At 24.0% G+C, this 115,343-nt stretch carries 156 protein-coding genes and 6 pseudogenes (1 of these 162 cut by a window edge); 95 read left to right on the plus strand and 67 right to left on the minus strand.

Translation table 4 applies throughout. From position 1 onward, the window contains the following. Positions 1-72: 72 nt before the first annotated feature. The 3 genes from ACQH26_RS09435 to ACQH26_RS09445 all read right to left on the minus strand — a co-directional run bounded on the left by ACQH26_RS09435 (position 73) and on the right by ACQH26_RS09445 (position 3,265). Positions 73-261, minus strand: coding sequence for a hypothetical protein (locus tag ACQH26_RS09435; protein WP_425382349.1), 189 nt, complete (start codon positions 259-261; stop codon positions 73-75). A 137-nt stretch (positions 262-398) separates the two neighbouring features. After that, positions 399-1,700: an adenylosuccinate lyase gene (purB, locus tag ACQH26_RS09440; RefSeq protein ID WP_425382350.1), complete on the minus strand. Its 1,302-nt coding sequence runs from the start codon at positions 1,698-1,700 to the stop codon at positions 399-401. A 2-nt stretch (positions 1,701-1,702) separates the two neighbouring features. Continuing rightward, complete coding sequence (locus ACQH26_RS09445) at positions 1,703-3,265, minus strand: adenylosuccinate synthase (protein WP_425382351.1); 1,563 nt, start codon at positions 3,263-3,265, stop codon at positions 1,703-1,705. A 118-nt stretch (positions 3,266-3,383) separates the two neighbouring features. Here ACQH26_RS09445 and ACQH26_RS09450 point away from each other — a divergent pair, with 118 nt between their 5' ends. Next, on the plus strand, positions 3,384-3,641 hold the full coding sequence (locus ACQH26_RS09450; protein WP_252320612.1) for a hypothetical protein: 258 nt from the start codon (positions 3,384-3,386) through the stop codon (positions 3,639-3,641). Between the two features lie 133 nt (positions 3,642-3,774). Beyond that, positions 3,775-4,662 carry an IS630 family transposase gene (locus ACQH26_RS09455; RefSeq protein ID WP_425382094.1) on the plus strand — a complete coding sequence of 296 codons (888 nt, stop codon included), beginning with the start codon at positions 3,775-3,777 and terminating at the stop codon, positions 4,660-4,662. Between the two features lie 11 nt (positions 4,663-4,673). On the opposite strand, the gene pth is transcribed toward ACQH26_RS09455, so the two are convergent. The 4 genes from pth to rsmA form a co-directional block, all read right to left on the minus strand. Then, on the minus strand, positions 4,674-5,237 hold the full coding sequence (gene pth, locus ACQH26_RS09460; protein ID WP_425382352.1) for an aminoacyl-tRNA hydrolase: 564 nt from the start codon (positions 5,235-5,237) through the stop codon (positions 4,674-4,676). A 21-nt stretch (positions 5,238-5,258) separates the two neighbouring features. Then, positions 5,259-6,266, minus strand: a complete 1,008-nt coding sequence (locus ACQH26_RS09465) for a ribose-phosphate diphosphokinase (RefSeq protein ID WP_425382353.1) — start codon at positions 6,264-6,266, stop codon at positions 5,259-5,261. 140 nt (positions 6,267-6,406) lie between these two features. Next, positions 6,407-7,196, minus strand: a protein-coding gene (locus ACQH26_RS09470; protein WP_425382212.1) for an IS5 family transposase whose coding sequence is annotated in 2 segments (ribosomal slippage) — positions 6,407-6,934 and positions 6,936-7,196 — 789 coding nt in all. Because the reading frame shifts where the segments join, the coding sequence is not laid out codon by codon here. A gap of 203 nt (positions 7,197-7,399) precedes the next feature. Continuing rightward, entirely contained in the window at positions 7,400-8,245 is an 846-nt protein-coding gene (rsmA, locus tag ACQH26_RS09475; RefSeq protein WP_425382354.1) for a 16S rRNA (adenine(1518)-N(6)/adenine(1519)-N(6))-dimethyltransferase RsmA, read from the minus strand. Positions 8,246-8,423: 178 nt separating this feature from the next. Between rsmA and ACQH26_RS09480 the strand changes: the two genes are divergently transcribed. The 4 genes from ACQH26_RS09480 (at position 8,424) to ACQH26_RS09495 (ending at position 12,406) form a co-directional block, all read left to right on the plus strand. Next, a complete protein-coding gene (locus ACQH26_RS09480) occupies positions 8,424-9,563 on the plus strand; it encodes a rod shape-determining protein (RefSeq protein ID WP_425382355.1) in 1,140 nt (379 codons plus the stop codon). A gap of 29 nt (positions 9,564-9,592) precedes the next feature. Beyond that, a complete protein-coding gene (locus tag ACQH26_RS09485; protein WP_425382356.1) occupies positions 9,593-10,831 on the plus strand; it encodes a rod shape-determining protein in 1,239 nt (412 codons plus the stop codon). A gap of 530 nt (positions 10,832-11,361) precedes the next feature. Beyond that, positions 11,362-11,724, plus strand: a complete 363-nt coding sequence (locus ACQH26_RS09490; RefSeq protein ID WP_425382357.1) for a hypothetical protein — start codon at positions 11,362-11,364, stop codon at positions 11,722-11,724. Further along, positions 11,636-12,406, plus strand: a complete 771-nt coding sequence (locus ACQH26_RS09495) for a hypothetical protein (protein WP_425382358.1) — start codon at positions 11,636-11,638, stop codon at positions 12,404-12,406. The genes ACQH26_RS09490 and ACQH26_RS09495 overlap by 89 nt, the downstream gene beginning before the upstream one ends. Before the next feature lie 18 nt (positions 12,407-12,424). On the opposite strand, the gene ACQH26_RS09500 is transcribed toward ACQH26_RS09495, so the two are convergent. After that, a complete protein-coding gene (locus ACQH26_RS09500) occupies positions 12,425-12,553 on the minus strand; it encodes a hypothetical protein (protein WP_342218400.1) in 129 nt (42 codons plus the stop codon). A gap of 881 nt (positions 12,554-13,434) precedes the next feature. Between ACQH26_RS09500 and dcm the strand changes: the two genes are divergently transcribed. Both dcm and ACQH26_RS09510 read left to right on the plus strand, forming a co-directional pair. Then, on the plus strand, positions 13,435-14,067 hold the full coding sequence (gene dcm / locus ACQH26_RS09505; protein WP_425383113.1) for a DNA (cytosine-5-)-methyltransferase: 633 nt from the start codon (positions 13,435-13,437) through the stop codon (positions 14,065-14,067). 809 nt (positions 14,068-14,876) lie between these two features. Continuing rightward, entirely contained in the window at positions 14,877-15,272 is a 396-nt protein-coding gene (locus ACQH26_RS09510) for a hypothetical protein (RefSeq protein ID WP_425382359.1), read from the plus strand. Here ACQH26_RS09510 and ACQH26_RS09515 read toward each other — a convergent pair. Beyond that, positions 15,269-16,093 (minus strand): annotated as a pseudogene (locus ACQH26_RS09515) (IS256 family transposase); the annotation flags it as partial. The gene ACQH26_RS09510 and the pseudogene ACQH26_RS09515 sit on opposite strands and share 4 nt — an antisense overlap. 123 nt (positions 16,094-16,216) lie before the next feature. On the opposite strand from ACQH26_RS09515, the gene ACQH26_RS09520 reads away from it, so the two are divergent. Both ACQH26_RS09520 and ACQH26_RS09525 read left to right on the plus strand, forming a co-directional pair. Continuing rightward, positions 16,217-16,576 (plus strand): helix-turn-helix domain-containing protein, encoded by a 360-nt coding sequence (locus tag ACQH26_RS09520; protein WP_425382360.1) that lies wholly within the window; start codon positions 16,217-16,219, stop codon positions 16,574-16,576. 162 nt (positions 16,577-16,738) lie between these two features. Further along, on the plus strand, positions 16,739-17,104 hold the full coding sequence (locus ACQH26_RS09525; RefSeq protein WP_425382104.1) for a transposase: 366 nt from the start codon (positions 16,739-16,741) through the stop codon (positions 17,102-17,104). A gap of 2 nt (positions 17,105-17,106) precedes the next feature. On the opposite strand, the pseudogene ACQH26_RS09530 reads toward ACQH26_RS09525, so the two are convergent. Together ACQH26_RS09530 and ACQH26_RS09535 are read right to left on the minus strand one after the other, a co-directional pair. Next, a pseudogene (locus ACQH26_RS09530) lies at positions 17,107-17,520 on the minus strand (transposase); the annotation flags it as partial. 317 nt (positions 17,521-17,837) lie between these two features. After that, on the minus strand, positions 17,838-18,767 hold the full coding sequence (locus tag ACQH26_RS09535; protein WP_425382361.1) for a hypothetical protein: 930 nt from the start codon (positions 18,765-18,767) through the stop codon (positions 17,838-17,840). A 970-nt stretch (positions 18,768-19,737) separates the two neighbouring features. On the opposite strand from ACQH26_RS09535, the gene ACQH26_RS09540 reads away from it, so the two are divergent. From ACQH26_RS09540 to ACQH26_RS09565, 6 genes are all read left to right on the plus strand, one after another. Then, positions 19,738-19,977 (plus strand): hypothetical protein, encoded by a 240-nt coding sequence (locus ACQH26_RS09540; protein ID WP_425382362.1) that lies wholly within the window; start codon positions 19,738-19,740, stop codon positions 19,975-19,977. Between the two features lie 80 nt (positions 19,978-20,057). Beyond that, complete coding sequence (locus tag ACQH26_RS09545) at positions 20,058-20,858, plus strand: AAA family ATPase (RefSeq protein WP_425382363.1); 801 nt, start codon at positions 20,058-20,060, stop codon at positions 20,856-20,858. Further along, positions 20,842-21,456: an AAA family ATPase gene (locus ACQH26_RS09550; protein WP_425382364.1), complete on the plus strand. Its 615-nt coding sequence runs from the start codon at positions 20,842-20,844 to the stop codon at positions 21,454-21,456. Before ACQH26_RS09545 ends, ACQH26_RS09550 begins: the two co-directional genes overlap by 17 nt. A gap of 56 nt (positions 21,457-21,512) precedes the next feature. After that, positions 21,513-21,770, plus strand: coding sequence for a hypothetical protein (locus ACQH26_RS09555; RefSeq protein ID WP_425382365.1), 258 nt, complete (start codon positions 21,513-21,515; stop codon positions 21,768-21,770). Positions 21,771-22,043: 273 nt separating this feature from the next. Further along, positions 22,044-22,391: a transposase family protein gene (locus ACQH26_RS09560; RefSeq protein ID WP_425381897.1), complete on the plus strand. Its 348-nt coding sequence runs from the start codon at positions 22,044-22,046 to the stop codon at positions 22,389-22,391. Between the two features lie 4 nt (positions 22,392-22,395). Next, the gene (locus tag ACQH26_RS09565; RefSeq protein ID WP_425382366.1) at positions 22,396-22,890 is read left to right on the plus strand and encodes a transposase family protein; all 495 of its coding nucleotides are present in this window, start codon (positions 22,396-22,398) and stop codon (positions 22,888-22,890) included. Between the two features lie 483 nt (positions 22,891-23,373). On the opposite strand, the gene ACQH26_RS09570 is transcribed toward ACQH26_RS09565, so the two are convergent. Further along, entirely contained in the window at positions 23,374-24,432 is a 1,059-nt protein-coding gene (locus ACQH26_RS09570; RefSeq protein ID WP_425381996.1) for a DDE-type integrase/transposase/recombinase, read from the minus strand. 169 nt (positions 24,433-24,601) lie between these two features. On the opposite strand from ACQH26_RS09570, the gene rpmE reads away from it, so the two are divergent. The 11 genes from rpmE to ACQH26_RS09625 all read left to right on the plus strand — a co-directional run bounded on the left by rpmE (position 24,602) and on the right by ACQH26_RS09625 (position 33,829). Next, positions 24,602-24,931 (plus strand): 50S ribosomal protein L31, encoded by a 330-nt coding sequence (gene rpmE, locus ACQH26_RS09575; RefSeq protein WP_368862541.1) that lies wholly within the window; start codon positions 24,602-24,604, stop codon positions 24,929-24,931. A 177-nt stretch (positions 24,932-25,108) separates the two neighbouring features. Then, entirely contained in the window at positions 25,109-27,079 is a 1,971-nt protein-coding gene (locus ACQH26_RS09580; protein ID WP_425382367.1) for a hypothetical protein, read from the plus strand. Between the two features lie 14 nt (positions 27,080-27,093). Beyond that, positions 27,094-28,119, plus strand: a complete 1,026-nt coding sequence (locus ACQH26_RS09585; protein WP_425382368.1) for a DHH family phosphoesterase — start codon at positions 27,094-27,096, stop codon at positions 28,117-28,119. A 24-nt stretch (positions 28,120-28,143) separates the two neighbouring features. After that, positions 28,144-28,734: a thymidine kinase gene (locus tag ACQH26_RS09590; protein WP_281749194.1), complete on the plus strand. Its 591-nt coding sequence runs from the start codon at positions 28,144-28,146 to the stop codon at positions 28,732-28,734. A 15-nt stretch (positions 28,735-28,749) separates the two neighbouring features. Then, positions 28,750-29,847, plus strand: coding sequence for a peptide chain release factor 1 (prfA, locus tag ACQH26_RS09595; RefSeq protein ID WP_425382369.1), 1,098 nt, complete (start codon positions 28,750-28,752; stop codon positions 29,845-29,847). A gap of 17 nt (positions 29,848-29,864) precedes the next feature. After that, positions 29,865-30,266, plus strand: a complete 402-nt coding sequence (locus tag ACQH26_RS09600; protein ID WP_425382370.1) for a hypothetical protein — start codon at positions 29,865-29,867, stop codon at positions 30,264-30,266. Positions 30,267-30,292: 26 nt separating this feature from the next. Next, a complete protein-coding gene (prmC, locus tag ACQH26_RS09605) occupies positions 30,293-31,132 on the plus strand; it encodes a peptide chain release factor N(5)-glutamine methyltransferase (RefSeq protein WP_425382371.1) in 840 nt (279 codons plus the stop codon). Between the two features lie 162 nt (positions 31,133-31,294). Then, positions 31,295-31,444: a hypothetical protein gene (locus ACQH26_RS09610; RefSeq protein ID WP_425382372.1), complete on the plus strand. Its 150-nt coding sequence runs from the start codon at positions 31,295-31,297 to the stop codon at positions 31,442-31,444. A 216-nt stretch (positions 31,445-31,660) separates the two neighbouring features. Further along, the gene (locus ACQH26_RS09615) at positions 31,661-31,864 is read left to right on the plus strand and encodes a transposase family protein (protein WP_425382067.1); all 204 of its coding nucleotides are present in this window, start codon (positions 31,661-31,663) and stop codon (positions 31,862-31,864) included. A 4-nt stretch (positions 31,865-31,868) separates the two neighbouring features. Beyond that, entirely contained in the window at positions 31,869-32,363 is a 495-nt protein-coding gene (locus tag ACQH26_RS09620) for a transposase family protein (RefSeq protein WP_425381872.1), read from the plus strand. Between the two features lie 458 nt (positions 32,364-32,821). Further along, positions 32,822-33,829 (plus strand): DDE-type integrase/transposase/recombinase, encoded by a 1,008-nt coding sequence (locus ACQH26_RS09625; protein ID WP_425382373.1) that lies wholly within the window; start codon positions 32,822-32,824, stop codon positions 33,827-33,829. Here ACQH26_RS09625 and ACQH26_RS09630 read toward each other — a convergent pair. The 9 genes and pseudogenes from ACQH26_RS09630 to ACQH26_RS09670 form a co-directional block, all read right to left on the minus strand. Continuing rightward, the gene (locus ACQH26_RS09630; protein WP_425382374.1) at positions 33,822-34,310 is read right to left on the minus strand and encodes an IS630 family transposase; all 489 of its coding nucleotides are present in this window, start codon (positions 34,308-34,310) and stop codon (positions 33,822-33,824) included. The two genes, ACQH26_RS09625 and ACQH26_RS09630, sit on opposite strands and share 8 nt — an antisense overlap. A gap of 40 nt (positions 34,311-34,350) precedes the next feature. Beyond that, entirely contained in the window at positions 34,351-34,710 is a 360-nt protein-coding gene (locus ACQH26_RS09635; protein WP_425381863.1) for a helix-turn-helix domain-containing protein, read from the minus strand. 430 nt (positions 34,711-35,140) lie between these two features. Further along, positions 35,141-35,272, minus strand: coding sequence for a hypothetical protein (locus tag ACQH26_RS09640; RefSeq protein WP_425382375.1), 132 nt, complete (start codon positions 35,270-35,272; stop codon positions 35,141-35,143). Then, positions 35,247-35,402 (minus strand): annotated as a pseudogene (locus ACQH26_RS09645) (IS256 family transposase); the annotation flags it as partial. The pseudogene ACQH26_RS09645 and the gene ACQH26_RS09640, both read right to left, overlap by 26 nt. A 33-nt stretch (positions 35,403-35,435) precedes the next feature. Continuing rightward, positions 35,436-35,816 (minus strand): annotated as a pseudogene (locus tag ACQH26_RS09650) (IS30 family transposase); the annotation flags it as partial. A gap of 2 nt (positions 35,817-35,818) precedes the next feature. Further along, positions 35,819-36,238, minus strand: a complete 420-nt coding sequence (locus tag ACQH26_RS09655; protein WP_425382376.1) for a transposase — start codon at positions 36,236-36,238, stop codon at positions 35,819-35,821. Beyond that, positions 36,201-36,566: a transposase gene (locus ACQH26_RS09660; RefSeq protein WP_425382377.1), complete on the minus strand. Its 366-nt coding sequence runs from the start codon at positions 36,564-36,566 to the stop codon at positions 36,201-36,203. The genes ACQH26_RS09655 and ACQH26_RS09660 overlap by 38 nt, the downstream gene beginning before the upstream one ends. Positions 36,567-36,571: 5 nt before the next feature. Continuing rightward, positions 36,572-36,715, minus strand: coding sequence for a hypothetical protein (locus ACQH26_RS09665; RefSeq protein WP_425382378.1), 144 nt, complete (start codon positions 36,713-36,715; stop codon positions 36,572-36,574). 40 nt (positions 36,716-36,755) lie between these two features. Then, entirely contained in the window at positions 36,756-37,115 is a 360-nt protein-coding gene (locus tag ACQH26_RS09670; protein ID WP_425382298.1) for a helix-turn-helix domain-containing protein, read from the minus strand. A gap of 145 nt (positions 37,116-37,260) precedes the next feature. On the opposite strand from ACQH26_RS09670, the gene ACQH26_RS09675 reads away from it, so the two are divergent. The 3 genes from ACQH26_RS09675 to ACQH26_RS09685 all read left to right on the plus strand — a co-directional run bounded on the left by ACQH26_RS09675 (position 37,261) and on the right by ACQH26_RS09685 (position 39,382). Beyond that, on the plus strand, positions 37,261-37,668 hold the full coding sequence (locus ACQH26_RS09675) for a hypothetical protein (protein ID WP_425382379.1): 408 nt from the start codon (positions 37,261-37,263) through the stop codon (positions 37,666-37,668). A 40-nt stretch (positions 37,669-37,708) separates the two neighbouring features. Beyond that, positions 37,709-38,540 (plus strand): IS5 family transposase gene (locus ACQH26_RS09680; RefSeq protein ID WP_425382380.1). Its coding sequence is split into 2 segments (ribosomal slippage): positions 37,709-37,978 and positions 37,980-38,540, totalling 831 coding nucleotides; the frame shifts between segments, so codons are not numbered across the junction. Positions 38,541-38,656: 116 nt separating this feature from the next. Then, positions 38,657-39,382, plus strand: coding sequence for a hypothetical protein (locus ACQH26_RS09685; RefSeq protein WP_425382381.1), 726 nt, complete (start codon positions 38,657-38,659; stop codon positions 39,380-39,382). A 191-nt stretch (positions 39,383-39,573) separates the two neighbouring features. Here ACQH26_RS09685 and ACQH26_RS09690 read toward each other — a convergent pair. Together ACQH26_RS09690 and ACQH26_RS09695 are read right to left on the minus strand one after the other, a co-directional pair. Further along, a protein-coding gene (locus ACQH26_RS09690; protein ID WP_425382012.1) for an IS5 family transposase occupies positions 39,574-40,363 on the minus strand; the annotation gives its coding sequence in 2 pieces (ribosomal slippage) (positions 39,574-40,101 and positions 40,103-40,363; 789 coding nt in all). A 262-nt stretch (positions 40,364-40,625) separates the two neighbouring features. Continuing rightward, positions 40,626-40,844: a hypothetical protein gene (locus ACQH26_RS09695; protein ID WP_425382382.1), complete on the minus strand. Its 219-nt coding sequence runs from the start codon at positions 40,842-40,844 to the stop codon at positions 40,626-40,628. A gap of 241 nt (positions 40,845-41,085) precedes the next feature. Between ACQH26_RS09695 and ACQH26_RS09700 the strand changes: the two genes are divergently transcribed. The 5 genes from ACQH26_RS09700 to ACQH26_RS09720 all read left to right on the plus strand — a co-directional run bounded on the left by ACQH26_RS09700 (position 41,086) and on the right by ACQH26_RS09720 (position 44,046). Continuing rightward, the gene (locus ACQH26_RS09700; RefSeq protein ID WP_338961373.1) at positions 41,086-41,631 is read left to right on the plus strand and encodes an L-threonylcarbamoyladenylate synthase; all 546 of its coding nucleotides are present in this window, start codon (positions 41,086-41,088) and stop codon (positions 41,629-41,631) included. Between the two features lie 36 nt (positions 41,632-41,667). Beyond that, complete coding sequence (locus tag ACQH26_RS09705; RefSeq protein ID WP_425382383.1) at positions 41,668-42,276, plus strand: hypothetical protein; 609 nt, start codon at positions 41,668-41,670, stop codon at positions 42,274-42,276. 83 nt (positions 42,277-42,359) lie between these two features. Continuing rightward, positions 42,360-42,608 (plus strand): hypothetical protein, encoded by a 249-nt coding sequence (locus ACQH26_RS09710; RefSeq protein WP_338974251.1) that lies wholly within the window; start codon positions 42,360-42,362, stop codon positions 42,606-42,608. 60 nt (positions 42,609-42,668) lie between these two features. Then, positions 42,669-43,367 (plus strand): hypothetical protein, encoded by a 699-nt coding sequence (locus ACQH26_RS09715; protein ID WP_425382384.1) that lies wholly within the window; start codon positions 42,669-42,671, stop codon positions 43,365-43,367. Positions 43,368-43,449: 82 nt separating this feature from the next. Continuing rightward, on the plus strand, positions 43,450-44,046 hold the full coding sequence (locus ACQH26_RS09720; RefSeq protein ID WP_425382385.1) for a hypothetical protein: 597 nt from the start codon (positions 43,450-43,452) through the stop codon (positions 44,044-44,046). Positions 44,047-44,118: 72 nt separating this feature from the next. Here ACQH26_RS09720 and ACQH26_RS09725 read toward each other — a convergent pair whose 3' ends face one another. Continuing rightward, entirely contained in the window at positions 44,119-44,523 is a 405-nt protein-coding gene (locus tag ACQH26_RS09725) for a hypothetical protein (RefSeq protein ID WP_425382386.1), read from the minus strand. A gap of 452 nt (positions 44,524-44,975) precedes the next feature. Between ACQH26_RS09725 and upp the strand changes: the two genes are divergently transcribed. The 16 genes from upp to ACQH26_RS09805 all read left to right on the plus strand — a co-directional run bounded on the left by upp (position 44,976) and on the right by ACQH26_RS09805 (position 57,566). Continuing rightward, positions 44,976-45,620, plus strand: a complete 645-nt coding sequence (upp, locus tag ACQH26_RS09730) for a uracil phosphoribosyltransferase (RefSeq protein WP_425382387.1) — start codon at positions 44,976-44,978, stop codon at positions 45,618-45,620. Positions 45,621-45,877: 257 nt separating this feature from the next. Continuing rightward, entirely contained in the window at positions 45,878-46,015 is a 138-nt protein-coding gene (locus tag ACQH26_RS09735; protein ID WP_425382388.1) for a hypothetical protein, read from the plus strand. Between the two features lie 14 nt (positions 46,016-46,029). Next, complete coding sequence (locus ACQH26_RS09740; protein ID WP_425382389.1) at positions 46,030-46,836, plus strand: F0F1 ATP synthase subunit A; 807 nt, start codon at positions 46,030-46,032, stop codon at positions 46,834-46,836. A 26-nt stretch (positions 46,837-46,862) separates the two neighbouring features. After that, positions 46,863-47,156: an ATP synthase F0 subunit C gene (gene atpE, locus ACQH26_RS09745; RefSeq protein ID WP_281749185.1), complete on the plus strand. Its 294-nt coding sequence runs from the start codon at positions 46,863-46,865 to the stop codon at positions 47,154-47,156. A 33-nt stretch (positions 47,157-47,189) separates the two neighbouring features. Further along, positions 47,190-47,717 (plus strand): F0F1 ATP synthase subunit B, encoded by a 528-nt coding sequence (gene atpF / locus ACQH26_RS09750; protein WP_281749184.1) that lies wholly within the window; start codon positions 47,190-47,192, stop codon positions 47,715-47,717. 12 nt (positions 47,718-47,729) lie between these two features. After that, positions 47,730-48,272: a F0F1 ATP synthase subunit delta gene (locus ACQH26_RS09755; RefSeq protein WP_425382390.1), complete on the plus strand. Its 543-nt coding sequence runs from the start codon at positions 47,730-47,732 to the stop codon at positions 48,270-48,272. An 11-nt stretch (positions 48,273-48,283) separates the two neighbouring features. After that, positions 48,284-49,867 (plus strand): F0F1 ATP synthase subunit alpha, encoded by a 1,584-nt coding sequence (gene atpA / locus ACQH26_RS09760; RefSeq protein WP_425382391.1) that lies wholly within the window; start codon positions 48,284-48,286, stop codon positions 49,865-49,867. Positions 49,868-49,895: 28 nt separating this feature from the next. Further along, positions 49,896-50,747: an ATP synthase F1 subunit gamma gene (gene atpG / locus ACQH26_RS09765; RefSeq protein ID WP_425382392.1), complete on the plus strand. Its 852-nt coding sequence runs from the start codon at positions 49,896-49,898 to the stop codon at positions 50,745-50,747. A gap of 17 nt (positions 50,748-50,764) precedes the next feature. After that, complete coding sequence (atpD, locus tag ACQH26_RS09770; RefSeq protein WP_425382393.1) at positions 50,765-52,327, plus strand: F0F1 ATP synthase subunit beta; 1,563 nt, start codon at positions 50,765-50,767, stop codon at positions 52,325-52,327. Between the two features lie 14 nt (positions 52,328-52,341). After that, the gene (locus ACQH26_RS09775; protein ID WP_174480958.1) at positions 52,342-52,659 is read left to right on the plus strand and encodes a F0F1 ATP synthase subunit epsilon; all 318 of its coding nucleotides are present in this window, start codon (positions 52,342-52,344) and stop codon (positions 52,657-52,659) included. Positions 52,660-53,123: 464 nt separating this feature from the next. Further along, complete coding sequence (locus ACQH26_RS09780; RefSeq protein WP_425381863.1) at positions 53,124-53,483, plus strand: helix-turn-helix domain-containing protein; 360 nt, start codon at positions 53,124-53,126, stop codon at positions 53,481-53,483. Between the two features lie 40 nt (positions 53,484-53,523). After that, positions 53,524-54,012: an IS630 family transposase gene (locus ACQH26_RS09785; RefSeq protein WP_425382141.1), complete on the plus strand. Its 489-nt coding sequence runs from the start codon at positions 53,524-53,526 to the stop codon at positions 54,010-54,012. A gap of 162 nt (positions 54,013-54,174) precedes the next feature. Then, the gene (locus tag ACQH26_RS09790; protein ID WP_425382394.1) at positions 54,175-56,235 is read left to right on the plus strand and encodes a PTS transporter subunit EIIC; all 2,061 of its coding nucleotides are present in this window, start codon (positions 54,175-54,177) and stop codon (positions 56,233-56,235) included. 103 nt (positions 56,236-56,338) lie between these two features. After that, on the plus strand, positions 56,339-56,506 hold the full coding sequence (locus ACQH26_RS09795; RefSeq protein ID WP_425382395.1) for a hypothetical protein: 168 nt from the start codon (positions 56,339-56,341) through the stop codon (positions 56,504-56,506). 117 nt (positions 56,507-56,623) lie between these two features. Then, positions 56,624-56,983 (plus strand): helix-turn-helix domain-containing protein, encoded by a 360-nt coding sequence (locus ACQH26_RS09800; protein WP_425381928.1) that lies wholly within the window; start codon positions 56,624-56,626, stop codon positions 56,981-56,983. A gap of 40 nt (positions 56,984-57,023) precedes the next feature. Further along, complete coding sequence (locus ACQH26_RS09805; RefSeq protein ID WP_425382396.1) at positions 57,024-57,566, plus strand: IS630 family transposase; 543 nt, start codon at positions 57,024-57,026, stop codon at positions 57,564-57,566. On the opposite strand, the gene ACQH26_RS09810 is transcribed toward ACQH26_RS09805, so the two are convergent. The 12 genes from ACQH26_RS09810 to ACQH26_RS09865 form a co-directional block, all read right to left on the minus strand. Next, positions 57,553-58,791 (minus strand): IS256 family transposase, encoded by a 1,239-nt coding sequence (locus ACQH26_RS09810; RefSeq protein ID WP_425383069.1) that lies wholly within the window; start codon positions 58,789-58,791, stop codon positions 57,553-57,555. The two genes, ACQH26_RS09805 and ACQH26_RS09810, sit on opposite strands and share 14 nt — an antisense overlap. 104 nt (positions 58,792-58,895) lie before the next feature. Continuing rightward, complete coding sequence (locus tag ACQH26_RS09815; protein WP_425382397.1) at positions 58,896-59,240, minus strand: recombinase RecT; 345 nt, start codon at positions 59,238-59,240, stop codon at positions 58,896-58,898. 1 nt (position 59,241) lies between these two features. Beyond that, positions 59,242-59,889 (minus strand): PD-(D/E)XK nuclease family protein, encoded by a 648-nt coding sequence (locus tag ACQH26_RS09820; protein WP_425382398.1) that lies wholly within the window; start codon positions 59,887-59,889, stop codon positions 59,242-59,244. Beyond that, positions 59,864-60,040 (minus strand): hypothetical protein, encoded by a 177-nt coding sequence (locus tag ACQH26_RS09825; protein WP_425382399.1) that lies wholly within the window; start codon positions 60,038-60,040, stop codon positions 59,864-59,866. Before ACQH26_RS09825 ends, ACQH26_RS09820 begins: the two co-directional genes overlap by 26 nt. Positions 60,041-60,055: 15 nt before the next feature. After that, positions 60,056-60,265: a hypothetical protein gene (locus tag ACQH26_RS09830; protein ID WP_425382400.1), complete on the minus strand. Its 210-nt coding sequence runs from the start codon at positions 60,263-60,265 to the stop codon at positions 60,056-60,058. Positions 60,266-60,268: 3 nt separating this feature from the next. Next, positions 60,269-60,451, minus strand: a complete 183-nt coding sequence (locus ACQH26_RS09835) for a hypothetical protein (RefSeq protein ID WP_425382401.1) — start codon at positions 60,449-60,451, stop codon at positions 60,269-60,271. Next, on the minus strand, positions 60,441-60,683 hold the full coding sequence (locus ACQH26_RS09840; protein WP_425382402.1) for a hypothetical protein: 243 nt from the start codon (positions 60,681-60,683) through the stop codon (positions 60,441-60,443). Before ACQH26_RS09840 ends, ACQH26_RS09835 begins: the two co-directional genes overlap by 11 nt. 5 nt (positions 60,684-60,688) lie before the next feature. Further along, a complete protein-coding gene (locus ACQH26_RS09845) occupies positions 60,689-60,859 on the minus strand; it encodes a hypothetical protein (protein ID WP_425382403.1) in 171 nt (56 codons plus the stop codon). Further along, the gene (locus ACQH26_RS09850) at positions 60,852-61,004 is read right to left on the minus strand and encodes a hypothetical protein (protein ID WP_425382404.1); all 153 of its coding nucleotides are present in this window, start codon (positions 61,002-61,004) and stop codon (positions 60,852-60,854) included. The genes ACQH26_RS09845 and ACQH26_RS09850 overlap by 8 nt, the downstream gene beginning before the upstream one ends. 133 nt (positions 61,005-61,137) lie before the next feature. Then, on the minus strand, positions 61,138-61,626 hold the full coding sequence (locus ACQH26_RS09855) for a hypothetical protein (protein ID WP_425382405.1): 489 nt from the start codon (positions 61,624-61,626) through the stop codon (positions 61,138-61,140). Positions 61,627-61,959: 333 nt separating this feature from the next. Next, positions 61,960-62,448, minus strand: coding sequence for an IS630 family transposase (locus ACQH26_RS09860; protein ID WP_425382099.1), 489 nt, complete (start codon positions 62,446-62,448; stop codon positions 61,960-61,962). A gap of 40 nt (positions 62,449-62,488) precedes the next feature. After that, entirely contained in the window at positions 62,489-62,848 is a 360-nt protein-coding gene (locus tag ACQH26_RS09865) for a helix-turn-helix domain-containing protein (RefSeq protein WP_425381863.1), read from the minus strand. Positions 62,849-62,980: 132 nt separating this feature from the next. Between ACQH26_RS09865 and ACQH26_RS09870 the strand changes: the two genes are divergently transcribed. From ACQH26_RS09870 to nusG, 8 genes are all read left to right on the plus strand, one after another. Beyond that, the gene (locus tag ACQH26_RS09870; protein WP_425382406.1) at positions 62,981-63,343 is read left to right on the plus strand and encodes a hypothetical protein; all 363 of its coding nucleotides are present in this window, start codon (positions 62,981-62,983) and stop codon (positions 63,341-63,343) included. Between the two features lie 194 nt (positions 63,344-63,537). Further along, positions 63,538-65,283 carry a hypothetical protein gene (locus tag ACQH26_RS09875; RefSeq protein ID WP_425382407.1) on the plus strand — a complete coding sequence of 582 codons (1,746 nt, stop codon included), beginning with the start codon at positions 63,538-63,540 and terminating at the stop codon, positions 65,281-65,283. A 22-nt stretch (positions 65,284-65,305) separates the two neighbouring features. Continuing rightward, positions 65,306-66,550 (plus strand): replication-associated recombination protein A, encoded by a 1,245-nt coding sequence (locus ACQH26_RS09880; protein ID WP_425382408.1) that lies wholly within the window; start codon positions 65,306-65,308, stop codon positions 66,548-66,550. 21 nt (positions 66,551-66,571) lie between these two features. Then, positions 66,572-67,903, plus strand: a complete 1,332-nt coding sequence (locus ACQH26_RS09885; protein ID WP_425382409.1) for a hypothetical protein — start codon at positions 66,572-66,574, stop codon at positions 67,901-67,903. Positions 67,904-67,975: 72 nt separating this feature from the next. After that, on the plus strand, positions 67,976-69,073 hold the full coding sequence (locus ACQH26_RS09890) for a hypothetical protein (protein ID WP_425382410.1): 1,098 nt from the start codon (positions 67,976-67,978) through the stop codon (positions 69,071-69,073). A gap of 177 nt (positions 69,074-69,250) precedes the next feature. Beyond that, entirely contained in the window at positions 69,251-69,400 is a 150-nt protein-coding gene (rpmG, locus tag ACQH26_RS09895; RefSeq protein ID WP_425382411.1) for a 50S ribosomal protein L33, read from the plus strand. A gap of 11 nt (positions 69,401-69,411) precedes the next feature. Beyond that, the gene (gene secE / locus ACQH26_RS09900) at positions 69,412-69,843 is read left to right on the plus strand and encodes a preprotein translocase subunit SecE (protein WP_174481440.1); all 432 of its coding nucleotides are present in this window, start codon (positions 69,412-69,414) and stop codon (positions 69,841-69,843) included. A gap of 19 nt (positions 69,844-69,862) precedes the next feature. Next, the gene (gene nusG, locus ACQH26_RS09905; protein WP_425382412.1) at positions 69,863-70,495 is read left to right on the plus strand and encodes a transcription termination/antitermination protein NusG; all 633 of its coding nucleotides are present in this window, start codon (positions 69,863-69,865) and stop codon (positions 70,493-70,495) included. A gap of 64 nt (positions 70,496-70,559) precedes the next feature. Here nusG and ACQH26_RS09910 read toward each other — a convergent pair whose 3' ends face one another. The 3 genes from ACQH26_RS09910 to ACQH26_RS09920 form a co-directional block, all read right to left on the minus strand. Further along, on the minus strand, positions 70,560-71,117 hold the full coding sequence (locus ACQH26_RS09910) for an integrase core domain-containing protein (protein WP_425383114.1): 558 nt from the start codon (positions 71,115-71,117) through the stop codon (positions 70,560-70,562). Then, positions 71,087-72,207 (minus strand): IS3 family transposase gene (locus tag ACQH26_RS09915; RefSeq protein ID WP_425381867.1). Its coding sequence is split into 2 segments (ribosomal slippage): positions 71,087-71,937 and positions 71,937-72,207, totalling 1,122 coding nucleotides; the frame shifts between segments, so codons are not numbered across the junction. The genes ACQH26_RS09910 and ACQH26_RS09915 overlap by 31 nt, the downstream gene beginning before the upstream one ends. A 38-nt stretch (positions 72,208-72,245) precedes the next feature. After that, on the minus strand, positions 72,246-72,386 hold the full coding sequence (locus ACQH26_RS09920; protein ID WP_425382413.1) for a hypothetical protein: 141 nt from the start codon (positions 72,384-72,386) through the stop codon (positions 72,246-72,248). 229 nt (positions 72,387-72,615) lie between these two features. On the opposite strand from ACQH26_RS09920, the gene rplK reads away from it, so the two are divergent. From rplK to ACQH26_RS09970, 10 genes are all read left to right on the plus strand, one after another. Further along, entirely contained in the window at positions 72,616-73,062 is a 447-nt protein-coding gene (gene rplK, locus ACQH26_RS09925) for a 50S ribosomal protein L11 (protein ID WP_425382414.1), read from the plus strand. A gap of 1 nt (position 73,063) precedes the next feature. Continuing rightward, positions 73,064-73,744, plus strand: coding sequence for a 50S ribosomal protein L1 (gene rplA / locus ACQH26_RS09930; RefSeq protein ID WP_338958648.1), 681 nt, complete (start codon positions 73,064-73,066; stop codon positions 73,742-73,744). A 170-nt stretch (positions 73,745-73,914) separates the two neighbouring features. Beyond that, positions 73,915-74,295 (plus strand): hypothetical protein, encoded by a 381-nt coding sequence (locus tag ACQH26_RS09935; protein ID WP_425382415.1) that lies wholly within the window; start codon positions 73,915-73,917, stop codon positions 74,293-74,295. Positions 74,296-74,314: 19 nt separating this feature from the next. Then, the gene (locus tag ACQH26_RS09940; RefSeq protein WP_281748740.1) at positions 74,315-74,680 is read left to right on the plus strand and encodes a hypothetical protein; all 366 of its coding nucleotides are present in this window, start codon (positions 74,315-74,317) and stop codon (positions 74,678-74,680) included. A 139-nt stretch (positions 74,681-74,819) separates the two neighbouring features. Next, positions 74,820-74,945: a hypothetical protein gene (locus tag ACQH26_RS09945; RefSeq protein ID WP_425382416.1), complete on the plus strand. Its 126-nt coding sequence runs from the start codon at positions 74,820-74,822 to the stop codon at positions 74,943-74,945. Positions 74,946-74,961: 16 nt separating this feature from the next. Further along, positions 74,962-75,738, plus strand: coding sequence for an alkaline phosphatase family protein (locus tag ACQH26_RS09950; RefSeq protein ID WP_425382417.1), 777 nt, complete (start codon positions 74,962-74,964; stop codon positions 75,736-75,738). A 117-nt stretch (positions 75,739-75,855) separates the two neighbouring features. Further along, a protein-coding gene (locus ACQH26_RS09955; protein WP_425382418.1) for an IS5 family transposase occupies positions 75,856-76,645 on the plus strand; the annotation gives its coding sequence in 2 pieces (ribosomal slippage) (positions 75,856-76,124 and positions 76,123-76,645; 792 coding nt in all). A gap of 167 nt (positions 76,646-76,812) precedes the next feature. Continuing rightward, on the plus strand, positions 76,813-77,301 hold the full coding sequence (locus tag ACQH26_RS09960; RefSeq protein WP_425381884.1) for an IS630 family transposase: 489 nt from the start codon (positions 76,813-76,815) through the stop codon (positions 77,299-77,301). Then, complete coding sequence (locus ACQH26_RS09965) at positions 77,264-77,422, plus strand: hypothetical protein (protein WP_425383125.1); 159 nt, start codon at positions 77,264-77,266, stop codon at positions 77,420-77,422. Before ACQH26_RS09960 ends, ACQH26_RS09965 begins: the two co-directional genes overlap by 38 nt. A 397-nt stretch (positions 77,423-77,819) precedes the next feature. Continuing rightward, the gene (locus ACQH26_RS09970; protein WP_425382419.1) at positions 77,820-78,233 is read left to right on the plus strand and encodes a hypothetical protein; all 414 of its coding nucleotides are present in this window, start codon (positions 77,820-77,822) and stop codon (positions 78,231-78,233) included. On the opposite strand, the gene ACQH26_RS09975 is transcribed toward ACQH26_RS09970, so the two are convergent. Further along, positions 78,220-79,340, minus strand: a protein-coding gene (locus ACQH26_RS09975; RefSeq protein ID WP_425381874.1) for an IS3 family transposase whose coding sequence is annotated in 2 segments (ribosomal slippage) — positions 78,220-79,070 and positions 79,070-79,340 — 1,122 coding nt in all. Because the reading frame shifts where the segments join, the coding sequence is not laid out codon by codon here. The genes ACQH26_RS09970 and ACQH26_RS09975 overlap by 14 nt on opposite strands. Positions 79,341-79,783: 443 nt before the next feature. Between ACQH26_RS09975 and ACQH26_RS09980 the strand changes: the two genes are divergently transcribed. Next, the gene (locus tag ACQH26_RS09980; RefSeq protein ID WP_425382420.1) at positions 79,784-80,116 is read left to right on the plus strand and encodes a hypothetical protein; all 333 of its coding nucleotides are present in this window, start codon (positions 79,784-79,786) and stop codon (positions 80,114-80,116) included. A 135-nt stretch (positions 80,117-80,251) separates the two neighbouring features. Then, complete coding sequence (locus ACQH26_RS09985; protein WP_425382421.1) at positions 80,252-80,548, plus strand: hypothetical protein; 297 nt, start codon at positions 80,252-80,254, stop codon at positions 80,546-80,548. Here the strand turns inward: ACQH26_RS09985 and ACQH26_RS09990 are convergent. Both ACQH26_RS09990 and ACQH26_RS09995 read right to left on the minus strand, forming a co-directional pair. After that, complete coding sequence (locus tag ACQH26_RS09990; RefSeq protein WP_425381923.1) at positions 80,538-80,957, minus strand: transposase family protein; 420 nt, start codon at positions 80,955-80,957, stop codon at positions 80,538-80,540. The genes ACQH26_RS09985 and ACQH26_RS09990 overlap by 11 nt on opposite strands. Further along, positions 80,920-81,252: a transposase gene (locus ACQH26_RS09995; protein WP_425383115.1), complete on the minus strand. Its 333-nt coding sequence runs from the start codon at positions 81,250-81,252 to the stop codon at positions 80,920-80,922. Before ACQH26_RS09995 ends, ACQH26_RS09990 begins: the two co-directional genes overlap by 38 nt. Before the next feature lie 162 nt (positions 81,253-81,414). Between ACQH26_RS09995 and ACQH26_RS10000 the strand changes: the two genes are divergently transcribed. Then, positions 81,415-81,774: a helix-turn-helix domain-containing protein gene (locus tag ACQH26_RS10000; protein ID WP_425381863.1), complete on the plus strand. Its 360-nt coding sequence runs from the start codon at positions 81,415-81,417 to the stop codon at positions 81,772-81,774. 40 nt (positions 81,775-81,814) lie between these two features. Next, positions 81,815-82,303, plus strand: coding sequence for an IS630 family transposase (locus ACQH26_RS10005; protein ID WP_425381884.1), 489 nt, complete (start codon positions 81,815-81,817; stop codon positions 82,301-82,303). Here the strand turns inward: ACQH26_RS10005 and ACQH26_RS10010 are convergent. Both ACQH26_RS10010 and ACQH26_RS10015 read right to left on the minus strand, forming a co-directional pair. Next, positions 82,296-82,424 (minus strand): hypothetical protein, encoded by a 129-nt coding sequence (locus tag ACQH26_RS10010; RefSeq protein ID WP_425381922.1) that lies wholly within the window; start codon positions 82,422-82,424, stop codon positions 82,296-82,298. The genes ACQH26_RS10005 and ACQH26_RS10010 overlap by 8 nt on opposite strands. 4 nt (positions 82,425-82,428) lie before the next feature. Beyond that, positions 82,429-82,776 (minus strand): transposase family protein, encoded by a 348-nt coding sequence (locus tag ACQH26_RS10015; RefSeq protein WP_425381897.1) that lies wholly within the window; start codon positions 82,774-82,776, stop codon positions 82,429-82,431. Positions 82,777-82,974: 198 nt separating this feature from the next. Between ACQH26_RS10015 and ACQH26_RS10020 the strand changes: the two genes are divergently transcribed. Together ACQH26_RS10020 and ACQH26_RS10025 are read left to right on the plus strand one after the other, a co-directional pair. Continuing rightward, positions 82,975-83,400, plus strand: a complete 426-nt coding sequence (locus ACQH26_RS10020; protein ID WP_425382422.1) for a hypothetical protein — start codon at positions 82,975-82,977, stop codon at positions 83,398-83,400. Between the two features lie 417 nt (positions 83,401-83,817). Continuing rightward, positions 83,818-85,431 carry an MATE family efflux transporter gene (locus ACQH26_RS10025; protein WP_425382423.1) on the plus strand — a complete coding sequence of 538 codons (1,614 nt, stop codon included), beginning with the start codon at positions 83,818-83,820 and terminating at the stop codon, positions 85,429-85,431. 182 nt (positions 85,432-85,613) lie between these two features. Here ACQH26_RS10025 and ACQH26_RS10030 read toward each other — a convergent pair whose 3' ends face one another. After that, complete coding sequence (locus ACQH26_RS10030; RefSeq protein WP_286641782.1) at positions 85,614-85,928, minus strand: HU family DNA-binding protein; 315 nt, start codon at positions 85,926-85,928, stop codon at positions 85,614-85,616. A gap of 231 nt (positions 85,929-86,159) precedes the next feature. On the opposite strand from ACQH26_RS10030, the gene ACQH26_RS10035 reads away from it, so the two are divergent. Further along, on the plus strand, positions 86,160-86,519 hold the full coding sequence (locus tag ACQH26_RS10035; protein WP_425382322.1) for a helix-turn-helix domain-containing protein: 360 nt from the start codon (positions 86,160-86,162) through the stop codon (positions 86,517-86,519). 40 nt (positions 86,520-86,559) lie between these two features. After that, a complete protein-coding gene (locus tag ACQH26_RS10040; protein WP_425382424.1) occupies positions 86,560-87,048 on the plus strand; it encodes an IS630 family transposase in 489 nt (162 codons plus the stop codon). On the opposite strand, the gene ACQH26_RS10045 is transcribed toward ACQH26_RS10040, so the two are convergent. The 6 genes from ACQH26_RS10045 to ACQH26_RS10070 all read right to left on the minus strand — a co-directional run bounded on the left by ACQH26_RS10045 (position 87,035) and on the right by ACQH26_RS10070 (position 91,852). After that, positions 87,035-88,273 carry an IS256 family transposase gene (locus ACQH26_RS10045; RefSeq protein ID WP_425383069.1) on the minus strand — a complete coding sequence of 413 codons (1,239 nt, stop codon included), beginning with the start codon at positions 88,271-88,273 and terminating at the stop codon, positions 87,035-87,037. The genes ACQH26_RS10040 and ACQH26_RS10045 overlap by 14 nt on opposite strands. 472 nt (positions 88,274-88,745) lie before the next feature. Further along, on the minus strand, positions 88,746-89,204 hold the full coding sequence (locus ACQH26_RS10050; RefSeq protein ID WP_425383116.1) for an IS630 family transposase: 459 nt from the start codon (positions 89,202-89,204) through the stop codon (positions 88,746-88,748). Then, a complete protein-coding gene (locus ACQH26_RS10055; RefSeq protein WP_425382425.1) occupies positions 89,185-89,679 on the minus strand; it encodes a transposase family protein in 495 nt (164 codons plus the stop codon). The genes ACQH26_RS10050 and ACQH26_RS10055 overlap by 20 nt, the downstream gene beginning before the upstream one ends. Positions 89,680-89,683: 4 nt before the next feature. Next, positions 89,684-89,887: a transposase family protein gene (locus tag ACQH26_RS10060; protein ID WP_425382067.1), complete on the minus strand. Its 204-nt coding sequence runs from the start codon at positions 89,885-89,887 to the stop codon at positions 89,684-89,686. A gap of 192 nt (positions 89,888-90,079) precedes the next feature. After that, positions 90,080-90,679, minus strand: a complete 600-nt coding sequence (locus ACQH26_RS10065) for a hypothetical protein (RefSeq protein ID WP_425382154.1) — start codon at positions 90,677-90,679, stop codon at positions 90,080-90,082. Between the two features lie 114 nt (positions 90,680-90,793). Beyond that, a complete protein-coding gene (locus ACQH26_RS10070) occupies positions 90,794-91,852 on the minus strand; it encodes a DDE-type integrase/transposase/recombinase (RefSeq protein WP_425382426.1) in 1,059 nt (352 codons plus the stop codon). A 203-nt stretch (positions 91,853-92,055) separates the two neighbouring features. Between ACQH26_RS10070 and rpsL the strand changes: the two genes are divergently transcribed. From rpsL to ACQH26_RS10100, 6 genes are all read left to right on the plus strand, one after another. Further along, on the plus strand, positions 92,056-92,475 hold the full coding sequence (rpsL, locus tag ACQH26_RS10075) for a 30S ribosomal protein S12 (RefSeq protein WP_252320120.1): 420 nt from the start codon (positions 92,056-92,058) through the stop codon (positions 92,473-92,475). Between the two features lie 14 nt (positions 92,476-92,489). Beyond that, the gene (gene rpsG / locus ACQH26_RS10080) at positions 92,490-92,957 is read left to right on the plus strand and encodes a 30S ribosomal protein S7 (RefSeq protein WP_174481359.1); all 468 of its coding nucleotides are present in this window, start codon (positions 92,490-92,492) and stop codon (positions 92,955-92,957) included. Between the two features lie 15 nt (positions 92,958-92,972). Further along, on the plus strand, positions 92,973-95,075 hold the full coding sequence (gene fusA / locus ACQH26_RS10085) for an elongation factor G (RefSeq protein WP_425382427.1): 2,103 nt from the start codon (positions 92,973-92,975) through the stop codon (positions 95,073-95,075). 103 nt (positions 95,076-95,178) lie between these two features. After that, complete coding sequence (gene tuf / locus ACQH26_RS10090; protein WP_425382428.1) at positions 95,179-96,435, plus strand: elongation factor Tu; 1,257 nt, start codon at positions 95,179-95,181, stop codon at positions 96,433-96,435. Positions 96,436-96,537: 102 nt separating this feature from the next. Beyond that, positions 96,538-97,185: a nitroreductase family protein gene (locus ACQH26_RS10095; RefSeq protein ID WP_425382429.1), complete on the plus strand. Its 648-nt coding sequence runs from the start codon at positions 96,538-96,540 to the stop codon at positions 97,183-97,185. Then, positions 97,160-98,005, plus strand: a complete 846-nt coding sequence (locus ACQH26_RS10100) for a hypothetical protein (protein WP_425382430.1) — start codon at positions 97,160-97,162, stop codon at positions 98,003-98,005. The genes ACQH26_RS10095 and ACQH26_RS10100 overlap by 26 nt, the downstream gene beginning before the upstream one ends. 55 nt (positions 98,006-98,060) lie before the next feature. On the opposite strand, the gene ACQH26_RS10105 is transcribed toward ACQH26_RS10100, so the two are convergent. From ACQH26_RS10105 to ACQH26_RS10120, 4 genes are all read right to left on the minus strand, one after another. Then, complete coding sequence (locus ACQH26_RS10105) at positions 98,061-98,279, minus strand: hypothetical protein (RefSeq protein WP_425382431.1); 219 nt, start codon at positions 98,277-98,279, stop codon at positions 98,061-98,063. Positions 98,280-98,464: 185 nt separating this feature from the next. Next, positions 98,465-98,758 carry a hypothetical protein gene (locus ACQH26_RS10110; protein ID WP_425382432.1) on the minus strand — a complete coding sequence of 98 codons (294 nt, stop codon included), beginning with the start codon at positions 98,756-98,758 and terminating at the stop codon, positions 98,465-98,467. Positions 98,759-99,223: 465 nt separating this feature from the next. After that, the gene (locus tag ACQH26_RS10115) at positions 99,224-99,649 is read right to left on the minus strand and encodes an IS630 family transposase (protein ID WP_425381899.1); all 426 of its coding nucleotides are present in this window, start codon (positions 99,647-99,649) and stop codon (positions 99,224-99,226) included. 40 nt (positions 99,650-99,689) lie between these two features. After that, positions 99,690-100,049, minus strand: a complete 360-nt coding sequence (locus ACQH26_RS10120) for a helix-turn-helix domain-containing protein (protein ID WP_425381863.1) — start codon at positions 100,047-100,049, stop codon at positions 99,690-99,692. A gap of 289 nt (positions 100,050-100,338) precedes the next feature. On the opposite strand from ACQH26_RS10120, the gene ACQH26_RS10125 reads away from it, so the two are divergent. The 5 genes from ACQH26_RS10125 to ACQH26_RS10145 all read left to right on the plus strand — a co-directional run bounded on the left by ACQH26_RS10125 (position 100,339) and on the right by ACQH26_RS10145 (position 105,471). Continuing rightward, entirely contained in the window at positions 100,339-100,989 is a 651-nt protein-coding gene (locus ACQH26_RS10125; RefSeq protein WP_425382433.1) for an NAD(P)-dependent oxidoreductase, read from the plus strand. A 27-nt stretch (positions 100,990-101,016) separates the two neighbouring features. Further along, positions 101,017-101,433, plus strand: coding sequence for an aldo/keto reductase (locus ACQH26_RS10130; RefSeq protein WP_425382434.1), 417 nt, complete (start codon positions 101,017-101,019; stop codon positions 101,431-101,433). A gap of 57 nt (positions 101,434-101,490) precedes the next feature. After that, positions 101,491-102,280, plus strand: a protein-coding gene (locus ACQH26_RS10135) for an IS5 family transposase (protein ID WP_425382012.1) whose coding sequence is annotated in 2 segments (ribosomal slippage) — positions 101,491-101,751 and positions 101,753-102,280 — 789 coding nt in all. Because the reading frame shifts where the segments join, the coding sequence is not laid out codon by codon here. An 8-nt stretch (positions 102,281-102,288) separates the two neighbouring features. Next, the gene (locus ACQH26_RS10140) at positions 102,289-102,762 is read left to right on the plus strand and encodes an aldo/keto reductase family protein (RefSeq protein ID WP_425383117.1); all 474 of its coding nucleotides are present in this window, start codon (positions 102,289-102,291) and stop codon (positions 102,760-102,762) included. 24 nt (positions 102,763-102,786) lie between these two features. Continuing rightward, on the plus strand, positions 102,787-105,471 hold the full coding sequence (locus ACQH26_RS10145; protein WP_425382435.1) for a cation-translocating P-type ATPase: 2,685 nt from the start codon (positions 102,787-102,789) through the stop codon (positions 105,469-105,471). Here the strand turns inward: ACQH26_RS10145 and ACQH26_RS10150 are convergent. The 3 genes and pseudogenes from ACQH26_RS10150 to ACQH26_RS10160 form a co-directional block, all read right to left on the minus strand. Further along, positions 105,458-105,910: pseudogene (locus ACQH26_RS10150) on the minus strand (transposase); the annotation flags it as partial. The gene ACQH26_RS10145 and the pseudogene ACQH26_RS10150 sit on opposite strands and share 14 nt — an antisense overlap. Positions 105,911-105,913: 3 nt before the next feature. Next, the gene (locus ACQH26_RS10155) at positions 105,914-106,402 is read right to left on the minus strand and encodes an IS630 family transposase (RefSeq protein WP_425381862.1); all 489 of its coding nucleotides are present in this window, start codon (positions 106,400-106,402) and stop codon (positions 105,914-105,916) included. 40 nt (positions 106,403-106,442) lie between these two features. Then, positions 106,443-106,802, minus strand: a complete 360-nt coding sequence (locus tag ACQH26_RS10160; RefSeq protein WP_425382436.1) for an IS630 transposase-related protein — start codon at positions 106,800-106,802, stop codon at positions 106,443-106,445. Positions 106,803-107,373: 571 nt separating this feature from the next. On the opposite strand from ACQH26_RS10160, the gene ACQH26_RS10165 reads away from it, so the two are divergent. Together ACQH26_RS10165 and ACQH26_RS10170 are read left to right on the plus strand one after the other, a co-directional pair. Continuing rightward, positions 107,374-107,733 (plus strand): IS630 transposase-related protein, encoded by a 360-nt coding sequence (locus ACQH26_RS10165; RefSeq protein ID WP_425382039.1) that lies wholly within the window; start codon positions 107,374-107,376, stop codon positions 107,731-107,733. Positions 107,734-107,773: 40 nt separating this feature from the next. Then, positions 107,774-108,262, plus strand: coding sequence for an IS630 family transposase (locus ACQH26_RS10170; protein WP_425382437.1), 489 nt, complete (start codon positions 107,774-107,776; stop codon positions 108,260-108,262). Here the strand turns inward: ACQH26_RS10170 and ACQH26_RS10175 are convergent. After that, positions 108,259-108,615 (minus strand): IS3 family transposase, encoded by a 357-nt coding sequence (locus ACQH26_RS10175; protein ID WP_425382438.1) that lies wholly within the window; start codon positions 108,613-108,615, stop codon positions 108,259-108,261. The genes ACQH26_RS10170 and ACQH26_RS10175 overlap by 4 nt on opposite strands. A gap of 41 nt (positions 108,616-108,656) precedes the next feature. Next, a complete protein-coding gene (locus tag ACQH26_RS10180; protein WP_425381925.1) occupies positions 108,657-108,935 on the minus strand; it encodes a transposase in 279 nt (92 codons plus the stop codon). Positions 108,936-109,335: 400 nt separating this feature from the next. Between ACQH26_RS10180 and ACQH26_RS10185 the strand changes: the two are divergent. After that, positions 109,336-110,181, plus strand: a pseudogene (locus ACQH26_RS10185) (IS256 family transposase); the annotation flags it as partial. 210 nt (positions 110,182-110,391) lie between these two features. Next, positions 110,392-110,796, plus strand: coding sequence for a transposase (locus tag ACQH26_RS10190; protein WP_425383118.1), 405 nt, complete (start codon positions 110,392-110,394; stop codon positions 110,794-110,796). A gap of 184 nt (positions 110,797-110,980) precedes the next feature. Here the strand turns inward: ACQH26_RS10190 and ACQH26_RS10195 are convergent, their stop codons facing one another. From ACQH26_RS10195 to ACQH26_RS10225, 7 genes are all read right to left on the minus strand, one after another. After that, the gene (locus ACQH26_RS10195) at positions 110,981-111,469 is read right to left on the minus strand and encodes an IS630 family transposase (protein ID WP_425381862.1); all 489 of its coding nucleotides are present in this window, start codon (positions 111,467-111,469) and stop codon (positions 110,981-110,983) included. Between the two features lie 40 nt (positions 111,470-111,509). Then, entirely contained in the window at positions 111,510-111,869 is a 360-nt protein-coding gene (locus tag ACQH26_RS10200; protein WP_425381863.1) for a helix-turn-helix domain-containing protein, read from the minus strand. A gap of 109 nt (positions 111,870-111,978) precedes the next feature. Next, positions 111,979-112,101, minus strand: a complete 123-nt coding sequence (locus ACQH26_RS10205; RefSeq protein ID WP_425381957.1) for a hypothetical protein — start codon at positions 112,099-112,101, stop codon at positions 111,979-111,981. 40 nt (positions 112,102-112,141) lie between these two features. Beyond that, positions 112,142-112,501: a helix-turn-helix domain-containing protein gene (locus ACQH26_RS10210; RefSeq protein ID WP_425382076.1), complete on the minus strand. Its 360-nt coding sequence runs from the start codon at positions 112,499-112,501 to the stop codon at positions 112,142-112,144. 117 nt (positions 112,502-112,618) lie between these two features. Continuing rightward, entirely contained in the window at positions 112,619-113,482 is an 864-nt protein-coding gene (locus ACQH26_RS10215) for an ABC transporter ATP-binding protein (protein ID WP_425382439.1), read from the minus strand. A gap of 19 nt (positions 113,483-113,501) precedes the next feature. Then, positions 113,502-114,092, minus strand: a complete 591-nt coding sequence (locus ACQH26_RS10220; RefSeq protein ID WP_425382440.1) for a hypothetical protein — start codon at positions 114,090-114,092, stop codon at positions 113,502-113,504. Positions 114,093-114,166: 74 nt separating this feature from the next. After that, a complete protein-coding gene (locus ACQH26_RS10225; protein ID WP_425383119.1) occupies positions 114,167-114,478 on the minus strand; it encodes a transposase in 312 nt (103 codons plus the stop codon). Positions 114,479-114,542: 64 nt separating this feature from the next. Between ACQH26_RS10225 and ACQH26_RS10230 the strand changes: the two genes are divergently transcribed. The 3 genes from ACQH26_RS10230 to ACQH26_RS10240 form a co-directional block, all read left to right on the plus strand. Further along, positions 114,543-114,890 carry a transposase family protein gene (locus ACQH26_RS10230; RefSeq protein WP_425381897.1) on the plus strand — a complete coding sequence of 116 codons (348 nt, stop codon included), beginning with the start codon at positions 114,543-114,545 and terminating at the stop codon, positions 114,888-114,890. A gap of 4 nt (positions 114,891-114,894) precedes the next feature. Continuing rightward, complete coding sequence (locus tag ACQH26_RS10235; protein WP_425382441.1) at positions 114,895-115,254, plus strand: transposase family protein; 360 nt, start codon at positions 114,895-114,897, stop codon at positions 115,252-115,254. A gap of 40 nt (positions 115,255-115,294) precedes the next feature. Then, the gene (locus ACQH26_RS10240; protein WP_425382012.1) for an IS5 family transposase occupies positions 115,295-115,343 on the plus strand (it continues 741 nt past the right edge of the window). Within the gene, positions 115,295-115,343 belong to an annotated coding region that runs on past the window's edge; the region does not span the whole gene.

Here is a 115,343-nt window from a genome sequence, read left to right on the forward strand (position 1 = left end):
TTATAAGAAAGAAATATAGATTGTTTTTTAATATATGACTGCAATGTTTTTTCACATTTATATTTCTTATTACTAATATAATATTATTTTTATTTTATTAATTTTCTTTTTTAATAAATTAATATCTAATTCTCCATTATCTTTTAAGTATCGATCATCTAAAACATCATAAAAATGTTCTTCATTATCATCATGGCTTGTAATAAAATTAAAATGTTGATCTATAAAAGGAAAACTATTATCGATTTTGTATTTCTTCATAATTTTCACTCCTTAAACTGACATAATCTAGTGACTAATTACAATATTTTCTTAATCTTTTATATTTATTGATTATTAGATAAAATAAAAAAACAAAAATTAATAAATTAAATGCTAATTAAATTTAATATTAAACATTATTTATCTTTAAAAACTTTTTTAAAAATATAATCAACATTTATTAAAAAAATATTATTATTACAACATTCATTTAACTGTTCACTAGTTAAATATTGATTAATATTATTCTTTATTAATACATCTTTAAAATTAATCATTTTATTTTGTGCTTCTAAAGTGCATTTTTGAATAAAATCATAAGCAATTTCACGTGTTATTTTTGGATTATTTTTAATAATAGCCAATAAAACTACTTGTGAAAAATAAAGTTCATTAGCTTTAGCAATATTAATTGCCATAGCACTAGTATTAATCACTAAATTATCTAAAATATTTGTCATTCTATTAATAATAAAATCTAATATATGATAAATATCAGGTAACATAATGCGTTCATTAGAACTATGTGAGATATCACGTTCATACCATAATAAATTATTCTCATATACTATACTATTATAACTTCGAACTAATCTTGCTAAACCACAAATATTTTCAGAACCAATTGGATTTTTTTTATGTGGCATTGAACTTGAACCTTTTTGTGAAATAGAAAATCCCTCTAAAAGTTCATTAACTTCGCTACGTTGACTCAAACGAATTTCTAAAGCTATTTTTTCAATTGTTGTAGCAATTGAACTTAATTGTGTAATTAAAAAAATCAAACGATCACGTTGTACTACCTGCGTAGCACAACTGTCAACTTCCATTTTTCATTTTTTGGCAATAAATTCACTAACTTTTGGCGAAATATGAACAAAATTACCCATAGCACCCGTAATCTTAATAACTTCAACTTGTTTTCTTGCTAATTCCAACTTTACTAACTGTCTATTTATTTCATCGTATCATAAAGCAAATTTTAATCCTAATGAAGTTGGTTCACCAAAAATACCATGACTGCGACCAATTACTAATTGATTTTTATATTTAAACGCTAACTCTTTTAATTTCAATTGTAAAGTAATTAAAGCTTTTTCAATAATTTCATTTGAAAATTTTATTTGTAGATTTTGGACACTATCAACCATATCAGTTGAAGTTAAACCATAATGAATTCAACGACTTTCAGTTTTTAAGTTAGCACTTAACATTCTAGTAAAAGCAACTACATCATGCTTAGTTTCTAATTCTAATTTATTCATTAATTCAATATCTAACTTAGCATTTTTTTTAATTAATTGAAAATCTTTAAGAGGAATTATATTTAAATGTTGTAATGATTCACAAACATCAATTTGAAAATTCATTCATAAGTTTAAACGATTTTTCATATTTCAAATATTAGTCATTGCTTTTGTTTCGTAACGTTCAATCATTTTTACTCCTTAATAAATATAGTTTGTTTACGATCTGGACCAACAGAAAATATTCTAATTGGAACACCCACCAACTCACTAATTTTTTTTAAATAATTTTTAGCATTTTCTGGTAATTCATCATAACTAGTAATATTAGTAATATCTTCATTTCATCCAGGCATAGTAATAAAATGTGGTTGACATTTATTAAAGTTATTAATTTGAGAAGGTATGTATCTAATTATTTCACCATTTAAAGTATAATGCGTACAAATGCTTAATGTTTCAATACCAGTAAGCACGTCTAACAACATAATAGCTAAACTAGTAAATCCATTAATTTGTGCACTATACTTAGCAATAACTGTATCAAATCATCCAATTCTTCTTGGTCTTTTTGAAACTGTGCCATATTCATTACCAGTCATACGAATATAATCTGCTAATTTACCAAAAACTTCACTAGGAAACGCACCAGCACCAACTCTTGTACTGTATGCTTTAGTTACACCAATAATTTCATTAATTGCTTTTAAAGAAATACCTGAACCAATAGCAATTGAACTAGCACTTGGATTAGAAGATGTTACAAAAGGATATGTACCATGATCTAAATCTAATAAAGTACCTTGTGCTCCTTCAAATAATATCTTTTTATTTCTAACTAATTGTTCATTTAAAAATTGACCAGTATCAATAATTAAATCTTTAAAGTATGGTAATAATTCTAATAAACGATTATATATTGTTTGCGCATTAAATTCTTTTTCATATCCATAAACATTTTTTAATATTTTATTTTTAATTAACAAATTATCAGTAATCAATTCTAATAGCCGATCCTTATCTAATAAATCACCCATTCGAATTCCAATCCGATTAACTTTATCAGCATAACAAGGTCCAATTCCTTTTTTAGTAGTCCCAATAGCTTTATCACCTTTAATTTTTTCTTCATATTCATCAAATGCTAAATGATAAGGTAAAATAATATGAGCACGATCAGAAATTCGTAAATTTTGACAACTAAAACCAGCAGCTTTTAAATATTCAATTTCAGAAACTAATTTTTCTGGATTAACAACACAACCATTAGCAATAACACAATATGAATCTTTATTAAAGATACCAGAAGGAATAATACTTAATTTATATTTTTGATGATCAAAAACAATTGTATGTCCGGCATTATCACCACCACTTCAACGAACAATAACATCAGAATTTTGACTATAATAGTCAGTTATTTTACCTTTTCCTTCATCACCTCATTGACAACCAATAATAGCAGTAGTTTTAAATGGTTTTGGTTGATCGATTTTTGATATTAAAATATTTTTAGTATCGACAATTTTATTAGCAATTTTTTGATTTTCTTCTTTTATTATATGTTTTGATTTTTCAAAATCTACTTTCATCTTATTAATGATTGGCTTAACAGTGTCAGTTTTTATTGATTGCGTTTTTACTTTAGTTGCTTTTTTTACATCTTTAACTTTTGGTTTAATAGTTTTATTAAGTCGTTCAACTTTAGTTTTTGCCTTTTCTATTGTTGGCTTGATTATATTTTTTTTTGCTTTCATATTGTCTCCTTTATACTCAAAAAAAGTATTTATAAATTTATAAATTAATTATATAATTATTTAATAATGATTATCAAAATATTGTTATTAAAATAAACTAGTAAAGGAAACTTAAAAAATGAAATGAAATTTTGATAATGACAGTTTTCAAAATGATAATAATGATGATTTTGACAAACTTTGTCCTATTTGTAAGCAAAAATTACTAGAAGCAAAACTTGAAAAAATAAATGAAATAAATCAATATCAGCAAACACAAAATGATATTTTATTAATTGAAGAAATAAAAAAAGAATTAGAAAAAATTAAAAAAGAAAAAGAAACACAACTTTATGTTTACTTATGTAGAAAACATAAAAATGAAAATATTCTTTAATATTTTTATAATATAGCTAACTAAAGTAATATTTACTCATAAATAATGTAAAATAATAATATGTAATTTAAACAGTTTTTGAATTTAAAAGTACAATTCAGCAATAATTAAAATAGATTAGGAAGATTAAATTATGCCAAAACCATACAGTGAAGACTTACGAAGAAAAGTAATAGAAGCTTATGAAAGTAAAAATATGAAAATTAAAGAAATTTGTAAAGTGTTCAATATCACTAGAAAGACTTTATTTTTATGAAGAAAAAGAAAAAAAGAAACTGGGCATATAAAACCAATTTTAAATTATCAAAAAGGACATAGCCACAAAATAAAGGATTTAGATGAATTAAAAAATTATTTAGCAGAAAATAAAGATGTTACAGTTCAAAAAGTAATTGATAAATTTGGAAATATGACTAAAGAAACAGTTTATAACTATTTTAAAAAACTAAATTATACATATAAAAAAACTTTTCTATATGAACAAAGAGATAAAAATAAACAAGAAGATTTTTTAAAAGAAATAGCTAAAATAATGAATGAAGATTTAGTATATATTGATGAATCTGGAATTGATGATAATGAATTTTATAAATATGGTTGATCTGAAAAAGGTAAAAGATTATTTGATAATAAACCCGCATATAAAATAAAGAGAATGAGTATAATTGGTTCACTAAATAAAGGTAAATTAAAAGCCTTATGAGCATTTGAAGGACATTGCAATAGTAAAATTTTTGAATCATATGTTAAAAATAAACTAATTCCAGTATTAAAGCGTGGACAAATTATAGTTTTAGATAATGCAACGTTTCATAAATCTAAATTAACACAACAATTAATTGAAAATGCTGGATGCAAACTATTATTTCTTCCGCCATATTCTCCTAATTTAAATCCAATTGAACATTTTTGATTTGCTATAAAACATAATATAAGAAAAATATTACCAAATTATTGACCAAATATTAAAAAAGCGATTGATTTTGTTTTTCAAGATATGAGTAAACATTACTTTAGTTAGCTATATATTAATTATTTTTTATTATATTTATTCATAATATTTTCAAATTTACTATCAGTAATTCAACTACTAATGCTTTCTACAAAAAATTGTTTATGATCCTTTATATTCTTTAACTCATCATTACTAAACTTACTCAAAACTCAATCAGCCGTGTTAAAATTAGGATTTTTACCAACACCAATTCTTAATCTTTGAAAATCTTTGCTACCAATTTGATTAAAAATACTTTTAATTCCATTATGACCAGCAGCACTAAATTTTTGTTTGTATTGAAATTGACCAAAATTTAAGTCAACTTCATCGTGAATAATTAACACGTTTTCAATTTTAATTTTAAAATAATTCATAAAATTTGAAACACAAAAACCTGATAAGTTCATAAAAGTTAATGGTTTCAAAAAAATAACATCAGTGCCATTAACAACAGTTTTAACATATTGACCATTAAATTTAGTTTGATTAATTTTTAATTGTAATGTTTCACAAATCATATCAATAATAATAAAACCAATATTATGACGTGTCAATTCATACTCTTTACGTGGGTTTCCTAATCCAATAACTAATTTCATCTATTTTAAATTTCCTCTTTATTATTTTTTACTATTTTTATTATTAATTTTTTTTATTAATTCATTTGTTTTATCATCATAAACTTTTGTTAATGATTTATTATTAATTGAAGCATCAATCATTTTTGCAATAAAATCAACTATTGAAATAATTTTTAAACCATTAAACTTTTTTTCCTCAGAAATTTCAATAGTATTAGTAATAACAACTTCCTTAATAATTCCATCAATAACAGCTTGTTTCAAATTTTTTGAAGCTTGACCACTAAAAATACCATGAGTAGCTAAAATATAAACTGATTTTGCACCATGTTCTTTAATAGCTTTTGCTGCATTAATAATAGTACCACCTGTATCAATCATATCATCAATAATAATAGCATTCTTTTCTTTAACATCTCCTAATACAAACTTAACTTGACTTTGATTAGGAGTTGTTCTTCTTTTATCAATAATTGCCAAAGGTACACTTAAATAATTACCTAATCTTCGAGCACGAGTAACACCACCATGATCTGGAGATACAACAACTAAATTAGTTAAATTTTCTTCAATTAAATAAGATGCTAAATCTTGAGTTGCTCGTAAATCATCAACAGGAACATCAAAAAATCCTTGTTCTTGTGGTGAATGTAAATCAACAGTAATAACACGATCAACACCCGCAATAGTTAATAAATTTGCAACAAGTTTACAAGTAATAGGTTGTCTACCACCTTGTTTTCGATCTTGACGAGCATAACCAAAATAAGGAATTACTACATGAATTTTAGCAGCAGATGCACGAACTAAAGCATCAACAAAAATTAATAATTCCATTAAATTATCATTAGTTGGCGGCGAAGTTGATTGGATAATATATACCACTTTCCCTCGTACTGATGTTATAGATTGAATGTTAAATTCACCATCAGCAAAACGACTAATTTCTGCTTTTCCAGGTTCAATATTAAGTTTTTTACAAACTTCTTGTGTAAATTTTTGACTAGCACTTAAACCAAAAACTACAATGTTTTCTACATTATTCATTAAATCCTCCTTTACATGTTTCTAAAAAATTATAATTATAATTTCATTATACAATGTTTATTACAATTTAAGTATATTAAATTTAAAGACTATTAATTAAAAATAATTAATAAAAAGTTATATCTTTTGTAAGAACCTGTTTAGAATCTTTTTAATAAAACTGAAATAAAGGAAAGAACAACCATTTGTAAACTAGTATTTAGTTTTCTTTCACAATTTTTTCATAATCTTCTGTATTTTTCTAATCAAGCAAAGCTTCGTTCTACAATTCATCTTTTTGGTAATACTACAAAAGTATGTAGTTCATTGCGTTTTATAATTTCAACATTTGCATTTATGATTGTTTTGATTTCAGAAGCAAATTTTTCACCAGTATAACCAGCATCTACTATTATTTTTTGAACTGCAGAAAGATTTTCTTTTTCATTTTCAATCATTATTATAGCGCTATTACGATCTGTTTTTTCTGCTGTGGTTATGTAAATTGCATGTGGTAAACCTTGAGAATCAACAATAATATGACGCTTTATTCCTGAAATCTTTTTACCAGCATCATAACCTTTATTTTCAGTAGTATCTGTATTTTTAACACTTTGCGAATCAATTATACAAAAACTAGTTTGTTCTTTGCGATTATTGTTGATACGAACTTTTTTAACCAATTTTTTTTAAAATTAATTGCCATACACTAGCTTCTTTACCGTTATTTTTACTTCAAATTTGAAAATAATAATATACAGTTTGTCATTTTGGAAAATTTTTTGGTAGCATTCTTCATTGACAACCACTTTTTAATACATATAAAATTGCACAAAATACTTCATATAAATCTAAACTTCTTGGTTTTGTTTTCTTTTTGCTATTTTCTAAAATTGTTTTTATGTTCTCAAATTGTTCTTTGGTGACATGACTTGGATAATTTTTATGCATAATATATACCTCTGATTTTAAAATATATAATCATTTTACATTATTTTCGAAAAGATTCTAAACAGGTTCTAAGAAAAAATAAAATCATTATAATAGTTAACGGATAATAAATATTTAAAAATATGTTTATTAATAAACAAGGATTATTGCTGAAGTGTTTTATATACTTATTATCCACATTCTAATATCATTAATTTTAATAATTATTCTGAAAGGTATTTATTATTAATAATAGTAAATAACTGGTAAAACATTGAAAATGTTAATTCTTCAGATCTTATTGTTAATGATCAAGATAAGTCGTTAATTAAATTAACGGCTTTTTCTTTGCTATTTAAATAAATACCCAAATTGTTAACTAATGTTTTTCTCTTATTAACAAAACAACTTCTTACAAATTTTCAAAATAATTGTGGTTCATCAAGTTGAAATTTAGGATTTACTTTAAAATAAACAACACTACTTGTAACATTAGGTATCGGAGTAAAATTATTAGGACTAACATCAAAAATAATTTTAACATCACAATAAAATTGACACATAACAGAAAGATTATTATATACTTTAGTTTTAGGTTTAGCACAAAATCTTTGTGCAACTTCTTTTTGCATCATTAATGTAAATGAATCAAATAATTCAATATTTTCTAATAATTTTAAAACAATTTGTGAAGTAATATAATAAGGCAAATTTGCAATTACATGAATTTTTTGATTTATTGCAAATTCTTCATTAATGATTTTTTTTAAATCTAAATTTAAAAAATCATCATTTATAATTTTTAAATTTTTATATTCATTTAACTCCTTTTCTAAAACAGGAATTAATTTTTTCTCAATTTCAATTGTCACAACTTTTTGCGCAGTGCTGAGTAATTTATTAGTTAAATGACCAATGCCCGCTCCAATTTCAACAATGCCATCTTCATCTTTAAAATTACTAGTTTTAACAATTTTATCAATTATATTATTGTTAATTAAAAAGTTTTGCCCAAACTTTTTAACTGCATGTAAGTCGTATTTTTTCAATATTTTTTTTGGATTTTCCATTATTATTCTCCAATTCACATTTTTAGTTAATTATATACTAGTAATAATTAAATAAATAGTTAGCCAACTAATCATATATGCTAAATTTACTACTAGCAAATCTACATGTGGTAATATTAACATATATCAACTTAATAAATAAATATTAATTTGAGTGGGAAAAGGAGATGATTTTTATATGGCAACAAAAATAGAGGTTGCTAATGACGGACACAATAACCAAGACGTTAATATTGTTTCTCTAGATTTAGGAACAAGAAATTTAATTGTCAGAGTTAATGGAAGGGTTGTTTATAGTCAACCATCAGCAATTGTATTTGATACAGAAAACGGAGAAGTATTCATTGGTGAAGCCGCTTTATTAATGAAAGAAAAAACTCCAGCGAATAAAATTTTCAGAGAACCAATGGCTAATGGTGTTATTAGTGATAATAATGCTTTGATTGCTTTATTAACTGAAATTTTTACACAAATTATTGATGTGAAATCTGAAAAAATTTGAGAAAATTCAGTAGCACTTGTAGCTATTCCATCTAAGGTTTATAAATTAGATAGAACTGTTTTACGTGAAATTCTACGAGGAAAAAAAATAGCTAAAATTCCAATTTATAGTGATAAATTTCCCAATAGATATAATGCAAGTAATGAAAGCGTAATGAAAGCTGAAAAAGTTGTTATTGTTCCTGAAGTAAAATTGGCAGCTATTGGTGCTGGGGAAGCACTTTGAGATGCTTCAGGAGTATTTATTCTTGATATTGGTGGTGGAACTTCTGACTGTGCCATTTTATCAAGTGGAGAAGTTATTGTTCAAGATTCAATTCCAATTGCTGGAAATGCTATTGAACGTAGTATTAAAGAACATTTTGAAAAAATGCACTATATATCTCTTAGCTCAATGGAGGCTGAAAAAACAAAAATTAGTGCTGGTATTTGAATAGATGGTGAAAAAGATAGTGAAAATAAAATTACTATACATGGAAAAAGTACTAAAACTAAAAAACCTGAACAAATTACAGTCCCTAAGCAAGAAGTAGCTAGAGTAGTTACTGAAGCCTTTGAACCAATTGTTGCACTATGTAGTGACATTATTGATAAAGCTGGACCTGCCTTTTCAGAAATGATTATGAAAGACGGTTTAACTGTCACTGGTGGGGGTGCTTTGCTTGAAAATATTACAACTTATCTAAAAAAACGACTAAATTTAGAACATGTGGTATCTGCTAATAATCCAAGAGAATGTGTAATTAGAGGGACTCAAGCCTATGAAACTCATAAACAGGATGTATATGAAAAAGGATTCATTAGACCAAGTAATTAAAATTCCAGGTGTGTAGAAGGAGGAAAAAAATGGGATTATTTGATAAAAAACCCAAAGAAAACTTAAATAAAAAAAGTAATATTAAGTCTATTAATGACTACCAATGATTAGCTTTAGATGTCGGAACAGAAAACTTTAAAGCAAGGTATGTTAACATTGGACTTACATATGATGCTCCAACTTATCTTGCTGAAGACTATGAAAAAAATGTTATTCTTTATGGTGAAGAAGCTAAAGCTTTAATTGATAAAACAAATGAAAATGTTGTTATTAAGCGTCCAGTTCGTGATGGTAATATTGCTGATCCAGATGCTTTACAACGTATGCTTGCTAAAATTTTTCAAGATTTTAGACTTGAAATTAAAGATTCAAAACAAGCTGATAAAAACCGTAATTTAATTGTTTTAATGGCAACACCAAGTGAAATTAATTCAGTACAAAGAGAAGCATTAGAAAATATAGTTCATCGTTTAGGAGCACTTCGTGGATTTGTTCAAGAAGAAGTTAAAATGGCAGCATTAGGTTCAGGCCAAGATATTTTTGGAACTGCAATTATGTGTGTTGATATTGGTGGGGGAAGTACTGATATTGCCGTACTTAGCAACGATTCAATCCTATATTCATATACAACACATTGTGCTGGAGACTATTTAACACAAAAAATTCAAGAATACATAGCTAAAAAGCATGCTTTAAAAATTGGTACTAAAGAAGCAGAAGATGTTAAAAAGAACATCGGTTCACTTCTTAAATATCAAGATGAAAAACCATACACTATTTCAGGTGTTTCATTACCTAGATTAGACTCTCAGCCAGGAGAAACAATGTCAATTTCTAAAACTATTGAAATTACACCAGAAGAAATTCGTGAAAATGTAATGCAAGTTCAATTTAGAGAACATGTTATTCCATCAATTCGTAGAGTACTAAGAACTTCTGGGGAAAAAGCTGCTGGTAGTGTTAGTGACTTAAAGAAAAAAGGTAAGGGAATCACAATTTGTGGTGGTGGAGCTTACATTAAAAAAATTGATGAATTTATTAAAGAAGAATTGGCTAAGGAATATTTCATCGAAGTTAAAGCTGAAAAAGGTACAAAACCAATTCGTCAAAAATATGAGGGAGATATCTTTGAAGTACGTGTTGCTCAAAATCCTTTAGATAATGTTATTGATGGTTGTGTAAAATATCGTGATACAATTTACAAACAATTAATAGCTGAACAAAATCCTAACCGCGAAATTCTAATAAAAGACGAAGATTTAGGATAAAAAATAAGTTTAAATAAAATGCACTTTTAAAATTTATAGAAGTGCATTTTTTACTTATATAAATAATAAATTACTATATAAAATAAAAAAAATTAATAATCATACTTAAAATACATCATTAACTATTTCAAAAAAATATCATAGAAATCATATAAAATTATTAATACATCTTAAAAGATTTAAAGATTATAATAGTATTAAACTAAGATATGAAAAGATTACTAACTATTTTAGGGACACTAATTTTAATAACAACAAGTTTAACAATTATGGCGTGTAGTGAAACCGAACAATAAATACAATCCTTACCAATACAAGTATTAAAATGAAATGAAAAAATAATGGTAATGATTTAGTTATCAATTTCAAAAAAAAGCAAACAAAAATATGAAATGTCTAGAAGGTACAAATTATTTTTTTCTTTCTATGATTATTAATTTAAATAAGGAATTGAAATTATTAATAATATTTTTTTAAAAGGAGATTTTATGAAAAAATATCGTAAATTTTTTATAATTTTTATATCTTTATTGATTACTGGTTTACTTGCTTGAATTATTGTTTGAAGTTGTCAACTTAATTATAATCGTGATTATTATCTTAGTTTATTACGTTATCATTGATCATCAGAAATGAGTAGTTTTATTAAAGAGAATGAACGAAAAATTAAAAACCCAGCTAGTCAAATGGCAAATAATGAATTTAATAGTTTTTATGATAATGCTAGTAAACCGTTACCTTTTCTTGATTTTAATCAATTAGCACATGATTTAACTAATACACGACTAGGAACTCAAAACAGTAATGTTGATTGAGAAAAATTATATCAAAGATGTTCGTTTAAGTCAACTTGCTACTGAAACAGCAAAAAAAGAACAATTACGTTTTTATAATATTATGGCAGGAGTATATGGTAAAAATAACATTTTACGTTTAATGCAAAGTGTTACTCAAGCACCAATATCAAATAAAAACGTCGTTGCTTATAATCAATATTCTTATCTAATTAATAGTCAACGTCAAATTTATAGTCCAGATTTTGTTAATACTAAAAAAATTAGCGCAAACTATCAAGCGGGTTGATGACCAACTAATAACATAATTAGTGTTAGTACTCATGAATATGGTCATGCTTTCGATAATTTTTTATCATTAACGGATGATGAACGTAGTACGTTTAATAACAATTGAAATTGGCCTAAAAATAATAAAATCGAAAATTATTTACTTAATAAAAATATTTTTAAAATTAATAATGATTATTCATCTGTTTGAAGAGCACAAAATCACGTGATGAGGGCGCCAATTTCTGATTGTAGTCAATTATTAATGGATTACTTAAATGATAAAGTTAATATTAGTAGTAGTGATTATCAAAAAAGATTAGTATTCCCAATGATTATTGTCCAAAGTAATTATGGTCGTATGTTTTGAAGCCAAGCGAAACCTTATAAAAAAGGTGAATTTTTTGCTGAAGCCTTTGCTGAATGATTATTAACGCCACAATCTGGAAGAGGGTGAAATTGAGAATTATTAAATGATTTTTTTATTAAAAAATTACCAACTTGTTTATAAATTTTTCCATAAAATATTTTAATTAATAAACTTTTTTAATTCTTCTGTTTTTAAAATTCCTAGAATTTTATTAAAAGTAATATTATTTATACCAGTTAATCTTAATAATCTTGTATTTTTAATAGTTTTTAATTTATCAAATATCATAGATTCCTATCTTTTTTAATTTTAATCATATTCTAAAAATTAAATTTTAATAAATAACTATCCACAAGAAGTCTATTATATAGAGAAACATGAAGCAATATTAATAAAGGAAAATTATATAAAATAATAACCTAAAAATAAAATAATATTTATTTTATTTACAAATTAATTATTATTAATAAGTTTTATTAATTTCTTTTGTCTAACAAAATAACCAATTAAAATTAAAACTCCAGGAATAACAAATGTTGTTAAACTAAATAAACCTGTTAAAATAATCATTTTTCTTCAATAAAATAATTATTTAAACAAAGTAAAAAGGGAATCACCTGAAATAGTCCATAAATAATTATTAAAATAATAACTAATGAAAAATAATTAAAAAATGTAAATATTCCATAAATAATACAACTAATAAGTAATATTATTGACATAATCATTCCAATTATTAAACCTATTTTAATAAAATTATTATTATTTATCATTTTTTCACTACTCCTTTTTTTACTTTATATAAAATTTTAATATAAAATATTATAATATTATTATACTACTTATGGGAGAAAGATAATCTAATGCAAAAAATAAATATTTTGTTTAAAAATCAGATTCAAAAGAAAATTAAAGTAAATAATTTATTAAAACATAAAAATCAAATTGTATATTTTTATAATGTAATTGTCTTTAAAACATATATATTAGTTTATTATTATTACTATAAATAAAAAACACAAACTTAAAATACTACCAATTGATAATAATATTATAAACTACTACTTTTTCATCTAGATTAATAATTTAACAAGTTAATATTATTTTTTTTTTTAAAAAAATTCTTTAAAAGAATACTATAAAAATAGTAGCCACTGATAGTTAGAATATTATCTTTTCATAAACCAAAAGCATTTTTATTAGAAAATGTGAAAGGTTTAATGAATCACGAAAAAGGTAATACCTTTAGAACTATTTTAAATAATCTAACAGATTTAGGTTATAAAGTTACTTATAAGATATTAAATGCTCGAAATTTTGGTCTTCCTCAAAATAGAGAAAGAGTATACATAGTTGGTTTTTTAGAACATAGTATAGATTTTCAGTTTCCTACTTCTTTTAATAAGCCAACAGCAGTTTCCGATATAATAGAAAATAATATTGATAAAAAATATACAATTTCTGATAAACTTTGAAACAGTCATCAGGAAAGAAAAGAGGGTAATAGGTCTAAAGGAAATGGATTTGGTTATTCATTGGTGTATAAAAATTCAGAGTATACAAGTACTTTATCGGCCAGATATTATAAAGATGGATCAGAAATATTATTATATCAAGAAAATAATAATCCAAGAAAATTAACTCCAAGAGAGTGTGCTAATTTGCAAGGATTTCCAAGTAATTTTAAAATTATTGTTAGTGATAATCAATCTTATAAACAGTTTGGCAATTCGGTTGCTGTAGCGGTCGTTAGAGAAATAACTAAAGAAATTGTTAAATTATTAGAAAGAGTAAAATTTTAATCATGAATATTGATAGTATTGAAAAAACAATATGAGATGAAAATATTTTGTTTTATAGAATATTAAAGTGACTAATTCAATCAAAAGTAAAGTCATCTGTTTTATTTGATTTACAAGTATTAATTGAAAGAAATAAAAATAAAAATTTGGATAGTAAATCTTGATATGAACTTATTATTAGTATATTAAATTATAAAACTAATGGCGAATCAAATAATATATCTGAATTATTATTAACAAATAATAAAAATGTAAATAATTTTATTATTTTTTTAGATTTTGCAATTTCTTTATTTCAATTAAAATAACTTTTATGAGAAGAAGTTAAAACATTTACAAATTCCAGATTTGTAAAAAAAATTAGTAGTATAAATGATCCACTTAGTATAGAGTATGATATTAGTAGTTTAGAATATCCATATAGTTTTAGAGTAATTTTTTCATTAATAATTGATATGCTTATAAGAACCTGTTTAGGATCTTTTTTGATTAATTTTTAATAAAATTTATATTATAATGGTTATTTTATAATAAAAAATAGATTTTTAGTCGATAAGTTTTCAAATGATAAAATCTTTTTAACAAAAAAATGAAAAAGAAAATAAATTATTGGTTAAGTACCTATTTATAAATGATTATTTCTTGTTTTAGTTAAATTCTATTAAAAAGATCCTAAACAGGTTCTAAGATTTGATAATGATAAAAGTAGTTTTATTTTAAATATATCAAATAATGAAATATTAAAATTAAATGAAAAAATTAAATTTTTATCAAAAAATAGTAATTTAAATAGTGCTGCAGTTTTTAATTTGATTATTAGTGAGAGTGTTAATCAATCAATAAAATCTACAGCTGGTTCAAGTTATGAAGCTAGAGTTAAGGAGAAATTTTTAGAATTCAAAGAAAATATTGAATTATTAAATAATTCTCATGATTCAAAAGTTCATTCAGTTGAATATGATTTTATTGTAAAATATAATAAATTTAATATTGGTATTAGTGCAAAAAGAACGCTTAGAGAAAGGTATAAACAAAACTCTGAAAATGTATCAGAATTAGATGTTGATGCAATGATAGTTGTAATTTTAGGATTAGATTTAACAGAAAAAGTGATGAATAATATTTTACAGAAAAAAGGACAATATATTTTGGTTTCTCAGAGGCTTTTATGTAATCTGTGTATCTTTGTTTTACAAAGTTACTAGTTCAGATTAATTCTATCTTCAAATTTTATCATAAAATGAGCAATTGCTGTATTTCAATTTTGAATGGGCATTGTTCATTTTTTTGTTATATTTTCAATTGCTAAGTAAAATATTTTGAAAACTGCCATATCATTAGGAAAAACTTTTTTATTTCTGATAACTTTTCGTAATTGACTATTAACAGATTCAATAGCATTTGTAGTATAAATCACTCTTTTAATTTCTGGTGGATAACTAATAAAAACCATTAAATTATCTCAATTTTTATATCAAGATTTAGTAATTTGCGGATATTGTTTATTTCATTTACTTTCAAATGATTCTAAAGCTTGCATTGCTTGTTCTTCACTACATGCACTATAAATTGGTTTTAAATCTGCAACTAAGGTTTTTCGATGTTTGTATGAAACATATTTTAAACTATTTCTAATTTGATGAACTATGCATAATTGATGTTCAGTTTTAGGATAAACTGCTTGTATTGCTTCTGACATGCCTGTTAAATTATCACTACAAGCAATCAAAATATCATTTAAGCCTCGATTTTTCATTTCTGTAAAATTAGCTAGTCAAAATTTAGAACCTTCATTTTCACTAATTCATAAACCTAAAACATCTTTTTTGCCTTCTAAATCCACTCCTAATGCTATATAAACTGATTTGTTAATAATGCGTTTATCTTGCCGTACTTTAACTACTATACAATCAAAATAAACAATAGAATAAATACTTTCTAATGGTCGATTTTGCCACGCCTTGACATCATCTATCACATCATCAGTAATTTGACTAATAACACTTTCACTAATATCTGCACCATGATATAGCTAACTAAAGTAATGTTTACTCATAAATAATGTAAAATAATAATATGTAATTTAAACAGTTTTTGAATTTAAAAGTACAATTCAGCAATAATTAAAATAGATTAGGAAGATTAAATTATGTCAAAACCATACAGTGAAGACTTACGAAGAAAAGTAATAGAAGCTTATGAAAGTAAAAATATGAAAATTAAAGAAATTTGTAAAGTGTTCAATATCACTAGAAAGACTTTATTTTTATGAAGAAAAAGAAAAAAAGAAACTGGGCATATAAAACCAATTTTGAATTATCAAAAAGGACATAGCCACAAAATAAAGGATTTAGATGAATTAAAAAATTATTTAGCAGAAAATAAAGATGTTACAGTTCAAAAAGTAATTGATAAATTTGGAAATATGACTAAAGAAACAGTTTATAACTATTTTAAAAAACTAAATTATACATATAAAAAAAACTTTTCTATATGAACAAAGAGATAAAAATAAACAAGAAGATTTTTTAAAAGAAATAGCTAAAATAATGAATGAAGATTTAGTATATATTGATGAATCTGGAATTGATGATAATGAATTTATAAATATGGTTGATCTGAAAAAGGTAAAAGATTATTTGATAATAAACCCGCATATAAAATAAAGAGAATGAGTATAATTGGTTCACTAAATAAAGGTAAATTAAAAGCCTTATGAGCATTTGAAGGACATTGCAATAGTAAAATTTTTGAATCATATGTTAAAAATAAACTAATTCCAGTATTAAAGCGTGGACAAATTATAGTTTTAGATAATGCAACGTTTCATAAATCTAAATTAACACAACAATTAATTGAAAATGCTGGATGCAAACTATTATTTCTTCCGCCATATTCTCCTAATTTAAATCCAATTGAACATTTTTGATTTGCTATAAAACATAATATAAGAAAAATATTACCAAATTATTGACCAAATATTAAAAAAGCGATTGATTTTGTTTTTCAAGATATGAGTAAACATTACTTTAGTTAGCTATATAACTCTTGCAACTGCATTCTAATATCTGATAAAGTCATTCCTTTGGCATATAGTGAAAGAACTTGTTGATCAAAGCCATCAAATCTTCTCTGTCTTTTTGCAACTATTACAGGAGTAAAATCACTATTACGATCTCTTGGTACATTAATTTTAATTTTACCTTGTTGAGTTATTAATTTTTTTGAACTTATACCATTACGAGCATTTTCACTATTACTATGTTGATTTTTTTCATACCCTAAATAATTTTGCATTTCAGAATTTAACATCTTTTCTACTAATCTTTTTGTTAATTCTTTATATAATCCTCCTTCTTTAAATACTGTTGTTAAATCTTCAGTATTTTCTAGTAATAAATCTACTGCTTTTGATATTGGATCATTATTATTAATACTTTGTTTTTTAGCCATCTGTAACTCACTCTTTCTAGTCATTTAATTATATTTACTAGAATTAATTAAACATAGTTATTTTTGTAAGTTACACAGATTACTAAACATTACCGTTTCTCAAGAAATTTATAAAACAAAAGAATTTTTAAAAAGAAATAACAGAGTTTTTTCATCCGAAGATTTTGATTTTTCAATGTTAAAAATTAATTAGTATATATTTTTGATATTAAAATCAAAAATTTTAATGATTTTCAATTACCAAAAAATATAAAAAATAAAAAATTATAATCTAGTAATAGATTATAATTTTTTATTTACATTTAATATAATACTTTTTATAAAGTTGAAGATTGTTTTTGAACAGTTGTTTGTTCATCATAATAATTATTCATATCATCATCTGTATTAATTGAAGGTTGAACTTGTAGTTGGTTAACTTCGGTAATTATTTGATCAATAACTTTATTATTTTCATTTTCTTCAATAGTTTGTAATTCTTTTTTAATTTTTGTAATTTCTTGATCAATTTGTTTACATTTAGTATTATTTCAAGGTTTAAATTTAAGTTTCTTTTTCTCATCAAGTTTTTTATTTAATAATTCATAAAGAGCAATTTTTCTATTAGTATTGTTACTTTTTAATTCTTTAATTTCATCTTCTTCTGTTATATCTCATTCTTCATTTTCTTGCTCATTTTCTTTTGCCAATTGTTTAATATTTCTTTTTCTGTTTTGCATTTCATTCATACTATTTTTACTTGTACTTTCTTGAAATTCTGGTAATAGTTCTTCTAATAAAAAACAATTATCAGTAAAAACATCATCAAATTTATTAAGTTCTTTATAGATTTTTTCTAATTCTTTTAAATTTTTTAAAATTTCAGAAATTATCAAAGTATTATAATCATTATTAAAATATTCACTAATTCTTTGATAAATAGCATAGTGAGTTTGAAATATTTGATCTGGATAATTTTGACGACTATATTTTACTCCTCTTTCTTCAAGAGCATAAATTTTTTTAAAATTTTTTATTTTTCATTCTTGTAGAGTTTTTTTTACATCATCAAAAATAAACATTTTAATTTCTTTTTCAATTAGTGATTTAAATTCTTTGAAATCATTAGTTTCTTTTAATATTAATTCCTCTTCTGAAATATTAATTACATTTTCATTTTTTCTATTTTCTTTAATTATATTTTTCATGATTGAATCAAAATATTCACCATCACTTTGTAAATCAAAATATTTAGCAAAATCTAACATCTTTATTTTCTCCTTTAATATATTTCTAAATAAAAAACCTATTTACTTTTAAATAAAGTAATAGGTTTTTTTAAAACTTATATGTTTATGATTAAAGGTTATCAAATTTTATATTTTTTTCAATATTTTTTTATATATTAATTAATTTTACAAAAATTAGATATTTCTTAGAACCTGTTTAGGATCTTTTTAATAGAATTTAACTAAAACAAGAAATAATCATTTATAAATAGGTATTTAACCAATAATTTATTTTCTTTTTCATTTTTTTGTTAAAAAGATTTTATCATTTGAAAACTTATCGACTAAAAATCTATTTTTTATTATAAAATAACCATTATAATATAAATTTTATTAAAAATTAATCAAAAAAGATCCTAAACAGGTTCTTATAGAGTTATTAATTTATGTAGTGGTGATATTGGTTTAGTGTTACTAAAGACTTATGATTTAGAACACTATATCATGATTAAAAGAAATATCATTATTAGTTCTAATTAATAAAATTCCAAAAAAATATAATAAATTTTAAATTACTAATGCTACTGATATTAGTAATTTAAAACTAGGATAACTTTCTAATGATTTTTGTAATGATGGTCAATATAGTAAGTTATGAAATGGTTATACAACATTAAATTTTAATAATAAGTTTGTGGTCTATGATGTTTGAACTCTATTCGATCAAGATATTCCTAAGAACCTGTTTAGGATCTTTTTTGATTAATTTTTAATAAAATTTATATTATAATGGTTATTTTATAATAAAAAATAGATTTTTAGTCGATAAGTTTTCAAATGATAAAATCTTTTTAACAAAAAAATGAAAAAGAAAATAAATTATTGGTTAAATACCTATTTATAAATGATTATTTCTTGTTTTAGTTAAATTCTATTAAAAAGATCCTAAACAGGTTCTAAGATTACAACTGCCCAGTTATATCTTGTTCTTGCTTTTATTAAAGGTGAAGTGAAACGTAATCTTTTTCAAAAAGATAAAGAATTAATTATAGTTATTGGTGAAGCCCATTTAGCAATTGATAAAGATAATCCTGTCGCTCTTAACTTTATGTATCAAATGGTAAAACGTTGTCGTAAGTATCACGCGGGAATTATTATTACCACTCAAAATATTGATGATTTTACAGGTACTAAAGATATTAAAAAGAAAACCACAACCATGATTAATAATACCGATTTAGCTAACTAGGGGGTTATTTTTGTTTTAAAAGCATGCTAATATTAATGCATTAATAAAAGTTAAATTTATGAAAAATTTAAGGAGGAAAAATGTTAAATTTTAAAATAAAAGAATTTAAATCAATTGTAAAAGAAATTGAATTCAAAGTTTATCCTAAAAAAATTAGTTTTATAGTAGGTAAAAATGGATTAGGAAAATCTAATATTCTAGATGCAATTGATTGATTTGTTAATGGTGCTTCTAACTCATCTAATTCTAATAATATATCATCTCAATCAACTAGTCCTAATTATAATTCTAAAGCGATAGTTTCTTTGAAATATAAATTGAGTGAAGAAAAAATTAAAAAAATTAATGATATTCTAAAAGAACACTATAATATTTTATCTGATAGGAAATTGGTTAATAGTTATATTGAAAAAACTGCTGATTCTCCTGCTTATAATTATTTATATGAATCTAGTGGTAATTTAACAGAATTAGCTGAAATTATAAATGGTTTAATTAAATTATATTCAGAAAAATGATTAGATCCACGCTTTTTTAAAATTTCTACAAAAGGAAACTATAGTGTTAATCTTGATTTAACTAGAGAAAAATTAGAAAAATGAACAGAAATGACAAAAAATTTAAAAGAAAAACATATTAAACTATTTGATGATATAAAACTTTTAGAATCTTTGTATAAAGAAAGACCAATACTAATTTATATAAGAAATGCTGATTTAGAAAATAAAACTAAATATTCTTATTATTTTGATGAGTATACACAAAAAGAAAAAAATAAAGAATTTATGGATTTATTAAGATTTTTAGGTAATGATGTTTTAAATGAAATGACAAGATTAACAGAAATGAATTCTGTTGATGAAAATGAGAAAACAAGCTAATAAAATAATTAATAGAATTGATAAGACTGCTAATGCCAAGTTAAAAGAACTGTTTACAAAATTTGATATTTATGGTTATCCTGAAATTAAAACTCATGATACTAAAATTAATATAGAAGTTAGAAGCAAAGAAGAATATGAGTATGATGATTTTGACACTGAATTCAATAGTTCGGGTTATAAAGCGTTTTATCAATTAATGTTAAATTTAGAAAATGCTAAATATTATGTTAAGACTAATAATCAAAAAGTTATTATTTTAGCTGATGAACCAGATAAAAATCTTCATCCATTGTTACAACAACAACTTGCAGATTATCTAACAGACTTTGCAAAAAATAATCCTGATATTTATTTAATTATTACTACACACTCACCATTTTTATTAAAAGATCTTAAAAATAATTTTTATATAACAGAAAGAACTGTAAATTTAACAGAAAATTGCAAAAAAGAGGGTTCAACTTTTTTTAGTCATTTTAAGGCAAAAATGCCAGATAAAATAAATAAATTTCAAAATTTATATACCCTATTAGTAGCTTCAGAATTGTATTCTAATGATAAAAGTTTTTTTCTAGTTTATCAGAAAAATATATAATTTATACTAATGGTGATTCAAGTATTGATAGCGAATTAAAAAATAGTTTAAATAAAATGGGGATTAATGATATAAAAATTAGACCTTTAAATTCTATTTCTGATTCTAATAAAATTTTTAGTAGTGCTTCAATATGTGAGTATTTTTCCGAAATTACTAATATTAATGATGTTATTAAAATCAGAGAAAAATTAGAAAAGGGAGAAATTGTATTATTTCAATCTAAACAAAAAGAAAATTTAAAGGAAACTGATTCTGAAATGAGTATTCAATCAAATGAATTAGTTAATAACGATGAAGAAGTAATTAATTAAATTAAAATTTAGTAAATAAAATATATTAATTTATCTAGCCCACTTAAAGGTTTAACTCTAAGTGGGCATTTTTTATTTAGTTAGTAAAATTAATATAGTATTAATTAATTTTTAAAAGCAAAATAGGGAATTGATATCAATGTAACAATAAATTAGTATTGAAAATCAATTTAGTTTATATGAGAAAATTTAGTAGACTTACTGCATAACTAGTTAACTTTTCATTTTTTTGTTATTATTAAAATAAAATTTGAATAGTTAAGGATAAATTTTATGACATATTTTGAATTAAAAGATAAACCGGATCAATATTTTCGTAAAATAGTTGGTATTAATAAACTAGTTTTTAATGAAATTTTAAATATTTTATTAGATCATCAAAATCTAAAAAATACCACTGGTGGAAGGCCATATAAAATGTCAATAGAAGATAGACTAGTAATGACTTTAAGATATTTATATGAAAATCGTACATATCATAGTATTGGTGCTGAGTATGATATGGTTGATACTACTGCTTTACGAAATATTCGTTCAATTGAAGACATTTTAATAAATAATAATAAGTTTAATAATTTAACAAATAAAAATATTTTTTTAAAAAGAAGAATTCAAAAATAAAATTTTGATAATTGATGTAACAGAAGTAGAAACAGAACGACCAAAATATAATCAAAAAGATTGATTTTCTGGCAAAAAATGAATGCATACTGTTAAGTTTCAAACCATAATTAATGCACATACTAATCAAATTTTAAATATTTTTCCTGATACTGGTAAAAATCATGATTTTAAAACTTTTAAAAATTCAAAGTTAGAATTTTTGTCAGAAACTGTAATTCTTGCAGATAAAGGTTATCAAGGTTTACAAAAAATTCATAGTAATACATTTTTACCCATTAAAACTAGTAAAAATAATCCTAAAACAAGTAAAATTAAAATTTTTAATAAGATTATTAATAAAACTCGCAGAAAAATTGAACATGTTTTTGCATTTTTAAAATGTTTTAAAATTATTGGTTATAAATTTAGAAAAGGTAGAAAACGAATATTTTTAAGATTTAATTTAATTGCAGGATTTTATAATTTATCATTAAAACTTAAAAACGTTATGCAGTAAGTCTAGTGATGTTTTTAAAAAAGCATTAGAAGATTTAAAAGTTGAATATGAAGATAACCAAGATTATATATTCCTCATGGTACAAGAACAAGAAAAATTAATAATATCTTTGGTATCAATACCAAGCATTAAGATAAATATAAATATTGTTATGTTTATCTTTCTAATTTAGCATTAGGTATTAAAAAATATCAAAGTATTACTAATCATTTATAAATTAAAATTTTATCTTTAATTACTGAAAGTAAATATTTTTTTATTGTATTTAATTAACTGAAAAATGTATCAATTAGGTAAATAATATTTTTTTTATTCATATAAAAACAATTTTTAAGTTTTAGATTTCAATAGAATATATAATTTAAAAAAAATAAAATTCATGATATCTAGTTAATTGAATTAGAACACATTTTTACAACATAATCTACCAAAATAAAAACTCTATCTATCATTAATATTGTAAGGTAGTACAGACATTTTGGACTATTTTTTATCTAATAAAAGTTTATCAAAATAATCCATAGGAGTCATTAATCCTAATGATTTATGTGGTTTAGAATTGTTATAATATTCTTGAAAAGAATTCACTAATTTTTGAAATAAACTAAAATCACTATTTAAATATGGTTTTATTTCAAATAAATTACTTCAATTTCTGTGAAATCTTTCAATCTTACCATTACTCTGTGGTGATCTAAACGGTGTAGTTTCATGAACTATACCTTTTTTATTACAAAAATTTGTAAATCAACGATTCCTTTGTGGTTTTCCACAAGATGTATTAGTATATTGACTACCATTATCAGTTCTAATTCTTTTAATTTTAATTCCTAATTTTTCATAGAAATTTAAAGCATTTTTAGTAGCATTTACAATATCTCTGGTTTGTGCTTGTTCAGATGGATAACAATAAGTAATTCGAGTTTTTTCATCAATAAAATCAATAATATATCATCTTTTACTTCCTGTTATATAATCTGATACTACTTTAATATCAGTTTGTAATAATCCAGTTTCTTTTACTTCATATCTCAAATGTTTTTTCTTAATAACTTTTTGTGAACAAAAACCAAAACGTTTTAATCAACGATATATAGTTTTAACCGAGGGTTTTGGCAAAAAATTAAACCTAATATCATCAATATGCCTTATTAAATAACAAAATTGAAAAGCACCTATACCAAACTCTTCTTTATACTGAACAAAATAATTTATAAATTTTTCTGATAATTCCAACTTATAGAAATATTTAATATTTTTAGGTTTTGTTGACTTAAATAATAATTCTTCAAAAGGTTTATTTCTGTAAAAAACATCATAAAAACGTTTAGCTCAATAATAAAAGGTTTGCTTTGGCATATGTAATTGAGAAATTATTTCTTTACAAGTATTTTTATTTTTAAAAATAAAACAAAATTTTCTAAATTTACGATAATAAATATTAACTTTATTAATATTTTTATCATTTTTATACTTTTCTACAAATTTGTTAAATTTATAATCAAATTTAGTAAAATCAGCACTATTAATTAAATATTTCATTTTAAACTACACCTCAACTAATAATATAAAGTTATAAAAACTTTTATTAGTCCAAAAAGTGTGTCTAATCTACAATCTATCATTAATATTTATTTGCTTTTTTATATTGTTAATGATATTATTTTTAAGTACTTTTTATTAATAGTAATTTTATAAGTGAGGTGAAACCATGGCAAAAGCAAGCATCCATCCAGAGTATTTTCAAACTAAAGTAACATGTATAACATGTAGCAATAATTTTATAAGTGGTTCAACTAAGGGTAAAGAAATCCGTGTTGATACATGTTCAAGTTGTCATCCATTTTATACTGGAAAACAATCATTTGTTTCAGCAAAAGGAAGAGTTGAACGCTTTAATACAAAAGCAAGCAAACAAGTTGAAACAAAATCAAAAACTGTTGAAATAAACAAAGCAAAACCACAAAATACTAAAACTATTGTATTAGAAACAGCAAAAGATGTTCTAAAACTAACTGATACTAAACAAGTTAAAAAATAATTTTAATTAAACTAGAAACTAATCATAGTTTCTTTTTTTATACTCTAAGAATAAAATTATTTACAGACATATTTAACATTAATTAAGTTAAAATATTGTATGTATACAACCCAATAAATATAGAATATAATTTTAATAGTATATGAAATAAAAAACTTTAAGGTAGGGAATGGTTTTATGGAAAAATCATCTGATTTTAATAAATTGGTAATAAGTAAAGGTATTAGATATAATACTGAGCAAACTAGTAACTTTAATTTTAGTATTATTAATTTATCCGTTGAAAAAGCCGTAAAAGATTGAAGTTTTGAAGGAAAATATCCTAGTTGCTTGGCAATTTTTAGTAATGATGAAAATAATATTGAAAAATTAATTAATGCTCTAGCAGGTTCTTCTACTATTATGGAGGGTAAAATTTTAATTGATGATATTGATGTTACTTATAATAGTATTGGTTTTGAACGAAAAATGGCTTATGTTAGTATGCATTTACAGAGTTGAAATAAATTATTTAGTATTCAACGTAACTTAGCAAGAACAGCAATTACTAATAAACCTTTTTTACAAGAAATAAGTAATATTAATCAAAAAATTAAGACTGATATTGAAAACTTAAAAAATACAGGTTTAAATTTAGACAGTGGTTATTTTAAAGAAAAATTAATTAATATTATTAAAAATTTTATTAATGAGACACAAAGCACTCGTAATAATTTTATTAAAGAATATCAATATCAAATTAATCATTTTCATAAAAACTTTGCTCAAGAGAAATTTAATTTTGCTGGAAGTGAAAAATTAACAGATATTCTAATTAAAAAATTCACTGCCGAAGAAAAAAATATTATTGCAAATAATAACTTATTATTTTTACAATCTTTGCAAGATCGTATTTCTAGTTTGGAAAGTTTAGTGGGACCATGTTTTTGTGGATGTAATCCACCAAAAGAAAGAAAATGAGAGTTTCAACTACGAGAAATTAGTTTTGTTATTAAAGAAATAAATAATTATTTAAATAGAGAGATTAGTACTATTAGAAGTGAAATTAGAACTACGTTAAAAACTTGTAACAATCATAATCAAAATTTTAATAGTGAACTTAATCATTTAGTTTCATATCAACAAATTAAATGTACTCGTAGTCAAATTGATCAAATTTTAGACCAGTGAATTGACTTAGCAGAAGTACAAAGAATTAAATTTAATATGAAACAAGATTTTGTGGCAATGCAACTTTTACCAGATGAAATGCATTTACTTTTAAAAAATATTAAAGATGAAATTAAAATTTATCATGATAAAATTTTAAAAAATCCACAGTTACAAGATAAAGAAACATATCAACAACAATTACAAACTTTATATTCACAGTTAATTGATGTCCGTGATTTAATTAGCGAAAATATTGTTATGATATTTAAACATTTAGATCTAAGTCATTTATTGTCATTACGTTTAACGCAATTAACAATAGTAGAGCGACAAATAATAAAAATCATTCAACAATTAATTGTGCCTACTAAAATTTTAATTTTACATAACCCATTTGAACTTTTAAATGTTGATAATAAAGAACAATTAGCAAATTGAATTAAAAAATTACAAAAATTTTTGAAAATAATTATTATTTTTACAACTAATAATCAAGTTGATATTAATTTATTAGCAACTAATGTTACTGTTATTGAAAATGAAATAATTATTCAACAAGGAAATGTTAGTGAAATCACTGATAAACCATTATCTTTAAATTTATTAAAAGAAATAAATGAACAGCATATTAATATCGCAAAGGGAGAATGAAATGCTCATAATTTATATTTTTATAATGTAAATTTAGGTAAGTTTGGTGCTAAAACCGCTTCTACTATTGCTTTTAAATCAAATGCCATTTTGTTTAGTGCAAAGAAACCACGATTTACTTTTTTAAAAAATTCAATTATTATTAATGGTGTTATTAAAAATATTACTAAAGTTGATGATAAAAAAGCATATTTATTGGTTGAAACTACTAAATCAGAACAATTTGAAGTTTTAACCAATAATAATGATAATTTAGAAGTGGGAACTGTTGGTTGAATTAGTATTACTAAAAATTCAATTTTTGTTTTTGATGATGAAACAAAACAATTAATTGGTACATGATAGAAAGGATATATAATATGAATAAGTTTAAAAAAGAAGCACAAGCAATTTATGAATTAATAAAAATCAGTAATCCAATTATTATTCATCGTCATATTAATCCTGATGGAGATGCTTTGGGTTCACAATGAGGATTAAAAAAAATTATTGAAGATAATTTTGAAAATAAAAAAGTACTTGTTCCAGGTGAAACAAATGAACATATGGCATCATTATTTCCACAACCAACTTTTGTTAAAAAAGAAGATTATGAAAATGCACTAGTAATAGTCACTGATACAGCCAATCGCGAACGAATTAGTGGTGAATTTTGAGAAGAAGGAAAAAAAATAATTAAAATTGATCATCATCCAATTGTTGATAAATATGGTGATATTGATTTAATTGAAGAAAAGGCTTCTGCTGCTTGCCAAGTAGTGGCAAAATGAACACAAGTATTGAATTTAAAAGTTTCTGCTTTAGCGGCTAGAAATTTATTTCTTGGTTTAGTTACTGATTCTGGTAGATTTTTGTATCGCTCTGTTAATGAAGAAACTTTTCAGATTGCTAGTTTTTTAGTTAAACAAAATTTTAATTTATTAGACTTATATCAAAGTTTATATATTCAAAATTTAAAAATCGCAAGATTGAAAGGATATATATTATCAAATTTTAAAATTACTGATAATGGTGTTGCTTATATAATATTTAACGATAAAATAATTACTGACTTACAAACAAAAATTATTAGTCAAAATAAAATATTAAATATTAAAGGTGAACTTTTTTTAACTAGAGAAGATTTAACTAGCCAAGTTAATGTAATGTCAAATATTGATGGTATTAAAATTTGATTAATTGCTGCTTATGATCAAATGAATAGTAAAATCAAAGTTAGTGTTCGTAGTGCAAGATGAATAATTAATGATACTATTGCCAAGTTTGGTGGTGGTGGTCATCAGACAGCAGCTGGTGCATATTTACAAAATATTAATGAAGTTGAAAAATTGATTGATAGTTTAGATAAAATTGCTAGTAAATCACCAAAATTAACAAACAATTAAAATTAGAGATGGAGTTGGATATAAATGTATAGTCGTTATAATGAGGGATGAATTGAAGTAATTACTGGTTGTATGTTTGCCGGAAAAACAGAAGAGTTTATGCGACGTATAAATCGTTTACAGTATGCTAAACGCAAAGTGCTAGTTTTTAAACCCAAGGTTGATATTCGTTATGATGCTAAAAAAGTAGTAAGTCATAAAGGGGTATCTATCACAGCGATAGTAATTGATGATCCAATGCAAATATTAAAACATGTAGATAAAGAAATAGAAGCAGTTGCAATTGATGAAGTACAATTTTTTAAACCATCAATTATTGAAGTGATTAAAACATTAGCAAATCAAAATAAGCAAGTTATTGTTGCAGGGTTAGATCAAGATTTTCGTGGTGAACCATTTCCTGTTACTAAAGAATTATTAGCCTTAGCAGAATTTGTAACTAAATTAGATGCTGTTTGTGTAAAATGTGGTAAAGCAGCAACAAGAACACAACGTATTATTAATGGCCGAGAAGCTAGATATGATGATGAAATTATTTTAATTGGTGCGCAAGAACAATATGAAGCTCGATGTCGTAGTCATCATCGTGTCTTAACAAATAATCAGAATAGATAAATCAGGTGTGATATTATGAATGAAAAAACATTAGAACAGTTAATGCAACTTACTAAAAAATATAGTGAAATTGAAAAGCAGTTAGAAAATCCCGAATTAATTCCTCGTGATAAATACACTGAATTAACAAAAGAACATAGTAGATTAGAACCAATTATTGAACAATATTGAAAATATGAAAAAATTAACAAAGAAATTATTGAAGCAAAAAAGGCATTAGCAACCGAACAGGATCAAGAACTTTGTGAAATGCTTAAAATAGATATTAAAGCAAATGAAATAGAATTAGAAAAAGCAGAAAATGAATTAAAACTAACACTAATTCCTAAAGATATAAATGATGATAAAAATGTTATTATTGAAATCAGAGGAGCTGTTGGTGGCGATGAAGCAAATATTTTTGCTGGTGATTTATATCGTATGTATAGTAAGTATTGTGAAATTCAACGATGAAAAATTGAAACTATTGAGGCAAAGGAAGCAATAAATGGTGGATTTAGTTATATTGCTTTTATGGTTAAAGGTAAACATGTATTTGCTAAATTAAAGTTTGAAGCTGGTGGACATCGTGTTCAGAGAGTTCCAAAAACCGAATCACAAGGACGAGTTCATACTTCAATTGCAACGGTTGCTGTATTGCCAGAAGTTAATGAAGTTGAAATTAAAATAAATAATTCTGATTTAAGAATTGATACTTATCGTTCTAGTGGTGCTGGTGGTCAACATGTTAATACTACCGATTCAGCAATTAGAATTACTCATATTCCAACAGGTGTTGTTGTAACTTCACAGGACGGACGAAGTCAATATGATAATAAAGATAAAGCAATGCGGGTATTAAGAGCTAAACTTTATGAAAAAAAAGTTGAAGAAGAACAGGGAAGAATTGGTAATTTAAGAAAAACAGCTGTTGGTAGCGGTGATCGTTCAGAAAAAATTAGAACATACAATTATCCACAAAATAGAGTAACTGATCATCGAATTGGATTATCTTTATTAAAGTTAGATCGTATTATGGAAGGTAATATTGATGAAATTATTATTGCTTTAATTAGTAGTGAACAAAAAGAAAAATTAGAAAATATTGATGAAAATATTACAGTATTAAAGTAAAAAAGGAAGAAATTATTATGGATTTTAAGATTTTAGACTCTAGAACAAAAATTTTGTTTTTAATATCAGTTATTTTTTTATATGCGACATTAGGAACATTTATTACATTAACTTTTAGTAGTGGTATTATTCACATTTTATTTTTAGTTTTAACATTATGATTTGCTAGTGCATCTAGTTTAATTTTTCATTATTTATTATGAAAAAATTTAGAATTTTTACGAAATATTGATGGTAATAATATTAATAATTTTGGTTTTATTATTAGTATTTGTAGTTACATTATTCTTTTTCCAATTATTTGTTTATTAACAATTAGTTTTTTATTTATTTTTAGTATTATTGTTTTAATTCTCGTTGTTAATAATTTAATAAAAAAAACTTCAAGAAATAATAATTCATCTGTTAATTTTCAATAAAATATTTATTTTTGGAGTATAAATTAATGACTTATAGAGATTATCTTTTATTAGCAAAAAAAATTAATAAAAAAAATGAACAAATTAATAAGATAATTTTATTAAAGTTTATTAATAAAGATTTATCTTGATTATATGCAAATCTTAATCAAACAATAGCAATAGATTTTTTAGAATCATATTTACAACTAGTTAAAAAATTTGTTGCTGGCTATCCTTTACAATATATTATTGATTATCAATGATTTCTTGATCATAAGTTTGTTGTTGATAATAGAGTATTAATTCCTCGTAATGAAACTGAAGAACTAGTTAAAAATGTTTTTGTCTATGCACAAAACATTTTTAATAATGATAATTTAAAAGTATTAGATTTTGGGACAGGCAGTGGTGCTATTGCTATTAGTTTAGCGTTAAAGAAACCTAATTGAAATATAGTAGCAAGTGATATTAGCAAAGATGCATTAACTATTGCTAAGATTAATAATGATAATTTTAACTTAAAAAATATTAATTTTGTTGAAAGCGATATATTTACAAATCTTAAAAATCATAAATTTAATATTATTGTTTCAAATCCGCCATATATTGATGAGACAGCAAATACTTTTTCAAAACATAATTTACAATATGAACCAAAATTAGCTTTATTTGCTGATCATAAAGGATTATATTTTTATGAAGTAATTTTTCAACAATGTCATGCAGTTTTAGAAAAATCTTTTTTATTAGCATTTGAATTTGGTTTTGATCAAAAAGAAGCACTAACTATTCTTATTAAAAAGTATTTACCACAATATAATTACAAATTTATTAAAGATATTAATAATAAATGAAGAATGCTATTTATTTGGCAAACATTATAACATATAAAAATAATTTAAGAACAATAATTTTGTCACTCAAAAAGTGACTATTTTATTTTTTGAAAAGGAAAATCTCATTTAATAGACTTACTGCATAACTAGTTAACTTTTCATTTTTTTGTTATTATTAAAATAAAATTTGAATAGTTAAGGATAAATTTTATGACATATTTTGAATTAAAAGATAAACCGGATCAATATTTTCGTAAAATAGTTGGTATTAATAAACTAGTTTTTAATGAAATTTTAAATATTTTATTAGATCATCAAAATCTAAGAACCTGTTTAGGATCTTTTTTGATTAATTTTTAATAAAATTTATATTATAATGGTTATTTTATAATAAAAAATAGATTTTTAGTCGATAAGTTTTCAAATGATAAAATCTTTTTAACAAAAAAATGAAAAAGAAAATAAATTATTGGTTAAGTACCTATTTATAAATGATTATTTCTTGTTTTAGTTAAATTCTATTAAAAAGATCCTAAACAGGTTCTAAAAAATACCACTGGTGGAAGGCCATATAAAATGTCAATAGAAGATAGACTAGTAATGACTTTAAGATATTTATATGAAAATCGTACATATCATAGTATTGGTGCTGAGTATGATATGGTTGATACTACTGCTTTACGAAATATTCGTTCAATTGAAGACATTTTAATAAATAATAATAAGTTTAATAATTTAACAAATAAAAATATTTTTTTAAAAAGAAGAATTCAAAAATAAAATTTTGATAATTGATGTAACAGAAGTAGAAACAGAACGACCAAAATATAATCAAAAAGATTGATTTTCTGGCAAAAAATGAATGCATACTGTTAAGTTTCAAACCATAATTAATGCACATACTAATGAAATTTTAAATATTTTTCCTGATACTGGTAAAAATCATGATTTTAAAACTTTTAAAAATTCAAAGTTAGAATTTTTGTCAGAAACTGTAATTCTTGCAGATAAAGGTTATCAAGGTTTACAAAAAATTCATAGTAATACATTTTTACCCATTAAAACTAGTAAAAATAATCCTAAAACAAGTAAAATTAAAATTTTTAATAAGATTATTAATAAAACTCGCAGAAAAATTGAACATGTTTTTGCATTTTTAAAATGTTTTAAAATTATTGGTTATAAATTTAGAAAAGGTAGAAAACGAATATTTTTAAGATTTAATTTAATTGCAGGATTTTATAATTTATCATTAAAACTTAAAAACGTTATGCAGTAAGTCTAATCTTTCAATTAGGATAACGGGGGCAGTTTTAATGTGGCGTATCATTGAAATATTAAAATATTTTCAGTATTCTTGTTCGGTTAATATAGCATTTCTAATGGAAAAATTTAATGTTACATTTCGAACTTTACAAAGAAATATTACTTTTATTAATACAATGTTAATAAAAATTAGTAATTGTAATATTTCCAGAAAGCAAGATTACTTTGTAATTAATGGTGACAATGAAATAATAGCAATAAATACTTTGCTTACACAGTTTATCCACATATCCAATGAATATCCTTTTGTTAGAATGAGTAATTTGTTCTTAATATGTATATGACAAAAAAATATTTAAGTAGTGAGTGACTTATCAATATAAGTAACACAAATAAGTGTAGATTAGACACACTTTTTGGACTAATAAAAGTTTTTATAACTTTATATTATTAGTTGAGGTGTAGTTTAAAATGAAATATTTAATTAATAGTGCTGATTTTACTAAATTTGATTATAAATTTAACAAATTTGTAGAAAAGTATAAAAATGATAAAAATATTAATAAAGTTAATATTTATTATCGTAAATTTAGAAAATTTTGTTTTATTTTTAAAAATAAAAATACTTGTAAAGAAATAATTTCTCAATTACATATGCCAAAGCAAACCTTTTATTATTGAGCTAAACGTTTTTATGATGTTTTTTACAGAAATAAACCTTTTGAAGAATTATTATTTAAGTCAACAAAACCTAAAAATATTAAATATTTCTATAAGTTGGAATTATCAGAAAAATTTATAAATTATTTTGTTCAGTATAAAGAAGAGTTTGGTATAGGTGCTTTTCAATTTTGTTATTTAATAAGGCATATTGATGATATTAGGTTTAATTTTTTGCCAAAACCCTCGGTTAAAACTATATATCGTTGATTAAAACGTTTTGGTTTTTGTTCACAAAAAGTTATTAAGAAAAAACATTTGAGATATGAAGTAAAAGAAACTGGATTATTACAAACTGATATTAAAGTAGTATCAGATTATATAACAGGAAGTAAAAGATGATATATTATTGATTTTATTGATGAAAAAACTCGAATTACTTATTGTTATCCATCTGAACAAGCACAAACCAGAGATATTGTAAATGCTACTAAAAATGCTTTAAATTTTTATGAAAAATTAGGAATTAAAATTAAAAGAATTAGAACTGATAATGGTAGTCAATATACTAATACATCTTGTGGAAAACCACAAAGGAATCGTTGATTTACAAATTTTTGTAATAAAAAAGGTATAGTTCATGAAACTACACCGTTTAGATCACCACAGAGTAATGGTAAGATTGAAAGATTTCACAGAAATTGAAGTAATTTATTTGAAATAAAACCATATTTAAATAGTGATTTTAGTTTATTTCAAAAATTAGTGAATTCTTTTCAAGAATATTATAACAATTCTAAACCACATATAGCTAACTAAAGTAATATTTACTCATATCTTCAAAAACAAAATCAATCGCTTTTTTAATATTTGGTCAATAATTTGGTAATATTTTTCTTATATTATGTTTTATAGCAAATCAAAAATGTTCAATTGGATTTAAATTAGGAGAATATGGCGGAAGAAATAATAGTTTGCATCCAGCATTTTCAATTAATTGTTGTGTTAATTTAGATTTATGAAACGTTGCATTATCTAAAACTATAATTTGTCCACGCTTTAATACTGGAATTAGTTTATTTTTAACATATGATTCAAAAATTTTACTATTGCAATGTCCTTCAAATGCTCATAAGGCTTTTAATTTACCTTTATTTAGTGAACCAATTATACTCATTCTCTTTATTTTATATGCGGGTTTATTATCAAATAATCTTTTACCTTTTTCAGATCAACCATATTTATAAAATTCATTATCATCAATTCCAGATTCATCAATATATACTAAATCTTCATTCATTATTTTAGCTATTTCTTTTAAAAAATCTTCTTGTTTATTTTTATCTCTTTGTTCATATAGAAAAGTTTTTTTTATATGTATAATTTAGTTTTTTAAAATAGTTATAAACTGTTTCTTTAGTCATATTTCCAAATTTATCAATTACTTTTTGAACTGTAACATCTTTATTTTCTGCTAAATAATTTTTTAATTCATCTAAATCCTTTATTTTGTGGCTATGTCCTTTTTGATAATTCAAAATTGGTTTTATATGCCCAGTTTCTTTTTTTCTTTTTCTTCATAAAAATAAAGTCTTTCTAGTGATATTGAACACTTTACAAATTTCTTTAATTTTCATATTTTTACTTTCATAAGCTTCTATTACTTTTCTTCGTAAGTCTTCACTGTATGGTTTTGGCATAATTTAATCTTCCTAATCTATTTTAATTATTGCTGAATTGTACTTTTAAATTCAAAAACTGTTTAAATTACATATTATTATTTTACATTATTTATGAGTAAATATTACTTTAGTTAGCTATAAATCATTAGGATTAATGACTCCTATGGATTATTTTGATAAACTTTTATTAGATAAAAAATAGTCCAAAATGTCTGTACTACCTTACAAGTAACACAAATAAGTATAATTTAAAAAAAGACATTATTTACTTGAATAACTTTTTCTTTGAACAAAATTTAAGATTAAAATTAAAATTTGAACATAATAAAGGGTTTCAATTAGATGGTTATGAATGACATTTAAGATTTATAACCGCTATTATTATTATAAAACTTATTAGTAAAGATAAAAAAATTCTCTTAACTAATGATAAAGTCCTAACCTATAGCTAACTAAAGTAATGTTTACTCATATCTTGAAAAACAAAATCAATCGCTTTTTTAGTATTTGTTGAGGCTTTTATGTAATCTGTGTATCTTTGTTTTACAAAGTTACTAGTTCAGATTAATTCTATCTTCAAATTTTATCATAAAATGAGCAATTGCTGTATTTCAATTTTGAATGGGCATTGTTCATTTTTTTGTTATATTTTCAATTGCTAAGTAAAATATTTTGAAAACTGCCATATCATTAGGAAAAACTTTTTTATTTCCCTGAATTGTAAATATAAATGGGACATTTTTTTAAAATAATTGTATTAAATCTATTGGTCTTTTATAAGAGAGTGATTTTCTTGGTGTAGAATTAATTTGAAATGCTATTTGATTCAATGATTTTTGATTAAAATTAGATAAATCAATGGATTTTGGTAAATATCTTCTTAAAATACCATTATTATTTTCATTTAAACCCCTTTGACAAGGTTTACCAGGATCTGCAAAATAAATTTTGACATTACAAATTTTTTCGATTAATCTTCATTTACTAAATTCTTTGCCACGATCAAAAGTAATGGTTTTAACTGTTCCTTTTTGTAATTTTGAAATAAATTTTATTATATTTTTCATAATATTTTCTGATTTATTATTTTTAGTTGCTAAAGGAATTGTGGTTTTTGATCATATAGCTAACTAAAGTAATGTTTACTCATATCTTGAAAAACAAAATCAATCGCTTTTTTAATATTTGGTCAATAATTTGGTAATATTTTTCTTATATTATGTTTTATAGCAAATCAAAAATGTTCAATTGGATTTAAATTAGGAGAATATGGCGGAAGAAATAATAGTTTGCATCCAGCATTTTCAATTAATTGTTGTGTTAATTTAGATTTATGAAACGTTGCATTATCTAAAACTATAATTTGTCCACGCTTTAATACTGGAATTAGTTTATTTTTAACATATGATTCAAAAATTTTACTATTGCAATGTCCTTCAAATGCTCATAAGGCTTTTAATTTACCTTTATTTAGTGAACCAATTATACTCATTCTCTTTATTTTATAGCTAACTAAAGTAATATTTACTCATATCTTGAAAAACAAAATCAATCGCTTTTTTAATATTTGGTCAATAATTTGGTAATATTTTTCTTATATTATGTTTTATAGCAAATCAAAAATGTTCAATTGGATTTAAATTAGGAGAATATGGCGGAAGAAATAATAGTTTGCATCCAGCATTTTCAATTAATTGTTGTGTTAATTTAGATTTATGAAACGTTGCATTATCTAAAACTATAATTTGTCCACGCTTTAATACTGGAATTAGTTTATTTTTAACATATGATTCAAAAATTTTACTATTGCAATGTCCTTCAAATGCTCATAAGGCTTTTAATTTACCTTTATTTAGTGAACCAATTATACTCATTCTCTTTATTTTATATGCGGGTTTATTATCAAATAATCTTTTACCTTTTTCAGATCAACTAATCTTTTACCTTTTTCAGATCAACCATATTTATAAAATTCATTATCATCAATTCCAGATTCATCAATATATACTAAATCTTCATTCATTATTTTAGCTATTTCTTTTAAAAAATCTTCTTGTTTATTTTTATCTCTTTGTTCATATAGAAAAGTTTTTTTTATATGTATAATTTAGTTTTTTAAAATAGTTATAAACTGTTTCTTTAGTTATATTTCCAAATTTATCAATTACTTTTTGAACTGTAACATCTTTATTTTCTGCTAAATAATTTTTTAATTCATCTAAATCCTTTATTTTGTGGCTATGTCCTTTTTGATAATTCAAAATTGGTTTTATATGCCCAGTTTCTTTTTTTCTTTTTCTTCATAAAAATAAAGTCTTTCTAGTGATATTGAACACTTTACAAATTTCTTTAATTTTCATATTTTTACTTTCATAAGCTTCTATTACTTTTCTTCGTAAGTCTTCACTGTATGGTTTTGGCATAATTTAATCTTCCTAATCTATTTTAATTATTGCTGAATTGTACTTTTAAATTCAAAAACTGTTTAAATTACATATTATTATTTTACATTATTTATGAGTAAATATTACTTTAGTTAGCTATATATACAAAAAAATAGAAATTATAATGATCAATATCGGTTATAAAAAATATTATGATGATCAACTAATATGATTTTTAACAATTCATGTACGAAAAATTAAACTTAATTTTTTTCTTGAAAAAGATGAACAAATTGAATTTAATTTAAACTTAAGTATAAAAAGAGAAGTCGAACATTTTAGATTAATAATTGCTAAAGAGTTTGCTATTGAGTTTGATAAGTTTAAAACTAATTATTTTAATTTCATTTGTTTACTTAATATTAAAGTTGACAGTCAATTATTTCCAAATATAACTTCAGAAATTAGTAACATTACTCAAAAAATATTTTCTTTTATTACTTGTGAATATCAGGTGTCTTTATATTCAAATACTTTTAAAAGTAATTTGAATAGTTTTCTTAGAACCTGTTTAGAATCTTTTCGAAAATAATGTAAAATGATTATATATTTTAAAATCAGAGGTATATATTATGCATAAAAATTATCCAAGTCATGTCACCAAAGAACAATTTGAGAACATAAAATCAATTTTAAAAAATAGCAAAAAGAAAACAAAACCAAGAAGTTTAGATTTATATGAAGTATTTTGTGCAATTTTATATGTATTAAAAAGTGGTTGTCAATGAAGAATGCTACCAAAAAATTTTCCAAAATGACAAACTGTATATTATTATTTTCAAATTTGAAGTAAAAATAACGGTAAAGAAGCTAGTGTATGGCAATTAATTTTAAAAAAAATTGGTTAAAAAAGTTCGTATCAACAATAATCGCAAAGAACAAACTAGTTTTTGTATAATTGATTCGCAAAGTGTTAAAAATACAGATACTACTGAAAATAAAGGTTATGATGCTGGTAAAAAGATTTCAGGAATAAAGCGTCATATTATTGTTGATTCTCAAGGTTTACCACATGCAATTTACATAACCACAGCAGAAAAAACAGATCGTAATAGCGCTATAATAATGATTGAAAATGAAAAAGAAAATCTTTCTGCAGTTCAAAAAATAATAGTAGATGCTGGTTATACTGGTGAAAAATTTGCTTCTGAAATCAAAACAATCATAAATGCAAATGTTGAAATTATAAAACGCAATGAACTACATACTTTTGTAGTATTACCAAAAAGATGAATTGTAGAACGAAGCTTTGCTTGATTAGAAAAATACAGAAGATTATGAAAAAATTGTGAAAGAAAACTAAATACTAGTTTACAAATGGTTGTTCTTTCCTTTATTTCAGTTTTATTAAAAAGATTTTATCATTTGAAAACTTATCGACTAAAAATCTATTTTTTATTATAAAATAACCATTATAATATAAATTTTATTAAAAATTAATCAAAAAAGATTCTAAACAGGTTCTTAGTGATAATTGATTTAAATTAAAATTTAATTATTATAGTGATATTAGTTTTGCCTTGGATGATACTTTTAAAATAGAAAGTGACTACCAATGAGGGCAACAACTCCTTTTTATTATAAATTCGCAATTAAAAAATAATTATTTTCCCAATCTTAATCTTTTACAAAATAAATTTTTAATGATTACTTTTCATAAAAGTTTTATAGCAAACGAGAACTGAAACATTCCCTTATATATATTCTTAATTGATGACTCCTATGCTAATAAAATTCAAATAACTTCATTTATAAAAGTAAATTTCCCTAATATTTTAATTATTTCCCTAAAAAATAACTTAAGTAATAATTTTAAACTTCATTTACTAAATCAAAAACCTTGTATATTAATTGAAAAGGTAAATATCTATAGTAATTATAATTTAGATAAATATAAGAATATTTCTGTTATTAATATTAAGGAAAATTCATGAAATTATGAATTAGAAAAAAATATTAATGAAAAAATAAAATGAGTAATGTTAAAAAGAATTCAATATTCAATTGTGGTATTTAATTTTTATATCCAAGAAAAATTTTATAGTATTAAATCTATTTTGTGAGCATTTCAAAAAACATTTATCAAAAAATATAATTTAAATTTAGAATTTTTAGATATTGATGAATGTTCTATAATTAAAAATCATATTTATGAAAAAATATTATTAATAAATCAATTAGTACCTATTCCTAATTACGAGTTCCCTATTATCCTTTTATATATAAAAAACCCTTTGATATTTTAAAACAAATTTAAAATTCATTTTATTTTCATTTTATTTACTAATAAAAACAATACTCAAAATTATAATTGAATCAATTTGTGAATTTCTTTATTTAAGAAAATGATTAATACTAATATTAAAAGTATTAGTCATATATATAAAATAATACAATCAATCATGACAATTTAATGTTAATTTCCCTTAGAACCTGTTTAGAATCTTTTTAATAAAACTGAAATAAAGGAAAGAACAACCATTTGTAAACTAGTATTTAGTTTTCTTTCACAATTTTTTCATAATCTTCTGTATTTTTCTAATCAAGCAAAGCTTCGTTCTACAATTCATCTTTTTGGTAATACTACAAAAGTATGTAGTTCATTGCGTTTTATAATTTCAACATTTGCATTTATGATTGTTTTGATTTCAGAAGCAAATTTTTCACCAGTATAACCAGCATCTACTATTATTTTTTGAACTGCAGAAAGATTTTCTTTTTCATTTTCAATCATTATTATAGCGCTATTACGATCTGTTTTTTCTGCTGTGGTTATGTAAATTGCATGTGGTAAACCTTGAGAATCAACAATAATATGACGCTTTATTCCTGAAATCTTTTTACCAGCATCATAACCTTTATTTTCAGTAGTATCTGTATTTTTAACACTTTGCGAATCAATTATACAAAAACTAGTTTGTTCTTTGCGATTATTGTTGATACGAACTTTTTTAACCAATTTTTTTTAAAATTAATTGCCATACACTAGCTTCTTTACCGTTATTTTTACTTCAAATTTGAAAATAATAATATACAGTTTGTCATTTTGGAAAATTTTTTGGTAGCATTCTTCATTGACAACCACTTTTTAATACATATAAAATTGCACAAAATACTTCATATAAATCTAAACTTCTTGGTTTTGTTTTCTTTTTGCTATTTTCTAAAATTGATTTTATGTTCTCAAATTGTTCTTTGGTGACATGACTTGGATAATTTTTATGCATAATATATACCTCTGATTTTAAAATATATAATCATTTTACATTATTTTCGAAAAGATTCTAAACAGGTTCTTACATTTTTATATAAAATTAATAGTACAAATAAAAAACAAATATGAAATCATTTATTTTTAATAAATTTAATAATGATTATTTAACTAAATTATCATCAGAAAGATAAATCTTAACTTTCATTATATTTTTGGTAAATGAGAATTAAATTTAATATAGTCTATTTCTGCATCTTTAAATTGAGCTTCTAATTTTATAATTTCTTTTTTATAGTACTATCTAATTCTTTATTGGGAAAAATCATTTTTGTAAAATCATTATTATTAAATTTTTTATCAATTGTTTTTTCAATGATATTTTGAATACAAATTGTTTCTATTATGAATGGTTTATTATCATTATCTTCAATTTTTTTTCTTATTTTTTCAATTTCTTCATTAGTATGTTGTATTCCTATTTTTCTTTTGGACATATTTTTTGATTCTCCTTCTATATTTAATTTAATAAAAATCTAATATAAATATTAATCTATATTAAATTAAGATGTTTATTAAACCATTAATTAATGATTTTCCAATCTTTAATGAGTAATTTTAAGCTTTATTTTAAATTACAAATATCATTTATAAGTTTTTTTATTCATTATTTTGAAACAACTATTATATTTAAAATAATAGGTGTATAATTTAGTTAAAATTTATAGTGGTGTTTTCATGATAACTTTACAGCAAAATCAAATTAAAGAAATTAGCCAAATCATCGCTAATGGCGAAGTGGTTGCTTTACCAACAGATACAATTTATGGTCTTGTTTGTAAATTTGATGATGACAAAGCTATTAATAAAATTTATCAAATTAAAAAACGTGATTATAGTAAAGAACTGCCAATTTTAGTTGCTAGTTGAGAGCAAGCTAAAAGCATTGGTATAATTAGCGATCAATTACAGTCATTTTTAATAAATAATTTTAGTGCTGGTAAAGTTACTGTTATAGTTTTAAAACAACCTAGTTTAAACACATCATATTGAATAAATAAAAAGACAATAGCAATTAGAGTTAGTGCTTCACATTTTATTCAAAAATTAATTAAATTAACAGGGCCTTTAGTAGCTACAAGTTGTAATTTAAGTAATGAACAACCAATTAACGATTATCATAATATAAACTTGCCTAATTTAAGGTATAGAGTAGCAGGTGAGATTTTAACAAATAAACCATCAACTATTTTTAATAGTTTTAATGATAAAATTATTAGATAATAATTAGATAACAGTATTAAAAAAGGAGATAATACTATGAATTGATGAATAATTTTAATTATTATTGCGTGCACAACAATATTGATTTTATTAATTGCACTAATTTTATTAATTAAAAAAAATAAACAAAAGAAAATATTAAAAATTACTAAAGATATAAATACTTTATATAAATACTTAAAATTAAAAAAAATAAATACTAAAGAATTACCAGTCTCAATAGAAAAAATTAAAGAAGATATTTATTATAGTGACAAAGTCATTTTGGGAAAGTATGAAGATCTTAATAAGATTTCTGACCAAAATATTTTGTTAAAAACTGAATATAGTGCTACCAAAAAATTATTTTTACGTTATAAAATTAAAGACGTTAATCTTATCAAATTATCAGATTTTATACCTTTAAATCAAATAGACTTGTTAATTTCACAAAATAATCTTTATTTTATTGATTCTTTTGAACTACAAATAATACCATTAGTTGATGTTAAAAGTATTACATTTTTTTGAGAAAAAAATAATTATATAAAAAATAAACAAAAATATATTGGTATTGAAATTAATTTTCAAAATAAACGTTTATTTTTTCTTTTTAATAAATATGAAGAAGCAATTAGTTTTGCTGTTCATGTTATTAGTTTATAACAATTATTATTTAATAATTAAAAATTTTGCTTTTTTTGTGAAAATGATATAATTATACAAAATATATTATTAGGAGCAAAATTATGTCAAAAAAACACTTTAAATTTAATACTTGAAAGTTTATTCAATTTACTGGCTTTTTTTTAATTACTTTAGGAATTATTTTTTCTTTTTCTTCTTTTAAAGTTAGCCTATTGTTATATTTTGGTTTAGTATCAGTATTAATAGGTTCTATTAATATTTTAATTTACTATATTTTTATTGGAACAAATAGTTATAAAAAATATTCAAGAAAACAAAATAATAATAAGTTAATAATCAAAAATAATTAAGAAATATAAAGTTAAAACTAAGAAGATTAGTTTTTTCGAGAGAATAATAGGTGAAAAACTATGAGAAAAATATTAAAAGTATTTAAAGCGATGTTTTTAACGAGCATTATTTCTTTACCGCTTATTGCATGTGATAAGGTAAATGATGCAAATCAAAAATATGTTGATATTAGTAATATTAATATGAAAGTTACTAATGCTCCTATTGAATTAAATAAAGATATTTATAATACAGCTTTAATTAAATTTAAAACTAAAGTACAAACTGAAATTAGTAAATTAGTTCCAGAAGGAAAAAAACCAGAAAATGGTACTGATTATAAAATAACAATTGTTAATCATAATGATATGTATGCTAAAATTGATAAATTTGAATCACTTGCTGTTAATGTATCTGCTTCAAATAATAGTAATATTTTAAAAGGTAGTTTTAATGCTCGTGTAAAATTAGTACCAAAGGCTAAAGACATTAGTAATATTAATATTGATAGGCAAGAAGAAAAAATTAAAATTAATACCACTACTTTTGGTAAAGCAATTGCTTTACGTTGTTTATCATTAATTGAAAGTAAAATTAACGCTATTGTTCCAACAGTAAAACAAGATAGTGACTATGTTGTTAATGTAGAAGGTCATACTTTATCAGAATCTATTAAAACATTTGATGATGTTCATATTAATGTTAGTGCTATTGAAGATGATTATCATTTTTTATTACATGGTAGTTTTAGTTTTGTCTTAGCCTTTGTTAAAGATTAATTTATATTATTTTGGGTAATAAAAAAGAAAACTTAATTTTCATTATTATCATAAAAATAAAGTAGTATAGTATGGGGTAAGCATGTCAGAAGTAGAAAAATTATTAACAATGAATTATGAAAATGTTTGTAATTTTTTAAAAAATAAATATGGATGTATTTCAAAAAAATATTTTTCAGATGCAACAATGTCTAAGAAATCACAAGGAATAACAAGGGGAAAAGAAGGTTTATATATTCATCATATTGATGAAGATAAAGCAATTTTGTTATCTACTCCCAAATGAGCTCAAAAGTCACTATTTGCCTATCAATATGCTGATCGATTAGTTTATTGTAATTTATTAGAACATTTGGTTTTGCATATTAAAATTTTTGAATATCCTCATCCAAATAAACATAATTTTATGGAAGTTGGTGTTGGTGGAATTTATGCTTTTATTGTTCCTGAATTAAATGATATTTATAGTGGTATTCAATATAAACAACCATGAAAACAGAAGGTTACTGAACTTGTTTTACCATTAAAAGAAGATTATTTTAAATGTATTAAAAAATTAGTAGAACTTGGGTTTTCTTATCCTTTGCTTACTTCTTTTAATCATCAATTTGGTACATGAAATAATAGAAATAATAATAAGTTATATGAAGAAATGAAAAAAATGGGTGTTAAACAGTAACTTTTTTTATTGTTATTTAATCATAAATAAAAAATGTTAGTAAATTACCAACATTTATTTTTATTAAGTTTATTAAAAAGTTAATTGACAATGATTTTGATTAATTATTGGTAATTGTTCACTATTAATACTTGTTATATCGTTATTTCTTAATAATGGAGTTCTTTCAGATATTTGTTGTTCGTTATTACTTTCAACATTAATATCAGAAATATCTGTTGGAAAACATTTATCAGAAATCTTTGAAATGGAAGTGCCAATTCCATACCCTAGTTTAGAACCTAAAAACGTTCCAATAAAAGTTGAACCTGCTATAGTAAACATTATTCCAAAGAGTGCCATTCCTACTTCTGGATCACGGAAAGCGTCCTTATTTTTTGAAATTAAATCATAATAAAAATAACTTATACCACTTAATGCTGTACTACCACCTAATATTCTGCCTGTATATGTAAAGTATTTTTGAATTTTTTTCATTTTTTCTCCTTTCAAAATAAAAAAAACTATTTATTTTAATTTTAAAATAAATAGTTTAAAAACTTGTATGAAGTTTTATATTTTAATTTTAACATAAGATTTTTTTTGATAAAAATAAGACAAAAATTACTATTAATAGTTTATTTCAAATATATAATTTTCTATATCAATAAAAGAAATTTATTAAATTTATATTTTATATTATATTTTTTTAAAATAAAAACAAAGTTATTAAAATAAAATTTATAAATTATATTTTTATTTAGTTAATTTTGAACTATAAAGAATGTTATTAACAATTAAAAAAATAATTTTTGAATAAATCTTTTATCTTTTTTCGTTATTTTTATTGTTATTTTATTGATTTATAAATTAAAAGGCGTAAAATTTCATATTAGTATATATTTTAAATTATTGAAAATATACGCATTAAAGATAAAGGAGTGTTTTTAGTGGAAAGTAGTAAAAATCTGTTTATTGTTAATCATCCTTTAATACAAGATAAATTAACAAGAATTAGAAATCACTTAACCCAAAAAAAAGATTTCAAAGAGAATTTAAGCGAAATTGCAACGTTAATGGCTTATGAAGTATTTAAAGATATTCCTCTTGATGAAATTGAAGTTGAAACACCCATTACTAAAGTTATTGGTAAAACATTAACCAAGACAATCATTCTTTCTCCGATTTTAAGAGCAGGATTAGGGATGACAAATGGATTTGAGTATGTAGTACCTAATGCAATTATTAGTCATGTTGGTCTTTATCGTGATGAAGAAACTTTAAAACCACAAAAATATTTTTTTAAATATCCCAAAAATATTAAAAATATAAGTGATGCATTAGTATTTATCTTAGATCCAATGCTTGCTACTGGTGGTACTGCTGATGCTGCTATTAAAGAATTAAAAAAAGTAGGTTTTAAAAACATTACTTTAGTTTCCATTGTAGGAGCACCAGTAGCTATTAAGAAAATTAATCATAATTATCCTGATGTTAAGATTTTTTTAGCAGCGTTGGATAAAGAATTAAATGATGATGGTTATATTGTACCTGGATTGGGTGATGCTGGTGATCGAATTTTTGGAACTAAATAAATATTTTAATGGAAAAAATTAGAAATAACCTTTTTCTTTCAATACTTTTTACAATGTTATGCTATTGATTATTAATTAATGTAGGATTAATTATAACTGTTATAATTAATACAAACCATTGGTTATTAATTGCTGGATTTAATATTGGTTTTGTAGGAAGTATGATTGGGTTATGCTTTTTATATTTATCGTCAAAATGATTAACCAGCGGAATACATTTAAAACAAACCTTAGCATATTTTGGATTCTTATTAAGAATGTTAATTTATGGTTCAATTATAGTTTTGAATATTTTCTTTAATTTTGCTAATATTTTTACTATAATTGCCGGAATGTCAATATTAATGGTTGCTACTATTACTGCAACATTATGTGTATATAAAAAAATAACTTAAAAGAAGGAATTTAAATGGAAACTTTAGCTGGATTGGAAAGTTGAAACTATTTACAAATTATGCCACAATTGGTAACAATTTTGATAACAACAGTCTTTATCAGTGTTATTAGTTATATTTATTATTATAAAGTAAAACGAATGAAGCCTGATGAAGATTCAAGAGGTATTGTTTTAGTTGTTGAATTAATAATTAAATCAGTTGAAAAAATTGTTGTTGATGTTCTTGGTGTAAAGTATAAAAACCTGACAGTTTATTTGTTATATGTAATGGGTTATATTTTAATTGGTAATTGATTATCGATTATTGGTCTTGAACCACAGTCATCAATGTATACGGTTACTTTATCAATGGCATTAGTTACTTTTATTGGAATATATTATATTGCTATTAAATTTCAGAAACTTTTATTTTTTAAAAAATTTATTATTAACCCTCTAGAATTAATTACTCAATTTGCACCTTTGATTTCTTTATCTTTTCGTTTGTTTGGTAATATTTTAGGTGGAAGTATTATTTTGGCAATGCTTTATGCGGTAACTGCTAATATTTGAAGTAATATCCCAATTATTGGTCAGATGAATTTATTAATTGGTGTAATTGGACCATTTTTACATATTTATTTTGATTTATTTGCTGGAAGTATCCAAGCCTTAATTTTTGGCACCTTAACTCTTGTTTATTGGAAGTTACAAATGGAAGAAGGGAGTTCTCATAAGGGAGAACTTACTATTAAATTACCAAAAAAACTTCGTAAACAACAAGCAATAAATCACGAAGAAGAAATTTATACCGAACGTTCAATTATGGAAAAAAAATAAAACACAAAAAGGAGAATTTATTTATTATGGAATTATTAACAACAGTAATGACACATGTCTTTCATTTTTTTAATCATTTAGCAGCTGATCCTAATGGATTGATGAATTTAAAGTTTGTTGGAGCTGGAATTTCAACTATTTCTTGTGCAGGAAGTGGAATTGGTCAAGGGTTTGCTGCTGGTAAAGCTGTTGAAGCGGTTGCTCGTAATCCTGAAGTAGAATCTAAAATTAGAACACAATTTGTTATTGGTGCAGCCATTGCCGAATCGGGTGCTATTTATGGATTAGTTGTTTCTCTAATTTTAATATTTGTAGCATAAGGTATTAAAAAATATTAAAAAGTAGGTGATTTTATGAATTTTAATTTCAATGATTTAGTATCAGGTGATGATATTGTTAATCAATTATTTCCCAATCTTCCTGTTTTTATTGCTCATATTTTTGCAACATTAATTTTATTAATGGTACTTTGAAGATGAGTTTATGCTCCGTTTCGTAAGGCTTTACATTCGCGACATTTAGTAATTAAAGAAAAACTTGATGATGCTGCTTGCAAGCAATCATTAGCTAATCAAGATCGTGGTGAAGCTAGTCAAATATTAAAAGCTGCTAAAATTGAAGCTCAGGAAATTATTGCTAATGCACAAAATGATGGTTACAATAAGCGTAAACAAATTATTGATAAAGCGCAAGAAGAGAGTATGCGTATTACTAATCAATCAAATCGTGATTTAGTTCGTGCTCGTAAAGAGGCAGAAGCAAAGATTAACGAAGAAATCAAAGTAGTAGCATTAGAAGCAGCTAAAAAAATTATTGGTGCTGAAATGAATGCTAAAAAACATGAACAATTAATTACTGATTTTATTAAGAATTTGGAATAGTGGTGAAGTTAAATGATAGATGAAGGATTAGCTAATCAATGAAGTAATGGTCTTTTTCAATTAGCAAGAGAAATAAAAAAAATTACTCAATTTGCTGAAGAAAGCAATAAATTAATTGATATTTTTACTACTTATCCAGAATTTATTGATATTACTAGTAGTAGTAATTTAACTATTGAAACACGTAAACAAATTATTAGTGAAACTTTTAAAAATCATATTGAACCATATATGTTAAATTTTTTCTTTTTGTTGATTGATGAACATCATTTCCAGTGTGTTCGTTTCATTTTAAAAGAATTTCGCAAATTATGTAATGAATATCAAGATGTAAACTATTGCATTATTTATTCAGTAATAGAACTTTCAAACCAACAAATAAATCAAATAAAATTGAAAATTGAGAAAGTCATTAAACATAAGATTAAAGTCGTTAACAAGATTGATAAATCATTAATTGCTGGTATTAAAGTTAAAGTACGGAATCAAGTTTTTGATGGTTCAGTTAAAGGTCAAATTGATCAATTAAAACAAGAATTATTAAGTCATGAATAGAGGTAAAACAAATGTCCTTAAACGTTAATCAAATTTCAGAAATTATAAAAAGCCAAATTAAAAATTATGGTAAAAAAATTAGTGCTAATGAAGAAGGCATTGTTGTTACTGTCGGTGATGGAATTGCGCTAATTCATGGTTTAGATAAGGCTGTTAATGGTGAATTAGTATTTTTTCCTAAAAGTAATATTTATGGTATGGTTTTGAGTTTAGAAGAAACTGCTGTTGGTGTTACTTTAATGGGGGATGACACGGGTATCAAAGAAGGAGATATTGTTAGTAGAACAGGTAATGTTGTTGAAACACCAGTTGGTAATATGCTTTTAGGAAGAGTTGTTAATGCACTAGGGCAAAAGATTGATGGTAAAGGTCCAATTAAAACTACGAAAACTAGACCGATTGAAAGAATAGCGCTGGGTGTGATGACTAGAAAATCTGTATCAGAACCTTTAGCAACAGGATTATTATCAATTGATGCAATGATTCCGATTGGCAAAGGTCAAAGAGAGTTAATAATTGGTGATCGTCAAACTGGAAAAACAACGATTGCTATTGATACTATTATTAATCAAAAGGGTAAAAATGTTTTTTGTGTTTATGTTGCTATTGGTCAAAAGGCTTCAACTGTTGCTCAAATTGTTGATAAATTAACACAATTAGGGGCAATGGAGTATACAACTATTGTTGCTGCTACTGCTAGTGAAGTTGCTCCTTTGCAATATATTGCTCCTTATACAGGAGTAACTATTGCTGAAGAATGAATGGAAGAAGGTAAAGATGTCTTAATTGTTTATGATGATTTGAGTAAACATGCAGTGGCTTATCGTGCTATTTCTTTATTATTAAGACGACCACCAGGAAGGGAAGCTTATCCAGGAGATGTTTTTTATCTTCATTCACGTTTATTAGAACGTGCAGCTAAATTAAATGAAAAACATGGTGGTGGGAGTATTACTGCCTTACCTATTATTGAAACACAAGCCAGTGATATTTCTGCATATATTCCTACTAATGTTATTTCAATTACTGATGGTCAAATTTTTTTAATGTCAGAATTATTTAATGCTGGAATTCGTCCAGCAGTTGATGTGGGTTTATCAGTTTCACGGGTAGGTTCATCAGCACAAATTAAAGCAATAAAACAAGCGGGTGGAACATTAAAATTAGAATTAGCACAATTTCGTGAATTACAAGCTTTTTCACAATTTGGTTCTGATTTAGATGAAAATACTAGAGCTGTTATTGAACATGGTAAACGTGCCATTGAAATTTTAAAACAAAAACAAAATGAACCATTAAATCAAATTGATCAAGCAATTATTTTATTAGCAATTAAAAATAAGGCAATTAAATGATTACCAGTAGAAATGATGGATTCTTTTAAAAAGGAAGTAATAACTTATTTTCAAAAACAACAACGAAAAAGTTATTTAAAATTACAGCAAGATCAAGCGTTTAGTGAAGAGTTACAAGTGAGCATTAGTCAAGGCATTATGCAGGTTGTTTATAATTTGACCAATAAGCTAAATGACTATAATCCTAAAATATATGGTAGTCTTGAAGAATGGGAAACATTAATTAAAACATTCAAATAATGTATTTAGGAAGGTAAGGTGAAATATCATGGCTCAAAGCATGGAACAAATTAGACAAAAAATTAAATCTGTTAATACTAGTTATAAAATTACTAAAGCAATGCAACTAGTATCAACAGCTAAATTAAAAAAAGTAGGTAAAAGAATTGAGATGATTAAACCTTATTATTCTGAAGTTTATGATACATTCAATCAACTAATACCTAAATTAAGTAATTCAATTTATTTAAAAACAAAAGATCAAGTTATTAATAAAACAATATGAGTCGTTTTTAATTCTAATTTAGGATTATGTGGTGGTTTTAATAATAATTTAAATAAATTAGTATTAGAACAATATAAACCACAAGATGAAATAGTTGTTATTGGTAGTAAAGGAGTTTCATATTTTACTAATCATCATTGTAAAATTATGCAATCTTATACTGAAATTAACATTCAATCATCATATAATGATTCGCAAGAGATATCTTTGTTGTTACTTTCTAAGTTTAATAATAAAGAAACTGATGCTATTAAAATTGCATATACAAAATATGTAAATACGGTAACAACAATTCCAACAATTATTGATTTATTGCCAATTGTTTCTATTAAAACTAATCAAGAAAGTAATTTAATTCAAACCGATTTTGAACCAGACGCTAATACTGTTATTAATAGTGCTATTCCTTTATATTTTGGTGCCATTGTTTATGGTGCATTAGTAGAATCACAAGTGTCAGAGCAAGCATTACGAAGATTAGCAATGGAAAATGCTTCAAATAATGCCAAAGAAATGAAAGATAAATTATTAGTAAGTTATAATCGTGCCCGTCAAGGTGCTATTACCCAAGAAATTTCAGAAATTATTGGTGGCGCTGATGCCCAATCATCATAATAAAGGAGTAAACTAAAATGAAAAATGCAACTAGTAAAAAACCTATAACAATTAAAGAAAAAAAAGTTAGTGATAAAAATTCTTTAAAAAAAGATAATACTAAAGTTATTGCTAAAGTAAAAGCAAAAGTCACTAAAAAAGTAGTTAATAGCAAAGAAAGTGTTAAAACTAGTAAACAATTACCAACTAAACGAAATATTGGAAAAATTGTTCAAATTTCAGGTCCAGTTATTGATATTCGTTTTAATGATAATAGTTTACCTAATTTAAATAATGCTATTAGTATTGATAATAATGGTCAAAAATTAATTGTTGAAGTTGCAAAACATATTGGTGATGATAGTGTTCGTTGTATTTCAATGGGTCCAACTGAAGGATTACTACGTGGTCTTGAAGCAGTTGATTTAGGAATACCAATTAGTGTTCCTGTTGGTGAAGAAGTTTTGGGTAGACTTTTTAATGTATTGGGTGAAGTCATTGATGATGGTAAAGAACTTAAAACTAAATTAAAATATCCTATTCATCGTACACCTCCTAGTTTTGATGAATTACAATCAAAATCAGAAATTTTAGAAACAGGAATTAAAGTTATTGATTTATTAGCACCTTATGCTAAAGGTGGAAAAATTGGTTTATTCGGTGGAGCTGGAGTTGGTAAAACAGTTTTAATTCAAGAATTAATTAATAACATAGCTAAAGAACATGGTGGTATTTCTGTCTTTTCAGGAGTTGGCGAAAGAACACGTGAGGGTAATGATTTATATTATGAAATGCAAGAGTCAGGTGTTATTAGTAAAACCGCTTTAGTGTTTGGTCAAATGTCAGAACCACCAGGTGCTAGAATGCGTGTTGCATTAACTGGTTTAACAATTGCTGAATACTTTCGTGATGAAAAACAGCAAGATGTATTATTATTTATTGATAATATATTTCGTTTTACACAAGCTGGTAGTGAAGTATCAGCCTTATTAGGAAGAATGCCTTCAGCAGTAGGATACCAACCAACATTATCGACAGAAATGGGTGCTTTACAGGAACGTATTGTATCAACAACACGTGGTTCTATTACATCTGTACAAGCAGTATATGTACCAGCCGATGATCTAACTGATCCAGCTCCTGCAACAACATTTACTCACTTGGATGCTAAAATTGTTTTAGATCGTAATATTGCTGCTTTAGGGCTTTATCCTGCTGTTCATCCTTTACAATCTTCATCAAGAATGTTAGATCCTGCTATTGTTGGTCAGGAGCATTATGATGTTGCACAAAGAGTTATTGAAACAATTCAACGTTTTTCTGAATTAGAACCAATCATTGGTATTTTAGGAATGGATGAGTTGAGTGAAGAAGATAAAAAAATAGTAGCTAGAGCAAGAAGAATTCGTAATTTTTGTTCACAACCATTTCATGTTGCTGAAAAATTTTCGGGTTTAAACGGTATTTATATTCCTATTAGTCAAACTATTAATAGTTTTAAACAAATTTTAGATGGTGAATGTGATGATTTACCAGAGCAAGCATTTTTATATGTAGGAACTATTGAACAAGCAATTGAAAAGGCAAAGAAATTGAGATAATTGAAGGTGATAGTATGGCATTAAATCTTAAAATTATTACTCCTGATGGTATTTTTTTCGATGGAGAAGTACAGTGAGTTAATGTTAAAACAACTGAAGGCTATGTTGGTATTCTTGAATGGCATACACCTTTGATTGCTAATATTCAAATATCAAAAATGTCATTTAAAATTAAAGAAAAAATTCGTAATTTAACGATTTCTGGTGGACTTTTGGTAACTGATTTACATATGGTTCGTATTATTAGTGATAAAGTTGAATATACATCAATTTTAAAAGAGCAAGAAACAAAGGTATTTGATGAACGTATTAAAAGGGTTAGTGGAGGTTAATAAATATGCATGATTCACATTTAATAAAATGAATAATTGAAATAAGTATTTATCTTTTTAGTTTTATTGCTAGCGGATTTGCTGTAAAAGCAATTCCTTTTAATAAATTTCTTGATCATAAAAGAGTAAAAGAATCATGAATTTTATATATGTTAACAACTTTAGTTTTTACTTATTGTATTGGTACGTTAATTATTAAATTTATTGGTTTAGATATTTGGTTTAATTTAAATTAATACTTAAAATTAAAAAAATAAAAATAGTAAATATTTTAAAACATTTACTATTTTTTTAATTACAATATACTATTAAAATTTATAGTAGTTATTAATAATATCTATATATAGCTAACTAAAGTAATGTTTACTCATAAATAATGTAAAATAATAATATGTAATTTAAACAGTTTTTGAATTTAAAAGTACAATTCAGCAATAATTAAAATAGATTAGGAAGATTAAATTATGCCAAAACCATACAGTGAAGACTTACGAAGAAAAGTAATAGAAGCTTATGAAAGTAAAAATATGAAAATTAAAGAAATTTGTAAAGTGTTCAATATCACTAGAAAGACTTTATTTTTATGAAGAAAAAGAAAAAAAGAAACTGGGCATATAAAACCAATTTTGAATTATCAAAAAGGACATAGCCACAAAATAAAGGATTTAGATGAATTAAAAAATTATTTAGCAGAAAATAAAGATGTTACAGTTCAAAAAGTAATTGATAAATTTGGAAATATGACTAAAGAAACAGTTTATAACTATTTTAAAAAACTAAATTATACATATAAAAAAAACTTTTCTATATGAACAAAGAGATAAAAATAAACAAGAAGATTTTTTAAAAGAAATAGCTAAAATAATGAATGAAGATTTAGTATATATTGATGAATCTGGAATTGATGATAATGAATTTTATAAATATGGTTGATCTGAAAAAGGTAAAAGATTATTTGATAATAAACCCGCATATAAAATAAAGAGAATGAGTATAATTGGTTCACTAAATAAAGGTAAATTAAAAGCCTTATGAGCATTTGAAGGACATTGCAATAGTAAAATTTTTGAATCATATGTTAAAAATAAACTAATTCCAGTATTAAAGCGTGGACAAATTATAGTTTTAGATAATGCAACGTTTCATAAATCTAAATTAACACAACAATTAATTGAAAATGCTGGATGCAAACTATTATTTCTTCCGCCATATTCTCCTAATTTAAATCCAATTGAACATTTTTGATTTGCTATAAAACATAATATAAGAAAAATATTACCAAATTATTGACCAAATATTAAAAAAGCGATTGATTTTGTTTTTGAAGATATGAGTAAACATTACTTTAGTTAGCTATAGATTATAAAATTTCTCCGAAATTACTATTATAGTAGTAAAAAAATCGTTTTTATTTATTTTATTGTTGTTTTTACTATTATATATATATATAATATTTTTATCTGTATAGAATAAAATTCTCATCTGTATAGAACAATATAGAATGGAGGTGAGAAAATGAGTAATTTTTTTCATAGTAAACAAATATCTCCTGAGGATAAGAAAAATCCTAGTTTTACTTTTAAAGGAACTTTCAATAAATTAGGTGGCAAAATGTTTGGTAAAATGCAAAACTTATCAAGAGCCATTGTTTTACCAATAGCTACATTACCAATAGCTGGTTTATTGTTAGGAATTGGTGGTGGAGTTGCTAGTGCTTTAAAGCAATTACCTAATCATGATAGTCTTGTTGCTATTATTAATATTTTTTCAATTATGCAATCAGCCGGAAACGTTGTTTTTGCTAATTTAGGATTGATTTTTGCTATTTCTATTGCTTTTGGTTTTGCAAAAGCTAGTAAAGGTGTAGCTGCTCTTTCTGGATTTATTACTTTTATTGTTATGACTTCAGTTATTAGTGGCATGTTTTTTTGAAATCCTAAAACAGGAATGTTGGGGTTTGATCCATGAGGTTTAGGTGAAGGTGCAAAGATTACTCCAAAAAGTGGTAAATCTTCTGGTTTATTTTCTTTTGTCTTAGGATTATTTCCTACGTTTGATACTTCAGTTTTAGGTGGCATTCTTGTTGGTTGATTAGTATCAATTGTTCATAATCATTCATACAATATTCGTATGCCAAGAGTATTAGCTTTTTTTGGTGGTGAACGTTTTGTGCCAATTTTAGCTGTTTTTGTTGGAATAGGAATGGGATTAGCTTTTTTCTTTATTTGACCAATGTTATTAATTGCTTTTAGAGAAATTGGTAATGGCTTAGCAGCTGGTATGAATACAAGTCAACTTACTGATGGACAGTTAACTGGTGATAATTTTCATCCGACAGTTGGTGGAGCATTTATTGCAATGTTTTTTGGAATTACTGAGCGTTTATTAATACCAACAGGATTGCATCATGTTCAATATGCGCCTTTCTGATATACTGGAATTGGTGGAAATTGAATTAATGAATCTGGTGATCATTTTGTTGGAGCGTACAATATTTTCTTTGGACAATTTGCTTCTAATGCAGTAGGACACATGAATCAAACACCGGGAACAATGTTTATGAGTGGACGATTTGCATATATGCAATATGGCTATCCATTTGCAGCACTTGCTATGTGAATGTTAGCACGACCAGAAAATAAAAAAATGGTTGGTGGTATTTTAGGATCTGCTGCTCTAACTTCTTTCTTAACAGGAGTTACAGAACCATTATTGTTTTCATTCTTATTTGTAGCACCATTATGTTTTGTTTTCCATGCATTTATGGCAGGAATTAGTTTTATGATGGCGTATTTATTAAATATAGTTGTTGGTCAAGGTTTTGCTGCTGGATTTATTGACTTTTCTTTCTTTGGAATATTACCAAGTATTCTTGGTAAAGAAACAGGATTCTATTGAGTATTTGTTACTGGATTAATTATGGCACCTGCTTATTTCTTTGGGTTCTATTACATTATTAAGTGAAGAAATTACAAAACTTTAGGTCGTGAAGAAGGAGAATTAGCAACCAACTTAGCTTTACAAAGTGTTGAAAGTTCTTTAGATAAGTCTTCAAAAAAAGGTAGAACAAAAGTAGAAAATTTATTACTTGGACTTGGTGGAGCATTAAATATCATTGATGTTAACGCTAAAGATAAAGTATTAGTTGCAACTTTAAAAGATGCAAATATTTATTCAAAAACTTTATTAAGGTTAAGTGGAACTAAAAATATTAAAGTAATTGCCAATAAAGTTGAAATTACCTATCTTGATGGTGCAGAGTCTATTCATAAAACTTTACAAGCAGAAATGACAAAGAAACAAACATTAACACCTGATACTAATAAAGATAAAAATAATGATATGTTAGAAAATATTTTTAAAGGTCTTGGTGGACGAAGTAATGTTAAATTATTAGACAATTGTGCTACAAGATTGCGTGTTACAGTTTTTGATGAAACTAAAGTTGATGATAATATTTTAAAATCAACTGGTGCGGTTGGTATCTTTAAAAAAGGTACAGCTATTCAGGTAATTTATGGGCCACAAGTAGGTAATATTAAAAATGATTTATTAAAAACTTGAACTCCAAAATAAACTATTACTAAAATATAAAAATGAGCAACTTTTTGAGTTGTTCATTTTTTTAGTTTTAGTTACGGATAATGTTAAAATTATAATATAGGATGGAGGGAAAACTATGTTTTTTGATGATGATGAAGAAAAGTTAGAAGAAGCTAGGTATGAAGAAATACAAACAAATATACAAAATTTAACATTAACAATTGATGTTAATATTGTTGTTAAAGATTTATTTAAATATATTAAATTAAAATGTACACAAAAAATTAGAATTATGGATATATAGCTAACTAAAGTAATATTTACTCATAAATAATGTAAAATAATAATATGTAATTTAAACAGTTTTTGAATTTAAAAGTACAATTCAGCAATAATTAAAATAGATTAGGAAGATTAAATTATGCCAAAACCATACAGTGAAGACTTACGAAGAAAAGTAATAGAAGCTTATGAAAGTAAAAATATGAAAATTAAAGAAATTTGTAAAGTGTTCAATATCACTAGAAAGACTTTATTTTTATGAAAAAAAAGAAAAAAAGAAACTGGGCATATAAAACCAATTTTGAATTATCAAAAAGGACATAGCCACAAAATAAAGGATTTAGATGAATTAAAAAATTATTTAGCAGAAAATAAAGATGTTACAGTTCAAAAAGTAATTGATAAATTTGGAAATATGACTAAAGAAACAGTTTATAACTATTTTAAAAAACTAAATTATACATATAAAAAAAACTTTTCTATATGAACAAAGAGATAAAAATAAACAAGAAGATTTTTTAAAAGAAATAGCTAAAATAATGAATGAAAATTTAGTATATATTGATGAATCTGGAATTGATGATAATGAATTTTATAAATATGGTTGATCTGAAAAAGGTAAAAGATTATTTGATAATAAACCCGCATATAAAATAAAGAGAATGAGTATAATTGGTTCACTAAATAAAGGTAAATTAAAAGCCTTATGAGCATTTGAAGGACATTGCAATAGTAAAATTTTTGAATCATATGTTAAAAATAAACTAATTCCAGTATTAAAGCGTGGACAAATTATAGTTTTAGATAATGCAACGTTTCATAAATCTAAATTAACACAACAATTAATTGAAAATGCTGGATGCAAACTATTATTTCTTCCGCCATATTCTCCTAATTTAAATCCAATTGAACATTTTTGATTTGCTATAAAACATAATATAAGAAAAATATTACTAAATTATTGACCAAATATTAAAAAAGCGATTGATTTTGTTTTTCAAGATATGAGTAAACATTACTTTAGTTGAGGCTTTTATGTAATCTGTGTATCTTTGTTTTACAAAGTTACTAGTTCAGATTAATTCTATCTTCAAATTTTATCATAAAATGAGCAATTGCTGTATTTCAATTTTGAATGGGCATTGTTCATTTTTTTGTTATATTTTCAATTGCTAAGTAAAATATTTTGAAAACTGCCATATCATTAGGAAAAACTTTTTTATTTCTGATAACTTTTCGTAATTGACTATTAACAGATTCAATAGCATTTGTAGTATAAATCACTCTTTTAATTTCTGGTGGATAACTAATAAAAACCATTAAATTATCTCAATTTTTATATCAAGATTTAGTAATTTGCGGATATTGTTTATTTCATTTACTTTCAAATGATTCTAAAGCTTGCATTGCTTGTTCTTCACTACATGCACTATAAATTGGTTTTAAATCTGCAACTAAGGTTTTTCGATGTTTGTATGAAACATATTTTAAACTATTTCTAATTTGATGAACTATGCATAATTGATGTTCAGTTTTAGGATAAACTGCTTGTATTGCTTCTGACATGCCTGTTAAATTATCACTACAAGCAATCAAAATATCATTTAAGCCTCGATTTTTCATTTCTGTAAAATTAGCTAGTCAAAATTTAGAACCTTCATTTTCACTAATTCATAAACCTAAAACATCTTTTTTGCCTTCTAAATCCACTCCTAATGCTATATAAACTGATTTGTTAATAATGCGTTTATCTTGCCGTACTTTAACTACTATACAATCAAAATAAACAATAGAATAAATACTTTCTAATGGTCGATTTTGCCACGCCTTGACATCATCTATCACATCATCAGTAATTTGACTAATAACACTTTCACTAATATCTGCACCATGATATAACTCTTGCAACTGCATTCTAATATCTGATAAAGTCATTCCTTTGGCATATAGTGAAAGAACTTGTTGATCAAAGCCATCAAATCTTCTCTGTCTTTTTGCAACTATTACAGGAGTAAAATCACTATTACGATCTCTTGGTACATTAATTTCAATTTTACCTTGTTGAGTTATTAATTTTTTTGAACTTATACCATTACGAGCATTTTCACTATTACTATGTTGATTTTTTTCATACCCTAAATAATTTTGCATTTCAGAATTTAACATCTTTTCTACTAATCTTTTTGTTAATTCTTTATATAATCCTCCTTCTTTAAATACTGTTGTTAAATCTTCAGTATTTTCTAGTAATAAATCTACTGCTTTTGATATTGGATCATTATTATTAATACTTTGTTTTTTAGCCATCTGTAACTCACTCTTTCTAGTCATTTAATTATATTTACTAGAATTAATTAAACATAGTTATTTTTGTAAGTTACACAGATTACTAAACATTACCCTTTAGTTAGCTATACATTAATTTCTTTATATTGTTGACTACGCAATGCTAATTGAATATAACCTTTATATCCCATTTGAAATTGAGCATTATTTACTTTTGTATTACTATCTAAATAAGGTACAATATAACAATAACCAAAATTCTTTTCTAATGGTAAATTCAATAATACTGCTTGATAACAACTATTAATAATAGTATCTGGATATGCTTTATCTAAACCATATTGATTTGAAATTGCTAATACATTACTTTTAAATTTTTGTATTTCTAAATTATTAATAATACCTTTTTGTCTAATAAATTTTTCTACATTACCATTATTAATATTTTTAACTAATAATTCATTTGCCATTTTATTTTAATTCCTTTCATGTTCAAATTGCTTTTTCTCATTCAATTAATAATTCATTTGTTATTTCTACTTTTATTAATTCAATTTCATTTTCTTTAACTCAACATATAAAATGAGTATTTGATAATTCATAATTATTATTTTTTAATAATCAATAATATGCTATTATTTGTAATTTTGATTTTTCTAATAGTTCTTTTGAAAAAACTTTATAAGTTTTAAAATCTATTATTATATTTAAATTATTTTCTTTATAAATTAAATCTGGTGTTCCAGCAACAATATCATAATTAAATATTTTTTCACTAATATATTCATTATTATTAATAAATTTATTTGGTAAATAATCTAATAATGTATAACAATAATTTAAATAATTTTTTGGAAATAAATCTTTAATATAATTTTTAATTTGATTAGTTATATTTTTAATCTTTATATTTTTAAAATATAATTCTGCTACCTTATGAACACTATTACCACGAATTCTTGCATTATTTATATTAAAACAATATTTACATTTACAATATGAATTACCTAAATAATAATCAAGTATTTTACTGACTGAGATTAATTCTTTATTTTGAATAAAATATTGATGTGTTTCTTTTTTAAAAATTAAATTATTTTTTTGATTGTTTAATTGCATTTTTAATTAAATCCCTTACAAAATCATTCATAGTTATATTTCTTTCATAACAATATGTTTTTAATTCATAATGGTCATTTTTAGTAAGACGAATTTTTAAATTTTTAATTAATAATTTATCTTCATGTTTTTTAAATGCTGCTGCTACCATATTTTTTCATCTCCTTTAACCTTTAATAATTTTTTTATAATCAATAATTGCTTGTTCTAATTTGTTTACATCTTCATATTTAAAATAATCATTCCTAATGTTTAACTCATAATCATCGTCAATTTTAACGTCTAAACTACTTTCATATTTGTCATTAAATTCTTCTTGTAATTCTTCAAATTTATCTATTAATTTTCTTGCATTTTCTAATTCTAATCTATTCATTATTTACACTCCTTTAAAATTTTCTAATTGTAATTCATTAATATAATGTTCTTCTAAACAATCTCAATTATCACTTGTTAAATACATATCTTCTTCAATCATGTCATTAATACATTTATTACAATAATATGTATTTTCTATTTCACTAAATCAAATATATTTTTGATTATGTATATTACATTTCATTTTTTAATTCCAATTTATCTTTAATTATTTGACTTTTTCTAATTATTTCTTGTTCTAATAAATAAATATATTCTGACATTCTATTTATTATTAAACTTATATAGTGTAATTCTTCGTCAATTTTATTAAATGCAATAGTTCCAATTTTAATTTTTAAGTTTTCTAATACATTTTCCATCTCTTTTTTCATTACTATATCGCTCATTTGTTTTTGATTTTGATTAAAATTCATTTTATTTATTCTCCTTTTTGTAAAATATCTTTTATTATTTCTAATTCAGTCATTCTAATTTCATTTACTTTAATAAAATTTTGTAATTTTTCAATTTCTTCTTTATATTCTTTAATATTTTCTTTATGTTGATTAATTCTGTCATTAATATATTCTAATGGTGTATTTTTAATCATTATTATCACTCATTAATTTATAAAAACATTTATTACAAGTTCTATTTGCAAATGATGAATTTTTATTACATATATCACATGAACCAAATATTTTTTCTTCTTCATATTTTAAATATATTCTTTTATCTTCTTTTAAATTCAACATAATTAATTCTCTCTTTCTATAATTTTTAATATTTCTTGTATTTCAATATATTTTTTATTTTTAAGTAATTTTTCATTACATATTTTTTTAATTAATTCTATTTTTTCAACATTTAATAACATATTAATTTCCTTTAATGCTTTAAATAAAATATTTTTTCATTATGAGTATTTATATCTTTCATTGGTGTAACAATATAATTTATTGCTAAATCATTATCATTATATGGATTATTTATTTTAAAACTTTTCATATCTTGTTCTCATGTAATGTTATATTTAAAACATTCTTGATTTTTATCATTTTTAAAAATATAATAACCATTATATTGTTCATAAAATTCACAAGATATTAATTCATTTTCAGTAGTAGTAATATCTGAAATATTTTTAATATATTTTAAAATGTCACTACCTTTAATACTTTCAATATTTTCTGTAATTGATTTTTTACCTAATTTATAATTAAAATCTTCAATTATTTTTAATGTTATTTTTTTATTATTTTGATTAATAGTAGTATCTTTAATTGGAAATCATGTTTCATATTCACCAATTTCTAATAACATACCTTTAGTTGTTTCTCTAACCTTATTTTTAATATCTAAATTAACATTAATCATTATGAATCCTTTCTACTTCTACGTATAAGCCTTTTATCACTGTAGGTGATAAAAGGCTTATATACTACTAACTAAATACTTCTACTTACTATACGTAAGGCTTATGCTACTGTAAGTAGCATAAGCCTTGGAGGGTAGGGGTTCTAGGGGAAGGGAACCAAAATTTCTGAAATTTTTAAAGAGCATGAAAAAAATTACTATTGGTTAATTCCAGCACAATAGCCTACATAATTTTTTATTTAGTTATGGAATAATTAATTACTTTAATAAAGTGCTGGTTTAATAAAATAATTAATTATAATTGTTTAACAATTAAAAATGAGAGTTTTATAGCTAACTAAAGTAATATTTACTCATATCTTGAAAAACAAAATCAATCGCTTTTTTAATATTTGGTCAATAATTTGGTAATATTTTTCTTATATTATGTTTTATAGCAAATCAAAAATGTTCAATTGGATTTAAATTAGGAGAATATGGCGGAAGAAATAATAGTTTGCATCCAGCATTTTCAATTAATTGTTGTGTTAATTTAGATTTATGAAACGTTGCATTATCTAAAACTATAATTTGTCCACGCTTTAATACTGGAATTAGTTTATTTTTAACATATGATTCAAAAATTTTACTATTGCAATGTCCTTCAAATGCTCATAAGGCTTTTAATTTACCTTTATTTAGTGAACCAATTATACTCATTCTCTTTATTTTATATGCGGGTTTATTATCAAATAATCTTTTACCTTTTTCAGATCAACCATATTTATAAAATTCATTATCATCAATTCCAGATTCATCAATATATACTAAATCTTCATTCATTATTTTAGCTATTTCTTTTAAAAAATCTTCTTGTTTATTTTTATCTCTTTGTTCATATAGAAAAGTTTTTTTTATATGTATAATTTAGTTTTTTAAAATAGTTATAAACTGTTTCTTTAGTCATATTTCCAAATTTATCAATTACTTTTTGAACTGTAACATCTTTATTTTCTGCTAAATAATTTTTTAATTCATCTAAATCCTTTATTTTGTGGCTATGTCCTTTTTGATAATTCAAAATTGGTTTTATATGCCCAGTTTCTTTTTTTCTTTTTCTTCATAAAAATAAAGTCTTTCTAGTGATATTGAACACTTTACAAATTTCTTTAATTTTCATATTTTTACTTTCATAAGCTTCTATTACTTTTCTTCGTAAGTCTTCACTGTATGGTTTTGGCATAATTTAATCTTCCTAATCTATTTTAATTATTGCTGAATTGTACTTTTAAATTCAAAAACTGTTTAAATTACATATTATTATTTTACATTATTTATGAGTAAATATTACTTTAGTTAGCTATATCTCTCATTTATGTTTTTATTAAATCGTATCCAAGTTTGCAATGCGCCCAATTTTTTATATTATGAAGTAAAATGAGGAGTATTTACTTATGTTAAAAGTTTTTTAAATAATAATCATAAAATTATTAATTGTGCCTTAAAATATAATGATTGTTTATATCAAAAAAATGATTGTGAATATACTTCATTTTTGGAAGAAGTTATTAGTATTACAAATTTTACTACTAATGAAAATGAAGTTTTAAGATTAAAGCGAAGAGGATATAATGTTCATCAAATTATGAAAAAATTAAATTTAAGTTATAAGCAAGTTGATAATGCTTGGACACGAGTAAAGTTAAAATTAAAAAATAGTTACAAAAAATATATTTAATAAAAATTACTATGATAGAATTAAGATAACAATAAAATTTATATTTTAATTTTATTTTTTTAATTTTAAAAATTAATTTATAAGTTTTATTGTTATATTTATTATTTATATAATTTAGTTGTTGCTTTGTAGTGATTTTTTAATCATTATAAAGTTTTTTTGTGTTTTATTATCGATTTTTGGTGGAGGAAATAATGTATAAAATTGGCATTAATCAAAATGAAAAATCAAATTATAAGCAAAAACCTAATGTTAAGCAAGAAAAAAAACATTGGTTTAAAATTTTTTCTTTGTTATTTGTTGTTGTTGTTTTAATTATTACTACTATGATTTTAATAATTGCAAATAATCAATGAAATAGTGCCATAAATACTAATAATTCCAACAACTGAAATCCTAATCAAGATAAAACTTGAGAAGATTATTATAAGAATAATTGTCCAACAAATAAAAAATATAATTTGATAGATTACAAAGATAAATTAAACAATATTAGTTTAATATCTACTGATAAAAAACTAAAAAATTTTTATCTTAGTGATTTATTAAAAAAGATTGATAATGTGTTACAAACAAATAAAATAGATATTCCTAATAATTTTTTTGTACATTTACCAGTAAATCCAGCTATTAATATTAAAATTAATGATGAAAATGCACTTAAAAATAATTTTTCAATAAAAATACCATCTTATAAAGAAAAAATAAAACAGTTTAAAATTAAAATGAGTGTTAATCAATTTGGTAGTAATTATGGTTTGTTTCCTTGTGACTTAAATTTCAATTTTAGTGTTGAAAATGATGTTATTCCAGAAAAATTTAATATTTTTGATTTAGACAATAGAATTACAATTCCATCACAAACAATAGTAATGTCAGATGCTACAAAAGGAACTAAAAATGAAATAGAATCTCAAATCAATAAAATTATTGAAGAGAAATTTTTAGAAGAAATTAATAAAGAAAAATCATTATCAGATAAAGTAACAAAAAGTGATTTTGTTATTAATTATGATTCAATAAAAAATTTTGATAATTATATGATAAAAAAGAAAATAACAGTTGTTATTTGTGCTAAAAATAGTAGTGAAATTATTAAAGGTCAATTAAATATTAATTTTAATGTTCAAGGTAGTTGAACAAAAAAATCATTATCTGTTATTAAAACACTATTGGAAAATGATGAAAGCATAAATACTGAACAAATAGATGTTATTGATGATACTAATGTTAGCAAAGTGGATATTGATAATCATATTGCTTTCCTTGTTAGTAAAAAAATAAATGAGTTTGGTAAGCAAAAATGACATCAAGATTTTAATGATCAAGATTATATTATTACTAGTAATGCGATTACTGGAAATTATCAAAAATCAAAATCTATAATAGTAACAATTGTTGGTAAAAATCAATTGCAAGATACTATCGATTTTTCAATAAATATTCAATGTCAAAATAAAGAACCAAATGAAAAAAGTTTTAAAAATAACAATTTTAATGTTAAAGATTTAAATTCTATTGAATTATATCCAAATGTTCTTCCTAGTGGTGTAATATATCCAATTACTTTTAAAGATAATTCTATTTCACTTATTTCACTATTATTTCAAGAAGCTATTAATGATATGAATAATTTTTCTCCTACTAATGACATTAATTTAGAAATGAATATAGGAATTAATATTGATGGCGATAACTATCAAATTCATTTTCAAAAGACAATTAATTTTGATATCATAAAAAAGATAAATAATATTGAACTTGTTAGTGTTTCTGAACAAAATGATAAATATCAGCATTTAAAAAACATTGGTATCATTATTAAATATGATGATGATAAAGAATATAAAATGCTTCAATCCTTGGACGTTAATATTAAAAATAATAATTTAACCTTTATTAATTTTAGTTCTATTGTTAAAATAACTTCACGACGTTAAATTAAAAACAAAGGTGATGAGTATGGATAAGCCGCTAGCAACAATATTAAGACCAACTACCGTTAATGATATAATTGGTCAAAGTCATTTAATAAATGATAAAAATGGAATTATTAATCGAATATTAAATCAGAAGTTTTTAACATCATTAATATTTTATGGTAATCCAGGAACAGGCAAAACCACTATTGCTCAAGCACTAGCTAATGATTTAAAATGTGAATTTGGAGTATTTAATGCTGCCATTGATAAAAAAGAAAATTTAGAAAAATTAATTAAAATAGCACAAAATACTAAACCTTATATAATTATAATTGAAGAAATACAACGCATGAATCGTGATCGTCAAGATTTATTATTACAATATTTAGAACATGGCAATTTTATTTTAATGGCTTGTACTACTGAAAATCCTTATTTTGTAATTAATCCAGCTTTACGAAGTAGATGTCTATTATTAGAATTAAAGCCAATTAGTAATGAAGAAATGTTATTAGGCTTAAAAAAAATAATTACTAATAATTCATTTTTTAATTTTAATATTAGTGATGAAATTTTAGAAAAAATCTGTAATTTAGCAACCGGTGATTTACGAATAGCAATTAATATTTTAGAAATATTAATAAAATTATATCCTAATGAAATTATAACTATTGATATTATTAATGCTATTATGCCTAAAGCAAGTAATTGAAATGCTAAAGAGGGAAATGAACATCATGATTTAAAATCAGCATTACAAAAATCAATTAGAGGCAGTGATGTTAATGCTGCTTTGCATTATTTAGCAAGGTTATTAGCAACTGGTGATTATGAAGCTTTATTAAGAAGAATGTTGATTATTGTTTACGAAGATATTGGACTTGCTAATCCCGCTTTAGCAATTAGGGTAAAAACTGCTATTGATACTTTTCGTCAAATTGGTATGCCTGAAGGTATAATTCCGCTTGGTTTAGTAGTTATTGAAATGGCACTTAGTGAGAAATCAAATAGTGCTAATTTGGCAGTACAAAAAGGATATAGTGATGTTTTACAAGGAAAAATATATCCAATTCCTGATTATTTGAAGCATAATTGATCTAAAACATTAAAAAAATCAGTAGGTAAAGGTAAATTATATAAATTTCCACATGATTATGCTAACGATTATGTACAACAACAGTATTTACCAACAAAGTTAAAAGATACGAAATATTATCAACCAAAACTCCATAACATTTATGAAAAAAAATTAAATGAAATTTATAATAGATTTACTAAAAAATAAAATTCTGAGGTGCAAAATAAAATGTTAAAAAATAAACATTTATGGTTGGGACTTAGTTTAACATTAGCAACAACTAATATTGTTGCTAACACTAGTATTACTAATAATTTAACAAGTATTAATAAATTAAAACAAGAAAATAAAAATAAAACTGAAATTAATGAAGTCGTTACTAATACTACGTATGGTAATTTAAGTAATAGTACTATTTTAAATAGTCAGGATGAAAATGGAATATATCATCTTTTTGATGTTAAAACCATTATTGATAATCCAAATTTAGAACCTTATGTAAAAGATATTTATATTGATAATTTTAAATTAACTTATAACCCTGAAAAGATAAATAAAGATGTTATTAATGAGTTTGATAAAGAAATTGCTGCTATTAATTATAAAGAAGAACAATTAACAAGTACTAATGATTTGCAAATTTTTCAAAAACAAAACTTGAGCAAAATATCAACAACAGCTTATATTTCAAATAAAAAGTCTAAAAGTAATTTTACTTTTATTCAATTTGGTGGTGCTAATACTCATATATCATTAACTGGAACGAAAGGTATTATTGATGCAATTAAGAACTATGATAATTTAAGTGAAACATTGGGATTATATTATATTGCTCAATCTCATTCAAAAAATAGTAGGGGAATTTGTCTTGACTTTGTTAAACAATTTATTACTAAAAGTAGTTTAAAAAATAATGAAAGCACCGCAGAAAAAATTTCTAAAAATATTTTCAATAATATGATTGATAGTCCAAATTTAGAATCTGTTATTAATAGTTTTTCAATTGAAAATAATAGTAAAAAGATAAGTATTAGATATTTAGTTGACAGTACTGGTAACATTATTAGCGTTGGATATTTACAATATGATAGCAAAAATTTGGATACTAATAATAATTTAACATTAAGTCATAGTTTTCCAAAAGATGGAGGAAAACTAATAGATTATAATTCAGAAATAACTACGCTTTTAAAATGAAGTGATTATGCTGATTCATGAAATAATTTTATGTTTTTATATCCAACAATTTTTGCTAATTCGACAGACAATATAACTTATAGTGTTATGGATAATACAACAACAATTAAAAGTAATGAATTAAACTTTAATACCAAAAAAATTCAAGACAAAGATAATCAATTACCAGTTTGACGAGTAGTAAATCAGCCACCTGCAGGTCATAAATCACAAGGATTAGTTATTTATATATTTATGTGACATGATGAAAACACTATATATCAACAACTTAGAAGTAGTTCTATATCTCGTGCTTTTGATATTGGACCATCTTTCTCAATAAGTATTAGTAGATGAACGATTAGTAATATTATTAATGAATAATTATGTATTAACTTATCAATAAAATTAAAAATTTAATTTAAAACTACTTTAACTATGAAAGGAATAAATAAAATGAAAATAAATAAAGAAGAAACATGAAAAGAAGTACAAAAAGCGTTGAATAATCTTCATGGTCCAGTTAGAGCAGGAGCATTAAGTGCACAAAATTGAAGTAATACGACAACAGGAGTTCTACTAACAATAGCAGGACTTAAGTCTGTTACTAGGGATAGTAATATTGAAAAACGTTACCAATTAATTAAAAATGGAGTAGCTGATATATTATATGCTGCATTTGGTGGTTGAGTTATTTGACAAGCATATAATTTAAATGAAACTGGTGGTAGTACAACTACCGAGCCAAATTTACCTACTTTTCCTACTTTACCACCAAATAATGAAAGACTTTATTCTGAAATTGCTGAACAATTAATAGAAGATGCTGTAAGTAATGAATTAACTCCAGAAATGATTTCTATTGCATTAAATAAATTATTTACTGGTACAAATGGATTAGTTAAAGTGCTTAGTGGAATATCAGGTTTTGATTTATATAAAATTCAAAAAGTAACAAAAACTATTGAATACTTAAAATCACTTACTACTTTTGCAACTGCAGGTATTAATTTTACAAATGGTAATATTGTGGGAGGAAGTTTAATGTCAATTTCAGCAATGATGGATATTAGTCATACATATTTTTCTACAATGAGTAAATCTAATACTTCAAATAGTAAAGAGGAAATTATTATTAAAATTATTAATGAAAGAAAAGAACACATTACAAAAAGTTTTTCTTTATATAAAGGTATTTTAAGTAATAAAGATTTAAAGGAAATATATGAGTATTTAGAAAAAAATAATTGAGATAAGTTTGAAATGAGACATTCAGATAAAACAATTCCTAGTTTTGTTAAACTCGGAAAAATAAAAGATTGAAGACCAACATTAACAATGTTTAAAGAATGAATAGATAATTATACTCCCGAAAATAAAAAGGTAGAATTAGTAACGGAGATTGAAGATACTAGTCAACAAGAAAGAATAAAGTTAAAAATTCCTGATTATGAGTTTGAACCGGAATTTGTTACAAGTGCAAATAATGATATGTCAGAAGTTATCATAGAACCCAATGAAAGACAACCACTTTTAGGAAGTATTAATAGTTAATTAAAATTATTTTTTATTTATTATTTTATTTTTTCTTGTACAATTATTTTAGAAATGATGAATTTTAAAGAAAGATTAAAAATTTAACTTTGTTTTTAAAATAAAAATATTTTAAAATTGACACTTATTTTAAATAATAATATAATTAAAAATGGTTAAATTTTCTAGGTGAATTTAATGAACGAAAAAATAATTTTAATTTGTACTGTGTGTTTAAATCGTAATTATCATACATACAAAAATAAGATTAAATATAAAGAGCGTATAGAACTAAAAAAATATTGTGAACATTGTCAAAAACATACTTTACATAAGGAATCACGTTAGGAGAAATTTTCATGAGTGCAGAAGACAAATCAAAAGAAAAACCAAAAATTAATCCTGAAAAATTGGCTCTTTTAAAAAGTAAATTTAATATTTTACGTAAAATTAAACCTTTAAGAACAAAAAGAACTTCTGAAGGAAAACCAAGTTTTGATCCACGAACAGCCGATAAAAATAAAAAGGTTAATATTAGCGAAATTTGAGAAAAAGAACGTAAAAATCGTACGCCTGAAGAACGTTTTTATTATAAAAAAGAAGCGAGAACTTATCATAAATATTTTTTCTTATACTTATCAAGAGAAATTAGAAGAACTCGTTGAACACCAAGAAAACAATTAAATAATAAATTTATTACAACAGTATTATTTATTGCTGTCTTAGCACTATTCTTTTATGGAATTGAGCAGTTATTACTATTTGTATTACCTTTATTAAAAATAATGTAAAAAATGGAGATGCCAAAAAATGAGCGAAAGAATAAAAAAAGAAACCCCTTTAGTGAAAACTACATCATTAGAAGAAACACATAAACATCGAATTGAGCAAGCACAATGATATATTGTTAATTGTAACAAAGGTCATGAAGATAAAGTTGCTGCTGATTTGAAAAATAAAATTGAAAAAAAATTAAATTTAAAAGATAATATTTTTCAAGTTAGGGTTGTTAAAGAAGCAATACCAGATAAAGATAAAAAAATAACTGAAAAAAATATTTTTCCTGGTTATATTTTTGTTCATATGATTTTAACCGAAGATACTTGATATGATATTCGTAATACAACAGGGATTAATGGTTTTATTGGTTCTAGTGGTAAAGGTGTACCACCGACTCCACTTTCTACTAAAGAAGTTAATGAAATATTATATCGTAATTCTAAAAATTCATCACAACCTAAAGTTAAAGAGACAAAAAAAATTATTCGTGATTTTGAGTTAAATGATTTTGTTCATATTACTTCTGGTGCTTTACAAGGCCGAGAAGGACAAGTTATTAAATTAGATGAAGATAAGGGTGTTGCAACAGTTTCTGTTGATATGTTTGGTCGTCAAACCGAAATTAAAGTAGAATATGATAGTTGTAAAAAAATTAAAGTTTAGTTTAAATTATTTAATTTTTATGTAAAATAAAATTAAAATTGTAAGGTAGTACAGACATTTTGGACTATTTTTTATCTAATAAAAGTTTATCAAAATAATCCATAGGAGTCATTAATCCTAATGATTTATGTGGTTTAGAATTGTTATAATATTCTTGAAAAGAATTCACTAATTTTTGAAATAAACTAAAATCACTATTTAAATATGGTTTTATTTCAAATAAATTACTTCAATTTCTGTGAAATCTTTCAATCTTACCATTACTCTGTGGTGATCTAAACGGTGTAGTTTCATGAACTATACCTTTTTTATTACAAAAATTTGTAAATCAACGATTCCTTTGTGGTTTTCCACAAGATGTATTAGTATATTGACTACCATTATCAGTTCTAATTCTTTTAATTTTAATTCCTAATTTTTCATAGAAATTTAAAGCATTTTTAGTAGCATTTACAATATCTCTGGTTTGTGCTTGTTCAGATGGATAACAATAAGTAATTCGAGTTTTTTCATCAATAAAATCAATAATATATCATCTTTTACTTCCTGTTATATAATCTGATACTACTGGAATGGCAACACTTTTTAGGACTATTTTTTGGTAGACATTTGTTTTTGATAATTAACTGGAGTTAAGTAGTTTAAAGTGCTGTGGATTCTTATGTTGTTGTATCAATTGATGTAATCAAATAATTCTAATTTTAATTGGATTAATGATCTAAAATTTTTATCATTAATAAATTCAGTTTTGAAAGTTTTAAAAGTTGCTTCAGCAACAGCATTGTCATAAGGACAACCTTTTTTGCTTAAAGAGCGAGTAATATTGAATGCTAGTAAAAGTTTATCAATAATTTTATTATTAAATTCATTACCACAATCACTATGAAATATTTGAATATCTTTTAAACAGCGATTTGATTGCATAAATGCTTGATGTACTAATAAGGCATCTTTTCTAGTACCTACACTATGTCCAATAATTTCGCGGTTAAATAGGTCAATTAATAAGCAAATATAGTTTCATTTACCATTAACTTGAACATAAGTTAAATCACTGACAATAACTTCATTTTTAAGCCTATTATTAAAGTTTCTATTCACAAGATTAGTGATTTTTTCATCATTTACTTTGTTATTATGATTTTTGAATGATAATTTAGTGTATTTTGATATTAAATTATGCTTATTCATAATTTCTTTAATTTTTCGTCTTGATAAATAAATTTCTTGGTTTTCTAATATTACTTTTAATCTTCTTGTTCCATAAACACATTTATTTTCTTTAAAAGCACTAATAATAGCTTCATCATAAATATTATTTTGAATTTTATTTTCTTTTTTCTTTAAATTAAAATAATATGTTGATTTAGAAATTTTTAAAAAATGACACATTGTGCGAATTTTATATTTAAACTTATTGTTTGTAATAATTTCTATTTTCTGCCTATTATTAGTGCTGCTTGCTTTAAAATATCATTTTCCATTCTTAATTGTTTTAATTCTTTTCTTAATTTAATTAATTCATTTTCTTCAACAGAACGATTATCTTTAGCTTTAAAACTACCTGAATTAGTAAATTGCTTAATTCAATTATAAGTAGCTGCTCTTGTAACATTATATTCTTTAGCAAGGTAAGATACTGATTTGCCGCTTTGATATAAAGCTACTATTTGTTTTTTAAATTCATCGGTATATGAATTAATATTGGCCATATTATAGTTCCTTTCTTTCAACTAATTTGTTCACTTGTCTACGTAATTAGTGTCCAATAAAGTGTAACCCATCCAATATTAACTTTATTAATATTTTTATCATTTTTATACTTTTCTACAAATTTGTTAAATTTATAATCAAATTTAGTAAAATCAGCACTATTAATTAAATATTTCATTTTAAACTACACCTCAACTAATAATATAAAGTTATAAAAACTTTTATTAGTCCAAAAAGTGTGTCTAATCTACAAAATAAAATTAAAATATATTTGACTACTAATTATAATGATGTTATTATTTGTAAAGTACTATTTATATATATAAATAGTACTTTAATTATGTTTAAACTTGTGGAAGATTTATTCGTTTGGACCACAGTGAGAATCCATTTAGGAGGAGTTGCTCATGGCAGATAAAAAAAATATTAATCGTGAAGGTATTATTCAATTACCAGCTGGTAGTGCCAAACCAGGTGCTAGTTTAGCATCATTCGGTATTGATATGCCACGTTTTTGTAGAGAATTTAATGATAAAACCAAAGATCAAAAAGATGATGTTAATCCGGTTCCAATTCCAGTTTTTATTACAGCATATAAAGATAAAACTTTCGACTTTAAAATAAAAACTGCACCAACAACATTTCTTTTAAAAATAGCATTGAAACTTGCAAAAGGTTCATCAAATGCTAAATTAACAAAAGTAGGAACACTTACTATTGCTCAAATCACAGAAATTGCTCAAATTAAATTACCTGATTTAAATGCTTATTCTTTAGAAGATGCAATAAAAATTGTTGCAGGAACAGCTAAGAATATGGGCATTACTGTTGAAGATGGAAAGCAAGGTGTTTAATATGAATAGAAGTAAAAGATATCTTGCAGTTGCAAAATTAGTTGATAACACTAAAGTTTATCCAATTGATCGTGCTTTAGAATTAGCAAAACAAACTTCATCATTAAAATTTGATGCAACAGTTGAAGCAGCATTTCGTTTAAATGTTGATCCAAGACATGCTGATCAAATGTTACGTGGTTCTATTGTTTTACCAGCAGGGACTGGAAAAACACAACGTGTTTTAGTAATAACTACTACTAAACAAAAAGAGGCAATGGAAAGTCAAGCTGATTTTGTTGGTGGTAAGGAAATGATTGAAAAAATTCAAAAAGGTTGATTTGATTTTGATGTTATTATTGCAACACCCGAAATGATGGGTGAATTAGGAAAAATTGGTAGAGTATTAGGACCAAAAGGGTTAATGCCTACAGCAAAACTAGGAACAGTAACAATGGATGTTCAAAAAGCAATAGCTGATATTCGTAAAGGTAAAGTTGAATATCGTGTTGATAAACAAGGTAATATTCATGTTATTCTTGGTAAAGTATCATTTGCACAAGAAGGGTTAAAAGATAATTATTTAGCAATTCTTAACACTTTAAGAAAAGTTAAACCCGCAGCAGTTAAGGGTGCTTATATTAAAAATATAAGTATTACTACAGCAATGGGTCCTGGTATTAAAGTATTAATTGAAGAATAATATAGAAAAAATCATTAGTAAAAGTACTAATGATTTTTTTATGTTTTTATTCATAATTTTTTTAATATTTAAAAAAATTTTACGCTATAATTTATTTATTGTGATAATACCAATTAATACATTATTTTGGTAAAACAATAAAATAATTAGGTAGTAAAGGAGAAACCTTAATGAAAAATCTTATAAATCTTTTTAAGAAACAAAATTGAGGAATAAAAATTGGCTTTGCCTCACTGGTAATTAGTTTGCTCTGTTTAGCATTAGGACTAATTTTAATTGCAACAGCCAATTTTAAAGCCCCAAGTGGAGGAAGTTCACAATATGCCGGAAATGGCTTTCATGCTATTTCTGTATGAGGACTTGATAGTTTTTTAAACAAAGCTGGCTATGATCAAATGTGAACAGATGCTACTAGTGATAAACTTTTAACTTATCCTCTTGCGCAAGTAGTTGTCGGAATTGTATTTACAGTAATTTTAACTGCTATCTTTCTTGGTGTTAGTGTTTTATCTTTAATATTTGGTTATTTTAAACGTTGATTATATTCTTAGTGTTTAGTAAGTGTTAAATATGGATAAAAATGTAGAATATAAAAAAGTTACATCTTGGGATTGAAAGCAAAAATTAGGATTATTCTTATGTATTTTAACTTTGCTTTTTCTAATAATTAGTTTAATACTATTTGGAACAGCTATTTTTAATGATCACTATAATAATTTTCTTGGTAACGGTTTTTGAAGTTTAAAACACTATGGTATTATTAATTTGTTTTATAATTGAGATCAACTAGATATAGAAGCGGCTAAAAATACTTATGTTTCTCATCCTTTTGAACAAGTTTATTTTGCAATTATTTTCTTAATCATTATTGTACCAATATGTTTTGTTCTTGGAGTTAGTTTATTAGTTAGAGGATGATGAAAGTCAAGAATTTAATATATATTTACTTCATAAATTTATTTATAGTAAAATTTAATAATCATTATTTCATTAAAAAGGGTGTATTATGATGTTTAATTCTAAAAAAATAATTGTTTTTTTACTAATAAATATTGTGTGAGTAGTAGTTTGGATTATGATAACTATTAGTTACGATAGTTATCGTGATCCAATTTTAAATTATGTACCACATAGTAACGATTATTTAACAAATGAACCAACTAATCAATTGGTTCCTAAAGCAAAAAACCCAAACATGTAGTTATGGTGCGTATACATTGGAAGCACGTGATGTTTTACCAACTTCTTCTGCTGCAAATTGAGCAAGTGTTATGTTTGCTATAGATCCTATTAAGCATGGTGTTGTTGATCAAGATTTGTGGAATGTTCATCATACTGTTCATGCTGAAGTAAAAGCTGATCAAGTAAGTATTTTTAGTTCTATTATTGATAAGTATGGTCTTTCAAAAAATTTATTTGGTTATGCTAGTGAAGGTGAAATGATTGCTAATTTTCAGCCCAAAGGGCAAGAAAATATAAAAACTTTAATTAGTAATAATGGTAATTATTGTGCAACAGAAAATGATAAACAAACTTTTGAAAATACGAAAAATGTATTAATTAATAAACCTTTATTTTCATTTTTTTATTATGTTAATCCTGATTTAGCAGGTCATTCACGTGAATGAAATAGTGAAGAATATTATCAAGCAATTAGTCAGACTGATAAATATATTGGAGGTATTATTGAAAATTTAAAAGATTTAGAAATGTGAGAAGATACCTTATTAATTATTAGTTCTGATCATGGAGGTGTTTCACAATATCATGGTTATTCTTCTGATGCTGAACAAAAAATTCCTTTGCTTTTTGCAGGAAATTGTATTCCAAAACACGGAATTATTTCAGATAAAATTAAAATTTATGATATTCCAGCTACTATTGCTTGATTATTAGATATTAATTCACGACCAATAATTTGAGATGGCCAGCCAATTTTAACACCTTTTTTTGATATGACAAATATGTATGATCATAGTGAGGAGTTTAAGTAATGGATATTATCAATTTTAAACAAATTAATTTTTGAAATAATGGTATTAGAACCTGTTTAGAATCTTTTCGAAAATAATGTAAAATGATTATATATTTTAAAATCAGAGGTATATATTATGCATAAAAATTATCCAAGTCATGTCACCAAAGAACAATTTGAGAACATAAAAACAATTTTAGAAAATAGCAAAAAGAAAACAAAACCAAGAAGTTTAGATTTATATGAAGTATTTTGTGCAATTTTATATGTATTAAAAAGTGGTTATCAATGAAGAATGCTACCAAAAAATTTTCCAAAATGACAAACTGTATATTATTATTTTCAAATTTGAAGTAAAAATAACGGTAAAGAAGCTAGTGTATGGCAATTAATTTTAAAAAAAATTGGTTAAAAAAGTTCGTATCAACAATAATCGCAAAGAACAAACTAGTTTTTGTATAATTGATTCGCAAAGTGTTAAAAATACAGATACTACTGAAAATAAAGGTTATGATGCTGGTAAAAAGATTTCAGGAATAAAGCGTCATATTATTGTTGATTCTCAAGGTTTACCACATGCAATTTACATAACCACAGCAGAAAAAACAGATCGTAATAGCGCTATAATAATGATTGAAAATGAAAAAGAAAATCTTTCTGCAGTTCAAAAAATAATAGTAGATGCTGGTTATACTGGTGAAAAATTTGCTTCTGAAATCAAAACAATCATAAATGCAAATGTTGAAATTATAAAACGCAATGAACTACATACTTTTGTAGTATTACCAAAAAGATGAATTGTAGAACGAAGCTTTGCTTGATTAGAAAAATACAGAAGATTATGAAAAAATTGTGAAAGAAAACTAAATACTAGTTTACAAATGGTTGTTCTTTCCTTTATTTCAGTTTTATTAAAAAGATCCTAAACAGGTTCTTACAGTTCAAAAAGTAATTGATAAATTTGGAAATATGACTAAAGAAACAGTTTATAACTATTTTAAAAAACTAAATTATACATATAAAAAAAACTTTTCTATATGAACAAAGAGATAAAAATAAACAAGAAGATTTTTTAAAAGAAATAGCTAAAATAATGAATGAAGATTTAGTATATATTGATGAATCTGGAATTGATGATAATGAATTTTATAAATATGGTTGATCTGAAAAAGGTAAAATATTATTTGATAATAAACCCGCATATAAAATAAAGAGAATGAGTATAATTGGTTCACTAAATAAAGGTAAATTAAAAGCCTTATGAGCATTTGAAGGACATTGCAATAGTAAAATTTTTGAATCATATGTTAAAAATAAACTAATTCCAGTATTAAAGCGTGGACAAATTATAGTTTTAGATAATGCAACGTTTCATAAATCTAAATTAACACAACAATTAATTGAAAATGCTGGATGCAAACTATTATTTCTTCCGCCATATTCTCCTAATTTAAATCCAATTGAACATTTTTGATTTGCTATAAAACATAATATAAGAAAAATATTACCAAATTATTGACCAAATATTAAAAAAGCGATTGATTTTGTTTTTCAAGATATGAGTAAACATTACTTTAGTTAGCTATACTACTTATATTGAATCTTCAACTGGTGTTGCACAAGGTGCTAGAACCGGATTTTCGGCAATAATTACTGGAACAATGTTTTTAATTGCTATTATTTTATATCCAATATGAAATTAGTAATTTAATTGCAAAAGTTAGAAATAGTAATCCAGGCAAAATTACAGAAAATAATCAAAATGACTTTCGGGTTAGTGACGGTACTTGTCAAATTGATATTGTAACCAAAGATGAAAAAAATGAAAAACTTATTACTTCTTAGAACCTGTTTAGGATCTTTTTTGATTAATTTTTAATAAAATTTATATTATAATGGTTATTTTATAATAAAAAATAGATTTTTAGTCGATAAGTTTTCAAATGATAAAATCTTTTTAACAAAAAAATGAAAAAGAAAATAAATTATTGGTTAAGTACCTATTTATAAATGATTATTTCTTGTTTTAGTTAAATTCTATTAAAAAGATCCTAAACAGGTTCTTAGATTACTTATTGTGCTTGCTACTATTTTTATTGTTTGAAAAATAATGTACAAAATGTTACTTTAAATACTGGTGGTAGTTTACATGCTTTTAATGCTTATTTTTGCTCACCAATGTTATTTGTTATATTGATATCATTTGGTTTTTTAAGTACCAATAATAATTTTAGTTGAAAAGAGTATAGTAAATTAATACTAGCTATTATGATTTTATCTTTAATTACAAGTTTTATGTATTTAGATTTTTTTGCTTTTAAAGAAGGATATGTAACAACAGGTTATATGTTAGGATTATGATTTAAATTATTATTTTTTGATTATGGTAAATGAATGATATGAATTATTATTGGTGGTAGCGCATTAGTAAAAGTTGTTACTAACCATTTTTCTTTAAGTAATAAAAGTTGAAATATTGGAATGGCAATACTTTTTAGGACTATTTTTTGGTAGACATTTGTTTTTGATAATTAACTGGAGTTAAGTAGTTTAAAGTGCTGTGGATTCTTATGTTGTTGTATCAATTGATGTAATCAAATAATTCTAATTTTAATTGGATTAATGATCTAAAATTTTTATCATTAATAAATTCAGTTTTGAAAGTTTTAAAAGTTGCTTCAGCAACAGCATTGTCATAAGGACAACCTTTTTTGCTTAAAGAGCGAGTAATATTGAATGCTAGTAAAAGTTTATCAATAATTTTATTATTAAATTCATTACCACAATCACTATGAAATATTTGAATATCTTTTAAACAGCGATTTGATTGCATAAATGCTTGATGTACTAATAAGGCATCTTTTCTAGTACCTACACTATGTCCAATAATTTCGCGGTTAAATAGGTCAATTAATAAGCAAATATAGTTTCATTTACCATTAACTTGAACATAAGTTAAATCACTGACAATAACTTCATTTTTAAGCCTATTATTAAAGTTTTTATTCACAAGATTAGTGATTTTTTCATCATTTACTTTGTTATTATGATTTTTGAATGATAATTTAGTGTATTTTGATATTAAATTATGCTTATTCATAATTTCTTTAATTTTTCGTCTTGATAAATAAATTTCTTGGTTTTCTAATATTACTTTTAATCTTCTTGTTCCATAAACACATTTATTTTCTTTAAAAGCACTAATAATAGCTTCATCATAAATATTATTTTGAATTTTATTTTCTTTTTTCTTTAAATTAAAATAATATGTTGATTTAGAAATTTTTAAAAAATGACACATTGTGCGAATTTTATATTTAAACTTATTGTTTGTAATAATTTCTATTTTCTGCCTATTATTAGTGCTGCTTGCTTTAAAATATCATTTTCCATTCGTAATTGTTTTAATTCTTTTCTTAATTTAATTAATTCATTTTCTTCAACAGAACGATTATCTTTAGCTTTAAAACTACCTGAATTAGTAAATTGCTTAATTCAATTATAAGTAGCTGCTCTTGTAACATTATATTCTTTAGCAAGGTAAGATACTGATTTGCCGCTTTGATATAAAGCTACTATTTGTTTTTTAAATTCATCGGTATATGAATTAATATTGGCCATAATTATAGTTCCTTTCTTTCAACTAATTTGTTCACTTGTCTACGTAATTAGTGTCCAATAAAGTGTAACCCATCCATATTGTTAAAATAATAACTTTAGTTATTACTAGTATTTTTTTAATAATAGTTTTAATATTTAGTATTAACTTGCAACTTACTAGTAAGTTATATTGATATGATAACTTTAATTGAGATTTATTTTATGTATCATTTCGTGAGGGTGGATTTTTACAACTGATACCTGGGTTATTAGCTTTTTTAGTTGGTCTTAATTTTCAGTGATGAATAAATTGAGAAAAGATAAAAGATAATGTGGTTTATTCATTACTTAGTTTTTCTCTATTTATTGTTATTATTAGTTGTCGAATCATATTTTATTTTCCTTTAATTTATTGAGATATTATGGAAATTTTGCAAGGTTTATTTTTATTTATTCCTTTTATTATGTTAAATATTAATTATAATAAAACTTTAGCCTTTTTATTTCATGGTACTACTTTTATTTTATTTTTTCATATTGCTTTTAATAAAGTAATTAGTGTTGAATTTATGACAGGTTTATTATTGCGCTTAATATTTGGATTAAATGTTGCTAGAAGAGCAGTGGAATTTGTAAATAATAATTTTTTTGTTACTATAATTTACTCATTTGGTAAGATGTCAATTTTAATTTTCTTTTGTGCTTTTTTATCAAGACAATATGTAAAACTATTTAAATTTAAAGTATTTGCTATAGAAAAAAAAGAAAGCAATTATTCATTAAATTATTATAATTAATCTTTTTCTCTTATAATAAAATAATTATTATCTTTTAATTATTAACGATTTTCCTCATTTTATAATCAACCATCTTTATTTGAAAAATGATAAACTGTTACTAAAATTCGTGTTAAAAAGGGGGAGGATTAATTTATGAAAACATTATTAACAACATTAGTAAGTTTAACGACTGTTATTACACCAATTATCACAACAACTAATTTATCAGTTATTAGTGAATTAGATAATAATATTAATTATCATCATAAAAATTTACAAATAATATCAAAATCATTATTCAGAACAACTAAAGAAAGCAATATCAAACTTACACTTACACTAGGAGCAACTTATGGTGAAATTAATAAAGATATTTATAATACAGCAGATGTATTTAAAGAACATCAACTAGCAGTGGTTATCAAGTTAATTATTAGACTTACTGCATAACGTTTTTAAGTTTTAATGATAAATTATAAAATCCTGCAATTAAATTAAATCTTAAAAATATTCGTTTTCTAGCTTTTCTAAATTTATAACCAATAATTTTAAAACATTTTAAAAATGCAAAAACATGTTCAATTTTTCTGCGAGTTTTATTAATAATCTTATTAAAAATTTTAATTTTACTTGTTTTAGGATTATTTTTACTAGTTTTAATGGGTAAAAATGTATTACTATGAATTTTTTGTAAACCTTGATAACCTTTATCTGCAAGAATTACAGTTTCTGACAAAAATTCTAACTTTGAATTTTTAAAAGTTTTAAAATCATGATTTTTACCAGTATCAGGAAAAATATTTAAAATTTCATTAGTATAGCTAACTAAAGTAATGTTTACTCATATCTTGAAAAACAAAATCAATCGCTTTTTTAATATTTGGTCAATAATTTGGTAATATTTTTCTTATATTATGTTTTATAGCAAATCAAAAATGTTCAATTGGATTTAAATTAGGAGAATATGGCGGAAGAAATAATAGTTTGCATCCAGCATTTTCAATTAATTGTTGTGTTAATTTAGATTTATGAAACGTTGCATTATCTAAAACTATAATTTGTCCACGCTTTAATACTGGAATTAGTTTATTTTTAACATATGATTCAAAAATTTTACTATTGCAATGTCCTTCAAATGCTCATAAGGCTTTTAATTTACCTTTAGTGAACCAATTATACTCATTCTCTTTATTTTATAGCTAACTAAAGTAATATTTACTCATAAATAATGTAAAATAATAATATGTAATTTAAACAGTTTTTGAATTTAAAAGTACAATTCAGCAATAATTAAAATAGATTAGGAAGATTAAATTATGCCAAAACCATACAGTGAAGACTTACGAAGAAAAGTAATAGAAGCTTATGAAAGTAAAAATATGAAAATTAAAGAAATTTGTAAAGTGTTCAATATCACTAGAAAGACTTTATTTTTATGAAGAAAAAGAAAAAAAGAAACTGGGCATATAAAACCAATTTTGAATTATCAAAAAGGACATAGCCACAAAATAAAGGATTTAGATGAATTAAAAAATTATTTAGCAGAAAATAAAGATGTTACAGTTCAAAAAGTAATTGATAAATTTGGAAATATGACTAAAGAAACAGTTTATAACTATTTTAAAAAACTAAATTATACATATAAAAAAAACTTTTCTATATGAACAAAGAGATAAAAATAAACAAGAAGATTTTTTAAAAGAAATAGCTAAAATAATGAATGAAGATTTAGTATATATTGATGAATCTGGAATTGATGATAATGAATTTTATAAATATGGTTGATCTGAAAAAGGTAAAATATTATTTGATAATAAACCCGCATATAAAATAAAGAGAATGAGTATAATTGGTTCACTAAATAAAGGTAAATTAAAAGCCTTATGAGCATTTGAAGGACATTGCAATAGTAAAATTTTTGAATCATATGTTAAAAATAAACTAATTCCAGTATTAAAGCGTGGACAAATTATAGTTTTAGATAATGCAACGTTTCATAAATCTAAATTAACACAACAATTAATTGAAAATGCTGGATGCAAACTATTATTTCTTCCGCCATATTCTCCTAATTTAAATCCAATTGAACATTTTTGATTTGCTATAAAACATAATATAAGAAAAATATTACCAAATTATTGACCAAATATTAAAAAAGCGATTGATTTTGTTTTTCAAGATATGAGTAAACATTACTTTAGTTAGCTATATGTGCATTAATTATGGTTTGAAACTTAACAGTATGCATTCATTTTTTGCCAGAAAATCAATCTTTTTGATTATATTTTGGTCGTTCTGTTTCTACTTCTGTTACATCAATTATCAAAATTTTATTTTTGAATTCTTCTTTTTAAAAAAATATTTTTATTTGTTAAATTATTAAACTTATTATTATTTATTAAAATGTCTTCAATTGAACGAATATTTCGTAAAGCAGTAGTATCAACCATATCATACTCAGCACCAATACTATGATATGTACGATTTTCATATAAATATCTTAAAGTCATTACTAGTCTATCTTCTATTGACATTTTATATGGCCTTCCACCAGTGGTATTTTTTAGATTTTGATGATCTAATAAAATATTTAAAATTTCATTAAAAACTAGTTTATTAATACCAACTATTTTACGAAAATATTGATCCGGTTTATCTTTTAATTCAAAATATGTCATAAAATTTATCCTTAACTATTCAAATTTTATTTTAATAATAACAAAAAAATGAAAAGTTAACTAGTTATGCAGTAAGTCTATTATAAAAATGATGCTGATAAAGATACTATTAATAACGATGGACAGGAACCAGGGGATGTTTATGTTATAATTACTGCCGATCACCATGATCCTTATTGAAAAGGTCAAACTAAATATTTGAGAATAACAATTCAAAAGGCCAATTTAGATAAAATTACTAATCTTACTGATTTATCTAATATTAAAGTTGATGCTACTAAAAAATATCAAGAAATTGATTCAACTGTTTTTAATAGTGCTAAGCAATTTGAGAATAATAAGTTAGCAGCTGGTTTTACTGTTAATTATTTTAGTGATGAAGAAAGAAAAGTGGCAGCAGATGATGAAGAACAGGTTGCTGGTGATATTTGAGTTAAAATTAAGGCTTCTGATAATGATCCTTATTGAACAGAAACAACACCCGTTTTGAAAGTAACTTTAACAGATAAGCGTTCTGATTTAAATACAATTAAGGATTTATCAGGAATGGATCCAATTATTGTTAATCCTAATTTAACATATCAACAAATTAATAAGAATGTTATTAATACTTCTATCAATTAAAGAGTGATCCTTTAACTGGTAATTTTACTATTCACTATTTTAGTGATAAATTTGCTAAACATGTAATTAATAACTATTATCAACAAGTTGTGGTATGGTTTATGTTACTATTACTCCTGATTTTCATACAAAGGAACTAAGTGAAAAACTAATAAAATACCAATTGTTTTTTCAATTGGAAGTAATGATAGTTTTTAAATAAAAATAAATTAAAGAGATTATTTTTAAATATTTATTTATTATTAGGTTATAATGTAATTATATTTTTTATAAAAATTTATATTTTAATTTTTTTCTTCTAACATTTTTTAAAATACTAAACATGTTTTTTATTTGTGACAGCAATAGATATTTTAGTTATGAGCTTTTATAAAATATAATATTAATTAGATTAATTTTGTTAGAAAGGATAATATTATGGAAAAAGAAAATCTTGCTAAAGTTACTTTCAATAAACGAACAGAAAGAAATTCAATAAACAAGTTGAAAAGACAAGCTATTTTTAGCACGGCAAATCCATGAAAAGCAATCTTTATTATGGTCACACCACCTTTAATTGCTGTAATTATTTTTTCTACTTATCAAATTTTTGATAAATGAATTGCTACACAATGAGGTGGACAAAGTATTATTGATCGTTATAATAATTATCAAAATTCAGAAATAATGATAACTGCTGAACAAGCATTAAAAATTATTAATATTGCTACTACTTATGCTGCTGTTCCTTCTTCAATGATGGTTTCCTTTGCTTTAATGGTTGCAACTGGAACAGGTATTAAGTTTTCGATTGCATATGGTCAAAATAAACGAGAACAAATGTCAGAATATTTAGGAAATGGATTTTTATTATCTTTTTTAGTTTCTATTGTTCTTATGATCATTATGTATTTTAGTTGTCAGAGTATTATTGAATTTCAAGCTGGAAGTGATGCTGGAAGTAATCCAATAATTAGGGAAATAATAATTAAAGAAGCAGTTAGATTTTCACAAATTTTAATTCTTGCTACACCATTACTTTTTTTTGCTTATTTTTTAGTTTCATTATTACGTAGTGAAGGAATGATGTTATGAACAATTTTAATTAATGTTGCGGCTTGTTTAGTAAATATATCTTTAGATTTTATTTTTGTTATTCTTGGTAAATTAGGAATGGAAGGCACTGCATATGCAACTATTATTGCTTGAGCAAGCATTAATTTATTTTCAATAGGTATTATTTGATATAGTGCCGATAATTTAAGATTTAAAGTAGCACACTTAAAACTTAAATGAGTAATAGTAACGGGCATTTTATTAATTGGTGCAACTTCTTTATTACAAAATATTGCCCAAAGTATTTTGGCAATGGTTACTACTAAAATTTTAAATACATTGCCACCTCCAGACTATCATGGTGGAGGAAGTACTGGTATTCCTGTTTTTGTTCAATTATATGGTGGTATTATGCCTTGGTTAATTTTAATTAATGCACCTATTATTGGAATTACGCAGGGAGCAAGAGCATTAATTGGCTATGTTTATGGTTCAAAGGACTTTAGTCGTGTTTGACAATTGATGTGACGTTTAACTTTATTACTTTTATTGTTACTAATTGCTTCAGTATTATTAGTAGTAATAGCAGGGCAATATATGATGCATTTCTTTGGCGTAGATTTAGAAATGGCAAGATTCTTTAAAGTTTATATTATTATGCAGTTTGCTTTTTATCCATTAGCTACACTACATTATGTTGCTGTTATTTTCTATCAATCAATTAATCGTGGTAAATTGTCATTATTTGCTAGTTTACAACGAACAATTATAATGCCAATTGTTTGTTTAAGTTTAGGATATTATGTTGCACATGTTTCTCATAATGGTTTTTATTTTTATTTATTTCTTGGTTTTATTGATTTATTTGCTGCTTTTATATTATTACCATTATTAATTTATACATTTTGAAAATCTAAACCATTTATTCATACAACTAAAGATAAAAAAACGCAAATATCTAATTTAACAGAAAAAAAGTACTTAATAAAAATATAATAGATTAAGTAATTTATAAAAATATATCTTAATATTAATATATGAAGAAAATAAAAAATACTCATTTAAAACAGAGTATTTTTTTTAATTATTTAAGATTAAAAAAGATTGTTAATTTTACAAATTAAAAGGAATGAATATACAATCTATATTTGATTGAAGTCATTCCTAAAATAAAATATTTATTTACCTTCATTAACTCTCTTTTTTAATGCTTTACAAGAATTAAATTTAACTACTCGCTTTCTAGGAATAGCCATCGGTTCTGAATTTTGTGGATTTACTCCCGGTCGAGCTTTGCGGTATTTAATAGTAAAAGTTCCAAAGTTACGTAGTGTTACTTTTTCTCCTTTAATTAAAGCAGTAGCAATTTTATCTAAGATAAATTCTAACACTTCTTTGTATTCTTTTTCTGATAATTCTAATTTTTTTTGTACAGCTCGTGCTATCTGACTTTTTTGCATAAAATTTTCAACCCTTTCTTCACCAATTACCATAAGTATGCTATAAAAACATGCCTTAAATGATACTTATTATTATATAACATTTTTTAAAAAAACCTTATTTAATGAAAATCAAAGACTAGTAAAAAATAAGATTTGAATATATAGCTAACTAAAGTAATATTTACTCATAAATAATGTAAAATAATAATATGTAATTTAAACAGTTTTTGAATTTAAAAGTACAATTCAGCAATAATTAAAATAGATTAGGAAGATTAAATTATGCCAAAACCATACAGTGAAGACTTACTAAGAAAAGTAATAGAAGCTTATGAAAGTAAAAATATGAAAATTAAAGAAATTTGTAAAGTGTTCAATATCACTAGAAAGACTTTATTTTTATGAAGAAAAAGAAAAAAAGAAACTGGGCATATAAAACCAATTTTGAATTATCAAAAAGGACATAGCCACAAAATAAAGGATTTAGATGAATTAAAAAATTATTTAGCAGAAAATAAAGATGTTACAGTTCAAAAAGTAATTGATAAATTTGGAAATATGACTAAAGAAACAGTTTATAACTATTTTAAAAAACTAAATTATACATATAAAAAAAACTTTTCTATATGAACAAAGAGATAAAAATAAACAAGAAGATTTTTTAAAAGAAATAGCTAAAATAATGAATGAAGATTTAGTATATATTGATGAATCTGGAATTGATGATAATGAATTTTATAAATATGGTTGATCTGAAAAAGGTAAAAGATTATTTGATAATAAACCCGCATATAAAATAAAGAGAATGAGTATAATTGGTTCACTAAATAAAGGTAAATTAAAAGCCTTATGAGCATTTGAAGGACATTGCAATAGTAAAATTTTTGAATCATATGTTAAAAATAAACTAATTCCAGTATTAAAGCGTGGACAAATTATAGTTTTAGATAATGCAACGTTTCATAAATCTAAATTAACACAACAATTAATTGAAAATGCTGGATGCAAACTATTATTTCTTCCGCCATATTCTCCTAATTTAAATCCAATTGAACATTTTTGATTTGCTATAAAACATAATATAAGAAAAATATTACCAAATTATTGACCAAATAGAGGCTTTTATGTAATCTGTGTATCTTTGTTTTACAAAGTTACTAGTTCAGATTAATTCTATCTTCAAATTTTATCATAAAATGAGCAATTGCTGTATTTCAATTTTGAATGGGCATTGTTCATTTTTTTGTTATATTTTCAATTGCTAAGTAAAATATTTTGAAAACTGCCATATCATTAGGAAAAACTTTTTTATTTCTGATAACTTTTCGTAATTGACTATTAACAGATTCAATAGCATTTGTAGTATAAATCACTCTTTTAATTTCTGGTGGATAACTAATAAAAACCATTAAATTATCTCAATTTTTATATCAAGATTTAGTAATTTGCGGATATTGTTTATTTCATTTACTTTCAAATGATTCTAAAGCTTGCATTGCTTGTTCTTCACTACATGCACTATAAATTGGTTTTAAATCTGCAACTAAGGTTTTTCGATGTTTGTATGAAACATATTTTAAACTATTTCTAATTTGATGAACTATGCATAATTGATGTTCAGTTTTAGGATAAACTGCTTGTATTGCTTCTGACATGCCTGTTAAATTATCACTACAAGCAATCAAAATATCATTTAAGCCTCGATTTTTCATTTCTGTAAAATTAGCTAGTCAAAATTTAGAACCTTCATTTTCACTAATTCATAAACCTAAAACATCTTTTTTGCCTTCTAAATCCACTCCTAATGCTATATAAACTGATTTGTTAATAATGCGTTTATCTTGCCGTACTTTAACTACTATACAATCAAAATAAACAATAGAATAAATACTTTCTAATGGTCGATTTTGCCACGCCTTGACATCATCTATCACATCATCAGTAATTTGACTAATAACACTTTCACTAATATCTGCACCATGATATAACTCTTGCAACTGCATTCTAATATCTGATAAAGTCATTCCTTTGGCATATAGTGAAAGAACTTGTTGATCAAAGCCATCAAATCTTCTCTGTCTTTTTGCAACTATTACAGGAGTAAAATCACTATTACGATCTCTTGGTACATTAATTTCAATTTTACCTTGTTGAGTTATTAATTTTTTTGAACTTATACCATTACGAGCATTTTCACTATTACTATGTTGATTTTTTTCATACCCTAAATAATTTTGCATTTCAGAATTTAACATCTTTTCTACTAATCTTTTTGTTAATTCTTTATATAATCCTCCTTCTTTAAATACTGTTGTTAAATCTTCAGTATTTTCTAGTAATAAATCTACTGCTTTTGATATTGGATCATTATTATTAATACTTTGTTTTTTAGCCATCTGTAACTCACTCTTTCTAGTCATTTAATTATATTTACTAGAATTAATTAAACATAGTTATTTTTGTAAGTTACACAGATTACTAAACATTACCGAATGTACAATTTCATAAAAATCCAAATTATTTCTTGTCTAAAATATAATAAGACTATATAAAATTTAATTTATTCCGGATTTTTGACAATCTCCCAAACTTTTTCTAACTAAAGTAATGTTTACTCATATCTTCAAAAACAAAATCAATCGCTTTTTTAATATTTGGTCAATAATTTGGTAATATTTTTCTTAGAACCTGTTTAGGATCTTTTTAATAGAATTTAACTAAAACAAGAAATAATCATTTATAAATAGGTACTTAACCAATAATTTATTTTCTTTTTCATTTTTTTGTTAAAAAGATTTTATCATTTGAAAACTTATCGACTAAAAATCTATTTTTTATTATAAAATAACCATTATAATATAAATTTTATTAAAAATTAATCAAAAAAGATCCTAAACAGGTTCTTATATTATGTTTTATAGCAAATCAAAAATGTTCAATTGGATTTAAATTAGGAGAATATGGCGGAAGAAATAATAGTTTGCATCCAGCATTTTCAATTAATTGTTGTGTTAATTTAGATTTATGAAACGTTGCATTATCTAAAACTATAATTTGTCCACGCTTTAATACTGGAATTAGTTTATTTTTAACATATGATTCAAAAATTTTACTATTGCAATGTCCTTCAAATGCTCATAAGGCTTTTAATTTACCTTTATTTAGTGAACCAATTATACTCATTCTCTTTATTTTATATGCGGGTTTATTATCAAATAATCTTTTACCTTTTTCAGATCAACCATATTTATAAAATTCATTATCATCAATTCCAGATTCATCAATATATACTAAATCTTCATTAGACTTACTGCATAACGTTTTTAAGTTTTAATGATAAATTATAAAATCCTGCAATTAAATTAAATCTTAAAAATATTCGTTTTCTACCTTTTCTAAATTTATAACCAATAATTTTAAAACATTTTAAAAATGCAAAAACATGTTCAATTTTTCTGCGAGTTTTATTAATAATCTTATTAAAAATTTTAATTTTACTTGTTTTAGGATTATTTTTACTAGTTTTAATGGGTAAAAATGTATTACTATGAATTTTTTGTAAACCTTGATAATCTTTATCTGCAAGAATTACAGTTTCTGACAAAAATTCTAACTTTGAATTTTTAAAAGTTTTAAAATCATGATTTTTACCAGTATCAGGAAAAATATTTAAAATTTCATTAGTATGTGCATTAATTATGGTTTGAAACTTAACAGTATGCATTCATTTTTTGCCAGAAAATCAATCTTTTTGATTATATTTTGGTCGTTCTGTTTCTACTTCTGTTACATCAATTATCAAAATTTTATTTTTGAATTCTTCTTTTTAAAAAAATATTTTTATTTGTTAAATTATTAAACTTATTATTATTTATTAAAATGTCTTCAATTGAACGAATATTTCGTAAAGCAGTAGTATCAACCATATCATACTCAGCACCAATACTATGATATGTACGATTTTCATATAAATATCTTAAAGTCATTACTAGTCTATCTTCTATTGACATTTTATATGGCCTTCCACCAGTGGTATTTTTTAGATTTTGATGATCTAATAAAATATTTAAAATTTCATTAAAAACTAGTTTATTAATACCAACTATTTTACGAAAATATTGATCCGGTTTATCTTTTAATTCAAAAACTGTTTAAATTACATATTATTATTTTACATTATTTATGAGTAAATATTACTTTAGTTAGCTATATCATCTTTTACTTCCTGTTATATAATCTGATACTACTTTAATATCAGTTTGTAATAATCCAGTTTCTTTTACTTCATATCTCAAATGTTTTTTCTTAATAACTTTTTGTGAACAAAAACCAAAACGTTTTAATCAACGATATATAGTTTTAACCGAGGGTTTTGGCAAAAAATTAAACCTAATATCATCAATATGCCTTATTAAATAACAAAATTGAAAAGCACCTATACCAAACTCTTCTTTATACTGAACAAAATAATTTATAAATTTTTCTGATAATTCCAACTTATAGAAATATTTAATATTTTTAGGTTTTGTTGACTTAAATAATAATTCTTCAAAAGGTTTATTTCTGTAAAAAACATCATAAAAACGTTTAGCTCAATAATAAAAGGTTTGCTTTGGCATATGTAATTGAGAAATTATTTCTTTACAAGTATTTTTATTTTTAAAAATAAAACAAAATTTTCTAAATTTACGATAATAAATATTAACTTTATTAATATTTTTATCATTTTTATACTTTTCTACAAATTTGTTAAATTTATAATCAAATTTAGTAAAATCAGCACTATTAATTAAATATTTCATTTTAAACTACACCTCAACTAATAATATAAAGTTATAAAAACTTTTATTAGTCCAAAAAGTGTGTCTAATCTACAATTATTTTTCAAAATTGTAAGGTAGTACAGACATTTTGGACTATTTTTTATCTAATAAAAGTTTATCAAAATAATCCATAGGAGTCATTAATCCTAATGATTTATGTGGTTTAGAATTGTTATAATATTCTTGAAAAGAATTCACTAATTTTTGAAATAAACTAAAATCACTATTTAAATATGGTTTTATTTCAAATAAATTACTTCAATTTCTGTGAAATCTTTCAATCTTACCATTACTCTGTGGTGATCTAAACGGTGTAGTTTCATGAACTATACCTTTTTTATTACAAAAATTTGTAAATCAACGATTCCTTTGTGGTTTTCCACAAGATGTATTAGTATATTGACTACCATTATCAGTTCTAATTCTTTTAATTTTAATTCCTAATTTTTCATAGAAATTTAAAGCATTTTTAGTAGCATTTACAATATCTCTGGTTTGTGCTTGTTCAGATGGATAACAATAAGTAATTCGAGTTTTTTCATCAATAAAATCAATAATATATCATCTTTTACTTCCTGTTATATAATCTGATACTACTTTAATATCAGTTTGTAATAATCCAGTTTCTTTTACTTCATATCTCAAATGTTTTTTCTTAATAACTTTTTGTGAACAAAAATCAAAACGTTTTAATCAACGATATATAGTTTTAACCGAGGGTTTTGGCAAAAAATTAAACCTAATATCATCAATATGCCTTATTAAATAACAAAATTGAAAAGCACCTATACCAAACTCTTCTTTATACTGAACAAAATAATTTATAAATTTTTCTGATAATTCCAACTTATAGAAATATTTAATATTTTTAGGTTTTGTTGACTTAAATAATAATTCTTCAAAAGGTTTATTTCTGTAAAAAACATCATAAAAACGTTTAGCTCAATAATAAAAGGTTTGCTTTGGCATATGTAATTGAGAAATTATTTCTTTACAAGTATTTTTATTTTTAAAAATAAAACAAAATTTTCTAAATTTACGATAATAAATATTAACTTTATTAATATTTTTATCATTTTTATACTTTTCTACAAATTTGTTAAATTTATAATCAAATTTAGTAAAATCAGCACTATTAATTAAATATTTCATTTTAAACTACACCTCAACTAATAATATAAAGTTATAAAAACTTTTATTAGTCCAAAAAGTGTGTCTAATCTACAATTATTTTTCAAAATTTATTTGACTATTACTATTAAAAACTGGTATTATACTTATTGGACTAAATTTTGATACACTAGGAATTGTGTATATAATTAATTCTTTAAAATCATAAAGGAGGCTAACGATTAATGCCAACAATGAACCAACTATTACGTAAAGGACGTACAGATAAAAAATACAAATCTAAATCACCAGCGTTAAATGTTTCATATAATTCATTAACAAAAACAACTTCTTCAATTAGCAGTCCGCAAAAAAAAGGTGTAGCGCTTGTAGTTACTACAAGAACACCAAAAAAACCTAACTCAGCTTTAAGAAAAATTGTTCGTGCTCGTTTAACTAACGGTATGGAAGTTACTGCTTATATTTCTGGAGAAGGTCATAATTTGCAAGAACATGCTATTGTTGGAATCCGTGGTGGAAGAGTTAAAGACTTACCTGGGGTTAGATACCATGTTATTCGTGGATATTCTGATACTGCCGGAGTAGTAAATCGTAATCAAGGTCGTTCTAAATACGGAACTAAAAAACCAAAAGATAAGAAATAAGGAGGTAAAACTAAATGCGTAAAAATCAAGCTATTAAAAGAGAATTAGTTGCTGATCCAATTTATGATTCAAAAATTGTTACTCAATTAATTAACGCCATTATGATTGATGGTAAAAAAAGTGTAGCTCAAAAAATTGTTTATAATTCTTTTAAAATTGTTGGAGAAAAAACTCAACAAGTACCATTAGAAGTATTTGAAAAGGCAATCGCTAATATTACACCACAATTAGAAATTAAAACTCGAAGAATTGGTGGTGCAAACTATCAAGTTCCTATTGAAGTTAGTGCTACTCGTAAGATAACTTTAGCAATTCGTTGATTAGTTTCTTATTCACAAGCAAGATATGGTAATAGTATGCAAGATAAACTTGCAGCTGAGATTATGGATGCTGCTACTGGTAATGGTTCATCAATTAAAAAACGTGATGAAATTCATCGTATGGCTGAAGCTAATAAAGCCTTTGCTCACTATAAATGATAATAAAGGAGAGAGAAAATGGCAGAAAAATCAGGTCGAGAATATTCACTAGCAAATACTAGAAATATTGGAATTATGGCTCATATTGATGCTGGTAAAACTACAACAACAGAAAGAGTTTTATACCATACTGGTAAAATTCATAAAATTGGTGAGGTACATAAAGGTGCCGCAACTATGGACTGAATGGAACAAGAACAAGAACGTGGTATTACTATTACTTCAGCTGCAACAACTGCTGTTTGAAGAAATAATCGAATAAATATTATTGATACTCCGGGTCACGTTGATTTTACTGTTGAAGTTGAACGCTCATTAAGAGTTTTAGACGGAGCAGTTGCCGTATTAGACGCGCAAACTGGAGTTGAACCACAAACTGAAACTGTTTGAAATCAAGCAACTAGGTATAATGTACCAAGAATTGTTTTTGCAAATAAAATGGATAAAATTGGGGCTGACTTTGCTCATTCAATTCAAACATTAAAAGATCGTCTTGGTGCTAATGCTCATGCAATTCAATGACCAATTGGTGCAGAAGATGCTTTTGATGGAATTATTGATATAATTGAGATGAAAGCATACCATTTTGATGGTAAACCAAATGAGGATTATAAAGAAATTGCAATTCCTGAAGAACTTAAAGATGTTATTGCAAGTAGACGTGAGGAATTATTAGAAGCACTTTCTCACTTTGATGATGATTTCTTTATGAAATATGCTGAAGGAGAAGTAACCGTTGCTGAAATTAAGACAGTAATTCGTAAAGCAACAATTGCTGCTGAGTTTTTCCCAGTATTATGTGGTAGTGCCTTTAAAAATAAAGGTGTTAAATTAATGTTAGATGCAGTTATTGATTACTTGCCTTCACCATTAGATGTACCTGCAATTAAAGGAATATTACCTGTTTCATCAAAAGAAGTAGAACGTCATTCTAGTGATGAAGAACCTTTCTCAGCGTTAGCATTTAAGATCATGACTGACCCTTTTGTTGGAAGATTAACTTTTTTTAGAGTATATTCGGGAACATTAGAATCTGGTAGTTATGTATTAAACTCAACTAAAGAAAAAAAAGAGCGTGTTGGTCGAATTTTACAAATGCATGCCAATAGTCGTGCCGAAATTAAAAAGGTTTATGCTGGTGACATTGCTGCTATTGTTGGTTTAAAAGATACAACTACTGGTGATACATTATGTGATGAAAAAGGTGAAGTTATTTTAGAAAAAATGGTATTTCCAGAACCAGTTATTTCATTAGCGCTTGAACCTAAAACAAAAGCTGATCAAGAAAAAATGAGTTTAGGTTTACAAAAACTTGCAGAAGAAGATCCAACATTCCGTGTTTCATCAGACAAAGAAACAGGACAGACAATTATTTCAGGAATGGGAGAACTGCATTTAGACATCTTAACTGATCGTTTAAAACGTGAATTTAAAGTAGCAACTAACATTGGAAATCCACAAGTTGCTTATCGTGAAACAATTAAAGCAGTTTGTGAGCGCGCTGAGGGTAAATATATTCATCAATCAGGTGGTCGCGGCCAATATGGACATGTTATTATTAAATTTGAACCAAATCCAGATAAAGGATTTGAGTTTGTTGATAAAATTGTTGGTGGTAAAGTGCCACGTGAATACATTAAACCAGTACAAGAAGGATTAATTGAATCATTAGCTAATGGTTTAATTGCTGGATATCCAGTTATTGATGTTAAAGCAACATTATATGATGGTTCATTCCACCCTGTTGACTCTTCAGAACGTGCCTTTAATATTGCAGCTTCTAAATCTTTACAAGATAATAAAGATTTATTAAAACCAGTATTATTAGAACCAATTATGAATGTTGAAGTTATTATTCCAGATGAATATTATGGTTCTATTGTTGGTAAAATTTCTGGTAAAAGAGGTACTATCGAAGCAGATGAAATGCGTGGTAACAGTAAAGTTGTTAAAGCTAAAGTGCCTTTATCTGAAATGTTTGGTTATGCTACTGAATTACGTTCAATGACCCAAGGACGCGGAACATATACAATGTCTTTTTCACACTATGAAGAAGCACCAAAATCAGTTGCTGAAGCAGTTGCTGGTAAATATCAAAAAGGAAGAATTACTAAAAAATAAAATAATTTAATTGAAAGTATAATAACTTTACTTTAAAATTATCTTAGTGTTTAATTTAATTAAATAAAAATAAGTATTAATTATTTCCAAGGAGGAAACAAAAATGGCAGAAAAAGAAGTAAAAAAATCAAAACCTGTATCAACAGGCCCAAAACAAAAATTTGAACGTACAAAACCGCACGTTAATGTTGGAACAATTGGTCACGTTGATCACGGAAAAACAACATTAACTGCTGCAATTACTAGTTATTGTTCAAAACATGAAGCAGATGGATATAAAGGTATGTTTAAGGACTATGCTTCTATCGATGCTGCTCCAGAAGAAAAAGCACGTGGTATTACTATTAATACAGCTCACGTTGAATATGAAACACCAACTCGTCACTATGCACACGTTGACTGTCCAGGTCACGCTGACTACATTAAAAATATGATTACAGGTGCAGCTCAAATGGATGGTTCAGTGTTAGTTGTTTCTGCAACTGATGGTCCAATGCCACAAACACGTGAACACATTCTATTGGCACGTCAAGTTGGAGTTAAAAAAATTGTTGTATTCTTAAATAAGTGTGATATGGAAAGTGTAGACGATGACGTATTAGAACTTGTTGAAATGGAAATTCGTGAATTACTAACTAAGTATGAATTTGAAGGTGATGATACACCAATTATTCGTGGTTCTGCAAGAGGAGCATTAGATGGTAAAAAAGAATGAGAAGCAAAAATTAAGGAATTATTAACAGCAATGGATGAATGAATCCCAACACCAAAAAGAGAAGTTGATAAACCAGTATTATTAGCTGTTGAAGATGTTTTCACTATTACTGGACGTGGAACAGTAGCTACTGGAAGAATTGAACGTGGAACTTTAAAAGTTAATGATGAAATTGATATTATTGGTATTAACAAAGGTCTTAAAAAAGTTGTTGTTACTGGTATTGAAATGTTCAGAAAATTATTAGATGAAGCACAAGCTGGTGATAACGTTGGAGTATTATTACGTGGAGTTAAACGTGAAGATATTCAACGTGGACAAGTTATTTCTAAACCAGGATCAGTTACTCCACATACTAAATTTAAAGGTGAAGTTTATATTCTAACTAAAGAAGAAGGTGGACGTCATACTTCATTTAATCCGGGATATCGACCACAATTTTATTTCCGTACAACTGATGTTACAGGAAGTATGGGAGACTTTATTAATAAAGGTGAAAAATCGGAATTAATTATGCCAGGTGATAACGTTACTATTACTGTTGAATTAATTCACCCAGTTGCCCTTGAGAAAGGTACTCAATTCTCAATCCGTGAAGGTGGAAGAACTGTTGGTGCTGGACAAGTTACTGAAGTTATTAAATAATCACATTAAATTAAAAATCTTTATTCTCAAAAGAGAATAAAGATTTTTAATTAAAAATATTTTAGTAGTAAAATTAATTTATAGAAAAGAGATGACAAATCAATGCCTTATGTTAAAGAGCTGGAAAGTCTAATTTTAAATCGTAAATCAATTCGTAATTATGATCCTAGTAAAATTATTAGTGATAGTAAAATTAACGATATTCTTAACTATGTGCGTCATACCCCATCTTCATATGGTTTAGAACCATGAAAAATTTTAGTTATTAGTAATTCTAAAATTAAAGCACAATTGCAACCAATCATAAATAATCAACAACAAGTTAGTACTTGTTCACATTTATTTATTTTATTAAGTTATAGTGGTGAAAATTTCAATACTAGTAATCAATGATTTGTTGATACTGTTATGAAAAGACGTAATTTAACAAAACCACAATACGAAATTTATAAATCAACATTTAATAATTTCTTTGATCATGACAAAAAAACACAAATAAATCATTGGGCACAATGTCAAACTTTTATTTTATTACAAAATCTTTTATTATTATTAACTGCTCATGAAATTGATAATGTTGTATTAGGTGGTTTTAATGAACAACAATTATTAACTTACTTAGAATCAAATAAGATTATTGAACCTAATAAGTATCATGTTACAATTTTAGTGTCTGCTGGTTATGGTTATCCATCAAAAACTAAAATTATTAAAAGTGAAGTTAGTGAAATCAGTACGCTTATCAAATAAATGTATTAGAAAAGGTATTGCAATGGAAAAATTAAAAATAAATAACTTAGATATTGAATTAAATATTAATGTTATTGGTAAATTTTTAGATAAGATTGAATATCCAATTCTTATTTTTGATTTTGAGACTTTTCGTAATTTATTACATAAAAAAAAGAACAATTCGTATGCTCATGATTTTGAAAAAATTTTTTCAATTGCATTATTAATTATTAATAAAAAAGAAGATTTAAGTGTTAGTAATTTACAAAATAAAAAGTTACATTTATTCGTTAAAACTGTTATTCCACAACCAAATATTTTAAATGAAGATTTAAAACTTGTTAAACATCAGCAACAGTTTTTTAAATTTTTAACTAATAAGTTATTAAAATATAACATTAAATCTTTGATTTTACTTGGTGCCAGAACTGAAATATTAATGTTAAAAAACTATTTGAGTTATCATAATGATGAAAGTAAATTCAAAAATAAAGTTAGTTATTTTTTTCAAAAACATAAAATTTTTGATTTATATGATATTTGAAATAATGATCAAGTTTTAAATTTACCTTTATATAAAAAAGGTTTACATCTTGATGTTGGTGCTACTAAAAAAACTTCAATACTAATTAAAAATAATAATGATTATTGTAAAATATTAAAAGAACAATTTTCATTAACAAATAATAATATTGGAAGAATTATTGATCAATATTTTTTTAATAATATTTGTTTATTATCTAGTTTTACTACGCAAGTAGCAAATCATAATCAAAATGATGTTTTAATTGGCGCTGCAATCTTATCATTACTTTATACTTTTTGTGATAAATATTAAGAAAATAAAAAATATTAATTTAAATAATTAATATTTTTTATTACATTTTATTTTTTTAGTTCAAATTTTTTGGTATTTGTGAATTATATATTGTTGTATTTATTGATAAAGGCATTAAATTATTAATTTCATTAACATTCAATCTTGTTTCACTATTTGAACTTACATCTTGAGTTTCTAAATTATCATTATTATTTGTTAATTTAAGTAAATTTTGAAATTGTTTTTCAAGTTCTGTTTTAGATTGACTAATTAAATAAGTATTTTCAAACACTGATTTTTTGCAAGGATATCAATATCCATCTTCATCTCAAATTAAAACATCTTCTTTAGTATATTGTACTTCTTTTTTAGTACCATTTGGACCCCAAGGTAGTGATAATTCTCCGTTTTTATTATCTTTATTAAGATTAACTATTTTTATTTTAGAATCGGGATTTGCTCAAGCTTCCCCCTTATTTATATTATTAATAACCGGAATATAAGTAGTTTTAATTTTTTTTGGTTAACAACTCAATGTTCACCAATAACTCCTGTAATAATATAATCACCGCGATGACAAGTTACTGTTACTTTTTCTAGTGTTTCAATTTCTAATGGGTTATTATCTTGATGTAATTGAAATTCATATTTTACAGTAGGGTTTTTAATACAAAATGTAACATTTGAATTTTCTGTATTTTCTTTAAATAACATATTTTCTCCTTCATCTTTTTGTTTTTTGAATAAAGACTTTATTTTAAAAATAAACATATAGTAAATTTTAAATTTCAATATTTATCTTTATTTTTTTAAAATAATTTAATAAAATTAAAAAAACTAATATAGATAAAAATATCTATATTAGTAATGAACATTTAATAAATTATTATTAATAATATCATTTTTTTTATCTTTTTTAAAATATTTTTGTAATTAAATTATTATATATAGCTAACTAAAGTAATGTTTACTCATATCTTGAAAAACAAAATCAATAGCTTTTTTAATATTTGGTCAATAATTTGGTAATATTTTTCTTAGAACCTGTTTAGGATCTTTTTTGATTAATTTTTAATAAAATTTATATTATAATGGTTATTTTATAATAAAAAATAGATTTTTAGTCGATAAGTTTTCAAATGATAAAATCTTTTTAACAAAAAAATGAAAAAGAAAATAAATTATTGGTTAAGTACCTATTTATAAATGATTATTTCTTGTTTTAGTTAAATTCTATTAAAAAGATCCTAAACAGGTTCTTATATTATGTTTTATAGCAAATCAAAAATGTTCAATTGGATTTAAATTAGGAGAATATGGCGGAAGAAATAATAGTTTGCATCCAGCATTTTCAATTAATTGTTGTGTTAATTTAGATTTATGAAACGTTGCATTATCTAAAACTATAATTTGTCCACGCTTTAATACTGGAATTAGTTTATTTTTAACATATGATTCAAAAATTTTACTATTGCAATGTCCTTCAAATGCTCATAAGGCTTTTAATTTACCTTTATTTAGTGAACCAATTATACTCATTCTCTTTATTTTATATGCGGGTTTATTATCAAATAATCTTTTACCTTTTTCAGATCAACCATATTTATAAAATTCATTATCATCAATTCCAGATTCATCAATATATACTAAATCTTCATTCATTATTTTAGCTATTTCTTTTAAAAAATCTTCTTGTTTATTTTTATCTCTTTGTTCATATAGAAAAGTTTTTTTTATATGTATAATTTAGTTTTTTAAAATAGTTATAAACTGTTTCTTTAGTCATATTTCCAAATTTATCAATTACTTTTTGAACTGTAACATCTTTATTTTCTGCTAAATAATTTTTTAATTCATCTAAATCCTTTATTTTGTGGCTATGTCCTTTTTGATAATTCAAAATTGGTTTTATATGCCCAGTTTCTTTTTTTCTTTTTCTTCATAAAAATAAAGTCTTTCTAGTGATATTGAACACTTTACAAATTTCTTTAATTTTCATATTTTTACTTTCATAAGCTTCTATTACTTTTCTTCGTAAGTCTTCACTGTATGGTTTTGGCATAATTTAATCTTCCTAATCTATTTTAATTATTGCTGAATTGTACTTTTAAATTCAAAAACTGTTTAAATTACATATTATTATTTTACATTATTTATGAGTAAATATTACTTTAGTTAGCTATATAATTGTAAAATTGTAAGTAAAAGTAGCAATATTATAAATTAAAATCATAATTTTATGATTTACTAACACCCAAACTAATACCTAATATAAGGTGTACTTATGTTATAATTACTATAGTATATTGTTGACTCTTCGTTAAAATTAAGTTTGAAAAGGAGTACTAACTATGAAAATTGGAATTATTGGAGCATCAGGAAAATCAGGACTTGCCTTAACTAAAGAAGCTTTAAAACAGGGATATCAAGTTGTTGCCATTACTAGAAATCCTATTAAAATGCCAATTCTTAATAATGATAATCGATTGACCATTAAAAAAGCTGATCTTACTAATAAAAGTAGTATTAAAGCGGTTGTTAATGATGTTGATATTTTAATTAGTGCTTACGGCCCTACTATTGATAATCCCCAAAATATTCATCAGCAAGTTGCTAAAAACTTAATTACTATCATGCATGAATGTCAAAATATTAAAAGGTTATTAATTGTTGGTGGTGCTGGTAGTTTGTTAAATGATAAGAATGAAATATTAGTAGAAACAATTGCATTTCCTGAAGCATGAAAAGAGCATGCACAACAACAAGTTCAAGCATTAGCTACTTATCGTAGCAGTGACATTAATTGAACATATTTTAGCCCTTCTTTATACTATGACCCAGAATTACCAACTTTAGGCAAATTTAAAATTGGTAACAATCACTTAATTGTTAATAAAGAAGGAAAAAGTGAATTTAGTTATGGTGATGCTGCAATTGCTATTATTAATGAGATTAAAGAACAAAAATTTATTAAAAAACGTTTTACAGCGGGTTATAATTAATATTTTGTTTGAAAGGATATTAGACAAATGGTAAAACTTACAAAAGAACAAATTTTACAAAAAACGATAACTCTAAATAATGGTGTCAAAATTCCTCAATTTGGATTAGGTACATATTTAATGGTTGATAGTAAATCTATTTATAATTCAGTAATTTGTGCTTTGCAAAATGGTTATCGTCATATTGATACTGCAGAATATTATAAAAACGAGGAGATAATTGGTAATGCAATTAAAGATTTTTTAGCAGAAAATCCAGAAGTTAAAAGGGAAGATTTATTTATTACTTCTAAAATTTGAAATGACAATCATGAATATGAACTTACTAAAGATGCTTTGCGTGGTATCCTGACTCGTTTAAAACTAGATTATTTAGATTTATGTTTAATTCATTGACCAACTAAACAAAGTTTTGAATGTTGAAGAGCCTTAGAACCTGTTTAGAATCTTTTCGAAAATAATGTAAAATGATTATATATTTTAAAATCAGAGGTATATATTATGCATAAAAATTATCCAAGTCATGTCACCAAAGAACAATTTGAGAACATAAAATCAATTTTAGAAAATAGCAAAAAGAAAACAAAACCAAGAAGTTTAGATTTATATGAAGTATTTTGTGCAATTTTATATGTATTAAAAAGTGGTTGTCAATGAAGAATGCTACCAAAAAATTTTCCAAAATGACAAACTGTATATTATTATTTTCAAATTTGAAGTAAAAATAACGGTAAAGAAGCTAGTGTATGGCAATTAATTTTAAAAAAAATTGGTTAAAAAAGTTCGTATCAACAATAATCGCAAAGAACAAACTAGTTTTTGTATAATTGATTCGCAAAGTGTTAAAAATACAGATACTACTGAAAATAAAGGTTATGATGCTGGTAAAAAGATTTCAGGAATAAAGCGTCATATTATTGTTGATTCTCAAGGTTTACCACATGCAATTTACATAACCACAGCAGAAAAAACAGATCGTAATAGCGCTATAATAATGATTGAAAATGAAAAAGAAAATCTTTCTGCAGTTCAAAAAATAATAGTAGATGCTGGTTATACTGGTGAAAAATTTGCTTCTGAAATCAAAACAATCATAAATGCAAATGTTGAAATTATAAAACGCAATGAACTACATACTTTTGTAGTATTACCAAAAAGATGAATTGTAGAACGAAGCTTTGCTTGATTAGAAAAATACAGAAGATTATGAAAAAATTGTGAAAGAAAACTAAATACTAGTTTACAAATGGTTGTTCTTTCCTTTATTTCAGTTTTATTAAAAAGATTCTAAACAGGTTCTTAGAAGAATTTTATGAATATGGTAAAGTTAGGGCAATTGGTGTTTCAAATTTTAATAGTTCACAATTGAAAGATTTTTTAAAAAAAATAAAAATAAAACCAGCAATTAATCAAATTGAAACACATCCTGGTTTTAATCAAAAAAACACAATAGATTTTTGTTACGAGAATAATATTGCTGTTACTTCATGAAGAACAATGCTAGGTGGTAGAGCAGATGAAATACCATTATTACAAGAATTAGCAAATAAATACAAGGTTACTACTAGTCACATTGCTTTAAGATGAGCTTGACAATTGGGTCAAGTAGTTATTCCTAAATCAACTAATCCAGAGCGAATTATTAGTAATCCCGATATTGGGGGTTTTGAACTAACAGAAGAAGAAATGTTAAAAATTCAAAAATTACCACAAACTGCTTTAGGACCACAATCTAATGATAAAAAATTTTGAAAAGGAATTATGATGGATTAAATTTAAAAAGGGGGTTAAATAATTGTGATTTGAAATGATTCAACTAAGGAATTAGCAAAAAAATTAAATACTAATTTTGTTACAGGTTTAACTGAAGAAGCCGCAGCTCAATTGCTAATAGAAACAGGACCTAATCAATTACCAGTTACGAAAAAAAAACCAATTTGAAAAATAGTTTTAGCACATTTTATTGAACCATTTGTTTTAGTATTAATTGTATTAGCAATTATTGCTACTGTTATTGGTCAATGACAAGAAGCATTAGTTGTTTTTTTAATTGTAATTGTTGATGCTACTTTGGCTACTTATCAAGAAGTAAAAGCTGCGGCTTCTTTGGACTCTTTAAAGAAATTAGTTTCTTCACAAGCAGTAGTAATTCGTAATGGTAATAAATACGATATTGATGCTAAAGATTTAGTGGTAGGTGATTTGGTTTATTTAGATGCGGGAATGTTTGTACCTGCTGATCTGCGTATTATTCAGTCTTATAATTTACGTACTAATGAATCACTTTTAACTGGTGAATCAACCTTAATTAGTAAAACTACTGAAGCATTAACTGAAGAAAAATTGTCAATTGGTGAAAGAACTAATCTTGCTTTTATGTCTACTTCTATTGCGACAGGTAGTGGTCTTGGTTTAGTTTATGCAACAGCAAAAACTTCTGAAATTGGAAAAATAACTAAGTTATTACAAGAAGAAAAAGAACCTAAATCACCATTAACGCGACAAATGTCTTTTTTAATTAGAATAATTTCAGTTTTTGCTTTATTATTAGGTTTAGCTATGTTTTTACTACAATTTTTCTTAATTAAAGTACCTGCTATTAATGCTTTAATTTTTGGAATTGCTTTAACAATAGCAGTAATACCTGAAGGTTTGCAAGTTATTGTTACCGTTTCATTATCACTGGGAAGTTCAAGAATGGCAAAAAAACATGCTATTGTTAAATATTTACCTGCTGTTGAAACATTAGGTCAAGTTGATATTATTTGTTCTGATAAAACCGGAACTTTAACACAAAATAAAATGACTGTTAAAAAATATTATTTAACAAAATCAGTTAATGATAGTAATGACTTTAAAAAGAAAACTAAGCAAGAACAATTATTTTTAGATTGTTTAGTATTATGTAATAATAGTGAAGTTAGTAAAAATAAAACTATTGGTGATCCAACGGAAGCAGCACTTATTAATTGATCAGAAACATTAAAGTTTCCAACAAAGGTACTTAGTGATAAACATACTCGAGTTCATGAAATACCTTTTGATTCCAATCGTAAATTAATGTCAACAATTAATGAATACGATAAAGAAACTTATGTTTTTGTTAAAGGTGCGGTTGATAATATGATTAATATTTGTACTCATGCGCTTATTAATAACGAAAGGGTAGTATTAACTGCACAAATTAAAAAAGAAATAATTGCAAGTATGGAAGAAATGTCAAATTCAGCATTACGTGTTTTAGGAGCAAGTTATAAAACTGTTAATAATACGAAAGATTATAGTAATATTAGTGAAATTGAAAGTAATTTAACTTTTTTAGGATTAGTTGGAATGATTGATCCACCAAGAAACGAAGTTAAAGATTCTTTAGTTAAAACTAAAAAAGCAGGTATTGATACAATTATGATTACTGGTGATCATTTAAATACTGCTGTTGCTATTGGTCAAGAATTAGGTTTGATTGAAAATAAAACACAAGCACTTAGTGGTAATACGATTGATGATATTCCAGAAGAATCATTTAATGCTAATATTAATCAATATCGAGTTTTTGCTCGTGTTTCTCCTGAACATAAAGTTAAGATTGTTAAAGCATTACAGAGTCATAATAAGGTTGTTTCGATGACTGGTGATGGTGTTAATGATGCTCCTAGTTTAAAAGCGGCAGATATTGGAGTAGCGATGGGTATTATGGGAACCGATGTTGCTAAAGAATCTTCACAAATAGTATTAACTGATGATAATTTTGCTACTATTGTTGATGCTATTGAAGAAGGGCGCAATATTTACAGTAAAATTAAAAGAATTGTTATTTTTATTTTAATTACTAATATGGCCCAAGTATTTTCAATTGTTATTGGTGCTATTTTTGGATGAAATGAATTATTGCAACCAATTCAAATTTTATGAATTAATTTAATTGTTGAATCTGTTATTGCAATTCCAATGTCAATGGGACCTAATAACCCTGATTTAATGCTTAGAAAACCAACGAAACGGAATGATAGAATTCTTACTGGTAGTTGAGGATTTATTGGCATTGTTAGTATAATATTAAGTACCTTATTACTATTAGCTTTTCATTTTTTACCTCAAATTTTACGTGAAAATAATAGTGAAGGTTTTGTTTTTGTTTTTGTTATAATGACTAATGCTCCTGTTTTTTATGCATTTTCTTTTGTTTCAGGTGCTAATACAAGTATTTTTAATAAGATTACTTGAAAAAATAAATATATTTGAGTTGCGGCGATTAGTGCTTTTGCTATTAATACTTTTATTATTTTTACACCTGTTGTTAGCAATGCTTTTGGTATTGGTGCTGGTTTTCGGGCAGTTGATTGATTACTTTGTATTGCTTTATCAACAATACCAATGTGATTATTAGAAGTGTATAAAGGAATTAGACTTTTAGTTAATAAATTAATTAAAAAAGAACAAAATAATGGAATGGCAACACTTTTTAGGACTATTTTTTGGTAGACATTTGTTTTTGATAATTAACTGGAGTTAAGTAGTTTAAAGTGCTGTGGATTCTTATGTTGTTGTATCAATTGATGTAATCAAATAATTCTAATTTTAATTGGATTAATGATCTAAAATTTTTATCATTAATAAATTCAGTTTTGAAAGTTTTAAAAGTTGCTTCAGCAACAGCATTGTCATAAGGACAACCTTTTTTGCTTAAAGAGCGAGTAATATTGAATGCTAGTAAAAGTTTATCAATAATTTTATTATTAAATTCATTACCACAATCACTATGAAATATTTGAATATCTTTTAAACAGCGATTTGATTGCATAAATGCTTGATGTACTAATAAGGCATCTTTTCTAGTACCTACACTATGTCCAATAATTTCGCGGTTAAATAGGTCAATTAATAAGCAAATATAGTTTCATTTACCATTAACTTGAACATATAGCTAACTAAAGTAATGTTTACTCATATCTTGAAAAACAAAATCAATCGCTTTTTTAATATTTGGTCAATAATTTGGTAATATTTTTCTTATATTATGTTTTATAGCAAATCAAAAATGTTCAATTGGATTTAAATTAGGAGAATATGGCGGAAGAAATAATAGTTTGCATCCAGCATTTTCAATTAATTGTTGTGTTAATTTAGATTTATGAAACGTTGCATTATCTAAAACTATAATTTGTCCACGCTTTAATACTGGAATTAGTTTATTTTTAACATATGATTCAAAAATTTTACTATTGCAATGTCCTTCAAATGCTCATAAGGCTTTTAATTTACCTTTATTTAGTGAACCAATTATACTCATTCTCTTTATTTTATATGCGGGTTTATTATCAAATAATCTTTTACCTTTTTCAGATCAACCATATTTATAAAATTCATTATCATCAATTCCAGATTCATCAATATATACTAAATCTTCATTCATTATTTTAGCTATTTCTTTTAAAAAATCTTCTTGTTTATTTTTATCTCTTTGTTCATATAGAAAAGTTTTTTTTATATGTATAATTTAGTTTTTTAAAATAGTTATAAACTGTTTCTTTAGTCATATTTCCATATTTATCAATTACTTTTTGAACTGTAACATCTTTATTTTCTGCTAAATAATTTTTTAATTCATCTAAATCCTTTATTTTGTGGCTATGTCCTTTTTGATAATTCAAAATTGGTTTTATATGCCCAGTTTCTTTTTTTCTTTTTCTTCATAAAAATAAAGTCTTTCTAGTGATATTGAACACTTTACAAATTTCTTTAATTTTCATATTTTTACTTTCATAAGCTTCTATTACTTTTCTTCGTAAGTCTTCACTGTATGGTTTTCGCATAATTTAATCTTCCTAATCTATTTTAATTATTGCTGAATTGTACTTTTAAATTCAAAAACTGTTTAAATTACATATTATTATTTTACATTATTTATGAGTAAATATTACTTTAGTTAGCTATAAATTATCAAGCAAATTATTAGGATAGTAACCCATATCTTCTGTTATTATTCTTACTGATTCAAAATCAAATCAATTAAATAGTTTTTCATATAGTACAATTTCTATACGTTCTTTTCTAGAACTATCTGTATATACTTTTTCAATATTCAAAAATTTTTATAAAAACTTTCACCTATACTTTCTATTTCTTTTCATGTTCATGGAAAAGTTGAGCTAATTGCAATATCACTATTATCATAAATATCATCATGATTATATAAAATTTTTATTTTAAATTGAAACCTTTTACCATAACTTCAATCCATATCTTCATAATAGTACCTTATTATAGCTAACTAAAGTAATATTTACTCATAAATAATGTAAAATAATAATATGTAATTTAAACAGTTTTTGAATTTAAAAGTACAATTCAGCAATAATTAAAATAGATTAGGAAGATTAAATTATGCGAAAACCATACAGTGAAGACTTACGAAGAAAAGTAATAGAAGCTTATGAAAGTAAAAATATGAAAATTAAAGAAATTTGTAAAGTGTTCAATATCACTAGAAAGACTTTATTTTTATGAAGAAAAAGAAAAAAAGAAACTGGGCATATAAAACCAATTTTGAATTATCAAAAAGGACATAGCCACAAAATAAAGGATTTAGATGAATTAAAAAATTATTTAGCAGAAAATAAAGATGTTACAGTTCAAAAAGTAATTGATAAATTTGGAAATATGACTAAAGAAACAGTTTATAACTATTTTAAAAAACTAAATTATACATATAAAAAAAACTTTTCTATATGAACAAAGAGATAAAAATAAACAAGAAGATTTTTTAAAAGAAATAGCTAAAATAATGAATGAAGATTTAGTATATATTGATGAATCTGGAATTGATGATAATGAATTTTATAAATATGGTTGATCTGAAAAAGGTAAAAGATTATTTGATAATAAACCCGCATATAAAATAAAGAGAATGAGTATAATTGGTTCACTAAATAAAGGTAAATTAAAAGCCTTATGAGCATTTGAAGGACATTGCAATAGTAAAATTTTTGAATCATATGTTAAAAATAAACTAATTCCAGTATTAAAGCGTGGACAAATTATAGTTTTAGATAATGCAACGTTTCATAAATCTAAATTAACACAACAATTAATTGAAAATGCTGGATGCAAACTATTATTTCTTCCGCCATATTCTCCTAATTTAAATCCAATTGAACATTTTTGATTTGCTATAAAACATAATATAAGAAAAATATTACCAAATTATTGACCAAATATTAAAAAAGCGATTGATTTTGTTTTTCAATATATGAGTAAACATTACTTTAGTTAGCTATAAGTTAAATCACTGACAATAACTTCATTTTTAAGCCTATTATTAAAGTTTCTATTCACAAGATTAGTGATTTTTTCATCATTTACTTTGTTATTATGATTTTTGAATGATAATTTAGTGTATTTTGATATTAAATTATGCTTATTCATAATTTCTTTAATTTTTCGTCTTGATAAATAAATTTCTTGGTTTTCTAATATTACTTTTAATCTTCTTGTTCCATAAACACATTTATTTTCTTTAAAAGCACTAATAATAGCTTCATCATAAATATTATTTTGAATTTTATTTTCTTTTTTCTTTAAATTAAAATAATATGTTGATTTAGAAATTTTTAAAAAATGACACATTGTGCGAATTTTATATTTAAACTTATTGTTTGTAATAATTTCTATTTTCTGCCTATTATTAGTGCTGCTTGCTTTAAAATATCATTTTCCATTCGTAATTGTTTTAATTCTTTTCTTAATTTAATTAATTCATTTTCTTCAACAGAACGATTATCTTTAGCTTTAAAACTACCTGAATTAGTAAATTGCTTAATTCAATTATAAGTAGCTGCTCTTGTAACATTATATTCTTTAGCAAGGTAAGATACTGATTTGCCGCTTTGATATAAAGCTACTATTTGTTTTTTAAATTCATCGGTATATGAATTAATATTGGCCATAATTATAGTTCCTTTCTTTCAACTAATTTGTTCACTTGTCTACGTAATTAGTGTCCAATAAAGTGTAACCCATCCATAAAGTAAAAGTTAAATAATATAGAATGGAAAATTAATAATGAGAATTATTCCGTATGAATTATTTAGTTATACACCAGATATGAGTTTAACTGCATTGCGTAAGGAACTACTAATGTATGATCATTGTTTAAATAAAAAAATTACAAATATGGCAATGCAACCATTTTTAGACTTGGAACGCAACTATTTTAATTTACTTTTATGTAAATGAGAATTAGAAATGCAAAAGGTAATGTTTAGTAATCTGTGTAACTTACAAAAATAACTATGTTTAATTAATTCTAGTAAATATAATTAAATGACTAGAAAGAGTGAGTTACAGATGGCTAAAAAACAAAGTATTAATAATAATGATCCAATATCAAAAGCAGTAGATTTATTACTAGAAAATACTGAAGATTTAACAACAGTATTTAAAGAAGGAGGATTATATAAAGAATTAACAAAAAGATTAGTAGAAAAGATGTTAAATTCTGAAATGCAAAATTATTTAGGGTATGAAAAAAATCAACATAGTAATAGTGAAAATGCTCGTAATGGTATAAGTTCAAAAAAATTAATAACTCAACAAGGTAAAATTGAAATTAATGTACCAAGAGATCGTAATAGTGATTTTACTCCTGTAATAGTTGCAAAAAGACAGAGAAGATTTGATGGCTTTGATCAACAAGTTCTTTCACTATATGCCAAAGGAATGACTTTATCAGATATTAGAATGCAGTTGCAAGAGTTATATCATGGTGCAGATATTAGTGAAAGTGTTATTAGTCAAATTACTGATGATGTGATAGATGATGTCAAGGCGTGGCAAAATCGACCATTAGAAAGTATTTATTCTATTGTTTATTTTGATTGTATAGTAGTTAAAGTACGGCAAGATAAACGCATTATTAACAAATCAGTTTATATAGCATTAGGAGTGGATTTAGAAGGCAAAAAAGATGTTTTAGGTTTATGAATTAGTGAAAATGAAGGTTCTAAATTTTGACTAGCTAATTTTACAGAAATGAAAAATCGAGGCTTAAATGATATTTTGATTGCTTGTAGTGATAATTTAACAGGCATGTCAGAAGCAATACAAGCAGTTTATCCTAAAACTGAACATCAATTATGCATAGTTCATCAAATTAGAAATAGTTTAAAATATGTTTCATACAAACATCGAAAAACCTTAGAACCTGTTTAGGATCTTTTTTGATTAATTTTTAATAAAATTTATATTATAATGGTTATTTTATAATAAAAAATAGATTTTTAGTCGATAAGTTTTCAAATGATAAAATCTTTTTAACAAAAAAATGAAAAAGAAAATAAATTATTGGTTAAATACCTATTTATAAATGATTATTTCTTGTTTTAGTTAAATTCTATTAAAAAGATCCTAAACAGGTTCTTAGTTGCAGATTTAAAACCAATTTATAGTGCATGTAGTGAAGAACAAGCAATGCAAGCTTTAGAATCATTTGAAAGTAAATGAAATAAACAATATCCGCAAATTACTAAATCTTGATATAAAAATTGAGATAATTTAATGGTTTTTATTAGTTATCCACCAGAAATTAAAAGAGTGATTTATACTACAAATGCTATTGAATCTGTTAATAGTCAATTACGAAAAGTTATCAGAAATAAAAAAGTTTTTCCTAATGATATGGCAGTTTTCAAAATATTTTACTTAGCAATTGAAAATATAACAAAAAAATGAACAATGCCCATTCAAAATTGAAATACAGCAATTGCTCATTTTATGATAAAATTTGAAGATAGAATTAATCTGAACTAGTAACTTTGTAAAACAAAGATACACAGATTACATAAAAGCCTCATGCAAAAACAAAATCATTATGTTAATTCATTATTTAAATGTTATACTAAATACAATGATTTTGAATTTGTTGCAACTCCTGATTTTTTAATTATTGAATGTTGTATACAATGAGATTTAAAAGGTTTTCAGCCATATATAGCTAACTAAAGTAATGTTTACTCATATCTTGAAAAACAAAATCAATCGCTTTTTTAATATTTGGTCAATAATTTGGTAATATTTTTCTTATATTATGTTTTATAGCAAATCAAAAATGTTCAATTGGATTTAAATTAGGAGAATATGGCGGAAGAAATAATAGTTTGCATCCAGCATTTTCAATTAATTGTTGTGTTAATTTAGATTTATGAAACGTTGCATTATCTAAAACTATAATTTGTCCACGCTTTAATACTGGAATTAGTTTATTTTTAACATATGATTCAAAAATTTTACTATTGCAATGTCCTTCAAATGCTCATAAGGCTTTTAATTTACCTTTATTTAGTGAACCAATTATACTCATTCTCTTTATTTTATATGCGGGTTTATTATCAAATAATCTTTTACCTTTTTCAGATCAACCATATTTATAAAATTCATTATCATCAATTCCAGATTCATCAATATATACTAAATCTTCATTCATTATTTTAGCTATTTCTTTTAAAAAATCTTCTTGTTTATTTTTATCTCTTTGTTCATATAGAAAAGTTTTTTTTATATGTATAATTTAGTTTTTTAAAATAGTTATAAACTGTTTCTTTAGTCATATTTCCAAATTTATCAATTACTTTTTGAACTGTAACATCTTTATTTTCTGCTAAATAATTTTTTAATTCATCTAAATCCTTTATTTTGTGGCTATGTCCTTTTTGATAATTCAAAATTGGTTTTATATGCCCAGTTTCTTTTTTTCTTTTTCTTCATAAAAATAAAGTCTTTCTAGTGATATTGAACACTTTACAAATTTCTTTAATTTTCATATTTTTACTTTCATAAGCTTCTATTACTTTTCTTCGTAAGTCTTCACTGTATGGTTTTGGCATAATTTAATCTTCCTAATCTATTTTAATTATTGCTGAATTGTACTTTTAAATTCAAAAACTGTTTAAATTACATATTATTATTTTACATTATTTATGAGTAAATATTACTTTAGTTAGCTATATATGCGGGTTTATTATCAAATAATCTTTTACCTTTTTCAGATCAACCATATTTATAAAATTCATTATCATCAATTCCAGATTCATCAATATATACTAAATCTTCATTCATTATTTTAGCTATTTCTTTTAAAAAATCTTCTTGTTTATTTTTATCTCTTTGTTCATATAAAAAAGTTTTTTTTATATGTATAATTTAGTTTTTTAAAATAGTTATAAACTGTTTCTTTAGTCATATTTCCAAATTTATCAATTACTTTTTGAACTGTAACATCTTTATTTTCTGCTAAATAATTTTTTAATTCATCTAAATCCTTTATTTTGTGGCTATGTCCTTTTTGATAATTCAAAATTGGTTTTATATGCCCAGTTTCTTTTTTTCTTTTTCTTCATAAAAATAAAGTCTTTCTAGTGATATTGAACACTTTACAAATTTCTTTAATTTTCATATTTTTACTTTCATAAGCTTCTATTACTTTTCTTCGTAAGTCTTCACTGTATGGTTTTGGCATAATTTAATCTTCCTAATCTATTTTAATTATTGCTGAATTGTACTTTTAAATTCAAAAACTGTTTAAATTACATATTATTATTTTACATTATTTATGAGTAAATATTACTTTAGTTAGCTATATAACAATTTTCTTTTCACTCAAAATAAAATTAAGTTGTAATATATAATTTTTATCAATTAATTTAATTAAAATACTATCAGTATCTTTATTATATTTAAATTGAAAATTATATAAACTTAAAAGTGATGATGCTACAAGATTATTGCTTGTTTTTAAAACAAAAATTTTACCAACACCAAATTTATCAATTGGCCCAGTATAAATTAATTTACCATATTCAATAATAGTACAATTATCAATAATATCTTTTGTTTCATCAATCATATGAGTTGTTAATAAAATAGTTTTTCCTTCTTTTTTTAAATCTTGTAAAACAGAAGTAAAAAATTTTCTTGATTCTGAATCTAAATTAGCTCCTGGTTCATCTAAAATAACTAGGTTTGGATCATGTGCTAGGGCAACAATTAACATAATTCTATTTTTCATTCCTGAAGAAAATGAATTTAAAGATTTATTACGTGATTCTCATAAACCAAAATTTTTTAATAATCTTTCTAAATTTACTAGTAATTTACTTTCTGAAATTATTGTTGTTTTACCTAAAAATTTCAAAAAATTATAAGCACTTAATCCTTGAGGAAAATTTTCTATATTCAAAGAATAGCCTAAACTATTTTTTGAAAAAGTTGTTCCCGCTTTATAGCCATTAATGGTAATTAATCCTTCATAATTACTTTTTGGAATAGCACCAATAATTGATTTCAACAGTACTGATTTACCACTTCCTGAACGGCCAACTAAAGCATGAATAGTTCCTTCAAATACAGTAAAGTTAATATTATTCATGTGAAATTTCTTAAATTTTTTACTATAGTTTTGAACATTAATTAAAATTTTATTTTTATCATTTGTTGACATAAATACTCTCCTAACTAACTTATCCAATATTCTTTTTTAAGAAAAAACAAAATGATAAGAAAAATAAAACAATACACAACACACCGTAAAATAAACTAACAATCAAATTATTTTGTATGCTTGTAGTATTATTAACATCAATTTTATATTCGCTATTTAAATGAAAAGTAAAATCAGGATAACTAAATAAAGTATTTTTTTGAACATTAAAATCAATACTTGATAAAGCTACTGGTTTAAATCAAAAATTACCATAACATCCCATATAATTTGTTCACATTTGGTTTCAATGCTCAATAAAATTAAAATAGTTAATCAAAGTATATAAATTCATATTATTTTTAAATGCAATAAAATTTTCATCATTTAAAACTTTTTCTGATTTAACTTGATAATAAATTCATATTTGATTATAAATGTAATCTTCCACAGTTCTTAATAAAATATAAATTGGATTAAAAAAAAGATTATCATATTTGTTACGTAATGGACTGCTAAATTTAACATAATATCCACCATCTTTAAAAGCTCTTGTTCAATCATCACTAGTTAATGTTTTTTTATTACTACCTTCCTCAACATAAGATTTAGCAAGATCATATTCTAACAAATCAGGTATTTTTGATTTTTGTAAATAACAAAAATTATTAATTTCAAATTCATTATTATAATCTTCATATATAACTAACTAAAGTAATGTTTACTCATATCTTGAAAAACAAAATCAATCGCTTTTTTAATATTTGGTCAATAATTTGGTAATATTTTTCTTATATTATGTTTTATAGCAAATCAAAAATGTTCAATTGGATTTAAATTAGGAGAATATGGCGGAAGAAATAATAGTTTGCATCCAGCATTTTCAATTAATTGTTGTGTTAATTTAGATTTATGAAACGTTGCATTATCTAAAACTATAATTTGTCCACGCTTTAATACTGGAATTAGTTTATTTTTAACATATGATTCAAAAATTTTACTAGACTTACTGCATAACTAGTTAACTTTTCATTTTTTTGTTATTATTAAAATAAAATTTGAATAGTTAAGGATAAATTTTATGACATATTTTGAATTAAAAGATAAACCGGATCAATATTTTCGTAAAATAGTTGGTATTAATAAACTAGTTTTTAATGAAATTTTAAATATTTTATTAGATCATCAAAATCTAAAAAATACCACTGGTGGAAGGCCATATAAAATGTCAATAGAAGATAGACTAGTAATGACTTTAAGATATTTATATGAAAATCGTACATATCATAGTATTGGTGCTGAGTATGATATGGTTGATACTACTGCTTTACGAAATATTCGTTCAATTGAAGACATTTTAATAAATAATAATAAGTTTAATAATTTAACAAATAAAAATATTTTTTTAAAAAGAAGAATTCAAAAATAAAATTTTGATAATTGATGTAACAGAAGTAGAAACAGAACGACCAAAATATAATCAAAAAGATTGATTTTCTGGCAAAAAATGAATGCATACTGTTAAGTTTCAAACCATAATTAATGCACATACTAATGAAATTTTAAATATTTTTCCTGATACTGGTAAAAATCATGATTTTAAAACTTTTAAAAATTCAAAGTTAGAATTTTTGTCAGAAACTGTAATTCTTGCAGATAAAGGTTATCAAGGTTTACAAAAAATTCATAGTAATACATTTTTACCCATTAAAACTAGTAAAAATAATCCTAAAACAAGTAAAATTAAAATTTTTAATAATCTTAGAACCTGTTTAGAATCTTTTCGAAAATAATGTAAAATGATTATATATTTTAAAATCAGAGGTATATATTATGCATAAAAATTATCCAAGTCATGTCACCAAAGAACAATTTGAGAACA

Origin of the sequence: Spiroplasma endosymbiont of Melieria omissa (assembly GCF_964031175.1) — a bacterium.
Classification (GTDB): domain Bacteria; phylum Bacillota_I; class Bacilli_A; order Mycoplasmatales; family VBWQ01; genus Spiroplasma_E; species Spiroplasma_E ixodetis_A.